The sequence below is a fragment of the Pseudomonas sp. P97.38 genome (assembly GCF_001269745.1).
Classification (GTDB): domain Bacteria; phylum Pseudomonadota; class Gammaproteobacteria; order Pseudomonadales; family Pseudomonadaceae; genus Aquipseudomonas; species Aquipseudomonas chlororaphis_E.
Window position 1 is genome coordinate 113,998 of the sequence record NZ_LHVJ01000014.1, and the last position, 115,343, is coordinate 229,340.

The window sequence follows — 115,343 nt, forward strand, 5'->3', positions numbered from 1 at the left end:
TTGTCGCCGATGCTTCCAGCCAAGGCGAATGACAACTCAGCCGTTGGACTCTAAGCGCGAGTCTGGAGCAGTGTTCACAGGTCAGGTCCATCGTAAAAGGGTGGATCGCCACCAAAGCGCCGCCGTTTTTTTGGGGGCGACTTCAACTGGGTAGTTTCGCGCGCAGGCTGTGGGTCTAGAAGTCTTTCTTCGGAGAACTTTCGATGCCACCGGATCTTCGCTCGCCTTCAACTGCCCGGGAGCCGTTGGCGACGGCCCTCATGTCGCAACTCAATCCTGGTGCAAACGAAACAATCAATGCCATTGTGGCGAAGGCGGGCTCGATCCTCGAGTTGGCGCGGCAGCACCCTGAGCGGTGGATTGCCCAAGGCTTGCGTATCGGGCAGGCCAGGGAGCTGCACGAGCGTGCGATGAGCGCGGCAATATGGATGACGCGCCAGTATCGCGAGCGCGAACTCAGAGGCGTGGACCGCCTGACCTATGATGTGCGCCGTGGTTTTGCCTCGCTCACGGATGGGCCGCGTTATGACCTGGAGTTTGACGAAGACTGGTCGAACATGGCTCGTCCGAATGCCATCGAAGCAAGAACCTCTCCCGTGGCTTATCTGTTCAGCCTCTACAGGAAGGCGTTGTTGCTGGAAGCCGCTGGAGAGGAGGGCAACCGCTTTCGCCTGGAGGACCGGCGACCGGATATTGCCAGCGAACCGATCGACAGCGCGGCGCTGACTCAGGAATGTTCGGTGTTATCGCTCTCGACACGGATTCTGGAGGCCGCTCTTCTCGATGTCGCGCAGCGAGCGGAACCCGACACGGTCGATGCCGACAGGGTCCTGGCAACGGCGCGTTATCCCTTGAGCATGCCGTACGAACATTGGGTTGAGCAGCTCCAGGTGATCCTGTCGTTGTTTGACGCCTCGGTAGCGGCCTTTGGCGAACTGGCGCGGGCGACGGATCCGGATTTCCATTACTTCGCCGTTTCAGGCATGCAGACCGATCGCGGCGACGACACCTTCCTGCTGAGCCTGCCGATCGGCCCGGCGCGTCGTGAACTGCTCTTGGAAGCACTGTTCAACGGTGCTCGGCCCGGCAACGAAGAAGAGATGGCGAACTTCTACTGGACGACCTATCGGGTCTATTCCAGGGTGGCCCTGGAGCACAGCGCGGAGTTCTGTACGCGCACCGGGATAACACAGGACACGCTCGCCAGCCTGTTCGCCGTGAAGCAAGACTTACCGATCCTGTCCGCTCATGTGCCTGCGACGCAGGAGCCCGGCCCGCAGGCGTTTGGCGCGGTGTACATCAATGGCGCGCAGCGCCCTGCCATCGACCTGGTGGCAGCCCAGGACACGCCGGCTTTCCAGGAAACAAGGGATACGGAACCGGTGCCGCTCGACCCGCCTGTTCGGTTGGCCAATTTCACGGACGAACGGGCTGACCGGATCCACCGGCTGATCCGGCTCAGCCGCTGGCTTGGGACCTCTTTTCGAGAGATGGATCAACTGATTGTCGCCGCCCATCGCGCCGAGAAGGGCGACGGCGCGCCGCACATCACCCGCAACACGCTCAAGGCCCTTGGGGTTTTCTGTGAGATGCGCCAGCGTTATGGCGTGAGCGCAGAGGATTTCGCCGCCTGGCTCGACAAGGTGTCGGTCTTTGGCGCTGGCGAGGTGGCTGCTCAATACGACCGTATTTTCGTCAACCATGGGCTGCTGGGCGCCCCCCTGGTCCTGGACAATTCGCCGTTCAGCGCGAGGATCGAGGACAACATCGATGAGCACGGGCGTGAAACGGTCCAGGCGATTTGTGCAAGCCTTGGCCTGGATACATCCGAGTTCACCTACATGGCACGGGTGATCGCCAATAGCTATGACCCGCCGGAGCTCAAGCGCAACCTGGAGATTCTGTCTTCGTTCTATCGCATTGCCAGCATCGCTCGCTACCTGGAAGTGCCCCCGACCGTCCTGATCGGGCTGGTGCAGACCCTTGGCCAGTCGGGCCCGATCTTGAAGCAGATTGCTGGCGTACCGTCGGTGGAAGCGTTGCCGACGCTGGGAGCCACGGACTTTTCAGCGGCGTTGATGGCCGTCGTCGATTGCGTGCGCTGGTGCCGGGAAAAAAGTATCGACCTGGCCTGGTTCGTGCGGGCCATGCGTTCGAACACTACGGTGCCCGTGGCCAGTGACAGCGAACGGCAACTGGTCGCCAGCCTGCATACGATGCTCGACAGCCTGCGGATCACCCATGAAGCGCTGGAGCAGGCAGGGGTGCCAACCACCTTGAGTGCGCGGGCAACGGCCGTCGGCATAGACTGGATTGCGGCGCTGACGGACGTCATCGATGCCCAGGGCATCGTGCTGGATGGGGTCTCGGGTTCGGACACGGATTACGCAATGAGCGTGCGCAACATCGTCGCCGATGTGGTGGAGCGGATCGCCCAGCAGGATTCGATTCACCGAGACGACCTGGGTGAGGCGCAGACGCTCAAAGCTACGGTGGTGGAGTCCGTGACCGCGGTCATTCTGCGGATGCGGGCCTCGCAGCGGGCGCTGGTCGAAGAGCACCTGGCCAGCTACCTGGCGATTTCCGCCGATCTGGTCCTGCCGCTGATCGAGTGGGCGGATCAGAGCGTCTACGACATCTTGCGCTGGGTGTGGGAAACCGAAGGGGTGGTGACCCCCGCCGGGTCGTTGCGCACGAGGGTCTTGCGGCTGTTGAGCCCGTCCGATCCAGTCGCACGGCGTTTTCGTGTCGCCATGCCGACTCGGCACGCGCTCCTCCAGGACGATGACTTCGAAGACTGGAGCAACGTCGACGTCATGCTGCAGAAACTGGGGAGCCTGCAACGCCTGGCCGATGTCGTGCGTCAGTTCGAGCTCGATGGCGAAATGCTCAGCCGTCATGCCGCCAGCAGGCGGCAGTTGCACGCCTGGCCGCAAGCCCCCGACCCCTTTGGTTTCGCGCCGGGCCTGGATGCCACCGGTGCGATTGCCCTGGGCACCCTGTATCACCTGCAGACTTACCGCGATGTCACCTCGCGCATGCAGGCGTCCCCATCGGTCTTGATGGACTATTTATCCCTGGTCAACGATCCCTTGGCCTTCGATCCTGATCTTATCGCTGAAAGCGAGGACTATGCCCGCCTGATGCAGGACGCCGCCGCCGTCAAGGTCGCGGAGATGCTCGGGGTCAGCGCGCGCGAGGTGTTGGAGGCCGCTCGGGTGATCACGCCCACGGGGGTGATCACCCAGTTGAGCCAGTTCAATGGCTTTATCCGCATGCTGGAAATGGCCCGCTCAAGCGAGCTGAGTATTCTGGCCCTGCACGAGTTGGGCGGATTGCCGGTGTCTGCGAATACCGAAGACTATCGCTACGCCGTGCAATACGCGCTCGGCAGCCTCTACGCCGGGCGGCTGCAACGGGGCGGGTCGGGTAATGCTCCCGAAGTCGGCCAGGCGACCACGAGCGAGGCGTCGGTCGACCAGGCACGCCTGGTCGCCAATACGCTCAGTTCCGCCCCGCAAAAGGCGCAGGCGCTGTATCGCCTGCTGGTGCGTGATTTGAGCGGTAAACCGTTGGTCAACATTCGCGTGCGGTGGTCGCTGACCGGTCCCGGATCCCTGGACGCGGACGTCTCCCACACGGATGCGGACGGTGTGGTCGAGGTCACGCTGATCGCGGGCGGCGAGATGGGCATCACCACCGTCTTTGCAACCATCGGACTCGACCAGCGCATTGCCATGCCCACGGTGACCATCGACTGCGATGAGGAAACGCTGGCCCTGCGTCAGCCGAAACCGGATGAAGACGTCGCGCCCAAGCTGGCCGGTCGTCGCGAGGCCTTCGAGTTGTCGGTCATCTTGCGCGACCGCTATGGGAACTGGGGGCGCAATCGGCGGGTGCGCTGGAGCATCAGCGAAGGGCCGGGTCAGTTCAGGAAGGATACGACGGTTGCCGATGAAAACGGGGTTGCCCGTGCCCAGTTGTTCAGCAATGAAGAGGGGGTGACGAAAGTGCGCGCCAGCCTTGGCGAGGGGCTGGAGCTGGAAGGGTTTTCCGCGTTTCGGTTCATTGACGCGCCGTTCATCGATACGAAATTTTATGGGCTGCGGTTCAGGGGGCCGAATGTGATGGGCCTGGATGCGGCTATTGCTTGCCGTGTGCTGTCGCTGAGCGGCGTGGGCAAGCCGCTGGAACACGTCGCCTGGAGCGTGCGGTTTGCCGACGGGTCGAGCCATGAGCCCGACGAACCGGTTGTTTGCGATCCTGATGGGTATGCCGTGCTCCCGTTGCCTTCCTCAGTCGTGAAGGAGGGTGTCATGAAGGTCCGTGCGACCCTGTTGCCTGCCCAGGGCGGCGACGACAGGGAAGAGGTCTTCGAACAAGACATGATCATCCTTCCCGAGCCCAGGCTCGCCGCCGCGTCACCTGCCAGTGTGTCGGTGATTGCCCAGGCTGGCGAGGTGGTGCACATGCGGGTGCGGGTGGAGGCCGAGGTCGGTGAAGGCGCCGCGACGCGCTTTGAGGGGGTGGGAGAATACCCCGTGCATTGGGCCATGAACGGTGACGAAAATGGCAAAGAGACGCAGACCGACTCCGAAGGCATGGCGGTTTTTGCCGTGCCGATCGACCGGGCAGCAGAGCACACGTTGTTGGCAACATTGAGTGCCCCCGCGGGCCAGACGGTGACCTTCACGGTGAAGGTCTTGGCAGAACCGGATTGGCACTTCTCGTTGACGCCGGTCGATCAGCCGGGGAGCGACGAGCCGCTGGATTCGCTGACGTTCGTTGTCGGCAAGCGCTACACATTGAGCCTCGCGGACACGTCCGACGCCAGCATGACGGCGGGGCGCGAGATCGCCCTGACCTGGAGCGGCGTCAATCCGGTCGGCCAGGGGCTGGTGGCTACGCCGAGTTTCCTGCAGATGCGTCCGCTTCCCGAGGACGGACGATTGAGCTGGCAGATCGATTGCAGGCAACTGCCAGACCCTTCTGCGGTGTTCTCCATTGGCGCGACGCTGCAAGGCGCCCGCTACAGCCAGATCCTGCGCACGAAAATCCAGGCGGATGAGCCATCGTCCCGATCAGGAATGAGTTCCAGGAGGGCGCGGCCATGACAGATCTGAAGACGAAACTCGAAGACTTGAGCAAGCAGCGCCAGACCGCTCTCCTTGAATGTTACCTGGGCGCCGTGGCGGCCCGGGATGGTGATACCAATGTATTGGCGGCGGCCGCTGATCTGGATGCGTATCACCTGTTCGACCACCATGTCGGCACGGCGCCGAAAACTTCAGCCGTGGGCGAGAAGATCGCCAGCCTGCAACGCTATATCCACGGCATCTACTCCGGCGACGAGCCGGGGTTCGGGCAGGATTTCGATGCGCGGGAAGTCGAGGCCTGGCGCCAGTGGGAAAGCCGTTATGCGATCTGGGCCGGCGCGGAGAAACTGCAAAGCTATCCGGAAAACTACATCGACCCTGAATTACGCATCGTCAAATCACGGTTTTACGAAGAGTTGGAAGGGGATCTGGCACAAGGGCGCCTCAACACCGAGCGTGCGCAATCGTCCGTGCTCGGCTATCTGGAAAAGTTCGAGGACGTCGCCGATATCGATGTGCTCAACGGTTACATCGATGGGCCTTTCGTGGTGTCCGATTCAACGGTTTATCGGGCGGACTATTACTTTCTCGGGCGCAAGCGCGCCGATAGCAAATACTACTGGCGCAAGGTCGCGGTCGTTCTTGGCGAGGCGCAAACCCGCGTGCCCCCCAGTGCCTGGAGCGAATGGGAGCCCATCGAGGCCGGCATTGGCGATGCAACGAGTGTGCGCCTGACCTTTTTCGGTAACCGGCTTTACGTGTTCTGGGTGGGGCGCTCGTCCTTCAATGAGATTGGCCAGACCGAGGGATTGAACTGGGACCAGTTCGATATTCGTTTTTCCTATCGCGGGTTGAGCGGCACTTGGGCGCCGCCCTCGACCGTTGACACCGTCATGCTCGAACGCCAGGGCACGCCACCCGGCAAGCGCCACCGACGTGCACGTGCCGATGAAGGCCGGAGCGCTCTTCTGGCGATCACCAGTGACAGCGGACTTGCCAAAGAAGCGAAACAGATGGTGCTCGGCATTATCCTGTCGACCGCCGATGGCGATCGCACGACCTGTTACTACGCGTGGGATGAGCTGTTGAACCGCATCGATCTGGGGACAAAAGAGCGCAGCCACATTGACCGCTTACTCGCGCAGTATTCGCAGGAGGCGCCGAATCAAGGCCCTTCTTACCTCCAGCGACGCTTGCCGCAGTTGGGTGAGGAGGGGGACTACAAGGCGTGGTCAGTCGAATCCATCCGAGTCAAAGGCAGTGCGCATCCGTCCCTGTTCACCGACTATCTGCGCCTTCGGGCAATGAACATCGCCGGAAAAAGCCTGCTCGTCACTGTGGATAGCGCGCATAAGTTGCATGAGAAGTGGTTGTCTCACGCCGTGGCACGCGTCCAATCCAATGACCCCCAAACAGAGTCTTCGTTTTTTGATATCGATATGGTGTTCCGTGAGTCGTCTTCTGGCCGCGACTACTACAGCGTGAAACTTGATTTTTCGTCGTGGCGTGGTTCATCCGTGCGGATCGAGTTATTGAACGAGCAGGGGGCGGTGGGGCACCACGTGAATTTTGTGGGGGGACCTCCCGGATTTGGCACATCTTTTCCGGCAGTGGACAGGGAGGGGGTTTATAACGATACATTCCTGCACATCGCGAATATGTCGGATGACGCCTACTACACCTTTGGAACCTGGCTGAGGGTTACGGGCGGCAGCCATTCCGACTTGAAACTCAATAGAACATTCACTCGGCGCACCCAATGGGCAAACCCTGTGGCCATGCCGATCTGGGTGGGAGAAGACGAGGCGCCCGCCGGTGAGCTGCCGCTCTTTCGATTCAATGGCGCGGCGGCGTATTTGAAAACGCTTCCCTTGGCGAGCCATTCCCAGATCGTTGCCGTCGGGTTGGGGGAATATGCCAACGATACCTGGAGCCAGGGCTACCAAAAGTACGAGGTCAGGTTGAAAGCCCCGTCGCTCGACGGGCCGAGGATCGCCTGGGGCCCCGAAAACGCTCAAGGCCAGGCCGGTCAGTTTCTTGATTTCGGTCTTGAGTTCGGCGCGGATAAAACCGTCGACGCCATCCGCCTGAACACCACGTTCGGTCGCGAATTGGTGGAGCGGGCCGCGCTCTCCATCGACAATTTGCTCTCCTGGGACAGTCAGCACACTGAAGAACCACCGCGTCCTGGGTCCAATGAACCGGAGTTTCTCGACTTCCACGGGGCGAACGGGCGCTATTTCTGGGAGATTTTCTTCCATCTTCCGCACCTGATAGCGGTACGGCTACGCCGTGAGATGAGCTACGAGGATGCGCTCGGCTGGCTGCACCATCTGTTCGATCCATCCACCAGGATCAACCCGGGGCGCATCGAAACCATCGCCTATTGGCGCTCGCGCCCGCTGTTGATGGAGGGCGATCCAAGCTTCGAAGTGGCATCACCCGCCGATCCGGATGCCATCGCCTACAGCAACCCGGTTCACTATCGCAAACGGATCTTTCGCGACTATGTTGAAACCCTGATCGAATGGGGCGACTGGCTCTACAGGCAGCTGACCCGCGACAGCCTGACCGAAGCCAAAATGCTCTATCTGCGGGCTGCGCGCATGATGGGACCGGCACCCGACGTGCGCGGTGCTTCCAACTGGACGCCCAAATCACTTGATGAACTGCAAGATGCACGGAACCTCGGGTGTTTCGACGCGCTCGTCCCATTCCTGTCGGCCGATAGGCTGGTCAATCTACCGCTGACATCCGGCCATGCAGGGTGGGCACCGCTGTTGGACCATCCGGACTTCCGGCCGGAAATAAACCGCGACCTGCTGGACGTCTGGGATACGCTGCAAGCCCGGCTGCACAACCTGCGGCATTACCTGACCCTCGACGGCAAGCCCATCGACCTGCCGCTTTACGACATGCCCATCAATCCAAAAGACCTGATGCGGGCCCAGGCAGGGGGTGGGGGGTTCAATCTACGGGATATCCTGACGCCGCCTATCGTCCCGCCTTACCGCTTCATGGCCATCCTGCCCCGTGCGCAACAGGCGGTACAGACCCTGTGCCGGTTTGGCGATCAACTGCGCCAATACATGGAGCAGGCCGATCGCTGCGACCAGGAAACCTTGCAACAGGAACACCTGATCGAGATGGGGGACTTCAGCCGCGAACTGCAAGCCGAGCTGTTGAAGCATGCAGGTGTCACGCTCGAGGCCCTCGAGGCCTCTCGAGATGCGATCGACGTGCGGGAAAAGTATTTCAAGGGGCTGATCTCCGGGGATCTCAACAGGGAAGAAATCAAGGCGGCCAAGAGTCTGCAACAGGCAAAGACAAACACGGTACTCGCGGGATTCGTCAGCGCTGTGGGGCAGGGGGCGGATGCTGCTCCCAACATTATCGGGATGGCTACCGGGGGGATGAAATTCAGCAGTGTGTTCCAGGCACCTGCGACAATGCTGAGCACGTACGGTCAAGCAGAGTCGATCTGGAGCACGCTGCACGACCGCTACGGTTCGCAACAGCGCATGCGTGACGAATGGAACTTCCAACACAAGGCAGTGCTCGCCGAGCTGACCGCACTGGACAAGCAGCTGCAAGCCCAGAAAATTCAGATCCAGGCCTCGGTGGTCTCGGTCAACCAGCAGATGCGTGCCATTGAACAGGCCCGGGAGATGTACACGTTTCTCACCCAGACCCGCACGTCCAGGGCATCGCTCTATCGCTGGATGCAAAGCAAGATGGCCACGCTTTATTTTCAGACCTACGACGCGGTCACGGCCCTGTGTCTGTCGGTGCAGTCCTGCTGGCAGTACGAAATCGGCGATTATGAAAGCCATTTCATCCTGCCTGGCGCATGGGTCGACAGCCATCATGGCTTCACGGCCGGCGAGACGCTGACGCTTGGTCTGCTGCGCATGGAATCGGCCTTTGTCCATCGTTATGAGCGGCGGCTGACGATCCGCAAAATGCTCTCGCTGCGTGACTATTTCGCGCCAGAACCCTGGGCCGATAAGCTCCAGATGCTGCAGAGCACCGGCAAGCTGGATTTCAACCTCGACAGCCGGTTTTACGACAGCGACTATCCCGGCCATTACTTGCGCCAGATCCGTCGGGTATCGATCACATTGCCGGCGCTGCTGGCCCCTTACGAAATGGTCAGCATGACGCTGACGCAAATCTCCAGCAAGTTGCTGACCAAACCCGATCCGGGTGGTGCCCGGCATCTCTACGATCCGCAACACCCTGATGCCGATACCACCCATGTGCGCTACAACCTGCGCGCTCAGCCGCAAATCACCGTGTCCGATGCCCTGGACGATGACGGCACCGGCTCGCGTTTCGCTTTCGACGAAGACCGCTACGCGTCCTTTGAGCGAACCGGTGCGATTTCGTCCTGGCAGCTCGCTATCCCAAGGACGCAGCCAGGCCAGCAAGAGCAGCTCCTGGCATCGCTGACCGACATCATCATTGAGGTGGAATACACCGCCCTCGATGGCGGCCGCGACTTTGCCGCGCAAATCGAAACGCTTTTGAACGAGACGGGGTTGCGCCAGTAGCACGGGAGCGCATGCAACCGCGTTGACAACGGGCACGCAGTCGCCCGGCCTGACGTAAACACAACCTGTCTGGGAGTGTGGGACATGAGCCTGGAAAAACGGATCAAGCGCAACCTGTTGGGCACGGCGGGCGATCTGCCCAGCAGCACCTGGCCTTCCGAATGGAAGCGACGCATTGGAGAAGGCTTCAGTGGTGCCGATCTCATATTCGTGTCGAGTAACGACATCCAGCGTCGGTTTGTCCACCTTTATGGCCAAGCACAAGCGGCCATCGAGTTCGCTTTGCCCATCGATTTGCGCCTGACGGCGCCGCCCGGCTACCAGCTCCGGTTCCTGTACCAGCCGACGCAGCAAGCGAGCGAGAACCCTCGGGTGGTGGCGTATTTCAATGACGGGGCGCATTTCTGGACACGGGAGTTGCAAACGAGCACCGCGAAGGAGGATCCCCGTGATTGGCTGGTCTGCGATGACAGCATCGAGTTGAGCGACGAAAACACTCAGCCCAAGGCGACCCTGGCCTTTGAGTCCGGACTGTTCGATCCATCTGCCGCGACCGCCGATGCAACGACCGATCCCGAGCTTGACCAACCCATCACCCAAGAACCGGGTTGGCCGGTCGACCCGGGCGATTTGCATTTTTCCGGCAAGGCCCTGGGGACGGGGGTCTCTCCCGATTTGGCCGCCGGTGTGACGGTGTTCGTGCACCTCAAACCGCTGGCACTGAGCATTCCTGAACCGATGCCCGAACTGTCCGGGATCAATGCCCGCTATTGGGTGGAAAAGGAGGGGCGTGCCTATATGCCGATCTGTCGGGGGGGCGGGGCGCACCGTCTCATCCTGCCGGTGGCCGAAGACTGCGGATGGGCCGGTGGCGGCGTTCATGTCGGCACGAGTGCCTACGTCTCCTTTACCGATCCGAACGAGGCCGAGCAGGCTGGGCTGCACGTGGCGCCGACCGAGCCTGATGCGGATGACGACGCCCAGCACATCGCCAAGGCCTGGGAGATTCGCCACGACACCGACGTGGATAACGTCGAGATCAACGGCAGGACGGCCACCCTGCGCTTCGAGAGTGTCTACCATGCCGACCCCCATGAAGGGTTGGCCTGCATAGTCGGACCTTACAAGCTCGATATCGTCGAGCACGGGCAGCCCGACTACTGGCCGTGCGTCGAGCAGGAAGAAACCATCGACCTGCGAGTGAAGGTTCACTACGCTGTCTCCGGCAAACCGGAAGCCGGCTTCGCCGTCGAATGGCACCACGACAATGAGCTGCTGGAGACCCTGCTCACCGAGGAAGATGGGATGGCAATACTGCGCTACCAGCCAAGCGCCGATGCCACGGTCGTCGCGGTTGTCGACAGCCCTTACAAGCCTGAAGCCGATGCGCAAGCCTTTACCATCAAGACCATCCCGACCCATCTGTGGGAACAATTCGAAATCAGCGTCGACGCGGCGCAGATTTCCCCGGACGAGCATCTGTGGCTCTTGCCGGGCCAGTCCTATCAACTGACCCTAAAGCCAAGCGCCAACAGCGTGCTGATCGGCCAGGACCTGGCGTTCAGCGTCGATCCGACGCAACGCTTGCAGCTCGAACCCGCCGGCGATCGCCCCCTGACCGCCAGCGGCCTGACCTGGAGCATGACGACGGCGGCAGACGTCAGCGGTGATTTCACGCTGCGCCTGGATTGCATTCGCTTCCAACAGCCGCCGACACTCCTTGGCGGTGTCAACTATCTGCCGGCCTTGAGCATCGCCGAGGCGCCCGGCACCGAGCTCGATCCACTCGCGGCGCTGGAGACGCTGACGGCGGTGGTGCCGCACTACGATGGCATGCGCGGCACAGACAAGATTCGCGTGACCTGGACCGGCGCGGCCGGTAGCCCGGAGGAAGGTTCGTATACCACTGAACCGGTCGAGGTGGGAACGGTGGGGGAAAAATCGATTCCGTTGCCGGTAGCGCTGATCGCCTACAGCCTGGGCCAATCGGTGACGGTCAGTTACACCATGACCCCGGACGGGGGGAGTGAGTCGCCGGCATCGGATTTGTTTCACCTGGCGATACAGGTTATCGCCGAAGAGGATTTGTTGGTAGGCAAGCCGAGGATGCTGGAGGCCGCCAACCACGGTGAGGGGGTTGAGTTTGATGTGCGCAACCTGACCGAGGACGCCACGTTGCGCATCGATAGCTGGCCGCATATAGCACACGGCCAACGCACATGGATACGCGTGGAGGGTACGAAGACCGATGGCTCGGGTTACGAGCAGATATGGAACGGATCGGGTAGTTGGGTGGGCGCGCAATGGTATCGGGATGGATACAGTGAAAGGCCCATTTCCCACATCGATCTGCAAGCGCTGCGCGACGGCAGCACGTTGACGCTCAAGCTCAAGGCTTCCTTCAACATGAGCCATGACGAGGCACAGGCCACTCTCTTTCCGCAACGCACTTATACCATTCGCGCCGCTCTGAGCCTGTCCGCCCCCAGCATCAAACAGGCCACCGGCAACGCGCCCAGCCAACAACTCAATCCCGTGGCGGCCAAGGATGCCTTGACCGTGGTGATTCCGGATTACGGCGTCCTGCCGGGCGATCTGGTCAGCGTGACCTGGACAGGCACTGAAGGTGACGGCTCCTGCGTCGTCCCCGCGCAAGCAGTGCCGGGCAACCGGGAGATCGAGGTTCCGGTGACAGTGATTGCCTATAACCTGGGCCGGTCGGTGACGGTCCTCTACACCATCACCCGCAACGGCGAAGTACGACCTTCGTCCGCTGCGTTGACAGTGGCAGTGCAGGTGATGCCCGCCGATGCGCTGGAGCCGAGCAAGCCGCGTATCCGCGAGGCCGCGCAGAACGGCAATGGCACCGAACTGGACATGGGCAGCGTGTCGGGTGATGTGTGGGTGCAAGTTGATAGCTGGCCGCATGTGGCGCATGGGCAACGCACATGGCTACGCGTGGAGGGCGTTAAGATCGATGGTTCAATTTACAGAAAAGATCTATGGCGAGGGTCAGGTAATTGGGTGAGCAAGCTATGGTATGACCGAGGGTACGGTGAAAAAGAAATCCCTTACGACGATTTGCTGGCGCTACGCGACGGCAGCACGCTGAAGCTGGAGTTCAAGGCCTCCTTCAACCAGAGTACCGATGAAGATCAGGCCACCACGTTCGCGCTACGCACCTATACCATTCGCGCCGCCTTGGACCTGCGCGCCCCAAGCGTCAAGCAGGCCACTGGCACCTCTCCTGACCAGCAATTGAATCCGGTGGCGGCCCAGAATGCACTGACCGTGGGGATTCCGGATTACGGCATCCAACACGATGATCAGGTCAAAGTGACCTGGGCCGGCACCCCGGGGGGCGGCTCCCATACCACCCAGCTGTTAGCGCTGCCCGCCAGCCGCGAGATTCCCATGCCTGTCGAAGTGATCGCCTATAACGTTGGCCGAGCGGTAACAGTCACCTATAGGGTGACCCGTGATGGCGCGGATTTGTCACCGTCAGCTCCACTCAATCTGATGGTACAGGCCTTCGCCCAAGACGATCTTTTAAGCGCCAAACCGAAGATCCTGCTGGCCGCCAACGGGGGGGAAGGCGCTGAGCTGGACCTGGAATCCGTCAATGCCAACGCCGCCTGTTGGGTTGGCGTCTGGCCCCATATCGCTGCGGATCAGGATGTGTGGCTGCGCCTCAAGGGCACCAAGGCCGACGGGACCGTCCCCTATGACCTGGATATCTGGGCACCGCCGCCACGGGGCCCGAGGGTCAATCCGGGTTGGATTGACCGAGGCTCCTATGAGGTTTCAGCGGACTACAACTATTTGAAGCAGTTGAAGCACAGCAGCACCCTCACAATGGAGTTCAAGGCTGACCTGAGTAAAACCACAAACGAGGCCAATGCGACCACCTTCCCGCCTCGTACCTATACCGTCAAACTGGCGTCCCCACCGACCCTGGTCAGCGTCAAGGGGGCCAATGATCAGGAGGTCGAGAACGATACTTTTGTCCTTAGCACCGTGGTGAGCACGGTCAAGTTATCGGGGCAGGCTGGCAAGGGGCAGAAAGTCGAGATCTTCGATGGCAGTGGAGACACTGCGGTGTCCAAGGGCCAAGCGACAGCTAATCAAACAACCGGTCTTTGGGACTTCACTATAACCGTTGGTGAAGGTGCCCATCGCCTCTACGCCAAGGCGCTTTATCCCACCAGTGGGTCGATTTACTCGAACGTGCGCACTTTCACGATCGTGGAACTGGTCACACCGACCTTGGACAGCGTTAAAAACGCCAAAGGTGGAGAGATTGAGGAGGGTGGGTTCACCGTCAGTACCTCGTTGACGCTGTCAGGCGAGGCGAGTAAAGGCCATGACGTCCAGATATTCGAAGGCTCTGGAGGCGATGCGGTTTCCAAAGGTGAAGCGACAGCCGACCGAGTAACCGGTCTCTGGAGCCGCGTTATTACCGTTGAGACGAAGTCCTGTCGGCTCTACGCCAAGTCGCGCTATCACAGCGGCAACGTCTATTCGAACGTACGCAACCTGACGGTCGTGCCACTTATCGATCCGACCCTCAGAGATATTCAAGACAGAGATCATCAAACAGTGGAGCACCGCGGTTACACCACCAGTACCTATCTGTACTTGTATGGTTCGGCAAGCAAGGACCAGACAATCGAGCTCTTGACCATTACTGGTATCGGACTTCCGGTTTCCAGGGGCTTCGCGAGAGCTCATCCTGAAACCGGTTATTGGATTGGCAACCTCACGATGGGGAAAGGCTCCCATAATATCTACGCTAAATCGCTCTATCACAGCGGTGACCCTGTATTCACGAACGTGCGCCTGCTTACGATCGTGGAGCTGGTTACACCGACCATCGACAGTGTTCAGGACGACTTGGGCAACGATATTCCACCTGGCGGCGACAGCAGCAGGGCTGCATTGACGTTATCGGGTCAGGCGAGCAAGGGACATCTAGTTGAGATCTATGACGGCGAGGGCGCGGGTATGACTAGCCTCGGCCAGGCAACAGCTGATCAAGCCTCCGGTACTTGGCGTTTCTCGATAACTGCTGATAAAGGCCCCTACGTTTTCAGCGCCAAGTCGCTTTATCACAGAGGGGATCCGGTGTTCTCAAACAAATGGTTTGTCTGGGTCACTTGAGTCGTAGGGCAAGGTGGACCGGAGGCATGAAGGTATTTGCGAAATCGATAACAGATAGAGAAATTACCCGTTATATAGATATTCGAGTCGGCTATAGCATGGCCTCACCTCAACCGAGGACAGGAGTTCTGCCATGCCATGCTGTGCCGCCAAGACCCGCTTGCGTCCCCTGAGCCATTTGCCCAGGCCACTGGAAGCCATTCGCCAATTCACCCCCAACTGGTTCGCCGTCACCATGGGCACCGGCGTGCTGGCGCTGGCCCTGGCGCAATGGCCAGGGAACGTGCCGGCCTTGCGTGTGGTGGGTGAAGGGTTGTGGGTGTTCAATACGCTGCTGTTCATCCTGTTCGCCGGGTTGTACGCCGCCCGTTGGTGGTTGTTCTTCGACGAAGCGCGGCGGATTTTCGGCCACTCAACGGTCTCGATGTTTTTCGGCACCATCCCCATGGGGCTGGCGACCCTCATCAACGGCCTGCTGGTGTTCGGGTTGCCGCGCTGGGGCGACGCCGTGGTGCCGTTGGCGCAAGCGCTATGGTGGGTTGACGTAGCCATGTCCCTGGCCTGCGGTGTGCTGATTCCCTTCCTGATGTTTACTCGCCAGGAACACCGGATCGACCAGATGACCGCGGTATGGCTGCTGCCGGTGGTGGCCGCTGAAGTCGCCGCCGCCAGCGGCGGGCTGTTGGCGCCGCACTTGGCCGACGCACACGCGCAACTGGTCATGTTGGTCACCAGCTACGTGCTCTGGGCCTTTTCCCTGCCGGTGGCGTTCAGCATCCTGACGATCCTGTTGCTGCGCATGGCCTTGCACAAACTGCCTCACGAGAACATGGCGGCGTCGAGCTGGCTGGCCCTTGGCCCGATCGGCACCGGTGCCCTGGGCATGTTGCTGCTGGGGGGCGAGGCGCCGATGATCTTTGCCGCCAATGGCTTGCCGGGCGTGGGTGAAATCGCCGCCGGGCTGGGGCTGGTGGCCGGCATCACACTGTGGGGGCTGGGGTTCTGGTGGATGTTGATGGCCTTGCTGATCACCGCGCGATACCTGCGCGAGGGCATCCCGTTCAATCTCGGTTGGTGGGGCTTTACCTTTCCCCTGGGCGTGTATGCGCTGACCACCCTGAAACTGGCGGACCTGTTGGAGTTGGGTTTCTTCGACGTGTTCGGCTGCGCGCTGGTGGTGTTGCTGGCGCTGATGTGGCTGATTGTCGGCCGGCGCACGGTGATGGGGGCCTGGCATGGCGAGCTGTTTGTGTCACCGTGCATTGCCGGATTGGCAAAATAATCGCCGCGCCTCTCCAAGCCGTGCATGGCCTGGGGTAATGTGTGGCCTGGATCGAAAAGCGTTATTCCAATAAGCGTCCAGGCCACTCAGGAACACGGAAGATGAGTCACCCCTCGCAGTTCACCTTGCTACGCACGCGGCGTTTCCTGCCGTTCTTCATCACCCAGTCCCTGGGTGCGTTCAACGACAACGTGTTCAAGCAGTCGCTGATTCTCGCGATCCTCTATCGGCTGACCATCGAGGGCGACCGTTCGATCTGGGTCAACCTGTGTGCGTTGCTGTTCATCCTGCCGTTCTTCCTGTTCTCGGCCCTGGCCGGGCAGTTCGGTGAAAAATTCGCCAAGGATGCGTTGATCCGCCTGATCAAGCTGGGCGAAATCGTCATCATGGCGGTCGGCGCGGTGGGTTTTCTGTTCGATCACCTGTCGCTGATGCTGCTGGCGCTGTTCGCCATGGGCACCCATTCGGCGCTGTTCGGGCCCGTGAAGTATTCGATCCTGCCACAAGCCTTGCGCGAGGATGAGCTGGTCGGCGGCAACGGCCTGGTGGAGATGGGCACCTTCCTGGCGATCCTCGCCGGCACCATCGGCGCCGGGATCATGATGTCCTCGACGCATTACGCGCCGGTGGTGTCGAGCGCCATCGTCGGCATTGCCGTGCTCGGCTACCTGGCCAGCCGCAGTATCCCCCGCGCGGCGGCGGCCTCGCCGCAGATGCGCCTGAACTGGAACATCTTCAGCCAATCCTGGGCCACGCTGAAACTGGGTCTGGGGCAAACCCCGGCGGTGTCTCGTTCGATTGTCGGCAACTCGTGGTTCTGGTTCGTCGGGGCGATCTACCTGACGCAAATCCCGGCCTACGCCAAGGAGTGGATGCACGGCGACGAAACCGTGGTCACCTTGATCCTGACGGTGTTCTCGGTGGGGATCGCCCTGGGCTCGATGCTCTGCGAGCGGCTCTCCGGGCGCAAGGTCGAGATCGGCCTGGTGCCGTTCGGTTCGTTCGGGTTGACGGTGTTCGGGCTGTTGTTGTGGTGGCATTCCGGCGCGATTCCCGACAGCGTCCAGGGGCATGGCTGGCTCGAGGTGCTCGGCTTCGGTCATGCCTGGCTGGTGCTGATCGACATCCTCGGACTCGGTGTCTTCGGCGGCTTCTACATCGTGCCGCTGTACGCGCTGATCCAGTCCCGCACCGCCGAAAACGAACGGGCCCGGGTGATCGCCGCCAACAACATTCTCAATGCCCTGTTCATGGTGGTGTCGGCCATCGTGTCCATCGTGTTGCTGAGCGTCGCCAAGCTGTCGATCCCGCAGCTGTTCCTGGTGGTGTCGCTGCTCAACGTCGGCGTAAACGCCTACATCTTCAAGATCGTCCCCGAGTTCAGCATGCGTTTCATGATCTGGCTGCTGAGCCATTCGATGTACCGCGTGGAGCATCGCAACCTGGACGCGATTCCCGATGAAGGCGCAGCGTTGCTGGTCTGCAATCACGTGTCGTTCGTCGATGCCTTGCTGATTGGCGGCGCGGTGCGTCGGCCGATTCGCTTCGTGATGTACTACAAGATCTACAACCTGCCGGTGTTGAACTTCATCTTCCGCACGGCCGGGGCGATTCCGATCGCCGGGCGCCAGGAAGACATCCACATCTACGAAAAGGCCTTCAAGCGCATCGCCCAGTACCTCGCGGAGGGCGAATTGGTGTGCATCTTCCCGGAAGGCAAACTGACCGCCGACGGTGAGATCAATGAGTTCAAGAGCGGCCTGACCCGCATTCTCCAGGAAACCCCGGTGCCGGTGATTCCCCTGGCATTGCAGGGCCTGTGGGGCAGCTTCTTCAGTCGTGACCCGGCCAAGGGGCTGTTTCGCCGGTTGTGGTCGCGGGTGACCTTGGTGGCAGGGCCGGCAGTGGCGGTGGAACTGGCGGAGCCGGCCAAGCTGCAAGCGTTGGTAGGCGAGTTGCGCGGGAGTGTCAGGTAGCACAGAGATCCTGTGGGAGCGGGCTTGCTCGCTCCCACAGGGATCATGCGCTGAGCTTCAGCCCGATCAGACCCGCCACGATCAACGCCACGCTGGCCAACCGAACCAGCGCCATCGACTCACCAAACAGAATGATCCCGGCGATGACCGTGCCCACGGCGCCGACCCCGGTCCAGATCGCATAGGCCGTGCCCAGGGGCAGTTCCTTCATGGCCAGGCCGAGCAGGCCGAGGCTGATCACCATGGCGGCAATCGTCAGTGCAGTGGGGAGCGGGCGGCTGAAACCGTCGGTGTACTTCAAGCCGACTGCCCAGCCAACTTCGGCCAGGCCGGCAAAAAACAGAATGATCCAGGACATCGCAAACCTCCATCGAAGATGGGGTCGTCCCCGGATTGAGACTTGATCGACGGACGATTCAAGTGGCGGGGTCGTCCCCGCGCTCGAGGGGTAGAGTGCCCATTCTCGAGCACTCGATCAAGCCTGCGTTCAGTCCACCGCTTGCTTCGCGGCGAGCGCCTCGCGGTCCTGCTTCTCGCTCATGTGCCGGAAATAAGTGGAGAGCAGGGCCCCGGAGATGTTGTGCCAGACGCTGAACAACGCACTGGGCACCGCCGCCAACGGCGAGAAATGCGCGCTGGCCAGGGCTGCTCCCAACCCGGAGTTCTGCATGCCCACTTCCAGTGCCAGGGATTTACGCTGGGCCAGCGGTAGCTTGAACAGGTGGCCGGTGAAATAGCCCAGCAGGAAGCCGAAGCTGTTGTGCAGCATCACCACCGCCATGATCAGCAGGCCCGATTCGGCGATTTTCGCCTGGCTGGCGGCAACGACCGCGGTGACGATGATGACGATGCTCACCACCGACACCAGGGGCAACACTTCCACCGCGTGGCGAACCTTGTCCCCCAACAGGCGTTGTGCGACCACGCCCAGGACGATCGGCAGCAACACCACTTGCAGGATCGACCAGAACAGGTCCATGAACGACACTGGCAGCCAGGCCGAAGCCAGCAGCCAGATCAGTGCCGGCGTCAGCAGCGGCGCGAGCAGGGTGGTGACGGCGGCGATGGCCACCGACAGGGCCAGGTCGCCACGGGCCAGCCAGGTCATGACATTGGACGAGGTGCCGCTCGGGCAGCACCCCACCAGGATCACGCCAACGGCGATTTCCGGCGGCAGGTGGAACACCTGGCAGAGCAACCACGCCACGCCGGGCATGATCACGAAATGCGCCACCACGCCCAGGGCTACGCGCCATGGATGACGGGCGACCTCGGCGAAGTCTTCGAGCTTGAGGGTCAGGCCCATGCCGAACATCACCAGCCCCAGCAGCGGCACGATGGCGCCTTTCAGGCCGATGAACCAGGTCGGTAGCAGGAACGCCACCACCGCGAAAATCAGTACCCAATAAGCGAAGGTATTGCCGACGAAGCGGCTCAGTGCTGCCAATGCGCGCATGGCCAGATCCTTGTTATCAAATGAAACCCACAAACAAGTGTGGGAGCGGGCTTGCTCGCGAACGCGGTGTATCAGTCAACAATTTATGCCGACTGATACACCGCGTTCGCGAGCAAGCCCGCTCCCACCGTTGAGATCACCAGCCGTCAGATTCCCTGGGGAATCTCTTCTCCGCCCAGTGCGTCGACCAGTGCCGGCAGGAACTCGCCAAAGGTCAGCATCATCAGCGTGAAGCTGGCGTCCAGTTGGCCGAGGGCTTCGTCGCCGCCATCCTGCTCTGCCTGGTCCTGCAACAGGTCTTCGAATTTCAGGCGCTTGACCACCATCTTGTCGTCCAGCACGAAGGACAGTTTGTCCTGCCAGGCCAGGGACAGTTGCGTGACCACCTTGCCGGTGTTCAGGTGCAACTGGATCTCATCGCTGGTCAGGTCCTGGCGCTTGCAACGCACGATCCCGCCGTCTTCGTGGGTGTCGCGCAACTCGCATTCGTCCAGCACGAAGAAATCGTCGGCGGCTTTCTGCGTCTTGACCCAATCGGTCATGATGGCGGTCGGGGCCACTTTGACCGTCAGCGGGCGCACGGGCAGGGTGCCGATGACTTCACGCAGGGTCGACAGCAGGTCTTCGGCGCGCTTGGGGCTGGCGGAGTTCACCAGGATCAGCCCTTGCTTCGGCGCGATGGCGGCGAAGGTGGACGAGCGGCGAATGAAGGCACGGGGCAGGAATGCCTGGATGATTTCGTCCTTGAGTTGGTCACGCTCCTTCTTGTAGACCTTGCGCATTTGCTCGGCCTCGATTTCCTCGACCTTTTCCTTCAGGGCATCGCGTACGACGCTGCCCGGCAGAATGCGTTCTTCCTTGCGAGCGGCAATCAGCAGGAAGTCCTGGCTGACATGCACCAGCGGCGCGTCTTCGCCTTTGCCAAACGGCGCGACGAAACCGTACGTGGTCAACTCCTGGCTTGCACATGGACGCGCCAGTTTGCTGGCCAGTGCAGTTTCCAACGCCTCGGCATCAACAGGCAGATCTTGGGTCAGGCGATAGATAAGCAGGTTCTTGAACCACATGGGGTGAGTCTCTCCTTTATACAAAGGGGGGCATTATTCTCCGCGCGGCGCCATAGGCCAACCCTTCGCTAAGCCTTTGGAAGGCCTGAAAAAATTAATTTAAAAAGTGCTTGCCAGCTTGAGGAGTGCTCCGTAGAATGCGCGCCACACCGAAAGCGAAGGGTGATTAGCTCAGCCGGGAGAGCGTCTGCCTTACAAGCAGAATGTCGGCGGTTCGATCCCGTCATCACCCACCATTCGTTTCAAGTGTTACGCGCAGCGGTAGTTCAGTCGGTTAGAATACCGGCCTGTCACGCCGGGGGTCGCGGGTTCGAGTCCCGTCCGCTGCGCCATATTCGGTTACCTGGAACACTGAACGCCAGGTCACCTCGAAAAGCCCGCTAACGCGGGCTTTTTGTTGTCTGTGGTTTACGCGGTGCGTGTTCTTCAGTTTTTTTTTCTGGTTTTTGCAATTAAATCAGCACGTTACAAAAAACTGTGAGAGAATGCGCCCCGCATCGAAAGTGCAGGGTGATTAGCTCAGCCGGGAGAGCGTCTGCCTTACAAGCAGAATGTCGGCGGTTCGATCCCGTCATCACCCACCACCTTTCAATGTTACGCGCAGCGGTAGTTCAGTCGGTTAGAATACCGGCCTGTCACGCCGGGGGTCGCGGGTTCGAGTCCCGTCCGCTGCGCCATATTCGGTCACCTGGAGCACTGAACGCCAGGTCACCCACAAAAAGCCCGCTCATTGAGCGGGCTTTTTGTTGCCTGGCGTTTACTCAGGATGGCGTTCCCACGCTCAGCGCGGGAGCGCCTCAACGGGACGTTTTGCGTGTCTATTGCTCGGCATTGCGACTGTGCCGGTAATCGCTGACGGCTTCATACACCGCTTTGCGCAGACGGTTGATGCCACCGATGGGGCGGTGCGCTTCCAGGCCGAACCACGGGTTGAACGACTGGTTATCACAGGCCAGGTTCAGCTTGGGGGTGTCGAAGTCCTGGGCGGGCACCTTGATGCGCGCCACGGTCTCGAACGGCGCATCACTTTCGCGCCATTCAATGCTGGTGTCTTCGATCGGCATGTACTTGCGCGGATCCTGGCGCTGGACCTGCAAGACAAAGCACGCCGGCACGCGGTCTGTGGATAACTGCTGATTGAGGGCGCTGCGCAGGAAGTTGGGCAATGCCTGGTTCTGCGCGGGCAGGGTATAGGCCGGGCAACTGTCCGGGTCTGGCGCTACGCGAAACTTCGCATTGGCCGTGCCGAATTTGTAGGGCGAAACCGAAAAATAGGTGGTCTGGGTCGGGCTGGCCGGTGGCGGTGAAAGGGTCGCCAGGGCGATGAAGAGATGGCGAATCTGCCAACTGCGCGGGTCCACGCTCGGAAAGAACGCCATGGCTTTCTTTCCATCGGCCTGGGCAGCCACATTCTGACGGTACTCGGCGACATCGCTGACGAAGAAGTTCGGATGGTTGAACATCACGAAATCCTGTTCGCCGTGTGACTGGCGATCATCCAGCAGTTGCTTGCCGGGCACGTCCAGCAGCTTGATCGCCATCCCGCGCGCATCCCGCAGGCTGTCGAACTGAGGGTAGGCGTTGCCATTGGACAGGCGCATCGTCGCTTGCCAGACCTTGCCCGGCTCGGCGAACACACCCTGGCGCAACACGGTCGGCAGATCGTTCGGCACCTGCACCTCGGCCATGACGCAGCCGTGGGCCTTGGCGTGGGCGTCGCGCAGGTAGCGCGTGCCTTCGCGGTGTTGATCGACGATGCGGATCGCCGTCTGGATGATGTCCTGGGTCATGGCGGCTTCGCCGGGCGGTATCTGCTCCTGGTCAGGCACCGGGCCGCTGTGGTGCCAGGCGTACCAGGCCGTCGCCAATGCCCAGCCGAGCAGCCCGAGGCCCAGCAGCCACAGGAGCGTCTTGCCCAAGAAGGCACCGAGGCGCAGCCAGAGCGTGGTCAACATGGAGAAATCCTTTTGCGGGTGAGGTTCATCATTACAGTTGCGACTCCAGCGGTCCGCCCAGCACCTTCAGGTATTCCAGCAAAGCCCAGCGTTCCTGCGGTTGCAACAGACGGCCAATGACGCCGTTGCCCTTTTCACCGGCGCGGAACTCATGACCACTGTTGTGATTGCCGGTTATGCGGGTGTCGAAGAGAAAACCGTTGGTGAAGGCTTCGGTGCGATAACCGAGGTGTCGCGGGTCGTACTCGAAGTTGCCTTTATAAAAGGTGGTGGCCCGCTCGTCCTGGGGCGACAGCAGTTGGTAGATCGTCGGCACCGAGCCGTTGTGCAGGAACGGGGGCGTGGCCCAGACGCCCGCCAGTGGCCGGGCCTTGTAGGCGCGCAGCTCGCGCACGCCGATGGGCAGGCCGAAACCGTCCAGGGCCGGACGCTCGGCGGGGGTGACGCCGGCGTCGCGGTAGGCGCGGTTCTCGACGAACGCGGTGACATAAGCCAGGCCCTTGGCGACCGACAGCTGGCTCAGGTCCAGCGGCTCTTTCGGGGTTGGGTGCAGTTGCACCTCCAGCTTCGCCAGCTCGGCCGGATCCCACTGCAGGCTGGTCAGGTCGAAGCGGTGGTCAGCGATGTTATTGGCGGTGCCCGGGTCGGTGCCGATCACCTGCACGGGCAGCATGTGCAGTTGCTGCACCGGTCGGTCGGGTCCCTGGATCACCTGGGGCACATGGCAGCCTGCACAATTTTCATTGAACAGGGCGCGGCCTTTGGCGGCCAGCGGTTTGTCGATCGTGCCCAGCAGCGACTCCGGCCACGCGGGCGGCTTGAGCAGTTGCAAGGTCTCTTCGATCTTGTTCAGGTCGCGTACGCGTACGCTGGAAGGGTAGCGCGCGTCGCCTTGCAGCGGTTTGCCCTGAGCGTCGAAGAAACTCAACGTGGCGCCAACGCCCAGCGCCTCGCCGACGTTGCGGGCCATCGGTTGCTGGGCCGAGCCATTCCATTGCACCCAGTCGAACGTCCACATTTCCCACAACTGCGGGTAATCCACCGGGGCGTTGGCCACCCGGTAGTTGGCCGGCGAAATGGCGTCGCCGAAGCTGGCGTTGGCAATGCGGCCAAAGGCGTCGGTACGGCCGGGACCTTCCTCGGTGGGGTAGAGGCCGCGATGGGTGTCATTCCAGGCCACCCGCAAGAAGGTGTCGAGGGAGGCCTTGAACGCCTTACGCAGGTCTTCATGACCAGCTTCATAGTCGTTACCCAGGACCTGGCGGGCGAAACGTTCGAATTTCCACGGGTTGTAATAAGTAGAAACAAGACTGGCGACCAGTGCCTGTCCGAAACTGCCGCCGCGCAAGGTCGGTACGCTGGAGGGCAGGACGTGTTGTGCCGAACCGCCATCGATCCGTATCGCCTGGCCCTTGAAGCGCAATTCACCGGTGTGACAGGCCGCGCAGGTGATGTCCAGGTATTCGTCGGTACCGCCCGGGTTCTGATGCCGGGCGAAACCCACTGGCAGGTTGCCGGGGTTATCGGGCGAGGCTTTCTGCGCCGGGTCCACCAGGAAGCCGAAACGCGCCAGGTACTCAGGCGAAGCGAACCGCTGTTGCGAAAACGGCAGTTCGAGGGCGGTGAACCAGTTGTAGCGCAGGCCCTTCACCTGGGTGCCTTGGGGGGTGAAGTAGTAGGTCTGACGCTCGGCGGCGCTCCATTGGTCCAGGTAATGCACCTTTTCGACGGGCGTGTAGAACGGCAGGCGAGGGTTGGCAACGTAGTACAGGACCACGGCCACGGCAATGACCAGCAGCGCGAGGAGCAGCCAGAGAAGACGAGAGAGAAGGCGCACGATAACGTCCTTGTTTTTTTGATATGCCCTTATGCCTCAGTGCCGCTTTACGGGCAAGTGGCCATTATCCTTTGCGTTGCGACGAGGTGCTCATTTGTCTGTGTAGGTAACAGATGACAGAGGCTTCATCTGTCGAGGATTAAAAAGCGTTTGCCGACCTGAACTTATCCTCGCTTTGTGGCTCACATGCCGGTAGCCATTGGTCGGGGCCGCCTGATAAGCTCGCGGCTTTACTCGATTGCCCTTTAGGCGCATGAACAAGGAAATAGCATGAAACAGCATCGGTTGGCGGCGGCGGTGGCCCTGGTTGGCCTGGTACTCGCGGGTTGCGACTCGCAGACCAGCGTAGAGCTGAAGACCCCGGCGCAGAAAGCTTCCTACGGGATCGGCCTGAACATGGGCAAGAGCCTGGCTCAGGAAGGTATGGATGACCTGGACTCCAAAGCGGTTGCCCAGGGCATTGAAGATGCCGTCGGCAAGAAAGAACAGAAGCTGAAAGACGAAGAACTGGTCGAGGCTTTTGCCGCACTGCAAAAACGTGCCGAAGAGCGCATGGCCAAGATGAGCGAGGAGTCGGCAGCGGCCGGCAAGAAATTTCTCGAGGAAAACGGCAAGAAAGCTGGCGTGATCACCACTGCTTCCGGCCTGCAGTACGAAGTGGTCAAGAAAGCCGATGGCCCGCAGCCTAAGCCGACTGACGTGGTGACAGTGCACTACACCGGCAAGCTGACCAATGGCACCGTGTTCGACAGTTCCGTCGAGCGTGGCAGCCCGATCGATCTGCCGGTCAGCGGCGTGATCCCGGGTTGGGTCGAAGGCCTGCAACTGATGCACGTCGGTGAGAAGTACAAGCTGTACATCCCAAGTGACCTGGCCTACGGTGCCCAGAGCCCGAGCCCGGCGATCCCGGCCAACTCGGTCCTGGTGTTCGACCTGGAGCTGCTGGCGATCAAGGATCCGGCCAAGGAAGACGCTGCCAAGTAATCGCGTCTGCGCCAAGACAACGCCTCGCTCATGCGGGGCGTTGTTGCATCCGGGCATTGGAAATGTAAAAAAACCGAACGCACCTCGCAGGCTACAGTCATAGGCAATACGGGCGCTGTGCTAGCCGTAGACAGCCGGTCAAGTCAATGAAATATTGGGTTTTTTTTAGTGAGTAAAAAACGCCCGATCTGAGCCGGGGCCTTATGATACGGGGGCTTCAGCGGCGAAATGCAGCTCTGTTCACAAGGTTATCCACAATTTGTGTGGATAACATTTCAGTGGGAGAAAAAATGAAGGCGCCGTGGAATTTTGCGCGATTTCTACCGCTGGCCGGGCGTCTGCTGGCCCGTGGTCGTTTGCCCACCCTTTTGTTCGCCGTCGCCAGCAAAGGCGCCCGGGAGGGTGGCCGGCTAGGCAAGCTCAAAGAGGACCTGCGTCTGTTGCAGGCCTTGTGCCTGGCCTATTGGCGGGGCGAGTACCGGGCCGTCAGCGCCAAGTCGATGTTGTCGGTGGTGGCGGGGCTCATGTATTTCCTCAGCCCGCTGGATGCCATCCCGGACATCCTGCCGATGTTTGGCATGTTCGACGACATCGCCGTGCTGGCCTGGGTCATGAAAACCCTCGACACCGAACTCGAAGCGTTCCGGGCCTGGCGTTACCGACAATCCCCCGAGAAGCTGGCCCGGGTCGAAAGGCTGCCCGATACGCCGGAGCAACTCCAGCTCCAGCGCCACGAAAAATCCTGATCCCGCGCCGCTTGCCCCAGAGAATTCATCGCCCCGCGACCTCAGCCGTCATTTAGGATTACACTTCCAAGGAAAAAGGCTGACTCGCTAAGTGTTGTTGTCCTACGGGGTAGACATGGATATTCAAATAATCACCCGCGACGGAGAGCCCGAGTACGCGGTTTTGCCGTGGGATCAGTATCAGTCGTTGTTGAAGGCCGCCGGCCTCGATCAAGCACCGTCGCGCGAAGCTTCTGTCCGGCACGCGGCGGCACCCGACCAGGTTCTCCCTGGCCTGGATCAATTACGCAGTTTGCGCGAAGGGAAGGGCATCGCCATCGAGGCGCTGGCCCGCACGGTAGGTATCAGCCCGTCTTATCTGGCCTTGATCGAGAGCGGCGAGCGTCAGCCCGATGCCGCGATTCGGCGCAGTCTGGCCTGGGAGTTGACGGTGCCGGGTTGGAGGGACGAGTCGTGAGTGTACGCATCAGTCGGCAGCATTGGGATGGGTTGTTGGGGGAGTTGGACCAGGCGCGCCGCCAGCGCCATTTGTTGACGTACCGCGCCTTGCTGGAGCGCTTGCAGTTGCCCAGCCCGGCGATGCAGACCTTGACCGCCGCCCTGGAGCACCTGGCGGCACTGGACGCCCGGGCGGAGCAACCGCTGCGCAGCTCGCTGGTGATCAGCCAGGGCGCCAGCCGTTTGCCACGCACCGGTTTCTTCGAGTGCGTCGAGCGCCTGGGGCGGTTTTCCGGGCCTTCCGATGGTGTGGCCGCCGCGTCCTGGCACGCCTCGGAAGTGGTCCGGGTGTTTGAGTACGAATACCCCGAATCGGCGGAGGCCTGAGTGCTCTGGCGACTCAAGGCGCGGGCCGGCTATTGGCTGGCGCGACGCTTGTTTCACTGGTCATGGTTCGTCCGCCAGCCGCGTGGCTGGGCTTGGCTCGAAGGCCAGTTCGCGCGCATGGCGAACCTGGGTGACGCAGGGGCGCAGAGTTTCTACGGGCATATCCTGACGTTCCGTGGCCAAGGGCTTGGCGCACGTGAGGAAGGCCTGCGCCTGCTGCGGCTGGCGGCCCTGGCGGGGGACGGCAAGGCGGCCTATCAGGTTGGCGTGATCAGCCTGGCCGGCAGCGCCAGCAAGGCGCCGGATCCGGCTGAAGCCGCCCGCTGGTGGGCCTTGGCAGCCAAGGCCGGGCACCCGTTGGCCGAGGTTAAGCTCAAGGCGCTCGAAGCCGGCGACCGTTAGGTTATCCGCAGCTTGCCGGGCGCTCGCCGTTTGCGCGAGCGTTCCAGGTGGGTTGTTCTGGATGCGCGCATTTAGAGAATTGGCCTACAGTCCTCGCTGCATTTCCTGACTTATTTCCCTTTTTATCCCCGGCAAAGTCTCGCGCTCCCTGAGCGCTGCGAGACGTCTGCCCATGTTCGACTGTTTTTGTCTGCTGATCCTTGAACGAGCGATGGCCTGATGGACCAGGTGAGTCGCGTCGAGCAGGCGCTCGACAGCTTCAAGGACACCCTGACGGTCTACCGCGAACAGCTCGAACGCTGGTACAGCCGGGCTGCGGACCGGGCCAGTCATGCCGCCGACGTGCCCTCGCTGATGGGCATGGAGCGACTGATCCGCTTCGGCGATAGCCTCACCGCGGTGAGCACCGGCGACGAGGATTTCCTCTCCACGGTCACCCAATGCCCGCAGGGCGGGGTGATGACCATCGAGAGCAAGCTGGAGTCGGTGTACGACATCCCGTTGGGCGACATCGTGGTGCACGTGGTAGCGGTGGACTCCGGCGAGGTCACGCCGGTCACCCTGGATGCCCAGGGCCTGGGCACCTTCAGCGGTGAGGCGGGCAAGCGCTATCGGGTGCATGTCCAGGACGAGGTCACGCCTGCGCAGCTCCAGGCCCTGTTTTCGTCCTACGATGGCCTGAGCACGGAGCTGACGGACTGGCTGCGCGGCGAGTGGCAGCGGTTCAAGCCTCAGTGGGCGCAGCAGTCTGCGACTCACTCGGCGGCGGCGGTCGGCAATGGCCTGCTTGCCGGCAGTTGGGCTGCGATTGAAAGCGTGTGGGACAGCATCACCCTGCTCAGCGACATCCTCAAGGATCCCGCCCGGTTCCCTGACCGCTTGGGCGCCAGTGCCGCGCAGTTGCAAGACCTGGCGCAGGACGCGCCGCAGGTGATGGCCAAGCTGCAAATGCTGGCCAGCGACGAAGCGGCGCTGTGCCTGCTGGTGCGCACCGCCAGCCTCTGGCTGGAGATGTTGCCGCCCAGCGAAGTCGCCGGCGCAACCGCCGAGGCCGTGGCGATGGGGGCGGTGCAACTGGTGATTGACCTGCTGGTCGGGGTCGTCCTGACCTTTGCCGGGGCGGGTGCCGCAATCGCCTACCTGTCGCTGCGCCTGGTTCGCGTGGGGGAACGTGTGCTGGCAGCCGCCCAGCGCTTCGTCAGCGCGATGTTCGCCGTGGTCAACGGCTTCATCGTCTATGTGGACCGCTACAAGACCGTCGCGGCCCGAGGCGTTGCCAGCGCGGTGAAAAGCGGCCGGATGCAACTGCGCTGGGACGCCCAGCGCAACACCACGCTGAAAAAAACCGAAGTCCACGACGATGTCCCCGCCCAATCGAAGAACCCCAACGGTGACAGCGCCGACAGCGCGGCCCTGACCCGTACCAGCGGGTGTCCGGTGTCGATGGTCACTGGCGAAGAGCTGTTGACCCTGGAAGACGGCACGCTCGAGGGACACTTGCCGTTTATCTTCACTCGCCTGTACCGCACCAGCGCGGTTGAACTGGACATCGGCCTGGGGCGCGGCTGGAGCCATGCCCTGGCGCATCGCCTGCAACTGGAGGATGGGCAGGTCACCTGGATCGATCAGGAAAACCGCCGCACCACGTTCCCATTGCCCAATGCCCGACGCCCGGCGATCCATAACAGCCTGGCGCGCGCGGCCATCTACCTGGGCAGCGAGCCCGACGAACTGATCATCGCCCAACCGGGCGAACGGGCGCCTTTCCTGCATTTTCACGACGGTCATCTGACCGCCCTCAGCGACCGCTACGACAACCGCCTGACGATCCAACGCAACATTTACGGTGACATCTGCCGCCTGGACAACGGCGCCGGCCGTGCGCTGCGCCTGCGTTATCAACAGCGGCACCTGGTGGCCGTCGATTACCAGTCTTTTCAGCCGGCCACCACGCTGGATGACCCTTGGCGAACTGAACAGACATTGGCGTCCTACCGCTATGACGGACGTTTCCGACTGATCGAAGCAATCAATGCCGCAGGTGAAAGCGAACGTTACGACTACGACGACCAGCACGTCATCCTCCAGCGGCAACTGGCCGGTGGCGCGAGTTTCTACTGGGAGTGGCAGGGCGTCGGGCAGGTGGCCCGTTGCGTCCGGCACTGGGCTTCGTTCGCACAGATGGACACCCGCTACACCTGGGGCGACGACGGCAGCGTCACGGTCCGGCACCTCGACGGCAGTGAAGAAGTGTACGTCCACGATGACCGCGCGCGGTTGGTGCGCAAGGTCGAGCCCGATGGTGGCGAACACCTCAAGGTCTATGACGAACAAGGCCGATTGGTGGCCGAACAGGATCCGCTAGGGGCCGTCACCGAATACCGCTACGACGAAGTCGGTCAACTGGTGGCACTGATTCCGCCCGTGGATGAGCCCACGTCCTACGAGTACCGCAACGGTTTCCTGCACGCCCGCACCCAAGGCACAGGCCGTGACAGGTCTGTCTGGACTTACCGGCGTAACGCCCAGGGCGACGTGGTCAGGTCTATCGATCCCGAGGGAAACAGCACTTTCTACAAATACGATGCCCGCGGCTGCCTGGTGGAGATCAGCCACCCTGACGGCAGTTTTCATGACTTCGCCTGGAACCCGCTCGGCCAACTGACGGAAGAGGTCCTGCCCGACGGCAGTCGCCGGCGTTTTTCCTACGATGTGCTGGGGCGCTTACTGACCCGCCAGGATGAACACGGCGCCCTCACGCATTACCAGTGGGACCCCGTGGGCCGTCTGCTCAAGACGACCCTGCCCAACGGCGCCAACCGGGCCTGGACCTACAACGCCTACGGCAAGGTTACCTCCGAGCGCGACGAACTGGGGCGTGTCACCCGTTACGAATACGCCGATGACCTGCACCTGGTCAGCCGCCGGCGCAATCCCGATGGCAGTGAACTGAAGTACCGCTATGACTCGGCGCGGCTGTTGCTGACCGAAATCGAAAACGAATCCGGCGAAAAATATCAGCTGGACTACACGCCCAACGGTTTGATCCGACAACAAGTCGGTTTCGACGGGCAGCGTACTGCCTACGTCTATGACCTCAACGGCCACCTGCTGGAGAAAACCGAGCACGGCGAGGACGGCACGCAACGGGTCACCGCTTACCAGCGCGATGCGAGCGGGCGATTGCTGGTCAAGACCTTGGCCGACGGCCAGGCGATCCACTATCGCTACGACGGCCGGGGCCGGCTGGTGCAGGTCGATGACGGCACCGATCATCCGCTGGCCTTCGAATACGACGCCCAGGACCGACTGGTCGCCGAACACCAGGGCTGGGGCACCCTGCGCTATCGCTACGACCTTTGCGGGCGCCTCAACCACCTGCGGCTGCCGGACCACAGCCAGCTCGACTTCCACCACGCCAAGGGCGGTGTGCTGACCGCCATCGACCTCAATGGCAAGCGACTCACCGACCATCGATTCCAGGGCGGCCGGGAAGTGCAACGCCAACAGGGCCTGTTGCTCAGCGAGTACGGTTACGACGAGCAGGGTCGCCTCAAGGCCCAGACCGTGTGGCAACACCAGCAGCAGCTGTTCTGGCGCGATTATGCCTACAACGCCAAGGGCAACCTTGAAAGCCTGGCCAACCACCGCAATCGCCGCCACTACCAGTACGACCCGATGGATCGCCTGGTCAGCATCCAGTATTCCCATACCGACCCGCCAGAACGCTTTGCCCACGACCCGGCCGGCAACGTGCTGCTGCACGACCGACCGGGCCCGACCACCCTCAAGGGCAACCGCCTGCTGACGGAGGGGGACCGCCACTACGACTATGACGCCTTTGGAAACCTGATCCGCGAGCGCCGTGGCAACGTTCCCAGCCTTGTCGCCGACTATCGCTACGACTGCCAGCACCGCCTGATCGGTGTTACCACGGCGGACGGTAGCGAAACCTCCTACCGTTACGATGCCTTTGGCCGACGCATCAGCAAGACCGTGGACGGCCTGACCACGGAGTTTTTCTGGCAAGGCGACCAGCTCGTCGCCGAAAGCAGCCCGCGCCACCACCGCAGCTACCTCTACGAGCCGGGCACCTTCCGCCCTTTGGCGATGCTCGTCGGCAAAGGCCTGAACGCCTGCCCGTTCTACTACCACCTCGACCACCTGGGCACCCCCCAAGAACTGACCAACCACGCCGGCGAAGTGGTCTGGTCGGCGCGCTACACCGGCTACGGCAAACTCATCGCACTCGAGCACGGCGGCGGCGAACAACTCGAACAGCTCCTGCGTTTCCAGGGCCAATACTTCGACCCGGAAAGCGGCCTGCACTACAACCGGCATCGCTACTACAATCCCGAGACCGGCCGCTACCTGACACCCGACCCGAGTAAGTTGGCGGGCGGGCTCAATGGGTATCGATACACCCTGAACCCGACGGGGTGGGTGGATCCGTTGGGGTTGGTGGATTGTCCGGGAGGAAACAAATGCAACCCCGGACGGGGCGGTGAAGCGCCTGAACAAAATGTAAGTGTTAATGAGGGCACACCAAGCACTCCTGATGTTCAATGGACGAGGCACGGAAATAAACACGTTGCGCCAAAGGCTCCATGGTCATCTGTCGTTAAATCCACCGCAAATGGAGGAGCAGCCAAGTATCTTCCTGACACTGATATAGAGGCTCTTGAACGTCTGGTCTTTGCCAACGGACAGGACGTAACCAACGGAAAGCCTTGGAAGGTAATGGATATGGAGCGAACGATTGGAGCAAACGACGGAAAGGAGACGAGATATATGAGAGTTGAGCTGAGCGCAAACACAATCCATGGACATCCGATCTCGGAAGAGTCATTTAGAAAATTGACCAAGAAGAAATAGCCTATGGACCTGCACGAAGTAAAAAAACTGGGTGGCGTAATAACTTTCGATGATATTTCTTGCCTCGACCAATCGGTAGGCGTGGCCGAAATATCAAATGAGCTGAAAGAGGATTTATTTCAAGCTTCCTTTCCCTTCGAGCAAATAATCGATATTGGTTGGTACCCGGAGTTTTGTGAGTCCGGTTTTTTTAGAGTGTCGCTGATTCTGGAATGCAATTGGGATGCTCCCGTCTATAGCGAGGAAGCCAAGGACTGGGTTGAGCTGGCGGTTGCTTTAACGAATACCTTAAAGAAGGTCAGGTTGGCTTGAGCTGGGACATAACTCCAGAGTTGATCGGTGTGACCGCGCCGGGGTTGGAAGCACCGACCTACCCCCCCGGTGTCAGGATAGTTATCGCCTCTCCGAATTTTTCTGAAAACACCAATCGGGGCGGAAAAGTACGATGGGCGCGTGCCTGAGGTAGATTTCGCGGCGGACATGACGATCCGTATGGTTAGGCAGAACGGGTCGATGAAATGGAAAGGCAAGATGATTTTCGTCAGCGAATCTTTGGCCGGTGAGGCGCTAGGACTCAAAGAAGTGGACGATGATGTGTGGGATACCTCTGCAGCTACCTTTTAGGTAGGCTGAAAAGCGGCGAAAGCCGCCTTTCAAGCCAACAGAAACGTAAACGATGTCCCTGGTTTCAACTGTAAAGGATGTGTCCGTTTCTACAGATCGACACACCGAGTGCTATTCAGAAGGGGCTGCTACGCAGCCCAGCGGGAGCAAGCTCCCTCGCCACAAGGTTAGTGTCAGGCGTTCGGGCCGAGGGCGGCAGTGGGGACTCCGCTCAAACCGATAACCCTAACTCCACCGCAGCCTCCCGCTCAGCCAAACCATCAACCAAATACACACTCCCCCCCAAAATCTCCTTGGCATGATGCTTCGCCTGCGAAGCCAGTTCCGCCAACTGGCTCGCATCCAACGCCCCACAGGCGTCCGAGCGCAGGTGCACGACGCCGATGGACAACGACAGCAGTGCAAACTCCTGGCGTACGCCCTGTCGATTCAACGCCGTGAAACAGCCGGCTTCCAGGTGTTCCGGGCGGTAGAAGCGGCGGCAGTGGGTCTGGAAGTCGGTCAGGAGTTGGTCCAGGCGTTTGCGCCAGTCTTCCGGGCCGAGGACCAGGAGGAAGTCGTCGCCGCCGATGTGGCCGACGAAGTCGCGACTGGGGTCGATGCGTTCGTTCAGGCATTGGGCCAGGCACAGCAGCACTTCGTCGCCGCGTCCGTAGCCGTAGATGTCGTTGAAGGGCTTGAAGCTGTCGATGTCCACGTAGCAGATCACCGACTCCTGGCGCTGCTGGAGCAGGCGCGTGAGGCATTGCTGGATCGGTACGTTGCCCGGCAGCAGGGTCAGCGGGTTGGCGTAGCGAGCCTGTTGGATCTTCAGTTCGGTGATCAGCTTGAGCACGTCGATCACCCGGCCCAGACCCATGTAGCCGCCGTTGAGGGTGATGATGAAGTCTTCTTCGATGCGCTGTCGGGCCCGGCTGGTGATGAGGCGGCTGACTTGCTGCAGCGACTGGTTCAACTCCACCGCGAGAAAATCATCGCTCATCAGCCGACTGATGGGCTTGCGGGCGAACAGGTCGGTGGCGAAGGGCTTGAGCAGGGCGTCCGAGAGTGAATGGCGATGAACGATGCCGCAGGGCTGGCCCTGGTCGTCCAGCACGGCCAAAGAATTGAGGTTGGCCTGGCGCCGGAACGCGTCCAGCACGATGGCCGTCGGTGTGTTGTGAGCCACGGCCGGTTGTTCGTTGAGCAACGCGCCGAGGTCGTTGACTTCATCGGTCAGCGTCACCGCGCCGCCGTCCTGGCGGGGCATCAACGCCCGGGCATCGCGCGAAGGCTGTTCATGGGGGCGGGCGAGCAGGTAACCCTGGACCAGGTCGACACCCATTTCGATCAGCACCGCCAGTTCTTCCGGCAGTTCTATCCCTTCGGCAATCACCTGGGCCCGCGAGGTGCGAGCGATCTTCAGGATCGAGCCGACGAACTCGCGTTTGAGCGCATCCTGGTGAATGCCGTCGATGAAATGCCGGTCGATCTTCACATAGTCGGGGCGCAATTCGGACCACAGCCGCAGGCTCGAATAGCCGGCGCCCAGGTCGTCCAGGGCAATGGAAAACCCCATCGCCCGGTAGTGATGCAGGGCGGTCTGCAGCAGTTGGAAATCATCGATGGGGGTTTGTTCGGTCAGTTCGATCACCACCTGGCTGGGCGGGATGCCGAAATCCTGTAGCAGTTGCAGCGTGCGCCCGGTCTCATGGGCCGATTCCAGCAAGGATTCGGGCGAGACGTTGAGAAACAGCTTGCCCGGCAGCTTTTGCTCGTTGAAGCGCTGGCAGGCGCTGCGGCGGCAGGCCAGTTCCAGTTCGCTGAGACGCCCGGCCTGGCGGGCGACGGAGAGCAGGGCGATGGGGGAGTGCAGCGGGCTGTTCGAGGGGCCGCGCGTGAGGGCTTCATAGCCGATGATGCGTCGTTCAGAGAGGCAGATGATGGGTTGGAACAGGCTGTGCAAACCGCTTTGAGCCAGAATTGAACTCAAGGCACTCAGCTGTTCTGTCGTGGTCATGGCGATCTCTGGCGATAAAAAAAGGACCGGGCGACCCCTGCCGGGGCGCCCAGTCCTGTATTTCACGACAGACTGATGTCAGTTTGATGACAGCTCGACGAGTGTCACCATTAAATGGCCATCATCTTCAGTGTTTGGCGATCGCTGTGTTGAGTTTCAGGTAATCCAGCAGGATCCGCCCGGTCTCGCTCAGGTAGGCATCGTCTTCCGGCTTGGTTTTTTCCGGCTCGGTGATCAGGTCCTCGTCTTCTTTCTTCAGTTCCTTGAGCGGCTCTTCGCCCTTGGCCTTGCGACGCAGGTTTTCCATGGCCAGTTGCTTGGCCTCGATGTCGGCGTGTTGTGCGCGACGGTCGGCTTCGTTGAGGGAGACGGTTTTCTCCAGCATCAATTTCTGCGCCAGGGCCAGCTTGTCACGGATGAACACGAATTCCGCGTCCTGGGCCGTGCGGCTGTCATGCTCGGCCTTGAGCTGGGCCAGGAACGGCTTGAACGGGTCGAGTTCGGGCTTGATCGCCGGCTTGATGGTGTCCCACGGCATCGCCTCGGGCAGGGCGCTTTCACCGATTTCCTTGGTGTCGATGATCGACGGGTAATCGATGTCAGGCAGCACGCCCTGATGCTGGGTGCTCTGGCCGGAAACCCGGTAGAACTTCGCCAGGGTCAGTTTCAGCTCGCCATGGTTGAGCGGCTGGATGGTTTGCACGGTGCCTTTGCCGAAGGTCTGGCCGCCGATGATCAGTGCACGGTGGTAGTCCTGCATGGCGCCGGCGAAAATCTCCGAGGCCGAGGCGGACAGGCGATTGACCAGCAACGCCATCGGGCCTTTGTAGAACGCGCCCGGGTTTTCGTCCTCCAGCACATCCACCCGGCCGTCGGCGTTACGCACTAGCACGGTCGGGCCCTTGTCGATGAACAGGCTGGTCAACTCGGTGGCTTCCTGCAAGGAGCCGCCGCCGTTGTTGCGCAGGTCGATGACCACGCCGTCGACCTTGTCTTTCTGCAGCTCGGTCAGCAGCTTCTTGACGTCGCGGGTGGTGCTCTTGTAGTTCGGGTCGCCGGCGCGGAACGCCTTGAAGTCCAGATAGAAGGCCGGGATCTCGATGACGCCGAGCTTGTAGTCCTTGCCGTCCTGCTTGAGGTTGAGGATCGACTTCTTCGCCGCCTGCTCTTCCAGCTTCACCGCTTCACGGGTGATGGACACGATCTTGCTGGTCTGGTCATTCGGCGCATTGCTCGCCGGGATGACTTCCAGGCGCACCACCGAGCCTTTCGGGCCACGGATCAGCTTGACCACTTCGTCCAGGCGCCAGCCGACCACGTCGACCATTTCCTTGTTGCCCTGGGCCACGCCGATGATCTTGTCCGCCGGGGCGACCTGCTTGGTCTTGTCCGCCGGACCGGCTGGTACCAGGCGCACGATCTTGACCTGGTCGTTGTCGCTTTGCAGCACGGCGCCGATACCTTCCAGGGACAGGCTCATGTTGATGTCGAAGTTTTCCGCGTTATCCGGCGACAGATAATTGGTGTGCGGGTCGTAGGACATGGCGAAGGTGTTGATGTAGGCCTGGAAGATGTCTTCGGCACGGGTCTGGTCCAGGCGGGCCAACTGGTTCTTGTAGCGCTTGGTCAGGGTTTCCTGGATCTGCTTGGGCTCCTTGCCGGCGATCCTCATGCGCAGCACCTCGTCCTTGACGCGTTTGCGCCACAGGTCATCGAGTTCGGCGGTGCTCTTGAGCCAAGGGGCGTCCTTGCGGTCCACCAGCAAGGTTTCCTTGGCATTGAAGTCGATCTTGTCGACGCCCTTGTTCAGCTCGGCCAAGGCGTAGTCCAGGCGCGACTTCACGCGGTCCAGGTAACGCTTGTAGATGATGAACCCGGCGTTCAGGTCGCCGCTCTTGAGGAAGTCGTCGAACTGGGTTTTCCACTTGTCGAATTCGGCGATATCGCTGGCCAGGAAATAACTGCGCGAGGGATCAAGCAGCTTCAGGTAGCTGTCATAGATGATGACCGAGCGCGCGTCATCGAGCGGCGGTTTGCTGTAGTGATGACGCTTGAGCAATTCGACGACGTTAAGGCTGGCGATCACCTCGTCGCGATCAGGCTGAAGCTTGTCCCAGCTGTTGGCTGCGAACGTATCGCTCGACAGTGGCAACAGGCCGAGGCCAATGACAAGCGCGAGGGCGGTGCTGGGGAACAGTTGCTTCATGCTGATTCGACGCAGGGACAATTGATAACGCATATTAGGCCGTCTTTGAAGTCGCCGGTTCCATGTGGCCCGGGCGCATAATGCAAGAAAGCCCGGCGTTACAGCAGCGGGCCCAGTCGAGACTCACTATGGAGGCACCGTGAAAGCATTGCAAGGCGTTGAAGGCCAAGTGGTATGGGCGGATGAGCCAAGTCCCGTGTGCGATGTAGGACAAGTGCGCATTCGTGTGGCGGCGGCTGGCTTGAATCGAGCCGATTTGTTGCAAAAAGCCGGGCATTATCCGCCGCCGCCCGGTGCCAGCCAGGTGTTGGGGCTGGAATGTTCCGGGGTGATCAGCGAGGTCGGCCCGGGCGCCTCCTGGCAGGTGGGCGACCGCGTCTGCGCGTTGCTGGCCGGCGGCGGCATGGCCGAGGAAGTGGTGGTCGACGGTCGCCATGTGTTGCCGGTGCCCGAAGGCCTGTCTTTGGCTGAAGCCGCCGCGCTGCCTGAGGTCTACAGCACCGCGTGGCTGAATCTGTTTCAACTGGCGGCGCTCAAGCCGGGTGAAAAAGTGCTGTTGCACGCGGGCGCCAGCGGCGTTGGTTCGGCCGCGATCCAGCTGTGCAAGGCGTTCGGCAACCCGTGCTGGGTCAGTGTCGGCTCGGCTGATCGACTGGCCTATTGCCAAGCGTTGGGCGCCCAGGGCGGCGTGGTGCGCACCGATGATATCGAGCGGCTGAACGACCTTGGCCCCTTCAACGTGATCCTCGATCCGGTGGGGGCGAGCTATGCCCAGCTCAACGTGAAACTTTTGTCAGTTGACGGGCGCTGGGTCATGATCGGGCTCATGGGCGGTCGCACGGCCGAGTTCGACCTGGGCCAGGTGTTGGGCAAGCGCATCCAGTTGCTCGGCTCGACCCTGCGCAGCCGCGACGATCAGTTCAAGGCCGACCTGATCAGCGAGTTGGGCCAGCAGGTCTGGCCGTTGTTCGCCGAGGGTCGCTTGAGTCCGCAGTTGGCCAAGACCTTTGCCATCCAGGATGCGGAGGCGGCGTTTGCGGAGTTGGCGACCAACCAAGTGTCCGGGAAGGTGGTGTTGGTGGTTGATGCGAGCTTGAGTTGAGTTTGGCGCCTGTGGGAGCGGGCTTGCTCGCGAAGACGGCGGTCCATCCGAAATCGATTCAGGCTGACCCACCGCTTTCGCGAGCAAGCCCGCTCCCACAGGGCGATTCAGGTTGTATTGCGTTCACTGCTCCCAACGTGGGCCGGGTTATTTCCAGGTGTGAATCGGCCATCCGGCGGCTTCGGCATGGGCCTTCAGGACCGGGTCCGGGTTGACCACATGGGGATGGTCCACCCGCTGCAACAACGGCAGGTCGTTGCGTGAGTCGGAGTAGAAGCTGGCGCCTTCGAGGTTTTCTTCCTCGGCGTCCAGCCAGTCCAGCAGCCGGGTGATCTTGCCTTCGCGGTAGGTCAGGGTGCCCACGGTCTTGCCGCTGTAGACCCCATGGGCCACTTCAAGCTCGATCGCCAGGACCTCGTCGATGCCCAGGCGTTCGGCAATCGGCTTGACCAGGTGCGTGCCCGAGGCCGAGATCACCAGGATTCGGTCGCCAGCCTTGCGGTGTTCGGCGATGGTGCGGGTGGCGTCGCTGAAGATGATCGGCTCGATGAAGTCCTCCACCCACGGCGCCACCAGGTGTTCGATTTCCTCCGGCGTGCGGCCGATCATCGGTTCCAGGCTGAAGTCCATGTACGCTTCCATGCGCAGCTTGCCGTGACTGTAGGCGTCCATCAGTTCGTTGTTGCGGCGCATGAACGACTCGGGATCGACCCAGCCAAGGCGTCCCATCTGTTCGCTCCAGAGGGTGGCGCAGTCGCCGTGGATCAGGGTTTCGTCCAGATCAAAAATTGCCAGGGCCATCAGCGCGCTTCTCTCTTCAAAATCAACAAGGCCATCAGGCTACCTCACACAGGGCCGACGGATCGATGGAAAGCGTCAGGCGGGCGCCATCAGGGTGCAGGTCGGCGGCCGAGCGATTGAGCACGTCCACCACCAGTTCCACGCCACGGGCCTCGACCCGATAGCGGATCACGTTGCCGAGCAGGCTGTGGCTACGGATCAGTGCGTTCGGTTCGCCGTTGCGACTCAGCTCGATGGCTTCCGGGCGAATGGCGATGCGCCCGTTCACTGGCCGCTGCAACAGGCGGCTGGCGCTGTCGGCGTCCAACAGGTTGTAGTTGCCGATGAAGCCGGCGGCGAACACATCGACGGGCGCCGTATACAGGGTTTCGGCATCGCCGCTCTGTACGATCTTTCCCTGGTTCATCAGGAAAATCCGATCAGACATGGTCAGTGCTTCTTCCTGGTCGTGTGTGACGAAGATCGTGGTCAGGCCGAGTTCGCGCTGGATCTGACGGATCTGTTCGCGCAGGTGCTTACGAATCCGCGCATCCAGGGCCGACAGCGGTTCGTCCAGCAGCAACAGGCGCGGGCGGGTCACCAGGGAGCGGGCCAGGGCGACACGCTGGCATTGGCCACCGGACAACTGATGGGGATAGCGCGCGGCGAAATCGTGCAGCTCCACCAGGCGCAGGATCTCCAGCACCCGCTGGCGGCTGTCCTGGGCCTCGACCTTTTGCATGCGCAGGCCGAAGGCGACGTTCTGTTCGACGGTCATGTTGGGGAACAGCGCGTAGCTCTGGAACACCATGCCGATCCCGCGCTTTTGCGGGCTCAGCGGGACGATGTCCTGGCCGTCCAGCAGGATCTGGCCGGCGTCCACGGCGGTCAGGCCGGCGATGCAGCGCAACAGCGTGGACTTGCCGCAGCCGGACGGGCCGAGCAGGGTGACGAACTCGCCCTGGCCGATCTGGCAGTTGATGTCGCTGAACACTGGCGTGCCGGCGTAGGTCTTTTGCAGGTGTTGGACGCTGACGTAGCTCATTGGCTTTTGTCCTTGTTCAAGATGTTGGCCGCCCAGGTCAGGACCAGTACGAAGAGGAAGTAGGAAATCACCAGCGCGCTGGTGAAGTGTCCGCTGCTGTTGCGCATGTTGTTGAGGTAAACCTGCAAGGTTTCATAGCGTGTGCCAACGAGGATGTTGGCAAACACGAACTCGCCGAAGAGGAACGAGAACGACAGCAGCAGCGCTACCATCAAGCCCTTGCGCAGGTTTGGCAGCACCACCAGCACGGCCGCCTGGAACGTGCTGGCGCCGAGCAGTTGGGCGGCGTCCATCAGGTCACGCAGGTTGATGGCTTGCAGGTTGTTGGTGATCGCCCGGTACATGAACGGCAGGGCGACGGTGAAGTAGCAACCGATCAGGATCCAGGGCGTGCCGACCATCGCCAGCGGCCCGGAGCCATAGAGTTGCAGCAGCCCCACCGACGACACCACCGGCGGCACCGCGAAGGGCAGCAGGATGAGGATGTTCATCAGCGCATCGAGTTTCGGGAAGTGGTAATGCACCACGAACAGCAGCGGCAGGATCAGCACCACCGACAGCACCAGCGCGCCCACGCAGACGATCAGCGACTGGCCGAAGGCGCTGAGAAAGCGCGGGTCGCTCCACAGCTGCACGTACCACTTGAAGGTGAAGCCCGCCGGCAGCACGGTGGCCGACCAACTGCTGGCGATGGAGTACACCAGCGTGCCGGCCAGGGGCAGCAGCAGGACGGCGAACAGCAGGTACACCACCGCCCGATGATAAAGCCCGGCGGGGCTCGATTCAGCGCGAGACATGGTAGCTCCTCTTGAGCAGTAACTGATGGACGATGGTCACCAGGGTCATCAGCGCCACCAGCACCACGGCCAGGGCGCTGGCCAGGTTCGGGTCCAGGGAGATGTCGCCGGAAACCATCGCGGCGATGCGGATCGGCAGGACGTTGAAGTTACCGGTGGTCAGCGCATAGACCGTGGCGTAGGCGCCCAGGGCGTTGGCCAGCAGGATCACGAACGTGCCCAGCAACGCCGGGGTCAGCACCGGCAAGCCGATGTGCCGCCAGAACTGCCAGCCGTTGGCGCCCAGCAGTTCGGCGGACTCGCGCCAGTCTTCGCGCAACGCGTCGAAGGCCGGATAGAGCAGCAGCACACCCAGGGGGATCTGGAAGTAGGTGTAGAGGATGATCAGCCCGGTTTTCGAATACAGGTTGAAGTCCTCGATGATCCCCGCCTGCTTGAGCATGAGGGTGATGCTGCCGTTGAAGCCGAGCAGGATGATGAAGGCGAAGGCCAGGGGCACGCCGGCGAAGTTGCTGGTCATGTTGGCGAAGGCGTTGACGAAGTTGCGCAGCCGCGAATCGACCCGGCGCAGGGAGTAGCTGCCGAGCACGGCGATGATGATGCCGAATACGCTGGACCAGAAACTGATCTCCAGGCTGTGCTGGATCGCCTGCAGGTAGAACTTGGAACTGAAGATCTTGCTGAAGTTGGCCAGGCCCCAGCCGAACTCTTCCGATTCCAGGCTGTTGACCAGCACCCAGAGCAGCGGGGCGATCTGGAACACGATGAAGAAAATCGCGAAGGGCACCAGGCACAACGCTGCCAGCCATTTGCCGCGCGTCATGGCGTTCACTTGAGTAGTTCCTGGCAATAGGGTTTGTCGTGGTCGATGCCGAGCAACTGGCACACGGTGCCGCACAGTTCGAGCTGCCGGGGCGCCGCGGTGGGGTCGAGGCTGAAGCCGTCACCGAGGACGAACAGCGGCACTTCCCGTTCTTCGGCCAGCAGGCCGGTGTGGGAGCGGTCATTGTTCATGCCGTGGTCGGCGGTCACCAGCACCTGGTAGCCGGCGTCGAGCCAGGCTTGCAGGTAGACCGCCAGGTTGATGTCGGCCGAGCGGGCGCTGTTGCGGTACTGCGGCGTGTCGAGGCCGTGCTGGTGGCCGGCGTCGTCGATGTTCATCGGGTGCACCAGCAGGAAGTTCGGCTGGTGGCGTTGGCGCAGGTGTTCGGCGTCGGCGAACAGGTGCGAGTCGGGGTAGTGGTCATTCCAGTAGAAATGCCCGTATTGAATGGGCAGCCCGGGGTTCTCGACATGCCGATCCCGACCGGCTGCGAACGGTGAGGCGTTGTAGAGCTCGCTGATCCAGTGGTAAGCCGCGGCCGCCGTGCTCAGGCCCGCGTCGGTGGCGTAGTGGAAGATGCTGCGCTGGTTGGACAGGCGCGAGACGTTGTTGTGCACGATCCCGCTGTCGATGGGCGCGACGCCGGTGAGGATGCATTCGTAGAGTGGGCGGGACAGGGCCGGCAGTTCACATTCCAGTTTGTACAGCGCCGCGCGTCCTGCGCCGACATAAGCCTGCAAATGTCCCATGGCGTGCCGGGCGACTTCGTAATTGAGGCCGTCGAGCACCACCAGGATGACGTTGTGCTTCATGGGTACCAAAACTCCGGATGGACACCAGAAAACTCGGATTCACCGCAGGTCCAATGTGGGAGCGAGCTTGCTCGCGATGAGGGCGTGTCAGTCGACATCAATGCTGGCTGATACACCGCTATCGCGAGCAAGCTCGCTCCCACAATTGGATCTCCGTTGGATATCCGAGCGGGGCTGACTAGCGCCTCACTGCATATTGATGATCACTTCTTCCTGCCACTTCTGCGGCAATGCCTTGGAGGTCTTCTCCCATGCATCCGCATCCTTGATCGGGGTCACGCCTTTGTACTGCTCGTTCGGCAGCAGCTTGGCCTTGACCTCTTCCGGCAGGGTCAGGTGCTCGGCGCGGATCGGCCGGGCGTTGCCCTTGGCTAGGTTGATCTGGCCGGCGTCGCTGAAGATGTATTCGCGGGTCAGCTTGGCGGCGTTCGGGTGCTTGGCGTATTTGTTGATGATGGTGGTGTAGCCGGAGATGACCGAGCCATCGGACGGGATCAGCACGACGTAGTCATCCGGGTTGGCCATCTTGGCCTTGTAGCTCAGGCCGTTGAAGTCCCAGACCACGCCGACTTCCACTTCACCCTTTTCCATCGTGGCGATGGTCGGGTTGGCCATGGACAGGCGACCTTGCTTGGCAATCTCGGCAAACATCAGCAGGGCCGGTTGCAGGTTCTTCTCGTCGCCACCGTTGGCCAGTGCGGCGGCCAGCACGCCGTTGGCGGCCTGGGCGGCGGTGCTCACGTCACCAATGGAGACCTTGTACTTGCCGCCCTTCAGATCAGCCCACTTGGTCGGCACGTCGGAGCCGTGCAGCAGTTTCTTGTTGACGATGAACGCGATGGTGCCGGTGTAGGCCAGCGCCCAGTTGCCATCCTGGTCCTTGGCCCAGGCCGGGACCTGGTCCCAGGTACTTGGCTTGTAGGGTTGGACCACGCCCTGCTTGACCGCGATAGGGCCGAAGGCGGCACCGACGTCGCCGATGTCGGCGCTGGCGTTGTCTTTCTCGGCGGCGAACTTGGCGATTTCCTGGGCCGAGCTCATGTCGGTGTCAACGTGCTTGAGGCCATATTGCTTCGCCAGGTCTTCCCAGGTGCCTTTCCAGTTCGCCCAGTCATCGGGCATGCCGACGCTGTTGACGGCGCCTTCCGCTTTCGCAGCGGCTTCCAACGTTTTCAGATCGGTATCAGCGGCCATGGCGGCGGTGCACATGGCAATGGTCGAGCCTAACAGTGATGCCAGGAAAAGCTGTTTCATCCGAAGCTCCTATGGGCGTTTTCAACGCTGCGATTGCGGTTGTGTTGGTCTAGGTCAGCAATACCTGAGCCAATGTAGGCGAGCCCTGTGACATTTTGATGTCGGCGCCGCGGGGGCCGGCAAATCCCAGGTGCATGCGGGTTGGCCACCGAGTAAGCGTAGACCATGGTTAAACAGCTGATCTGAAAGGACTTGGCCGGTTGTTTGCACAGTGCAAGGCCTACCGTTCGGCGCCTTTGTCATCTGCCAGTCATGTGCAATGCCTAGGCTTGCAGGAAGAAACAGCGGGGTCGCCAAGTGGGCGATCGCGCCCCGGAACAGTGCTGGTCTAGTCCAGATAGGTAACGTTGATGCGCATCGATGCAACCAAGGCGGTGACAGCCATCGGACAGGTCCTGCAAGAGCAGCTCGACCACGGGTTGCTGGCGCCGGGTAGCAAGCTGCCGGCCGAGCGCAAGCTCAGTGAGTTGTTTGGCACCACGCGCATTACCGTGCGTGAAGCCTTGCTACAGCTGGAAGCCCAGGGGCAGATTTATCGGGAAGAGCGCCGGGGCTGGTTCGTCTCGCCCCCTCGGCTGGCCTATAACCTGATGCAGCGCAGCCATTTCCACGCCATGGTCACGGCGCAAGGGAGGGTGCCTTCCACCCAGGTGATCTCGGCACGCCTGCAACCGGCTTCGGCGGCGGTGTGTGCCTGGTTGCAGTTGCCGGCGCTGTCGAGCGTGATCCAGATCTGCCGGGCGCGGCGTATCGATGAGCGCCTGGTGTTGTACGTCGAGCATTACCTGAACCCGCAGTACTTTCCGGGCATCCTCGAATTCGACCTCAACCAGTCCATGACCGAGCTGTACGCCCGGCACTACGACTTGCACTACGGTCGGGTGAAGTTCGAAATCGTGCCCACCTCACTGCAACCGGAAGCCGCGGCGGCGCTGAAGGTGTCGGTGGGCAGCCCCGGGTTGCGCATCGCTCGGGTCAACTACGACCAGCATCAGCGGCTGATCGACTGCGACCTGGAGTTCTGGCGACACGATGCGATCCATGTCGGCGTCGACGTGCCGGAGCAACCGGCGCAGACCTGAGGGCAAGGTCAGAGCGACTCGTTGAGCTTGGTCAGGATCTTGAACACCACCGTGGCGAGGATCAGCAGCATGCCGATCCACATGGCAAACACGCCGACGTTCTTGTCACGGAAGTTGAAACCGATGGCCAGCAGGATCATGCCGGCGATGATCGGCACCAGCATGGCGTTGAAAGCAGACATCGAGATCATGGCGACGGCCTTGTCGGAGAGGGCGATAAGGTCAGTCTAGTTGGGGTTTGGCTGGGGTGTGATGATGTGTGTCACGGCCTCTTCGAGTTTTGAGGCGGGCATCATTGTGGCGAGGGAGCTTGCTCCCGCTCCAGTGCGCAGCACTGGCAAATGTGCATTCAGTTGCAGATTTTGGGGCTGCTGCGCAGCCCAGCGGGAGCAAGCTCCCTCGCCACAGTTTTAATGGCTATGGCAATTCGCGAGACGCATAGAACGCGCTCAACACCTTCACCAGGTGCGCCAGGTCATGGCTGCCGCACAGTTCGCGGATCGAGTGCATGGCGAAGGTCGGCAGGCCGATGTCCACGGTGCGCACGCCCAACTGGCTGGCGGTGATCGGGCCGATGGTCGAGCCGCAGCCCATGTCGCTGCGCACCACGAAGCTTTGCACCGGCACTTCTTCGGCCATGCACAGGTGGCGGAAGAACCCGGCGGTTTCGCTGTTGGTGGCGTAGCGCTGGTTGCTGTTGACCTTGATCACCGGCCCGGCGTTGAGCTTGGGGCCGTGGTTGGCGTCGTGCTTGTCGGCATAGTTGGGGTGTACGCCGTGGGCGTTGTCGGCCGACACCAGCAGGGATTTCTGAATGGTGCGTACGAACTCTTCACCTTCCGGCAGCAAGCGACGCAGGGTCTGTTCCAGCATCGGCCCATCGGCGCCACACGCCGAGCAAGAGCCGACTTCCTCGTGGTCGTTGCACACCAGCACGCAGGTTTCTTCGGTGTCGGCATTGAGCAAGGCTTGCAGCCCCGCATAGCACGACAGCAGGTTGTCCAGGCGCGCGCCGGCAATGAAATCGCCGTGCAGGCCAATGACCGCGGCACCCTGGGTGTCGTAGAAACTCAACTCGTAATCGAGCACCACGTCGGCGTTCAGGCCGTGTTCGCGGGCCAGTTGATCGGTGAGCACGGCGCGGAAGTCGACGCGTTCGTCGCCGGCGAACTGGGCGAGGATCGGCGGTAGCTCGTTCTGCGGGTTGATGGCCCAGCCCTGGTTGGCTTCGCGATTGAGGTGGATGGCCAGGTTCGGAATCGTCGCGATCGGTGCCTTGAAGTCGATCAACTGGCTCTCGACCTTGCCATCGCGGCGGAAGGTCACGCGTCCGGCCAGGGACAGGTCGCGGTCGAACCACGGCGCCAGTAACGCGCCGCCGTAGACTTCCACACCCAGTTGCCAGAACCCGTGGCGTTGCAGTTCCGGTTGCGGCTTGACCCGCAGGCACGGGCTGTCGGTGTGGGCGCCGACCAGGCGAATACCGTCGTGCAGCGGGGCGTTGCGACCCAGCTTGAAGGCGATGATCGAGGAGTCGTTGCGCGTGACGTAGTAGCGACCGTTGGCCTCGGTGGCCCAGGTGTCGCGTTCGTCCAGGCGCTGGTAACCCGCCGCCTCCAGGCGTTGGGCAAGGCTGGCGGTGGCATGGAAAGGGGTGGGGGAGGCCTTGAGGAAGTCGATCAGGCCCTGGTTCAACTCTGCGCGCATAAGTAACTCCAGACAGCAATGGGCGGCAGTTTACCCCATCGACCGTCTGCATTGCAGGCACAATCCCGGCGATGCGCGCCGCGCCGGTGTCTTGCTCGCCATCAGCCCGAAGTGGCGACTCGCTCGCGCAGGTGAGCCATGATCAGGGCCTTGTCCTGTGGCCTGGACGGTTCCGGCAGGTCCCGTGGCCAGCGTTCCAATTGGCCGAACAGCCGCTGCTGGCGCTGTGGGTCCAGGCGCTGAATTTCCCGTGCGGCCGAATCCCACCAGTGATGCCGGCAAAGGTCGTAGTACGGATGGCTCGGCGCCGCGCTGCCATACAACAGGTCGCGGCCGATCTTGCGCGCCGCGCCGCGCTGGTTGCGCAACTTCCACTTGATTGTCAGGCGCCGCCAGGCCGTCGGGAACGGCTTGCTGCGCGGTACTTCATGGCAACGCTCCACCAGCGCTGGCCTGAAGGCTTCGCCGTGCTGGGTGAAGAAGTGTGCCTGCATGGTGTGGAAGAAGCGCTTTTCGGCGAAGTAGTGATACACCTGCCGCCTGGTTTCGCGCACGGTCGCGTGTCGCAGGCCGAACGAAATGGCGATCTGCTCGATGGTGTGGATGTCGAAGCCGCCTTCGGTCCACTGATCGATCCGTTCGATGGCCTGGGCCAGCAGGCCTGCATCGTTGTCGGTCACGCCGCACAAGCCGCTGTTGTAGAGCTTGAAGCCGTTGCCCCGGTTCACGCCGTGGGCGGCCAGGTGCGTGCCCAGTCGACGGTAATCCTCGCGCTCGCAGACGTAGTCCCAGTCGTACTCGAAGCTGTCCATCAGGTACTGCCCCGGCTGGATCTGCTGGAACAACAGGTCGGGGTCGTCGAGGAACAGCGTATCGGTGTCGACGAACAGGGTCTTTTGCGCCAGCGTCAGGCCCGCTGCGATGGCGCAAGCCTTACGACGGTGAATGTAGCCATGCTCGCCCTGCCATTGCGCCAGCCGTTCGGCGCTCAGGGCAAGGGTCTCGACCGGCCAGCCCTGGAAGTCCTCGGGGCGGTCGGTGAGGACCCGGATACGCGGCAGGGTCGACGGCTTGCCGTGGGCCAGGGCGGTCAGGATGCTGAACTTGGCCTCGTGGCGGTAGACGTCCTGGTCGCCGTAGACCAGGTAGAGCAACTGGTGGGGGACTTTGTCGACAGGCGTTTCGTGTAGAGCCATAACCGGATTGCCAAACCTTAAATCGAGGGGAGCGATCTGTTGCGTGCGGTGGTCAGAACGGTGCCGGGCATTCGAAGCGCAGGCGTTCGCCGCTCAGTGGATGGGTGAAGCTCAGCATGCTGGCGTGCAGGCACAGGCGTGGCCAGGCGGCCAGGGCTTGCGGGTGGGCGTAGAGCCCGTCGCCCAGCAACGGATGACCGATGGAGAGCATGTGCACGCGCAACTGGTGCGAGCGCCCGGTGATGGGGGTCAGTTCGACCCGGCACCAGTCGCCGCAGCGCTCCAGCACGCGCCAGAACGTCAGGGCGTGCTTGCCGTGTTCGTGGTCCACCACGTGGCGAGGCTTGGTCGGCGGGTCGTAGCGCAGCGGCAGGTCGATGCTGCCACTGTCCAGCGCCGGTTGGCCCCAGCACAGGGCGGTGTAGGCTTTTTCGGTTTCGCGGTCATGAAACTGCCGGGACAGTTCGCGATGGCTGTCCGGATCGCGGGCCAGCAGGATGATGCCGGAGGTTTCCCAGTCCAGTCGGTGCACGATTCGCGCTTCCGGATAGCCGTTTTCCTGCAGGCGGGTGATCAGGCAGTCCTTGTTGTCGTCGGCCCGACCGGGCACGGACAGCAGCAGGGTCGGCTTGTCGACCACCAGCACGGCGGCGTCCTGGTGGATGATGCGAATGTTGGACAGGGGCATTGCAGACAGTCTCTTTACAAACGCCAACGGCGGCTCGGGCCCGGCCCTCGTGGGAACGAGCTTGCTCGCGAAGGCGGCGGCACATTCAAGATCAATGTGTCTGGAAAACCGCTTTCGCGAGCAAGCTCGCTCCCACGAAAAAGGCTGTGGGGACCCGAGCCGCCGTGGCTCCCGCAGGATCTATCAGCGATCCGGCAGGGTGATATTGAGTTCCAGAATCGAGCAACTGCCCTGGCTTTCAAGTGCCACGTGCACGTCATCGCTACCGATGTTGACGTACTTGCGGATCACTTCCACCAGTTCCTTCTGCAAGGCCGGCAGGTAGTCAGGGGTGCTGCGTTGGCCGCGTTCGTGCGCCACGATGATCTGTAGACGCTCTTTCGCGACCGAGGCGGTACTGGGCTTTTTGTTGGCACGAAAGAAGTCAAAAAGATTCATTACCTACCTCCAAACAGGCGCTCGAAGAAACCTTTCTTCGTTACATCGAGGAATCGATGCTCCACGGTCTTGCCCAGCAGGCGATCGACGGCATCGCTGTACGCCTGGCCGGCGTCGCTCTGGTCGTCAAGAATCACGGGCACGCCCGAGTTGGAAGCCTTGAGTACGGCCTGGGATTCGGGAATCACACCCAGCAGGGTCACGGCGAGGATTTCCTTGACGTCTTCGACGCCGAGCATTTCGCCGTCGCTGACCCGTTGCGGGTTGTAGCGGGTCAGCAGCAGGTGTTCCTTGATCGGCTCTTCGCCGTTTTCGGCGCGGCGCGATTTGCTCGCCAGCAGGCCCAGCATACGGTCGGAGTCACGTACCGACGACACTTCCGGGTTGGTCACCACGATCGCCTCGTCGGCGAAGTACATGGCCAGGTGGGCACCTTTCTCGATACCGGCCGGGGAGTCGCAGACCACGAACTCGAAGTCTTCCTTGAGTTGCATCAGGACTTTTTCCACGCCTTCCTGGGTCAGCGCGTCCTTGTCACGGGTCTGGCTGGCGGCCAGCACGTAGAGGTTCTCAAGGCGCTTGTCCTTGATCAGGGCCTGTTGCAGGTTCGCTTCGCCGTTGACCACGTTGACGAAGTCATAGACCACGCGACGCTCGCAACCCATGATCAGGTCGAGGTTACGCAGGCCGACGTCGAAGTCGACGATGACTGTCTTGTGCCCGCGCAGAGCGAGGCCGGTACCGATAGCGGCGCTGGTGGTGGTCTTACCCACACCACCCTTGCCGGATGTAACCACGAGAATCTTGGCCAAGGTGTTTCACCCCTAAGGAAAAAGGACTTTGTCAGCCCCTGAAAAACATCTCTGGAAAACTGCTGCAAGTGGACAGGCCTGGCGGGAATCGGACTGGGGGCGGGATTTACCTCCGGTAAATACTGCCTGGTCCTGTTTCCTGCGTCGTTTAAGCCGTTTTCGCTACGTTTTAGAGATGCTTGGAAAATGCGGCAGTATCCGTTAAAGCCGAATGATGTTCAACACGTCGCCCGACAGGCTGATCTGTACGCCGGCGCCCCACAGCGGGTCGCGACGCAGGTCTTCGGAGACCTTGTATTGTCCGGCGATGGAAACCAGTTCAGCGCTCAATTGCTGACAGAAGATCCTGGCCTTGGTATCGCCCTTGACGCCGGCCAGTGCGCGACCGCGCATCGGGCCGTATACATGGATGTTGCCATCGGCAAGAAGTTCCGCACCCGGGCTGACCGACGAGACGATGACCAGATCGCCACCCTGGGCATAAATCTGTTGCCCGCCGCGTACGGGCGAGGTGATGACCCGTGTCGGCTTGACGGTTGGCTCGGGTGGTTTTTCCGGGGTTTTCCTGGGTTCGACCGGGCTCAGTTCCAGCACCCGCTCGCGAGCACCGGACGGCGGCAGCACCGGAATGTCCACGGCGATGGCGGCGGCGATGTCCTCGATGCGGCTGGCGCGGATGGCCAGGGTGCGCAGGCCGTGATGGCGGCACACGCGCATCAGGCCTGGCAGGTCCACCGCGCCTTCGCCGGCCGGCAGCTTGTCCAGGGCCAGCACCAGTGGGGCGTTGCTGAAGAAGTTCGGTGCCTGGGCGACTTTTGCCGCCAACTGCCGGTCAAGGCTCTCCAGGTCGTTGCGGGCCAGCTCCAGCACCGTAATGGCGAGCATGCTGCCCTTCAACTGGAACACGGGATCTTGGTCTAGCGGTTCGGTTTGGCTCATGGTCGGTGTACAACGACTTGTCGCTAAAAGTGCCGAGACTTATAACGAGATCGTCCGCGAGCCGCAAGCCGGGTCGAACGATGTAGAATGCGCGGCCCATGTCTTTATGGAAGCTGTAATGGATCGCCCGCGTTTTCGAGCTGCTTTTTTTCATCCGCGTTTCTGGTTGCTGTGGTGCGGCCTGGGGCTGTTGTGGCTGGTCGTCCAGCTGCCGTATCCCTTGCTGCTGCGGGTCGGTCGTGCATTGGGTGCACTGATGTACCGGGCCGCCGGCGACAGACGGCGCATTGCCCGGCGCAATCTGGAGCTGTGTTTCCCGGAAAAGTCCGCTGCCGAGCGCAAGCGCCTGCTCAAGGAAAACTTCGCGTCCACCGGCATTGCCTTCTTCGAAATGGCCATGAGCTGGTGGTGGTCGCGTTCGCGCCTGGCCAGGCTGGCCCATGTCGAGGGGCTGGAGCACCTCAAGCAGGCCCAGCGCGAAGGCAAGGGCGTGATCCTGATGGCGCTGCACTTCACCACGCTTGAAATCGGCGCGGCTTTGCTCGGCCAGCAGCACACCATCGATGGCATGTACCGCGAACACAAGAACCCGCTGTTCGACTTCATTCAGCGTCGAGGCCGCGAGCGGCACAACCTCGATTCCCTGGCGGTGGAGCGTGACGACGTGCGCGGCATGCTCAAGCTGCTGCGTGCCGGCCGGGCGATCTGGTACGCGCCGGATCAGGATTACGGCGCCAAGCAAAGCGTGTTTGTGCCACTCTTTGGTATCCAGGCGGCAACGGTCACCGCGACCACCAAGTTCGCTCGCCTGGGCAAGGCGCTGGTCGTGCCGTTCACCCAGGAGCGCCTGGCCGATGGCAGCGGTTATCGCCTGGTGATCCAGGCGCCGCTGGCGGATTTCCCAGGGGAGAGCGAGGAAGCCGATTGCATCCGCATCAATCAATGGGTCGAGCAATCGGTGCGCGATTGTCCCGAGCAGTACCTTTGGGCCCATCGGCGCTTCAAGAGCCGTCCACCGGGCGAGCCCAAGCTGTACGACAAACGCGGCTGAGTTTTTTGATATCCCCTTGAGCACGGAGCATTGCGATGACCCCAGCTGAACCCGTTACAGGTTTGATTCTTTCCGGTGGCGGGGCTCGGGCAGCGTATCAAGTGGGGGTGTTGGCGGCGATTGCCGAGTTGCTGCCCGAGGGCGGGCAAAATCCCTTTCCGGTGATTGTCGGCACCTCTGCAGGGGCGATCAACGCCGTCAGCCTGGCGAGCGGGGCGATGGATTTCAAGAGCGCCATCGAACGGCTGACGGCGTTCTGGCGAACGGTGCGCAGCCATCAGGTCATGCGCAGCGACTGGTGCGGCGTGCTGGCCCAGGCCACGCGCTTCATCACTCACAGCCTGCTGGGCCTGGGGGCCAAGTTGCCGGTGGCGCTGATCGACAGTTCGCCGTTGCGGGCGCTGCTGGAGGCACAGTTCCACGCCTCGGGCATCGAGCTGGCCATCGCTGAGCAGCAACTGCGGGCCGTGGCGGTGACGGCGTTCGGCTATGAATCCGGCCAGGCCGTGACGTTCTACCAGGGCCGCGGCACCATCGATGCGTGGCTGCGGCATCGGCGCATTGGTGTGCCGACGCCGTTGTCGGTGGAGCACCTGCTGGCCAGCTCGGCGATCCCGCTGTTGTTCGCGCCGGTCAAGATCGGCCCGCAATACTTCGGTGATGGCGCGGTGCGGCAATCGGCGCCGATCAGCCCGGCCCTGCACCTGGGCGCCAACCGCGTGCTGGTCATCGGCGTCAGCGGCAACCCTCGGGGCGCTGGCGGGCAAACCCCCTCGGAACGCAGCTACACCGGCCTGCAACCGACCCTGGCGCAGATCGGTGGGCACATGCTCAACAGTACCTTCATCGACAGCCTGGAAAGCGACATCGAGTTGCTTCAACGCCTGAATGGCTTCAGCCACCTGCTGCCCGACGACGTCCCGGCCCATGCCCTGGGCGCGGCGCCCGTGGACGTGCTGGTGATTTCCCCGAGCCAGCCCATCGACGAAATCGCCGCGCGCCATCGCCAGGAGCTGCCTCGTGCGCTGCGGGTATTCCTGCGCGGCCCGGGCGCGACCAAGACCAGCGGCGCGGGCGTGCTGAGCTACCTGTTGTTCGAGGCGGGGTATTGCAGCGAACTGATCGAGCTGGGCCGCCAGGATGCACTGGCCCAACGCGAGGCGTTGAGTCGGTTTTTGCGGTTGGCTCAGGAATGACAAAGATGGTCAGTCAACTCAGAATCCCTGTGGGAGCGGGCTTGCTCGCGAAAGCGTCGGGTCAGCTTGCATCCAGGCCGGATGTGCTGCCGTCTTCGCGAGCAAGCCCGCTCCCACAGGGGGATTAGCTGCGGGCTGAATATCAGAAGTGATACTTCAGCAAAAAGCTGGTGTTGCTCTGGTTGGTCTTGAACCCTTCGCTGTCTTCGATCCCGTACTTGTTCTTCCAGTAGTCATATTCCACCCCCACGTACAACTGCTTGTCGCCCAGCTTCAGGGCCTTGCCCAGGTCGTACTTGATCTGCGGGTTGATGTGCAGGTTGGCGTGGTAGGTGCCTTTGGAGTTGCGGTCGTTGTCCACCACCCAGTCGATGAAACCGTCGATCAGGATGTCGGACGAGCCCACGGGAAGGGTGTAGGCCCAGACCGGGGTGATTTGCCAGACGTTGTCGCCGGCGCGTGGGCCTTCGGTCTGGCGGTTGTAGAAGTTCAGTTGGAAGTAATCGAAGCCGGGAACCGCCAGGTCGAAGCCCGGGCCGATCAGGTACGACTCGTTGTCGCCTTCGCCGAACTCATATGTCATCGCCAGCAGCACGTCCTTGATCGGGCCCAGTTCCAGCTTCTGGTCGAAGATCTTGCCGAACGACAGGCGCGGGCTGAACTCGCCGTAGTAGGTGTTCGGTCCCGCCTGGCCGTCTTCCTTGCCGTTGTAGAAGATCCGGTCGAGGAAGAAGAAGTTGTCCCCGTACTTCCAGGCATCGGCGTGCTCGAAGGTCACGGTTTGCTGGATGCGCGGGTTGACCTGGAAATCCTTGCCGTACAGGTAGGTCAGGCTGTTGTTCTGCCACTGGAACAGGTCGTCGGCCATGGCCTGGCCGCCGGCCAGCAAGGATCCTGCGACGATCAGGCTGGTGCACGTGCGTTTCATTCGGTTTGCTCCCAAAGGTAAGTTGGTACCGCTTTTTTCAGTCAGCGCTCTGGTGTGGCGCCTTTTTTCACGGAGTTAAAACATCCGTTCGGTCAGCTTTTTGCTCGTGACAAGCGCTGACAGCGAGCGTCGTGCCTGTTGCGCCATGGCGGCGAAGGCTCGATCAGCTGTGTTGCAACAGTCGAAAAGGGATTTCAGGACGCCTGCGCGCAGCGTTGGAACACGCGGGCGTGTGGGTCAGGGTCTGAGTATTGTTATGAGGCGTTCGGGGTCGAACGGGCGCGCAGGATACGGGCTTGTCTCGATGGGCTCAAGTGCCGTGCGGCGGCGTCTGGACGACGGGCCTGGGGCAGGGAGGCGAGGCTGGATCATCCGGTGCGTTCTCTTGTTTTTATTGTTGAGGCTGGCCGTCGCTGGCGGGTGGCCGGTCGTGTGCCGGCTGCCCGTCAGCGGTATCGCGTGGCGCGGTCTTCAGTGGGTCTGCGCGCCCTGGTTGATCCAGGCGCCGATCAGGTCACGTTCCTGCTGGGTCATCTGGGTGATGTTGCCCAGGGGCATGATCTGGTTGGTCACGGCTTGGGCCTGGATGCGCGCGGCCTGTTCCTTGATCTGCTGCGGCGTGTCGAACATCACCCCGGCCGGCGCCGCGCTGAACAACGGGCTGGTGGGCTTGGCCGAGTGACAGACCGAGCAGCGCTCCTGGATCACGTTGTGAACCTTCTCGAACGACGGGCCCTGGGCGTTGGAGGCCTGGGCAGGTTGCGCTGCCGGCGCAGCGGGTTGGGCCGCAGGCTTGGCCCCCCCGCCCACGGCGGTTTCCGGCAGTGGCTGATACTCGATGGTCGCCGGGGCCTTGGCGACCTCCGGGGCGCTCGATGGAGGCTTGGGCCCGGTGACATACGCCAGGCAAATCATCGCCAGGGCGCCGACCGGCAACGTCCAGGCAAACCGGTTGCTGTCGTGGCGGGTGTTGAAGTAATGACGCACCAACACCGCGGCCACGGCGATACCGGCCAGGATCAGCCAGTTGTACGGACTGCCGTAGGTGCTCGGGAAGTGGTTGCTGATCATGATGAACAGCACCGGCAGGGTGAAGTAGTTGTTATGGCGCGAGCGCAGCAACCCCTTGGCCGGCAGGGCCGGGTCGGGCGTGCGGTTCTCGGCGATGGCGGCCACCAGGGCGCGCTGGGCCGGCATGATGATGCGGAACACGTTGCCGACCATGATCGTGCCGATCACCGCGCCGACGTGCAGGTAGGCACCGCGACCACTGAACACCTTGCTGAAGCCATAGGCCGCCGCGATCAGCAGCACGAACAGGATCAGGCCGAGCAGGGCGGGGCGCTTGCCCAGGGCCGAGTCGCAGAGAAACGAATAGATGAACCAGCCGGCGAACAACGAGCCGAGGCCCAGGGCCACGCCTTGCGGTCCGCTCAGGCTGCTGCCTGGTGCCAGCAGGTAGACGGTCGGGTTCCAGTAGAACACCACGCACAGCAGCGCGATGCCCGACATCCAGGTGAAGTAGGCTTCCCACTTGAACCAGTGCAGGTTGTCCGGCATGGCCGGTGGTGCGAGTTTGTATTTTTCCAGGTGATAGATGCCGCCACCGTGGATGGCCCACAGGTCGCCGGCCAGGCCGCTCCTGGGGTTGACGCGGTTGAGGTTGTTTTCCAGCCAGACGAAGTAGAACGACGCGCCGATCCAGGCCACGCCAGTGATCATATGAACCCAGCGAACGCTCAGGTTCAGCCATTCCAGCATATGTGCTTCCACAGTCTTTACCTCTCGCCCGTCACGCTTGTTTTCGCGTGATCGGACGCTTCTCTTATTGGTGGGGATCGAGGATCAAACACTCATCCTCTATGAAGAAATGCTCATCGCAGTTATTGCCTGTGCCACTGCGATCAACCACCAGGAAGTCATCCCGCTTTTCGATCGTCAGCACCGGGTGGTGCCAGACGCCGCGATGGTAATTGATGCCCTGCCTGCCGTTGGTGACGAAGGCACGGGCCAAGCCTGATACAGGTGCATCGCCAAGTGGCGCGACCACGATCAGAAAGGGGTTGCCGAGCAGCGGAATGAAGGCCTGGCTGCCCAGCGGATGACGCTCCAGCATGCGCACGGTCAACGGCATCTGCAGCGCGTCGGCGCGGAAGATGCTGATGATCGCCTTGTCGTCCGGCAGCGCGGTTTCAACCGTCGCCAGGCGATGGAAGCGCATGGTCGAACCATTGTTGATCATGAAGTGATCGCTGCCGTCGGTTTCGATCACGTCACCGAACGGGGCGAAGGCTTCTTTGGTCAAGGGTTCGATCTTGAGTGTGCGCATGCTGGTCTTCTTACCTTGAATTCTGTGTTGTTTGTTGTGCCGCCATCGCGAGCAAGCTCGCTCCCACAGGGGGAATGCATTTCAAATGTGGGAGCGAGCTTGCTCGCGATTTGGGTTCACCCCTTATTTCGATACCTTGCCAAGCATGCGCAGGCGGCTCACCCCTCCATCCGGGAACACATTCAGGCGGATGTGGGTGATCGGCCCCAGGGCCTTGATCTGCTCGGCGAAGGTGTGTTCGGCGTGCATTTCCAGTTTCTGGCTCGGCAGCAGTTCGCGCCAGAACAGCGACTGGGTTTCGATCTGGCTGTCGGTGCCGCCCTTGACGAACGCGCCCTGGATCGAGCAGCTGTCCGGGTAGTTGCCCTTGAAGTGCAGGGTGTCGACGATCACTTTCTCGACGATGCCGGCATGGCCCAGGGCGACGATCACCCAGTCATTGCCTGGGGTGCGACGCCGGGCGGTTTCCCAGCCGTCGCCCATGTTGACGCCACGGCCTGGGTTGAGGATGTTGCTCATGCGGCCGAAGTGTTCGTCGGAACAGGCCAGGGCGCGACCGCCGTTGAGGGCGGCGGCCAGGTCGATCTGTTCGTTGTCGCCCACCGCCGACCAGTCGCGATGCGGAATGCCGTAGACCCGCAGCCGGGCCACGCCGCCATCGGGGTAGATGTTGAAGCGCAGGTGGCTGAACGCCTGGTCGTTGCTGATTTCGTGGTAGTGGTGGCTGTTGCCTTGCAGTTCGACGGCCGACAGCACTTCAGTCCACTGGGTGTTGTCGTCCGGCTCGCCTTCGGCCAGGAAACAGGCTTCCAGGGATGCCGACGGCGGGTAGTTGCCGGTGAAGAATGAAGTGTCGATGTCCACGCCCTTGATGGTGCCGGCCACACCCAGGCGGATCACGGCGCTGTCGTAGCCTTCGAAGCGCTTGCGACGCGATTCCCAGCCGTCCATCCATTTGCCATTGTCATCGAACACGCCCTCTTTCCAGACGGCCGGGGTCGGTTGGAACAAGCGATTGGCGTCGGCGAACCAGTCGTCGGTGACCGAGATGATCTTGGTGCCGAGACGGGCGTCGGCCAGGTTGACGAACTTCTCGAAAGGTACGGCGTAAGCTTTCATTCTTCTTGTCTGCCTTTGAATAAGTTGGCTGGGGATGCTTGCAGGCCCTGGATCCGGCTGCTCGCTAAAGGGTCAGTAGTCGGAACAACGCGATTTTGTTGATCTCTGCCAGCGCGCACTTGAACTCGGTGTCTACCGGGTTGTGGATGCGCGTTTCGAATGCCGCGAGGATCTGGTGCCGGTTGCTGCCTTTTACCGCCATGATGAAGGGAAACCTGAACTTGGCCTTGTAGGCGTCGTTCAGCTCGGTGAAGCGCTGGAACTCTTCGCTGGTGCATTGGTGGATACCGGCGCCGGCCTGTTCATGCGTGCTGGCTTCGGTCAGTTGGCCCTGGACGGCGGCTTTGCCGGCCAGGTCCGGGTGAGCGTTGATCAGGGCCAGTTGGCTGGCGTGATCGGCGCTCAAAAGGATGTCGCTCATGCGCTGGTGCAGGGTTTCGATCTGGTCGATCGACGGATCCTGGCCCAGGTCGAACGCCTTCTCGGCCACCCATGGCGAATGTTCATAGATGTCGGCGAAGGCCTCGATGAAGGCTTCGCGGCTCAGGGTGGACGGCTTGAGGGTCTGGAACTCGGTCATTTCGACGCTCCTGGCTTCGATGCGCCGGGGCAGGGATGCACCTGTTGCCAGTGACGGGCGATGTCGACGCGGCGGCTGAACCAGACCTGCTCGTGGCGCTTGGCGTATTCGAGGAAACGCTTGAGCGAGGCAAGGCGGGCGGGGCGGCCGATCAGGCGGCAGTGCAGGCCGATGGAAAGCATCTTCGGCGCTTCGGCGCCTTCGGCATACAACACGTCGAAGGCGTCCTTGAGGTACTGGAAGAAGTCGTCGCCATTGTTGAACCCCTGCACCTGGGTGAAGCGCATGTCATTGGTGTCGAGGGTGTACGGGATCACCAGGTGCGGCTTGCCGTTGGGGGTGTTGGGTTCCCAGTAGGGCAGGTCGTCGTCGTAGGTGTCGCTGTCATAGAGGAAACCGCCTTCTTCCATCACCAGCCGACGGGTGTTGGGGCCGGTGCGACCGGTGTACCAGCCCAACGGACGTTCGCCGGTGATTTCGGTGAGGATGCGGATCGCTTCGAGCATGTGCTCGCGTTCCTGGGCTTCGTTCATGTACTGGTAGTCGATCCAGCGGTAGCCATGGCTGCAGATCTCGTGACCGGCGGCGACCATGGCGCGGATCACGTCCGGATGGCGCTGGGCGGCCATGGCCACGGCGAAGATGGTCAGCGGGATGTCGAATGACTTGAACAGCTTGAGGATCCGCCAGACACCGGCACGGCTGCCATACTCGTACAGCGACTCCATGCTCATGTTGCGCTCGCCCTGCAGCGGTTGCGCCGCGACCATCTCCGACAGGAACGCTTCGGATTCCTTGTCGCCATGCAGGATGTTGCGCTCGCCACCTTCCTCGTAGTTGAGGACGAAGGACAGGGCGATACGGGCGTTGCCCGGCCACTGGGGATGGGGAGGGTTACTGCCGTAACCGATCAGGTCGCGTGGGTAGTCAGCGCTCACTGCAGTCTTCCTTCTTGTTCGAACCATGTAGGTGGCGCCCCGGTGATGGATCTTGGGCTGGCGTCACGACGATGGAGTGATTGTATACAACTTTATGTGCAGTTTGTAAGCCTGAATTTTCGCAATTTTCACACTTGCCAGGATAGGCCTACACTGCAAGAAATCTGCCCGTTTGGTCAATTAACCGATAGAAGCTTAGCGTATCTACTGGTTCAGCGGCAGATTGGCATGGAGCCAAGGGTGAGGGAGCCAGCGGAAAAGTTTCTGTTTTTTATTGTGTACAATTTTCTTTTAAAGTGTCTTAATTCGCTCATCGCCGCGACCGTTCGTGCTCCGAAACGGTGCGGCCTGTCTTTCAACCGATCAGGAGGCGTCGGGCCGGACTGCCCAGCAGCGAGGCGCGCACAATCAATGGGACGTTTGACTACTCACGTTTTGGATGCTGCACACGGCTGCCCGGGCAGTTCGATCAAGATTGAACTGTACCGCGTGGAAGGCTCGCACCTGCAGCAGGTCGCCAGCGCGCTGACCAACAGCGACGGTCGTTGCGACGCGCCGCTGCTGCAAGGGGATGACTACCGTTCGGGGGTCTATCAATTGCAGTTCCACGCCGGTGACTACTACCGCGCTCGGGGTGTGCAATTGCCCGATCCGGCTTTCCTCGACGTGGTGGTGTTGCGCTTCGGCATTTCGGCCGAGCAGGAGCACTACCACGTGCCCCTGCTGATTTCGCCGTATGCCTATTCAACCTATCGAGGCAGCTGACCCCAAGCAGCAGCCTGGTCCTGGAAGCCATTGCGCATGAAGCTTCCCTGGTTTTTCGCCCGCCCACACTGCGGGCTTTTTTTTGCCTGCAGGTTTACAGCCGGGCGTTGTCATCGCGGATGATGAAGACGGTGTCGGCGACGCCTGGCAGGATCTGCGAGCCGCCCTTGAGCCAGATGATCCTGTTGGCCTCGTGGGCGTCCTTGACGGCTTGCGCGGCGGCGTCGCCGACCTGGGTTTCCAGGTTCACGCCGGTGGTGTTGGGGTTGTTGTGCGTGGGCAAGGACAGCTTCGGGATCCGGGTGCGGTGCAGACTCATGAAAAACAGGTAGTCATGCCCGGGGCGTCGAAAGACCAGGGCCGGAAAACTGTTGAAGTTGTTGGGCTCCATGACCGTATAGCCATTGCGGGTCAGCAGGCCGGCCATGAAACGCTTGAAGTCTATGGTCGAGTAGGTGTTGAGGAATAATTCCCACTGGGGCCGGAACCGCATGGGGTCGAAATCCAGCCGGTTCAATGCACCTGTCGAGGACGGGGCGGGCAGGTCGATGGCGCGGGAGGTGTTGGTGATTCCTGCCGTGGTGGGAAGCGTCGACAGCATCAGCAACGGATCGCTCCATTGTGGGTGAGGGGAAGGGGTGGCGTGTTTCCAGCTGTAGAAAATCTGCCGCAGAGCGGTCAGTCCCGCGGCGTCGGCATACGGGGAGCTGTTGGCCAGTTCGAACTGCCTCCTGGCGATGTTTTCCAGGGTAACGGTGGTGACCTCGGGGAAAATGTCCCTGACGTGAGCCGTCAATGTTTTTTCGAACGGCAGCCGGGCGTCGATTTCCCAGTGATCGTGCGTTGGAACACGCATCACGGCCCTGGGCTGTTCTTCGGGCGTGTGCCTGAGAATGGCCTCCAGCACATCGAAATCGTAGGCCGGATGCAGGGGCGGCTGGATGTAAAGGATCGGGAATTCCCGCGCGTCCATGCGGCTCATCACCTTGTAGTGGACACCGCTCACGGTGATGAACTGGGGCAGTGCGAGCGTTGGCTTGAACGCCCAATCCGGCCTGAACAGCGGCGGCGTTTCCACGCCGGCTTCGCTTTGCTGAGCCGGCGCCGGAGTCGTGCGCTGGCGCTTGGGCGCGGTCGCGCCAGACGAGTCATCGTCCGACAGGCTATGGAAGGTCATGGTCAGCGACGAATCACTGCCGTCCGATTCGATCGCCGCAACGGCAACCCGCCGCCACAGCAGGCTGCCTGCCACCTGTTCCAGGCGTGGCCCGGAGGCGACCAGCTCGGCGCTGGACCGGGCCCTGTGGTGGCCTTCGGCGTCGTGGCCCAACAGCACCGTCCCGCCTTCTTCCAGTTCGACGTACGTGCGTGTCCTGAATGTGCGGATCCCCGAGGTGGCGTCGGGCGCCGATAACAGGGGCACCAGTTCCGGCGAAAGGTAGTAAGGGTCCAGCGACAGTGCGTCGGGCAGCGTGTCGACGGGCGCCGGTGAACGGATGTCGGAGAGATGGACAGGGCTGTGCAGAGGCTCTGGCGCCTGGGTGTCGCTTCCCGATGACGAACTGGAGGTCGGCTCAACGCCATCTCCCCTGACGGGGTTCCTGGGCAATGTTTGTGCCTGCGTGTCGCGCTGGCTGTGGGGCGCTTCTGGCGGTTGGCCTGGCACCGTAGGCCGGATAGGGCGTTTTGGACTCATGGAATGTGTCTGCTCTTGAGTGGAACAAAATGGTCGAGCCTGCGGCCTGTCGCGCTGACAGGCTGGGGCCTTGAAGATGTTCAGTGAAAAAGAGCAGGCGGGTGCACTACATAGATATGGCGCTCGAACGAACCTTCGGCAAAATCCGCATCAAGACGGCGATTGCTCGAGTAGCACCGCATCGAGCGTGCGAACCCAGGTGGAATAGGGGAATTCTGCGCCGAACGTCGGGCTCAAGCTGACGGCGTAGGCCAGCATCAGCGACCTGCTCAGCGTGAAGCCCTCCACCAGTTTCACGCACTGTTCCCGCAACAGGCGCAGGGCGTTGTCGCCCAGGGGTGGGTGCTGGCTGAGGCCTTCGCGGACGAGGTCCTGATAGACCTGGAGATGGTGATCGCACAGCTCGGTCTTTTTCAGCTGATGCGCCGTGATGACCCGCGAGGGGTCTGTATCAAGGCGCCATTGACGAGCCTGAAGGTGATAACTCAAGGTGCCGGGTGAACCGTCCTTGAGGGCCATGTGGGACACCTTCAAGGATTCGGACGACAGCTTGGCCAGTTCGCCGGGCAATGGCGCGTCGGCATCGATCATGGGCGCCAGGTAGCGGCCATCCAGCGATTCGACGTAGACCCGCTCGAACAGGCTGTCGACGCCATAGACGACACCCTGCGCGGTAATCACCCGTATCCGGTCGACCAGGTCTTGCGCGGCGTGGGTGGGAAGGTGGATGAGCGTTGCGCCGATGTGCAGTTGGTTGGCGGCCAGGCTGATCTCGACCTGGCCGAGGGCCGTGGCATCGAGCTCCCAAGTGGAGGCGTGGGGCAAGCGGGGAGTGGCACCTGCCAGCGCGCCGGGTGTGGACAGGCGCAGCGTCATGTTCGGGCTCAGGTGAACCAGGTAGGTCGCGCCCTGGCCGATCAGGACTTCGACACCGCTTTGTTGCGCAGAGGCCGTGAGCTTGGCGCAGGTCGCCCGGTGGCCCATGTAATGGGGCGTTTTATCCAGGGGTTGGAGGTAGGCATAACGCTTTCGGGTGGGCGTGAGCGCCTGGGGCGCTTCGCTAGTCCAGCTCACGGGGGCGTTGTGGATGAAGCGCTTGTCCAGCAACAGGCCGTAGCCGGGAGCGGGTTGGGCCAGGCGGTATGACGCGCCGTCATTCATCACCAGGATGAACACGTGCTGCGACACCAGGGCGGAAAAGGCCCGGCGCCCGGTTGGCTTGTCGCGGGCGGTGTAGCGCTTGTCGGAACTGGCCAGGTTGTTCAGGATGACCCGGCTTTTGCCAAAGTGCAGCGTCAGGCCACATTCGCCGTACCTGACGCTGTCCCCTTCGTCGTCCTGGGTGACATGGGCGTTGTAGTGGGCCTCGATCCGGGTCAACTCGGCGTGGCTGTAGTCCAGGTGAAGCGTGGTGGAACAGTCACTTTTGTGCCTGACGTTGAGGGTGGTGAGTTCCACCCGCCGGGACACGTAACAGCTGGTGTCTCTGTCGTGGGCGATCGACAGCTCGCTGCGATCATTCAGGATGCTCGGGTTTCGCGGTGTGCCTTGCTGCACCATGATGGCTTCGACGGCGAGTCGGTTGCCATCCTCGAGGGTGTCGGGCAGGTCGGGCACCCAATGGAAGCCATCCCGGGTGACGAAGGTCAGCCGGCTGTTTTGCAGTGCCCTTGGGTAGGCCGTGTCGCTGTAGACATTGTTGACGGTCACAGTGCGGACGTCCCAGTCGTTTGCATCGAAGCAGGCCGTCATCACCAGGTTGCCCGCTTCGATGGCCCAGCTTTCGATCAGGTCCGCGCGCCAGTCCAGGGCGATGATGCTGTGGTCCACGCCGTCTTCGCTGATCCAGACATGGCCGGGGCGATGGGCAATGGCATAGACGTCGGCCCCCGGGCCGCCATCTGCGTTGCGGTTGCTGGCGCCGAGGATGAAAATCCGGTCATCCCCGGCACCGGCCTCGATTGAATCGTGGCCGCGGGACTTGAGGGTGTTCGAGCCGGCCGTTCCCTTGATGACGCTGGTGCCGCCCTCACGGATCTCGACGTGTTCGATGCCTTCCAGGACGGTCGCGCGGTAGGCGCCGCTCGCCACTTCGGCGATGACGCTGACTTGCCCGGCCTCCAGGTCGACGTGATAACCCAGTCGCGGCGCCTGGGAGTTGCTGTTTCTGCCGTCCAGGATCAGCGTGTCGCTGCCCGCGCCGCCCACCAGGCGATTGGGCGAGGGCGCCGGTTCTTGCGCGAGGATTTGCGGCGAGCCCTCGAAAATGAACACGTCATCTTTCGTCCCGCCGGTCAGCGTTTTCAGACCGCTGGCGTAATGGAACACGTTGGGTTTGTTTTCTGCGCCCAGGACGGTGTCATTGCCACCGCCGATGTACCAATGAATGCCTTTGTGGTCCGCCGACGCTTCAATGACGGCGCCGGGCGTCTCGGCGGTGACGCCGTCGCGTGCATCGATCGTGTCATCGCTGTCCTGGATCCGCGGGCGCACGGTCGTCGCCGGCTGACGCTTGCCGGTCCACCAGTTCCAGGTGTTGTAGGTCACCGGTTCCAGTTCCACGCGGAACGTGCCGTTCACGATTGTCTCGGTGCTTTCCTTCAGCGGCCCCTTGAGCAGCTTCAAGGCGTTGGCCTGCAGTCGACGGGTGTGCTCGGCAGTGGCCTTGGCGACGAGGTAGCGATCGCGGATTTCGTCATCCGGGCTGATCATCCAGAAGGCGAACCAGCCCGTACGCAAGCGTTCATGGACGGTGAGCTGCAGGTAGTCGTCGATTTCATCGACTTGACGGATGGCGCCCCAGATTTGTGAGCCAACCACCAGAATCAGCCCTGCGGCCAGGCCCGCGGGCCCGGCCGAGGTGAACCCGGCCAGGGCGGCGACACCCAGGGTCACGGCCATGGAGGCACTGGTGACGCTCAACGCGGCGCTGACGTAGTGATCGGTGGCCTCCTTGCCGGTGGCGGAGGCGGCGGCCTTGAAGGCATCGACGGCGGCGATGATGTCGAAAGGCAGGGTCAGTACGCTGGCAATCAGGCCACTGCCTCGGGCCAGGCGGATGGCGAACGTGGTCTTGCCGAAGTCCTCCAGGGAGCGCTGGCCGGCCTTGATCATCTGGGTGGCTTGTCGGGTCACCAGTGCTTCGACGCCGATGGACGCCACCTCGGCGCTCACGCTGGCAGCGTTGAACAGCGTCTGGTAGGCGTCCTGGTCGCGGATGGCGTCTTGCAGGCCTCGCAAGCCGCTGTAGATACCGAAGGCTTGGAGGCCCAGGCCGGTAGGAACGAGCACATGGCTCTTGGTCTGGCTCAACCAGCTCAGCGACTGTTGCGCCAACCCACGGCTGTCGAGGTTCTGGGCCAGTTTCAAGAGCCGCTCCAGCGTACTCCGGTTGCTGCCCGGCTCAGCCTGGGTTTGCCGGGGTTGCCCCAGCAATGGGCGCGCGGCGCGGGACCGCAGGCTGGCCATTTCGAATAGCAGGGTGGGCAGGCGATAGTCGTTGGCATCGGCGGTGAGTGTCAGGCGGGTTTCGAGGGCATCCGGGTCGAGCTGCAGTGAATCCAGGAAAAAGCGGCTGGGGATGCGAAAGAACGTGTTGTCACCGTTCAGCGGCTGCCCATCGGTCGTCGCACCCAGTGCGTCCAGGGCTGAACGGGTGATGGTTACGGAGCCGATGTGGAGCGGGCCGTAAAGTTGATCGACGACTTTGAGCTGGGCGTGTCTGTGGGCGTCTTCGGGGCTGGGTGGCGACGCATCGTCCGCTCGAAAATCGAGTGTCTGGGGGCTGTGTTCATTCATTTGCAGACCCAGGTCCGTGACGACGACACCGTGGTCGTCAGGGGCGGAGTGGGGCGGAGTAACCTCGGCCATGGTGAACTTCCTTGTTCAACGGTACGTGAATGGCCTTCTATGTAAGGTGTTTTCCCTGGGGTGTATATCGATGGGTTGTTGCCATGTTTTGCCAAAGATTTTGCTGTCGTTGTTACACACATCCCAATGGTGGGGTAGCGCTTGGCAGAGGTTGCCAATGTTTTAAGTATGTTTATTGATGTTTCTTCGCGAGTGAATATGTCTGCAGGAAGTGGAATTTATTTGACAAGGTTTGGGTTTTGGCTATTGTGCGCTTTGCGCCAATTTTTCTAACAGGGAACGTTTTGTGAAAGTAATCAATCTCATGTCTGTCGTCGGTTGTTTGACCGTTTCGTTGTTCGCCGCTCACCCCCAAGCGGCAGAGTTGAATATAAGCAGCCTCCCGGATAATGTCAGTCTGATCGCGACCGGGCTGAACAAAAACCGTATTGCGGAGCAGCAGGGCTACTCCCAAGTGCTCAATGTAAAAAGCAGCATAGCGCTTTCTCCTGTCTTTGTCGGTGAGGGTCCGAACAGTCAGCCTGATATATTTGGTATGGTCTCCATTATCGTTGATCCGAAGATTCCGATGGTTTATGTGAGTTGCTCTGGGTTTTTAAGGGTCGATATTCCTTACGCCGTTGAAATTAAGCTTGCCGACGAAAACATTCGCTGTGAGCCGAGCGCCTCTGCCGAAAGTGTTAATACAAGGGTGAGGAATATCTCTTCCGGCATTGACGTTCGGTTCTTTGAATTTCGCTCGTAGGTTGGCACAGGTTGAGTATTGGATCCTCCGTTCCTGGCGGGAGCTGATTTCGTGTGTCGCTTTAGATCAACCCCTTTCGGACAGCTGTTGTCACCGCACTGGTTTTATTCTTGACGTCCAATTTGCTGATGATGGCTTGTATGTGAAAATTTACGGTGCGTTCCGAAATCGAAAGTATGGTAGCCACTTCACCTGAGGTTTTACCCTCGGCAGTCCATTTGAGAACATCGAGTTCTCTTTGGCTCAGTCGCAGGGGACGTAATGTCGTGAGGAGCTGATCGATCAGATGAGTGTGGGTTCTGGTAGCCAACCAGAGCATCGCACCCACTCGTCCATGAAAGTCTTTTATGGAAGTGGCTGGTTCGTCTTGTAAGAAACTGAAAATGCTCGTGACACCACGGTGATCTTGCACGGGATGCGAGATGCCGTACTGCAGTTGGAAAAAGTTGAGGTCTTCCCACAGGCCGGGTACGGACTCGAAGAGTGGCTTGCTCCAAAGCACGGGCAATAAGGAATGATGGCAATATTTAACGATGGGGTTGTTTCGATAGTCGTACTGACGCTGGAAATACTCGTTCCAGGTCGTGGGTAGGTTATTGAGCGTGAGTAGAGGGGTGTTGCAGTCGTTGGTTGAAAACACCAGGATCGAACAACGATTGAAGCCTAGTTGTGCTGCGGATGATTGGAAGTCCTCAAAAGCGCTTTTTATTAGCTGGCTTGACGTTATGGCTTGCAGTTTTTCTGTGTCCCATTGCCCCATGGATGACGCCCTCTTGCATGGATTAAGTGCTGGTGTGAACTCGCTTTGTACGTAGCACTTATAGGGCCTAGGGTAGTTGCGTTTTTTTGGCTTTCCATGAGAGAGGAAAAATAATCTGTATTGGTTTTTAATCGCGAACTGTAAGGTGGCGATTAAAAACCAAGGTGTTTCAGATGTTTATACTTTTGAGGGGGGATCTGAAGGTTTTTTGTTGTGATGGTGTTGCAGTTTTGTTCAATACCCAAGTCTGGCGGAGTAAGGGTCTAAAGGCCTTGTCTATAACAATCGGAAGGTGTGCCCCGCCATACTCTGACGCCTAATGCTCATCGAGGATGGGCACTAGGCTCTGTTTGAAAAGTCTTGAGACGAAGGTCAGGCAAGGCGAAAACCGGCGAGGAAGCGGAGTTTACTGGAGTAAATGAGCATTCCGAGCTGGTTTTCAACGCAGCATGAACGAGTATCAAGGCTTTTCAGGCAGAGCCTAGAGTGTCAGGTATCGGCGTCGGTACTTCAGAAATTAAAGGGTGAACACTGGCCGAGTGGGTCTGAATGTCGTGAGTCAAGGGATGAGGAGCCACGAGCCCAACGCGATAGCTTGTGTAAAAACAGTCCATCGCTGATCGACGCTCAGTGGGCGGACATCAGCGATGCCGCGCCTGCGCCGCCAAACAGGCCAGCGCTGATGCGGTTGAACCAGCTCTGGCCCTTGCCCGTGCGCAGGTATCGCGCCGCGCCGTGGGCGCCGAACCCGTAGGCCAGCTTGCATAGCAGGTCGAGGACGGTCCAGGTGGCGATCATGATCAACAGTTGGGGCAGGAACGGCTGTTCGGCGCTCAGAAACTGCGGCAGGAAGGCAGCGAAGAACAGGATGTCCTTCGGGTTGCTGGCGCCCAACACGAAGGCCCGGCCGAACAGTGCGCGAAAGCGCGGCACGGCGGCGGCCTGGGGCACCTCGGCGCCCTGGGAGGGCTGGCGCGATTGCTGCCAGCTCTGCCAAGCCAGATAGAACAGGTACAGCGCGCCGGCGATTTTCAGGCCGCTGAAGAGTTTTTCCGAGGCCAGCAGCAATGCGCCGAGCCCCAGCGCCGAAGCGCTCAGCAGGCAGATCGAGGCAATCACCCCGCCAAGGAATGCCGGGTACGAGCGTCGCAGGCCGTAGTTCAGGCTGTTGCCGATCATCAACAGCGACAGGGGCCCGGGGATGAGGATCACCACCAGCGCGGCGCCACTGAACAACAGCCAGGTTTCCAGATTCATTGCTTTGCTCCTGATGTACAAAAGCCTCACCCAAGGGTGAGGCGGTGGATAGGGGGGCCGCTTACAAGAAGATGAACTTGGCGATGAAGATCGCGCAGAGCACCCACAGGCTGACGGAAATGTCCTTGTGATTGCCGGTGCCGGCCTTGAGCACCACATAGGTGATGAAGCCCAGTGCGATGCCGTCGGCCACCGAGAATGTCAGGGGCATCATGATGGCCGTGACAATGGCCGGGATGCTGTCGGTCGGCTCGTCCCATTCGATGTGCGCCATGCCGCCCATCATCAGCATCGCGACGTAGATCAGCGCGCCGGCCGTGGCGTAGGCCGGGATCATCCCTGCCAGTGGCGCGAAGAACATCGCGGCAATAAATAGCACACCGACGGTCACGGCGGTAAGCCCCGTGCGACCACCCGCGGCCACACCGGCGGCGCTTTCCACGTAGCTGGTCACGGGCGGCACGCCGACCATGGCGCCGAAGACACTGGAAGCACTGTCGGCCTTCAGGGCGCGGGACAGGTTTTCGATCTTGCCGTCGGCCTTCACCAGCCCGGCGCGCTGGGCAACGCCCATCAAGGTGCCGGCGGTGTCGAACATGTGCACGAACAGGAAGGCCAGCACCACGCTGATCATGCTGATGTTGAACACGCCGGCCACGTCCATGGCCATCCAGGTCGGCGCCAGGCTCGGCGGCGTCGACATCACCCCGTTGTAGTGCACCAGCCCCAGGCCCCAGCCGGCCAGGGTCACGGCAATGATGCTGATCAGGATCGCGCCGAACACCCGGTGGTAACTGAGCACCGCGATCATCAGGAAGCACACGGCGGCCAGCAGCGGGCCGGGTTCACGCAGCGAGCCGAGCTTGATCAGGGTCGCCGGGCTGTCGACGACGATCCCGGCGGTTTTCAGGCCGATCAACCCAAGGAACAAGCCGACCCCGGCGCCCATGGCGAACCGCAGGCTTACCGGAATGCTGTTGAGCAGCCACTCGCGCACCCGCGACAGGGTCAGGAACATGAACAACACGCCGGAAATGAACACCGCGCCCAGCGCGGTTTCCCAGTTGTAGCCCATGGTGCCGACCACGGTGTAGGTGAAGAATGCGTTCAGACCCATGCCTGGCGCCAGTCCCACCGGCCAGTTGGCGTACAGCCCCATCAACAGGCACCCCAGCGCGGCGGCGATGCAGGTGGCGACAAACGCGGCGCCGTGATCGATGCCGGCGTCGGCCATGATGTTGGGGTTGACGAAAATGATGTAGGCCATGGTGATGAAGGTCGTCAGGCCGGCAATCAATTCGGTCTTCACCGTGGTGCCGTGCACGCTGAGTTTGAAGATGCGCTCCAACCAGCCACTGCGTGATGGCGGCGAGAGGTCCAGCGTCCGGGCTTCGGGTTTGCGGCTTTCCACAGCGAGTACTCCTCAAGAGTTTTATTGTTATTTCCAGCACCGCAGACCCTGAGGAGGGCTGCGAGGCTTTGAGGCAGGTAAGGCTGGCGACGTTTTGTTGACCTATTGGTCAGGAACTCGCACGAAGCGAATTATGCTTTTGTATACAAATAAAGCAAATAATGTTTTTTGTGTTGTGGACTAAAAAACGGGGGAGAAGGGTATATCGGCGTTCGCGGGCTCGCGAAAGCGTCAGCCCGGAAAACTGCGGGCCGGAATCAGTCCGCAGGCCCCTTGCCGAGCGCCTGGTTAACCGCGAGCCAGCCATTGACCGCGGTCTCCCCGGCCTCGGTGAACACCCGCTCCAGCAATTTCACCTGTTCACGCCGCAGCGCCTGCTCGAACCGCTCGCCCTCGGCCGTCAATTCCAGCAGCCGCTTACGCTTGTCGGTCTCGGAGGCGAGGCTGTTGACCAGATGCATTTCCATCAACTGGCGCAACGGCATGTTCAACGCCTGCTTGCTGACGCCGAGTAGCGCCAGCAGTTCTTTCACGCTCAACGACGGGTAGCGGGCGATGAAGAAAACGATGCGCTGGTGGACCCGGCTCAATCCGCGGCGCTCAAGCATTTCATCGGCCTTGGCGGTGAACGCCTGGTAACCGAAGAAGAACGCTTCCATGGCCATTTGCTGTGAAGTCGGGTTTTTAAGGTCAAGCATATTGACGTATCCAGAAAGGGCGAGGTAATTTCGGTCAACCAGTTTGACTCATTTTTCCAGCGACCGGCTACAGGTGACCTCATGGCTTTTTCCGAACGTGTCTCGCGCCTCAAAAGCTCCTTGATCCGAGAAATCCTCGCCGCGGCGCAGCGCCCTGAAGTGATGTCGTTCGCCGGTGGCCTGCCGGCCGAAGCCATGTTGCCGAAGGTGGAGTGGGCAGCCATGCCGTTGTCCATGGGCCAATACGGCATGAGCGAAGGTGAGCCGGCGTTGCGCGAAGCCCTGGCAGCGCAGGCGCGTTCGCTGGGCCTGGCCTGTGAGGCGAGCCAGGTGCTGGTGGTCAGCGGCTCCCAGCAAACCCTCGACCTGGCGGCCAAGTTGCACATCGACGTGGGCACCGAAGTGCTGCTGGAAGCGCCGACCTACCTGGCGGCGCTGCAGATTTTCCAGTTGTTCGGTGCCGCTTGCATGACCGTTCCCCTGGAGGCCGATGGTCCCGACCTGCACGCGCTGCGTGCCCGGCTGGAGCGGCATCGGCCCGCGTTCATCTACCTGATCCCGACGTTCCAGAACCCGTCGGCGGTGCGCTACAGCGAGGCCAAGCGTGACGCGGTGGCGGCGCTGCTGGACGAGTTCGGGGTCACCTTGGTGGAAGACGAACCGTACCGTGAACTGACCTTTGACGGCGCCAGTGCCACCCCGATTGCCAGTCGCCTGAAGAAGGCCAGTTGGATCTACACCGGCACCGTGTCGAAAACCCTGCTGCCGGGGCTACGGGTGGGGTACCTGATCGCCAGTTCGGATCTGTTCCCGCACCTGCTGCGGCTCAAGCAGTCGGCTGACCTGCATACCAATCGCATCGGCCAGTGGCAGGCGCTGCAATGGATCGGCACCGAGCAGTACCGTCGTCATCTGAGTGAGTTGAGGGATTTCTACCGGGACCGGCGTGATCGGTTCCAGGCGGCGCTGCAAACGCACTTTTGCGACATCGCCGATTGGAACGTGCCCCAGGGCGGGCTGTTTTTCTGGCTGACCCTCAAGCAACCGCTGGACACCCGCACGTTGCTCGCCACCGCGCTGGCGGCCGACGTCGCGTTCATGCCCGGGGAGCCGTTCTTCCCCGAGCCGGACCAGCATCCGGGGCACCTGCGCCTGAACTTCAGCCACATTGACCCGGCGCGACTGGATGAAGGGTTGCGTCGATTGGCGGGGGTGGTGCGGACGGCGCTGGCTGCGCGGGCGGCTTGATAACGCGTAGTTGCGGCGGCTGTGCGGGCCTCTTCGCGGGCAAGCCCGCTCCCACAATGGCTCAGTGTGAATGCAGGATTTGTATTCACATTTACTCCTGTGGGAGCGGGCTTGCCCGCGAAGAGGCCCTGGCATTCACTGCAAAGTCATCAGACTGCCGAAAACCGCTTATCCAGATACTCGATGATCACCTTGGACTCATACATCCAGGTGGTCTGGCCATCTTCTTCAATACGCAGGCACGGCACTTTGATCTTGCCGCCTTGCTCCAGCAGCGTCTGGCGATCCTGCGCGTTGTTCTTCGCATCGCGCAACGCCACCGGCACGTTCAGGCGGTGCAGGGTGCGGCGGGTTTTTACGCAGAATGGGCAGGCGTGGAACTGGAACAGCGTCAAGCCGCGGGCTGCCTGGTCGACCTGCGCCTGGGCTTGCGCCGGGCGTTGTTTCTTGCCGGGACGGGTGATGAAGTCGATGAGGATGATCAGTTGGCCCAGGCCAACTCGAAGCGCTTTGACGATCACGGTATAAGTCTCGTGGCACGGGAAGAGAGCGCGAAGCTTACCTGATTTTTCACGGGCGAAAAAAAACCGGCGATCGATGCCGGTTTTCTTCACGAAGCGATTTACTTGATGAGGCTGAGGAATTCCATGCGCGTCGCGGCATTTTCGCGGAACTCGCCGAGCATCACCGAGGTGATCATCGAGGAATTCTGCTTTTCCACGCCGCGCATCATCATGCACATGTGCTTGGCCTCGATCACCACCGCCACGCCCAGGGCGCCGGTCACCTTCTGGATCGCATCGGCGATCTGGCGGCTGAGGTTTTCCTGGATCTGCAGGCGACGCGCGTACATGTCGACGATGCGCGCAACCTTCGACAGACCCAGCACCTTGCCGCTCGGAATGTAAGCGACATGAGCCTTGCCGATGAAAGGCAACAGGTGGTGTTCGCACAGCGAGTACAACTCGATGTCCTTGACCAGCACCATTTCGCTGTTGTCAGAGCTGAACAAGGCACCGTTGGTGACTTCTTCCAGGGTCTGTTCGTAGCCGCGGCAGAGGTACTGCATGGCCTTCGCCGCGCGCTTGGGCGTATCGAGCAGGCCCTCGCGGGAGACGTCCTCGCCCAGTTGGCCGAGAATCGCGGTGTAATTCTGTTCCAGAGACATGAAACTACCTGTGGGATTTTACGCAAAGGGCAAGGGTACGGTGGCGGACACGGCGCTGCAAGCTCGGCAATCGAGGGCTACTCGTCGCGACCTTCCATCATGGTGCGCTTGAGCATCACGTAGACCGCCCCGGCACCGCCATGTTTCGCCTGGCAGGAAGTGAAACCCAGCACTTGCGGGTGCTGGCGCAGCCAGGTGTTGACGTGACTCTTGATCATCGGCCGCTTGCCGTCCAGGCGCACGGCCTTGCCGTGGGTGACGCGCACGCAGCGGATTTCGAACCGGGTGGCTTCGGCCAGGAAGGCCCAGAGGGTTTCCCGGGCCTTTTCGACGCTCATGCCGTGCAGGTCGAGGCTGCCCTCGAAAGGGATCTGGCCGACCTTCAGCTTGCGCATCTGGCTTTCCTGGACGCCGTCGCGCGCCCACATCAGTTCATCTTCGGGGCCGACGTCGATCACGAACTGGTCGGACAGGCCGTCCACCGTCGTGGCATCGGTGCGCACGGTGGCGGCTTGGCGCAGCTTGGCGATCTGGGCGCGATCGGCCTTGGGCTTGCCGGTCTCGGCACGGTCGTGTTTGATCGGTTTTACGCCCTGGATCGCACTTTTGAACAGGGAAAAGTCGTCGTCTTGCATGTCAGCCTCCGCGAAGCCGGCCAGTTTACCCAACTCTGGCGGGATCAGGCGCGACAAAACGTCGGATGGCGACTCAGTCGTGTTTTTTCATGAGATGCGGAGCCATGGCCAGCTCCAGGGATTGACGGGCGCGGCGGCGGCAGCGGCGCCAGAGCCAGACACCCAGCCACAGGACGAGCAGGCCGACTGCCAGGATGATGGCCGAACCGAGCGGGGTGGCGTTCAAATCGCCCAGCGCGGGCGGGCGGCCCAACAGGCTGGCGGCACCGGCCATGGCCAGCAGGACACCGAGTGTTGCCAGCAGCGCAGCGATCGCCGCGCCGATACGAAATCGCCAGTTGCTCGGGCCTTTGGGCCGCAAGCGACGTGCGTCAAAACCATCGGATAACTTCATTCCGATCTTCCTCAATGGGTATCGGCCCTTCGACCGGAAGATGTTCGGGTTGTTCCTGACACTAGGGCAATTGCGGCAAATGAGAGGCTTTTACGGATGAGCGGCGAAAGTGGCCGCTCATCGAAGGATCGATCAGGTGAAGTCCCGGGTCAGGGCCAGGGTGGCGAAGTTGTCCGCCATGATCGCCATTTCGGTCTGGTGCACATGCTCGGCGCTGAGCACGCCACCCTTGTGCGGCAGGTCGCGGGTGGCGCAAGCATCCTCCACCAGGGTGCAGCGAAAGCCCAGGTTCTTGGCCGCGCGCACGGTGGTGCTGACGCTGGAGTGGCTCATGAAGCCGCAGACGATCAGGTCCAGGGGGCCGAACTCTTCCAGGCGTTTTTTCAGTTCGGTGCCATGGAAGGCGCTGGGCAACAGCTTGCCGATGATGGTTTCGTCGTCCTGGGGTTCGAGTCCCGGAATGAACTCGCCGCGTTCGCCTTGTGGATCGAACAGCCCGCCATGGGTGCCCAGGTGGCGCACATGCACGATCGGCCGACCGGCTGCACGGGCCGCGCCGAGCAGTTGCTTGATGTTCGCGACTGCTTCATCCATGCCGCTCAGGGCCAAGGGGCCGGCGAGGTATTCCTTCTGGGCATCGATGATGATCAGGGTCGCTTGACTCAGGTTGGCTGCTGCGTAGCCGCGGCCGCTGAGTTGAAACATCGTTTTTGGAACGGACATTCTGGGGCTCCTTCGGGTGGGGCTTTTGCGACATTGTCCTCTGGCTGAGCGGTTCTGTGAATCGCTTCGATTGCAAGCGGCGCCGTTGCTGGCCTACAGCCTTGTCAAGATGCTCGTCTTGTTCAATAGATTGCGCAAAAAACGGATAGATCCTACGAATGCCTCGGAGTTTTTCTTTCGTCTTTGAGGCGTGTTTGGGTGGGGCGTGTTTGACTGGTAGACTCGCCCGTCGATTTTTCTGGAGTTTGCCGCCGTGATCACTTCCCGCCTTCGCACCCTGCGCGACCATATCCGTTGGGCCGTCAGCCGTTTCCATGGGGAGGATCTGTTTTTCGGCCATGGCACCGACAACGCCTGGGATGAAGCCCGCCAACTGGTGTTGGGCGCACTCCACCTGCCGTGGGAAATTGCCGATAGCTACCTGGATTGCCGCCTCGAAGACGAGGAACTGGTCCACCTGCAGCGCCTGTTGCGCCGGCGTATCGACGAGCGCATCCCGGCGGCCTATCTGTTGGGCGAGGCCTGGTTCTGCGGGATGTCGTTCATTGTCGACGAGCGCGTACTCGTCCCGCGTTCGCCGATTGGCGAGCTGATCGAAAAACGTTTCGAGCCCTGGTTGGGCCAGGCGCCTGCGCGAATCCTCGACCTGTGCACCGGTTCCGGCTGCATCGGGATCGCCTGCGCCTACGAGTTCCCGGAAGCCGAAGTGGTGCTGGCCGACCTGTCGTTCGAAGCGCTGGAAGTGGCGAACCAGAACATCGAGCGCCATGGCGTCGACGAGCGGGTGTTCACGGTCCAGGGTGATGGCTTCGACGGCCTGCCGGGGCAACGTTTCGACCTGATCGTGTCGAATCCGCCTTACGTCGACGCGCAGGATTTCGCCGACATGCCCCAGGAATACCAGCACGAGCCGGCGCTGGGCCTGGCCTGTGGCGAGGATGGCTTGAACCTGGTCCGGCGGATGCTGGCCGAGGCGGCTGATCACCTGACCGAGAAGGGCTTGCTGATTGTCGAGGTGGGCAACAGCCAGGTCCACGTCGAGGCGCTGTACCCTGAGGTCGATTTTGCCTGGCTGGACTTCGAGCGGGGCGGCCATGGCGTGTTCATGCTCAGCGCCGAGCAGTGCCGCCAGCACCAGGGGCTGTTCGCTTCACGGGTTTGATCTTCTGGATTGCCGATCGCTTTTTGTGGCGAGGGAGCTTGCTCCCGCTGGGCTGCGCAGCAGCCCCCGCTTTCTAAAGGCTTGAGACAGTCGCTGTCAGGTCTACGACGGCTGCGCAGTCGAGCGGGAGCAAGCTCCCTCGCCACAGGGGAACTTGCCACCCCCCCAGCCGGCACTCAATGCCGCGTCGCAATCCAAATCAATAACCCCGCCTGGAACATGGCAAACGCCACCAGGCAGGTGATGGTGAAGCGCAGGCCGGTGTCTTCGCGCTTGAACTTGTTGACCTTCTCTTCCTGCTGCTTGAGCCGGACTTCCTGTTCCGCCAGGTTCTGCTCGGCCTGTTGCAACATCTGCGCGGCTTCGAGGATCTCCACGAACTGCAGCTTCTCGGTGTTCCAGTCTCCTGCCAGGTCGCCGACGTGGGTCGCCTTGACGCTGCCCTTGAGGTGCTGGGCGTCGGCGTAGACCACTTCGAAACCCTGGGCCTTGAGAAAACGGTCGCGGCGCAGGCGGGTGTCTTCGTTCAGCGCGTCCTTGTTGTTCAGGTCGCTGCCGTCGACCCGGTAGCCCGACCAGCGTTTCTTCGCCCAGGTGATGCCCTGGGCGGCGAGGAAGCGGCCGATGCCACGGTTCATCGGCTCGATCTGCAGGTTGTCCGGGGAAAAGGTCAGGCGCTTTTCGACGTGATCGGCCCAGACATCCAGGTGATTCTGTTCCTTGCGCACGCGCTGGCCGGGCAACTTGATGCTCAAGCGCAACAGGCTGCGCTCCTTGCTGTGGCGTTCGGCGTAGCTGAATTCGACGAAGCGCAGCGGGCGCGCACCGGTGGCGCGGTCGGTCTTGAGCGGGGCCAGCCGGAGCATTTTGTGATGCTCGGCTTGCACGTCCGCCCAAGGCAACTGCTCCGCAGGCGTGGCGGTCGCTTCGGTAGCGGCTTCGGTATCGGGTGAAGTGGGTGTTTCAGTCATAACGGCAAATCCTGTCCTGGCCGGCGGGTCGGCAGCGATTGCGCTGCCCGACACCGGTTTATCGGCCGTTTTCGCCGGGACTGGAGGGCTAAAAGCGTTTAACGGGTAGCGATCGAGCGAATGAACGCCGGGATGCGCGTGCCCAGTTCAGCGGCCAGGGGACGGTTGGGGTCCTTGTAGGAAGCCAGTTGTTGTTTCACGTCCTTGGGCACGATGCGCAGGACATGATTCATGCCCTCGACCAGCGCCAGTTCGGCGTCGGGCTTGGCGGCTTTCAACTGCCGGGCATCGTCGACACTGACCTGGATGTCATGGCTGCCCTGGATGATCAGGGCAGGCACCTTCAGCGCCGCGAACGCCTGGGCCGGGTCCTGGCGGAACAGCGAGATCAGGTACGGCTGCACGCTGGGGCGGAAAATGACCTGCAACGCCGGCGGCACGTTCGCGTCGGGCCGGCCGGCCTTGAGGCTGTCGAGCAACTCGTTGCTGCGCAACATCAACGGTGCCGGCAGGCGGCTGGCCAGTTGCTGGCGCAGGAGCTGGTCGATGGGGCGGGCGCTGCCGGACACCGAGATCACGCCCGCGGCGTTGGCCTGGGGCGCGGCAAGGCTGGCGATCAAGGCGCCTTCGCTGTGACCCAGCAGAATCACCGGGCCCATTCGCGGGTCGGCGGCCAGCTTGCGGCTCCAGGCCACGGCATCGGCCACGTAGGCTTCGACGCTCAGGTTACGCTCGTCCGGCGTCGCGGCCAGGCTGGCGGCCACCCCCCGCTTGTCGTAGCGCACGCTGGCAATGTCGTGCCTGGCCAGGAGCCAGGCCAGGCGCTTGAGGCTGTCGTTGCGCCCGCCCTCCGGGTTGTTGCCGTCGCGATCGGTCGGGCCGGACCCGGAAATGATCAGGACCACCGGCACCGGCGTGTCGGATTTGGGCAGCAGCAGCGAGCCGAACAGTTCGCCGTTGCCCGTATCGAGGCTGATCGGACGTTGCAGCACCGTGGCCTGGGCCAGGCTGGAAAACAGGCCGATGAACAGGGTAACGCTCAAGACAAGCAGGTTTGACATCATCACGCCATTAGTTGCGAAGGTGCCGGTTGGACTGGCGCCGACCGAGAAGGTTCGAGGATGAACTACGCGGGGAGCTTGCGTATACTGGCGTCCACTACGAATCCAAGGTTGAGTTTCTCAGCGATTTCACGGAGCACCCTGCATGTCCGGCAATACCTACGGCAAGCTGTTCACTGTCACCACCGCGGGCGAAAGCCATGGCCCGGCGTTGGTCGCCATTGTCGACGGCTGCCCGCCGGGCCTGGAGATTGCCCTGGAGGACCTGCAGCGTGACCTCGACCGCCGCAAGCCCGGCACCAGCCGCCACACCACCCAGCGCCAGGAGGCCGACGAGGTCGAAATCCTGTCTGGCGTCTTCGAAGGGCGCACCACCGGCTGCGCCATCGGCCTGCTGATCCGCAACACCGACCAGAAGTCCAAGGACTACTCGGCCATCAAGGACCTGTTTCGCCCGGCCCATGCCGACTACACCTACCATCACAAGTACGGTGAGCGCGACTACCGTGGCGGCGGCCGCAGTTCGGCCCGGGAAACGGCCATGCGCGTGGCGGCCGGGGCCATCGCCAAGAAATACCTGGCCAGCCAGGGCATCGTCATCCGCGGCTACATGAGCCAGTTGGGCCCGATCGAAATCCCGTTCAAGACCTGGGACTCGGTGGAGCAGAACGCGTTCTTCTGCCCCGACCCGGACAAGGTGCCCGAACTGGAGGCCTACATGGACCAACTGCGGCGTGACCAGGATTCGGTGGGCGCGAAGATCACCGTGGTGGCCGAAGGGGTCATGCCCGGCCTCGGCGAGCCGATCTTCGACCGCCTCGACGCCGAGCTGGCCCACGCGCTGATGAGCATCAACGCGGTGAAAGGCGTAGAGATCGGCGCCGGTTTCGCCTGCGTCGCCCAACGGGGCACGGAGCACCGCGATGAGCTGACCCCGCAGGGCTTCCTCAGCAACAACGCCGGCGGGATCCTCGGCGGCATTTCCTCGGGCCAGCCGATCGTCGCGCACCTGGCGTTGAAGCCCACGTCCAGCATCACCACGCCGGGCCGCTCCATCGACACCCAGGGCAACCCCGTGGACGTCATCACCAAGGGCCGTCATGACCCCTGTGTCGGCATCCGTGCCACACCGATCGCCGAGGCCATGATGGCGATCGTGCTGATGGATCACCTGCTGCGCCATCGTGGCCAGAACGCCGATGTACGGGTGAGCACCCCGGTGCTGGGTCAGCTTTGATGGCTGACCAGCCGGCCGCCGTGGCCTGACGACCATGGCGGCATTGCCGTACTGGCGGCTTTCCAGTTTCTACCTGTTCTATTTCGCGTTGCTCGGTTCGACGGCGCCGTTCCTGGCGTTGTACTTCGATCACCTGGGGTTCAACGCGGCGCGCATTGGCGAGCTGGTGGCGATCCCCATGCTGATGCGTTGCGTGGCACCGAACATCTGGGGTTGGCTGGGGGACTACACCGGCCGGCGCCTGGCCATCGTGCGCTTTGGCGCCCTCTGCACGTTGTTGGCCTTTTCGCTGATCTTCATCGACAAAAGCTACGCCTGGCTGGCAATGGTGATGGCGCTGCACGCGTTCTTCTGGCACGCGGTGCTGCCTCAATTCGAGGTCATCACCCTTGCACACTTGAGCGGGCAGGCTTCGCGCTATAGCCAGATCCGCCTGTGGGGTTCCATCGGCTTCATCATCACGGTGGTGTTGCTGGGGCGGTTGTTCCAATGGCTGAGCCTGGACATCTACCCGGTGGCGCTGGTGCTGATCATGGCCGGTATCGTGCTCGCCAGCTTCTGGGTCCCCAACGCCCAGCCGTTGCAGGGGCCGCGGGTGGCGGGGGAGGGCTTCGTGCGGCAATTGCGCAACCCTGGTGTGCTGGCGTTCTACATCTGCGTGGGCCTGATGCAGGTCAGCCATGGGCCGTATTACACCTTCCTGACATTGCACCTGGAGCAGTTGGGCTACAGCCGTGGGCTGATTGGCCTGCTCTGGGCGGTCGGCGTGGTGGCGGAAGTGCTGGTGTTCTTGCTGATGAGCCGGATCTTGGCGCGCTTTTCGGTGCGCCGTGTGCTGCTGGCCAGTTTCCTGTTGGCGGCGTTGCGCTGGTTGCTGCTCGGTTCGTTGGCGGAGTTTCTCTGGGTGCTGTTGTTCGCCCAGGTGCTGCATGCGGCGACCTTCGGCAGTTTCCACGCCGCGGCCATCCATTTCGTGCAACGCAGTTTCGGCCCTCGCCAGCAGGGCCAGGGCCAGGCGCTGTATGCGGCGTTGGCCGGCACCGGCGGGGCGTTGGGCGCCTTGTATTCCGGCTACAGCTGGAACGCCCTGGGCGCCAGCTGGACATTCAGCCTGGCCAGCCTCGCTGCCCTTGCTGCTGCCGTTATCATTGCGACACGCATGCAAGAGCACCGGCCATGAGCCTTCGAACCATTATTATCCTGGAACCATTGTCATGAGCAGCCTGTCCGTCTACCACGTCTCGACCCCCGATCTGCCGAACAAGGTGCTGACTCACTTCGAAGACATCGTCGCGACCCTGGCCGAACAGGGCGTTCGCTTCGATCGGTGGCAGCCCGCGACGAGCATCCCCCCCGGTGCTCGCCAGGAAGACATCATCGCGGCCTACAGCCACTCGATCGACACCCTGATGACCGAGCGCGGCTACGCCTCGGTGCAGGTCCTGCGTGTTACCCGCGATGATCCGCAAGACGCCGAATTGCACGCCCGGCTCCTTGACGAGCACAGCCAGGCTGAAGAGGAAGTACGATTTTTCGTCGTGGGTCGTGGGCTGTTCGCTCTGCACATCGACGATTACGTCTACGCCGTGCTGTGCGAAAAGAATGACCTGATTACCTTGCCGGCTGGAATGCCGCGCTGGTTCGACATGGGCGAGCAACCGCATTTCATTACGCTTCGCCTGGCGAACGCCGAGTGCGCCGATGCGCAATTCACCGGCAACGACATTGCCGGCCGGTTCCCGCGCCTGGAAGACTAAAAAACCGTGGGAGCGAGCCTGCTCGCGAAAGCGGTGGGTCAGTCGGCGGATAGGCTGGCTGATGTTCCGTCTTCGCGAGCGGGATCGCTCCCACAAAGGGGTGTTTCTGCTGGTTCCTGAGGGGCCAGGATCAGGCGCTGTGATAGGTCGGCAGGGCGAAACGGTGCTGGCTTTGCAGCATGGCAATCTGTGGCAACTCGCTGGCTTGTTCGGCCAGGTCGCGGCGGATTGCGCTGATGGCCCACGACAGCTGGTCGCCGGCATGCAGCTGGGCATAGGAAATCGTGCGCTTGAACAGTTTGCCTTCGCTGTTGCGCAAGGTCAGCAGGATGCCGCCATCCGGGCGGGCTTGGGTGGTCACTTCGTAGTTGGAAAACAGGGACGCGAACTTCTCTTGAATCATGTTCATATTTGACTGCTCCATGGTCTTGTTAGCAAACCGTGGAGGGGTAGTTGCAGTGTCTGTGCCAGCCTCGCTTTATTTAAAAAGTCCTTTAAAAACAGCATCTTAAAAAAATCTACGATTTTTGGTTTCGTGCATCTTGCATGAATGGCCATCGTGCATCCTGCATTTTGCGGGGTGGGGCCATTTTTTTGGGAACCAATTGCCCTCCCGGCGCTCCCGCTTCGCCTGCGGCTGTTTTGCGGATACAAAACATTGCAAAAACCGCATGTACAGCGTCGCTAGCCCAGGCGTACTTTCGAGCGCAATCGAGCTGCAGTCCCCGCCAACACAAAAACAGGCCCACAGGGTCGGACAGGGAAGAACACCATGAGTCGGACAACCGGCGATGCCATCACCTGGGGCATGATGTTGCGCAAGTTGCCCGCCATTGCCAGGGCCGTGCCACGAATCGTCAAGGGCATGAAGTTGGCCAACGTCCAAGACCCGACCCAGCCTTGCGGCCTGGGCTGGTGCTTCGAACAGGCCGCCCAACGCAACCCCCGGGGCGCGGCGCTGCTGTATGGCGATACCGTGTTGAGTTATGCACAGGTCAATGAGCAGGCCAATCGCATCGCCCACTACCTGTTGGCGCAGGGCATCGGGAAGGGCGACTGCGTGGCGGTGTTCATCGAGAACCGGCCCCAGTTGTTGATCACCGTGCTGGCGGTGGCGAAGGTCGGCGCGGTCAGCGCCATGGTCAATACCGCCCAGGTGGGAGACGCCCTGGTGCACAGCCTGGCCCTCGTTGCGCCCGTCGCCATCGTGGTGGGCGAGGAGCGGGTCGCGGCGTTTGACGACGTGCGCCGCCGTGTCGGGCTGCCGCAGGCTCGAACCTGGTGGGTGGCGGACGAGGACAGCGCCGGTGTTGCGCCCGGGTTCGTCGACCTGATGACTGGCAGCAATGACGCGTGCGCCGAAAACCCGGCGTGCAGCCGACAGGTGTTCTTCAACGACCCTTGCTTCTATCTCTACACCTCGGGCACCACGGGCTTGCCGAAGGCCGGGGTGTTTCGCCATGGGCGCTGGATGCGCACCTCCACCAGCTTCGGTTTGATTGCCCTGGACATGCAGCCCGACGATGTCCTGTATTGCACCTTGCCGCTGTACCACGCCACGGGCCTGTGCGTGTGCTGGGGGGCGGCGATTTGCGGAGCCTCGGCCCTGGCGATCCGGCGCAAGTTCAGCGCCAGCCAGTTCTGGAGCGATGTGCGTCGTTACCGGGCGACCACCCTGGGCTATGTCGGCGAGCTGTGCCGTTACCTGATCGACCAGCCTGCCGTCAGCGAGGACCGCCGGCACGGAGTGAAGAAAATGGTCGGCAACGGCTTGCGACCGGGGGCCTGGTCAACCTTCAAGTCGCGCTTTGGTGTCGAGCACGTCTGTGAGCTGTACGCGGCCAGCGACGGCAACATCGGCTTCACCAACGTCCTGAATTTCGACAACACGGTCGGCTTCTCGCTGATGGGCTGGGAGCTGGTGCAATACGACCACGACAGCGGCCTGCCTTTGCGCAACCTGCAAGGGCGCATGCAGAAAGTCCCCAAGGGCCAACCGGGTCTGTTGCTGGCAAGGATCGACGACAAGGCACCGCTGGACGGCTACACCGACCCGGCCAAGACCGAGAAGATCATCTACCGGGATGTTTTCGCGCCTGGTGATCGTTACTTCAACACCGGCGACCTGCTGCGCAACATCGGCTTCGGCCATGGGCAGTTCGTCGATCGCCTCGGCGACACGTACCGCTGGAAGGGCGAAAATGTCTCCACCACGGAGGTGGAAAACGTGCTGCTGCAACATCCGCAAGTGGCCGAGGCGGTGGCTTATGGCGTGGAGATCCAGGGCACCAACGGCCGGGCCGGCATGGCGGCGATTACCCCGTCCGAATCCCTGGCGACCCTGGATTTCAGCGAGCTGCTGCAATTCTTGCACGGCAAGTTGCCGGCGTATGCGGTGCCACTGTTCCTGCGCATCAAGGTGAAAATGGACACCACCTGCACCTTCAAGTACCAGAAGACTCGCCTCAAGGCTGAAGCGTTCGACCCTTGCGTCACCGGTGACGAGCCGGTCTATGCCTGGCTGCCCGGCACCACGACCTACGTGCGGGTGGACCGGTCGCTGGCCGACCAGATCCAGGGTGGGCAATGGCGCTATTGATCCTGGCTATGGCCGCCACAGAGAAAAAAGGGATGACAGGGTCCGGGTCCGTCGGGAAACTAGCCGCTTTGCGAATGCCCAAAGGGAGTGACTCATGTCCGATACAAGCCGCCAGATGACCCCGGAAGAGGCTGCGGAGTTTGCCGAGCAGGTGTTCAACGTCGCCCGCCAGGGTGACGCCGCCATGATGGCAGCGTTGCTGAGCAAGGGCCTGCCGCCCAACCTGCGCAACCACAAGGGTGACACCTTGCTGATGCTGGCCGCCTACCACGGGCATGTGGAAACGGTAAAAGTCTTGCTGGAACACAAGGCCGACCCGGAAGTGCGCAACGACAACGGCCAGAGCCCGATTGCCGGCGCGGCGTTCAAGGGCGACCTGGCCGTGGTGTCGGCGCTGGTGGACGGCGGCGCGCAGGTGGAGGGCTCATCCTTCGACGGTCGCACCGCGTTGATGATGGCGGCGATGTTCAATCGGGTGGAAATTGTCGACTACCTGATCAGCAAGGGGGCCGATCCGCGAGCCAAGGACGCCAACGGCGCCTCGGCCCTGGACGCCGCCCGGACCATGGGCGCGGTGGACACGACGGCGCAGTTGGAGAAGTTGTTGGGCTGAGGCCTCGGACGGTACTGGCGGTTGGGGCGCAGGCCGTTGATTGTGTGGCGAGGGAGCTTGCTCCCGCTCGGCTGCGTAGCAGTCGTAACGCAAAAACGGGGCACGCCTGTTGGATTACGAGCGCTGACGCCAGGGCTGCTTCGCAGCCCAACGGGAGCAAGCTCCCTCGCCACAGCTGCCTGACGCCAGGGACGCGATGGAGTATCCTGCGCGCCCTCGCATCCCCTTATCCACAGGATCCACCCCATGAAAGACGCCCTCGTCGAACTCATCAGCAAAATCAGCTCCGGCTGCCTCGGCGAGGCTGACATTGCGCGAATCGCCGACGAAGCGGCCCAGGCCTACGCCGATCCGGCGGCTTTCCTGGCGGCCAATCCGGACGTCAACTACGACGACACCTTCCCGATCCCGCTGGGCGAGTGGGTCGTGGTGGGCAGCCTGCCGGATACCGTGCTGTTCCAGGCCGACACCTACGTCGAACTGTTCGAACAGATCGTCGCCTCGTTCGGCCCAGGCGTGGCGTTCAACCTCAAGCCCAAGCAGCTGGCGAAAACCGAGGCGCTGACCGCCCTCAACCGCATCCAGATCCAGATGAGCAGCCTGAGCAAGGAAAGCGGCGGCTATGTGCTGATGAACTTCAGCCAACTGCTGGACGATGAGTTGCAGATGGTGCTGGTGTTCGGCGACGACGTCCCGCGGGTGCTGCAGCTGTGCGCGCAAGTGGGCATTGCCGCTGCGCCGGCCTTGGAAGCCCTCAAGGTCGCGGTCCACGTCTGAGGCAATAAACGGAACCCTTGGCGCGGCCCGGCTATCCTAAGTGTGGCTATCACTATTAGGGAGCGACACCATGGGTTCCACCTTCAATGGCCTGATCGGCCTGATTATCCTGGCGCTCGATATCTGGGCGATCATCAATGTGCTCAAGAGCGGTGCTGAAGTGGGGATGAAAGTCCTGTGGGTGCTGCTGATCCTGCTGTTGCCAGTGCTGGGGCTGATCATCTGGGCGATCGCCGGGCCGCGTGGCAATGTACGGGTCTGACCCTCGATGAAAAATGCCCGGTCGCCATGGCGCCCGGGCATTTTTTTTGCCGCTCGATCCTCAAGCCGTCGCCAGGGATGCCTTGCGCGAAGCACTCAAGAAGCGCAGCAGCACCAGCAGCGGGAATGCACTGCCGACAATCACCACCCACAGCCAGCCACCGTGTTCGTACACCGCGCTGGCAATCGATGAGCCGAACGCGCCACCGACGAAGATGCTGGTCATGTACAGCGCGTTCAGGCGGCTGCGACTTTTGGCGTCGAGGGTGTAGATGGTGCGCTGGCCCAACACCATGTTCATTTGCACGCAGAAATCCAGTACCACGCCAGTGACGGCCAGGCCGATGACGCTGTAGAGCGGATGGATGAACGCCGGCAGGAAGCTCAGGCTGGCGAACAGCATCGCCAGCAGCGAAGCCACGCGGGTATGGCCGGCATCCGCAAGGCGACCGGCGATGGGCGCGGCGATCGCACCCAGGGCACCGACGAGGGCGAACAAGGCGATTTCGGACTGGGACAAGCCATGGTTGCGTGCCAGCTCCAACGGCGCGGCGGTCCAGAACAGGCTGAAGGTGGCAAACATGCCGGCCTGGTAAAGCGCACGCTGGCGCAACAGCGGTTGCTGGCGCAGCAGGGTGCCGAGCGAGCGCAGCAACTGACCATAGGAGGCACGATGGTCAGGCTGGCGCTTGGGCACGGTCAGCGCCAGGACGATGCTGATGGCTGCCATCAGGGCGGCCGCGATCATGAACATCGCGCGCCAGCCGAAGTGGTCGGCCACCACGCTCGCCACCGGCCGCGCCAGCAGGATCCCCAGCAGCAAGCCGCCCATGATGCTGCCCACGACGCGCCCACGGGTTTGCTCCGGGGCCAGGTGCGCCGCCAGGGGGATCAGCACCTGCACCGACACCGAACTGAAGCCCACCAGCAGCGAGACCAGCAGGAACACGTTGGGCTGGTCGGTGAACGCCGCGCCCAACAGGCTGGCGATCGATACGAAGGTGGTGACGATCATCAGGCGGCGGTTTTCCAGCAAGTCACCCAATGGCACCAGGAAAAACAGCCCCAGGGCATAACCGATCTGGGTCAGCGAGACGATCAGGCTGGCCATGGTGCTGCTCAGGCCCACGTCGGGGGCGATCAGTTCGATGATGGGTTGGGCGTAGTAGAGATTGGCAACGATGGCGCCGCAGCAGAAGGCAAAGAGCAGGACCATGCCTCGTGTCAGGCTGGCGCCGGCGTGCAGGGTGAGGGGATGGGCACTCATGGCAATCTCGTCAGTCAACAGGTGGGATGGCGAGAGGCTAAAGCGTTATGGCGCCCAGGGACAGGCTTTGGGGCTGATAACAGACATGCCTGGTGTTGATAATCGTCTGGCAGACAGATCGGGTGTCGATGATCGTCGTGGCGAGGGAGCTTGCTCCCGCTGGGCTGCGTAGCGGCCCCCAAAAAGCTGGGGACCGCTGCGCGCTCCAGCGGGAGCAAGCTCCCTCGCCACGGGGATTTGCGGTGCTTTACTGGCCGCTATAGATCTGGTCGAAAATCCCACCGTCATTGAAGTGGATCTTCTGCACGGTGCGCCAGTCGCCGAAGGTCTTTTCCACCGACAGGAAATCCACTTTCGGGAAGCGGTCGGTGTACTTGGCCAACACGGCCGGGTCCCGTGGGCGCAGGTAGTTGGCGGCGGCGATTTCCTGGCCTTCTGGTGACCAGAGGTACTTGAGGTAGGCCTCGGCCGCGGCGCGGGAGCCTTTCTTCTCGACCACTTTGTCCACCACGCTCACCGGTGGCTCGGCTTCGGCGGAGACGCTGGGGTAGACCACTTCGAACTGGTCGCGGCCGAACTCCCGGGCGATCATTTCCGCTTCGTTTTCAAAGGTCACCAGCACATCGCCGATCTGGTTGGTCATGAACGTGGTGGTGGCGGCGCGGCCGCCGGTATCCAGCACCGGTGCCTGCTTGAACAGCTTGCCGACGAAGTCCTTGGCCTTGTTCTCGTCACCGCCGTTCTTGAGGACATAGCCCCAGGCCGACAGGTAGGTGTAGCGGCCGTTGCCGGAGGTTTTCGGGTTGGGCACGATCACCTGCACGCCGTCCTTGAGCAGGTCGGGCCAGTCTTTCAGCGCCTTGGGGTTGCCCTTGCGCACGATGAATACCGTGGCCGAGGTGAACGGGGCGCTGTTGTTCGGCAGGCGGGTGACCCAGTTGTCCGGGACCAGCTTGCCGTTGTCCGCCAGGGCGTTGATGTCGGTGGCCATGTTCATGGTGATGACATCCGCCGGCAACCCGTCGATCACTGAGCGTGCTTGCTTGCTGGAGCCGCCGAAGGACATCTGCACGGCGATGTTCTCGTTGTGCTCGGCTTGCCAATGCTTCTGGAAGGCCGCGTTGTAGTCCTTGTAGAAATCGCGCATCACGTCGTAGGAAACGTTGAGCAAGGTCGGGGCGGCATGGGCCAGGCTGCCGAAGGCCAGGCCGGCGGCGAGAAGGGAGGCGCCAAAGAAGTTCTTCACTGCGAATTCCTTTTTATTGGGACGGGGAGTGCCGGGCAAACTAGCCGCAAGCGCATAGGTCTTCAAGCATTTAAAAGTACTTTGCTTATTCCAATTTCTTGAATAGCGCGTTGCCACAACGGGCACAAAAGGCCGCCGCCTGTTCATGGCTGTTCTTGTTGCACACCGGGCAGTCATGCTTGAGCTGATCGCCGCGCATGGCGGTGGCCAGTTCGGCGGTGAAAATGCCGGTGGGCACGGCGATGATCGAGTAACCGGTGATCATCACCATGGAGGACACCACCTGGCCCAGCGGCGTTTTGGGCACGATGTCGCCAAAGCCGACGGTGGTCAGTGTCACGATAGCCCAGTAGATGCCCTTGGGAATGCTGGTGAAGCCGTGTTCGGGGCCTTCGATGACGTACATCAAAGTGCCGAACACCGTCACCAGGGTCGAGACGCTGACCAGGAACACGATGATCTTCTGCTTGCTGCCCCGCAATGCCGCCATCAGGTAGTTGGCCTGCTTGAGGTAGGGGCTGAGCTTGAGCACGCGGAAGATCCGCAGCATGCGGATGATACGAATGATCAGCAGGTACTGGGCATCGCTGTAGTACAGCGCCAGGATCCCCGGCACGATCGCCAGCAGATCCACCAGCCCATAGAAACTGAAGGCATAGCGCAACGGCTTGGGCGAGCAGTACAGGCGCAAGCCGTACTCGACGATGAAGATGAAGGTAAAGCCCCATTCGATGCCGGCCAGAACGGACGCATAGTCCTGATGCACGCTGTCGATGCTGTCGAGCATCACGATCACCAGGCTGGCGAGGATGATCAACAACAAGGTGCTGTCGAAACGCCGGCCGGCCACGGTGTCGGTCTGGAAAATCATGATGTAGAGACGTTCACGCCAGTTGTTGTTGCTGTCCATACCCATCGCCTGATCTCGGAATCAGCGAAGCCTAGGGTGATTGCCCCGCAGAGCGCAAGGCGCAGCATCGAGACAGGCCTGGTGCCAGGTGCGACGGGTGGCCTGGACCAGCCAGCAGGCCAGGATGAACGGTGCCGTCAGCGGCGCCAGGCCGAGGGCGCCGAAGCCCGGCGTGAGCAGGATCGCCAGCAGGATGCCCGCCAACGGCAGCCACGGCCGGCGGCGTTGCGGGCTGAGGGCCAAAGCCACCAGCGCCGGGTTGTAGCCCGCCAGGCCGGACAGGGCGGCGGCGTGATCAGGGTGCAGCAGGGCGAAGCCCAGGCCGGCGACCGAACCGAACAGGGCCCAGCCGGCGGCGCGTCGGTTGGCGAGCAACAGGCCCAGGGCAATCAGTGCCCCGGCCCATGGGCCGTCGAGCAGCATGACCTGGGCCAGTCCGTTCAACGGCGCAGCCAGCAGGTTGGGCAACGACAGGGCCGCCGGGGGTGGCGACGCTGACGGCGTGGCGAACGCCAGCAGCAGCCAGCCCAGCCCCACGAACGGCGCTGTGTAGGCGGGCAGGCTGCGAGGGCTGCGAGTTCGCTTGAGCCACTGCTGGGTCAGCATCGCGCCAAGACCGCCGCCGGCGATGACCAACGGCGGCAACAGGATGGACCCGGGCAAGGTGAGACCCAACAACAACCCCAGCAGGATGCCGTTGTAGCTGAACAGCCCGGCCTGGCGATCCGCCTTGGGGTAGCCCCGCCGCTGGGCCGTGAGCAACCCGGCCACGCCGCCGAGCAACGCTCCTGCGAACAGGGCCGGGGCGCCAAGCAGGATCGCCAGCAGGCACAACAGGCCGCACAGCGGATGGCGCTGGAGGAAAATCTGGCTGAAGCCGTTGAGCAGGGCGGTGGCCCAGTCGGGGCAGTGGGGGTTGGGCATGGTTGTGTGTCTGATAAACCAGGGTGAACCCTTCGCGAGCAAGCCCGCTTCCACATTGAACTCGCAGCGTTCACCAAGCCCCTGCCGGAGCGTAACGCTGTTTACTCAAGGTTCATCACTTGTCGTGGCGAGGGGGCTTGCTCCCGCTGGGCTGCGTAGCAGCCCCAAAAAGCTTGGGACCGCTGCGCGCTCCAGCGGGAGCAAGCTCCCTCGCCACGGGGCGGTGACGTCCTTGTGGGAGCGGGCTTGCTCGCGAAGAGGCCAGTACAGGCGCTAGATCAACGTCTCGATACGCAACGAATTGGTCGACCCCGGTTGCCCGAACGGCACGCCCGCGGTGATCAGCAGGGTGTCGCCACGCTGGGCCATGCCTTGGGCCTGGGCGATTTCCAGGGCGGTGGAGCACACCTCGTCCACTTGCCGCAGCCGGTCGTTGACCACCGAGTGCACGCCCCAGGCCACGGTCAGGCGGCGCGCCGCGGCGAGATTCGGCGTGAGGTTGAGGATCGGCACCGTTGGCCGCTCCCGCGCCGCCCGGAGGCTGGAGGCACCCGACTCGCTGTAGTTCACCAGCACCGCCACCGGCAGGATGCTGCTGATGCGGCGGATGGCACAACTGATGGCGTCCGACACCGTGGCCTCGGCTTTCGGCCGGCTGACGTCCAGTTGCGCCGGGTAGTCGGGGCCGTTTTCCACCTGGCGGATGATCTTGCTCATCATCTGCACCGCCTCGAGGGGGTAGTCGCCCGACGCGGTTTCCGCCGAGAGCATCACCGCGTCGGCCCCTTCGGCCACAGCGTTGGCCACGTCGGTGACCTCGGCGCGGGTCGGCGCCGGCGAGAACCGCATCGACTCGAGCATCTGCGTGGCGACCACCACCGGTTTGCCGAGGGCGCGGCAAGTGCCGATGATGCTTTTCTGGATCTGCGGCACGCTTTCGGCCGGCACTTCGACGCCCAGGTCACCGCGGGCAACCATGATCGCGTCGCACAGTTCAGCGATTTCCCGCAGTTGGTTCACCGCCGATGGTTTCTCGATCTTCGCCATCAGGAACGCCTTGTCCCCGATCAGGGCCCGGGCTTCGCGGATGTCGTCGGGACGCTGGACGAACGACAGTGCCACCCAGTCCACGCCCAACTCCAGGCCGAAGCTCAAGTCGCGCCGGTCCTTTTGGGTCAGCGGACTCAGGTCGAGCACGGCCTGTGGCACGTTCACGCCCTTGCGGTCGGACAGCTCGCCGCCGTTGAGCACTTCGGTGTCGATGGCGTCGCTGTGTCGGGCCGTCACCCGCAGGCGCAACTTGCCGTCGTCCAGCAGCAGGTCCATGCCGGGCTCCAGGGCCGCGATGATTTCCGGGTGGGGCAGGTTGACCCGGCGTTGATCGCCCGGCGTCGGGTCCAGGTCCAGGCGCAGGGCCTGGCCGCGTTGCAGCAGCACCTTGCCGTCGGCAAACCGGCCGATCCGCAGTTTCGGGCCTTGCAGGTCCATCAGGATACCCAGCGGGTAGTTCAACTGTTGTTCGACGTCACGAATCCAGCGGTAGCGCTGGGCGTGATCGGCGTGGTCGCCATGGCTGAAGTTCAGGCGGAAGATGTTCACGCCGGCCTGCACCAGATCGCGGATGTCATCGATGCCACGGGTCGCGGGGCCGAGTGTGGCGAGGATCTTGACCTTCTTGTCAGGCGTCATGTTTGGGGGCCTCGAGAATCAGGATGGCGCGAAAGTCGTTGACGTTGGTGCGGGTCGGCTCGGTGATGATCAGCCCGTCCAGCGCGGCGAAGTAGCCGTAGCCGTTGTTGTCGTCCAATTCATCGCTGGCGTTCAGGCCCAGTTCGGCGGCGCGGCGATAGCTGTCCGGGGTCATGAGGACGCCGGCGTTGTCCTCGGAGCCGTCGATGCCGTCGGTGTCGCCGGCCAGGGCATAGATGCCGGGATACCCCTTGAGGCTGTCGGTCAGGCTCAGGAGGAATTCGGCATTGCGGCCACCCCGGCCATGGCCGCGCACGGTGACCGTGGTTTCGCCGCCGGACAGGATCACGCACGGGGCCGGCAAGGGCTGGCCGTGCAGGGCGATCTGCCGGGCGATGCCGGCATGGACCTTCGCCACCTCCCGGGATTCGCCTTCCAGGTCGCCGAGGATCAACGGGCTGAAGCCGGCCTGACGGGCTTTCACGGCAGCCGCTTCGAGGGACTGCTGGGGCCGGGCGATCAGCTGGAAATGGCTGCGGGCCAGGCTCGGGTCGCCAGGCTTGACGGTTTCCGATTCCGGGCTTTGCAGCCAGGCGCGCACGGAGGCGGGGACCTCGATGTGGTAACGCTTGAGGATTGCCAAGGCCTCAGCCGAGGTGCTCGGGTCGGCCACGGTAGGGCCGGAGGCGATGACCGTGGCGAGGTCCCCGGGCACATCGGAAATCGCATAGGTGTAGACCGTTGCCGGCCAGCAGGCCTTGCCCAGGCGCCCGCCCTTGATCGCCGAGAGGTGCTTGCGCACGCAGTTCATCTCGCCGATGGTGGCGCCGGACTTGAGCAGGGCCTTGTTGATCGATTGCTTGTCGGCCAGGGTGATGCCGGCCGCGGGCAGTGCCAGCAATGCCGAGCCTCCACCGGACAGCAGGAAAATCACCCGGTCGTCCTCGGTCAGGTGGCTGACCAGTTCCAGCACTCGCCGGGCGACCGCCAGGCCGGCCGCATCGGGCACCGGGTGGGCGGCTTCCACCACTTCGATTTTCTCGCAGGGCGCGCCATGGCCGTAGCGGGTTACCACCAGGCCCGAGACCTCGCCCTCCCAGCAGCGCTCGATCACCTGGGCCATGGCGGCGGCAGCCTTGCCGGCACCGATGACGATCACCCGGCCGCTGCGGTCGCGGGGCAGGTACTGTTCAAGGACGTGCTGCGGATGCGCCGCGTCGATGGCCGTGGCAAACAGCTCGCGCAGCAATTGTTGCGGATCGACCGACATGGCGGGCTCCCGGAGTTCTTGTTATTCGAATTCAGCGCGAAACCCTTGTGGGAGCGGGCTTGCTCGCGAAGGCGGTGTGCCAGACGGCATATGTGTGGCTGACACACCTTCGCGAGCAAGCCCGCTCCCACAGGGTTTTGTGGTGGATCAGTTATCGCGGATCGAGAAATTCGCCATGTGCTCCAGCCCCTTGATCAGCGCCGAGTGATCCCAGTTGCCGCCGCCGAGGGCCGCGCAGGTGCTGAACACTTGCTGGGCGTTGGCGGTGTTGGGCAGGTTGATGTTCAACTCCCGGGCGCCTTGCAGGGCCAGGTTCAGGTCCTTCTGGTGCAGGCTGATGCGGAAGCCTGGGTCGAAGGTGCCCTTGATCATGCGTTCGCCGTGCACTTCCAGGATCTTCGACGAGGCGAAGCCGCCCATCAGGGCCTCGCGGACCTTGGCCGGATCGGCGCCGTTTTTCGCGGCGAACAGCAATGCCTCGGCCACGGCCTGGATGTTCAGGGCGACGATGATCTGGTTCGCCACCTTGGCGGTCTGGCCGTCGCCGTTGCCGCCCACCAGGGTGATGTTCTTGCCCATGGCCTGGAACAGCGGCAAGGCGCGTTCGAACGCCGCGCTGTCGCCGCCGACCATGATGCTCAGGGTGGCCGCCTTGGCGCCGACTTCGCCGCCAGACACCGGCGCATCGAGGTACTGCGCGCCTTTTTCATTGATCTTCGCCGCGAACGCCTTGGTGGCGGTGGGGGAGATCGAGCTCATGTCGATCACCACCTTGCCCGCGCCGACGCCAGCCGCCACGCCATCGGCGCGGAACAGCACGTCCTCGACCTGAGGGGTGTCCGGGACCATCACGATGATGAACTCGGCTTCCTGGGCCACTTCCCGTGGGTTGGCCAGCGCCACCGCGCCGCCGGCCAGCAGGTCGGCCGGGGCCGCGTCGTGGTGCTGGGACAGCAACAGGCTGTGACCGGCCTTTTGCAGGTTCAATGCCATGGGGTGGCCCATGATGCCGGTGCCGATGAATCCGATTTTAGCCATGGGGGAAATCCTCTTGTTGTTATCGCTGCTTCAAGCAGATGAGGGAGTGCTTTTCTGTGGGAGCGAGCTTGCTCGCGATGACGGTGTTTCAGCCAAAAAATGCGTGACTGGGCTGGCGCCATCGCGAGCAAGCTCGCTCCCACAGGGGGAATTGCATCAGATCGCGTTATGGCTTTTCAGCCAGCCCAGTCCCGCTTCGGTGGTGGTCAGGGGCTTGTATTCGCAGCCGACCCAACCGGCATAACCGATGCTGTCCAGGTGTTCGAACAGGAAGCGATAGTTGATCTCGCCGGTGCCCGGCTCATGGCGTCCGGGGTTGTCTGCCAGTTGCACGTGGTTGATCTCGCCCAGGTGCGCGGCCAGGGTCCGGGCCAGGTCGCCTTCCATGATTTGCATGTGATAGATGTCGTATTGCAGGAACAGGTTGGCGCTGCCCACCTGCTCGCGGATCGACAGGGCCTGGGCGGTGTTGTTCAGGTAGAAGCCGGGGATGTCGCGGGTGTTGATGGCTTCCATCACCAGTTTGATGCCCTTGGCTTGCAGCTTCTCGGCCGCGTACTTGAGGTTGGCGACGAAGGTTTTCTGCACCAGGGCCTCGTCACAGTTCTGCGGGCGGATCCCGGCCAGGCAATTGACCTGGGTGTTGCCCAGCACCTGGGCATAGGCAATCGCCAGGTCGACACCGGCGCGGAATTCCTCGACCCGGTCCGGCAGGCAGGCAATGCCGCGTTCGCCCTTGGCCCAGTCACCGGCCGGCAGGTTGAACAGCACTTGGGTCAGGCCATGGGCGTCGAGCTGTGCCTTGAGTTCGGCGCTGCTGTAGTCATAGGGGAACAGGTACTCGACCCCACTGAAACCGGCTTTTGCGGCCGCTTCGAAACGGGCGAGGAAATCCTGCTCGGTGAACAGCATGGACAGGTTGGCGGCGAAACGCGGCATGACAATCTCCTGTAGAGGTGTAGGGACCCTTGTGGCGAGGGAGCTTGCTCCCGCTTGAGTGCAAAGCACTCACAAAATGGGCTGCTGCGCAGCCAGCGGGAGCAAGCGCCCTCGCCACAGGTCCGGTGATGTCCTTCATGAACAGCAGTGCCTGTGGAGGCGTCAGTGTCAGTCAAGCAACGAAATCGCCGTCGGCGCATCGTTGCCCACCAGCGCCAGGTCTTCGAATTCGTTGACGGCGTTGATCTCGGTGCCCATGGAAATATTGGTCACCCGCTCCAGGATAACCTCGACGATCACCGGCACCTTGAACTCCTCGATCATGGCCTGGGCCTGGCGCAGCGCCGGCTGGATGCCGGACGGCTCGAACACCCGCAACGCCTTGCACCCCAGGCCCTCGGCCACGGCGATGTGGTCCACGCCATAACCGTTGAGCTCTGGCGCGTTGAGGTTATCGAAGGACAGCTGCACGCAGTAGTCCATGTCGAACCCGCGTTGCGCCTGGCGAATCAGGCCCAGGTAAGAGTTGTTCACCACCACATGGATGTACGGCAGCTTGAACTGCGCGCCCACCGCCAGCTCTTCGATCATGAATTGGAAATCATAGTCGCCCGACAGCGCCACGACCTTGCGGCTCGGATCAGCCTTGACCACCCCGAGCGCGGCCGGAATGGTCCAGCCCAAGGGGCCTGCCTGGCCGCAGTTGATCCAGTGGCGCGGCTTGTAGACGTGCAGGAATTGCGCGCCGGCGATCTGCGACAGGCCGATGGTGCTGACGTAGCAGGTGTCCTTGCCGAACACCTGGTTCATTTCCTCGTACACGCGCTGGGGTTTGACCGGCACGTTGTCGAAGTGGGTCTTGCGCTGCAGGCTTGCCTTGCGTTGCTGGCAGTCCTGCACCCAGGTGCTGCGGTCCTTCAACTTGCCGGCGGCTTGCCACTGGCGGGCGACTTCGATGAACAAGGTCAGGGCCGAGGCTGCGTCGGAAACGATGCCCAGGTCAGGTGTGAATACCCGGCCGATCTGCGTCGGCTCGATGTCCACGTGAATGAAGGTGCGGCCCTCGGTGTAGACATCCACCGAGCCGGTGTGACGGTTGGCCCAGCGGTTGCCGACGCCCAGCACCACGTCGGACTTGAGCAGCGTCGCGTTGCCGTAGCGGTGGGATGTCTGCAGGCCGACCATGCCGACCATCAGCGGGTGATCGTCGGGGATCGTGCCCCAGCCCATCAAGGTCGGGATGACCGGGATGCCGGTCAGCTCGGCGAACTCCACCAGCAGCTCACTGGCATCGGCGTTGATGATGCCGCCGCCCGCTACCAGCAATGGCCGCTCGGCCTGGTTCAGCAGGCTCAGCGCCTTCTCGATCTGCACGCGGTTGGCGGCAGGCTTGGCCAGGGGCAGCGGTTGGTAGGTGTCGATGTCGAATTCGATCTCGGCCATCTGCACGTCGAAGGGCAGGTCGATCAGCACCGGGCCCGGGCGACCGGAACGCATTTCATAGAAGGCTTTCTGGAACGCGTAGGGCACCTGGCCAGGCTCCAGGACGGTGGTCGCCCACTTGGTCACCGGCTTGACGATGCTGGTGATGTCCACGGCCTGGAAGTCTTCCTTGTGCAGGCGGGCGCGGGGGGCCTGGCCGGTGATGCACAGGATCGGGATCGAGTCGGCGCTGGCGCTGTAGAGGCCGGTGACCATGTCGGTGCCGGCCGGGCCCGAGGTGCCGATGCACACGCCGATGTTGCCCGCTTTGGTGCGGGTGTAGCCCTCGGCCATGTGCGAGGCACCTTCCACATGGCGAGCGAGGACGTGATCGATGCCGCCCACTTTTTGCAGGGCAGAGTACAGCGGGTTGATCGCCGCACCCGGGATGCCGAAGGCAGTGTCCACGCCTTCACGGCGCATCACCAGGACGGCGGCTTCGATTGCTCTCATTTTGCTCATGGTTTTGTGCCTCTTACGTTTTGTAATTGTATACAAGTGGCTGTGCGTCGAGTTTATTCACGCTAAGCGGCGCAGGTCAATCCATTTTCTCAAGCGCCCGTTTTATTCGTCGTAAGCCCAATGAAGACGGATGTTTTTCGTCGGTTCAGGAGCTTTGTGATAATTATTGTATACAAAAATATATTTTGTTGTGTTCTATTTGTGGTGTTCAGTTTTGCTTGAAATGAAATCCGAAAGGCTCTCCCATCACAAAAAAAGGACAGCACCCATGAGCGCTCTAACCTTGAACGTCGCCGTCAACCTGGCCGGGCAAGCCCTTGCCGCCGGCCGCGAAATCAGTGCCGCCCCCCTGACCGTCGCCATCCTCGACAGCGGCGGCCACCTGATCGCCCTGCAACGCGAAGACGGCGCGAGCCTGCTTCGTCCCCACATCGCCATCGGTAAAGCCTGGGGCGCCATCGCCCTGGGCAAGGGCTCGCGCCTGCTGGCCCAGGACGCCCAACAACGCCCGGCTTTCATTGCCGCGCTGAACAGCCTGGGGCAGGGCAGCGTGGTGCCGGTTCCGGGTGGGGTGTTGATCAGGGATCCGGCTGGAAAAGTGCTGGGTGCGATTGGCGTCAGTGGCGATCTGTCAGACGTGGACGAGCAGTGCGCGGTGAGGGCTGTCGAGGCGTTGGGGTTGGGAGCGGATGTGGGGATGAGCGCTTGATGCGGTGGTGATTGGGCTACTGCCTTCGCGAGCAAGCTCGCTCCCACACGTTGGTGGACACCAAATTTATGAATACCAGACCCCCTGTGGGAGCGGGCTTGCTCGCGAAGGCGATCGACCAGACACATCCGGCTAAAGGTTGGACCCAGGATTCTCCAATTCCAAAGCTAGCCTTTCAGGACTTCATCCAGGAAAGGACTCGATGGAATGCCTGCACGTTCAGCTTCGCATCGCCTGCGCATCGGTCGATGGGCAGAGCCAAATCGCATCTATCTGCTGACAGCCAACACGTTGGAGCGCGAACCTGTTTTCAGGGACTATGGTCTGGGCAGAATAGTTGTCCACCAGTTCAGGGCAATAGAAAAATGTGGTATTGCAGACTCCTTGGCTTTCGTCGTAATGCCTGACCATTTTCATTGGTTGATCCAACTGCATCGCGGGTCTTTAGGGCAGTTGATGTGTCAGGTGAAATCTTTAAGTGTCAGGGGCGTCAACGAGAAGTCTGGGAGATCGGGGAGTCTCTGGCAGCAGGGCTACCATGACCGGGCGCTGCGACGGGAAGAAAATCTGGTCAAGCTTGCCCGGTATGTCGTGGCCAACCCATTGCGGGCCGGTTTGGTCAAACGGTTTGGCGACTATCCCTTGTGGGATGCGATCTGGGTTTGAGCTTAAGTCGAGTCGGCCCATTCGCGAGCAAGCCCGCTCCCACAGGGGGTTGCGGTGTCCATATCTTTCGTATCCACCATCAGCACCTGTGGGAGCGGGCTTGCTCGCGAATGGGCAGCGAATCGGTGTATCAGCCTGTCTCACACCCTTTCAACACCAACCGGGTAATCGTCTGCGCCGCCGCTTCGTAATCGGCTTCATCCAGCTTCGCCTTGCCGGTGATGGCGGTGATCTGCCAATCGAAATCAGCGTAGGTCTGGGTGGCGGCCCAGATGCTGAACATCAGGTGGTTGGGGTCGATGGGGGCGATCTGGCCGCGGTTGATCCAGGTCTGGATGCAATCGATGTTGTGCCGGGCCTGGGCGTTTAGTTGTTCCACCAGGTCGGGGCTCAGGTGGGGTGCGCCGTGCATGATTTCGCTGGCGAAGACCTTCGAGGCGAAGGGCAGGTCGCGGGAGATGCGGATCTTGGAGCGAATGTAGTGGCTGAGCACTTCACTCGGTACGCCGTCGGCATTGAAAGGGGTGGACGCCTGGAGGATCGGCTCGATGATGCTTTCCAGGACCTCGCGGTAGAGGTTTTCCTTGGATTTGAAGTAGTAGTAGACGTTGGGTTTGGGCAGGCCGGCCTTGGCCGCGATGTCGCTGGTCTTGGTCGCGGCGAAGCCCTTGTCGGCAAATTCCTCGCTGGCGGCACGCAGGATCAGTTCTTTGTTGCGCTCGCGGATAGTGCTCATAAACCCAGGGGTTCCTTGCCTGTTCTGGCGGTGGCGCATGGTAGCACCGGCCTCGCGCGGCGCTCAAGAATGCCCCGAGGGCCGCGGCTCGCGGTATGCTGCGCGGCATTATTGTTCAAGGAGCCCCTCCATGGCTGGAAGCAGTTTGCTGGTACTGATCGACGACATCGCCACCGTGCTCGACGACGTAGCGTTGATGACCAAGATGGCCGCCAAGAAAACCGCCGGTGTGCTGGGCGACGACCTGGCGCTCAACGCCCAGCAAGTCTCTGGCGTGCGTGCCGAGCGGGAACTGCCGGTGGTCTGGGCCGTGGCCAAGGGCTCGTTCATCAACAAGTTGATCCTGGTGCCCTCGGCGTTGGCGATCAGTGCCTTCGTGCCCTGGCTGGTGACGCCGCTGCTGATGGTGGGCGGTGCCTACCTGTGCTTCGAGGGCTTTGAAAAGCTGGCCCACAAGTTTCTTCACAGCCCGGCCGAGGACCAGGCCGGACACGCGCAGTTGGCCCAGGCAGTGGCTGACCCGGCGGTCGACCTGGTGGCTTTCGAAAAGGACAAGATCAAGGGCGCGGTGCGCACCGATTTCATCCTCTCGGCGGAAATCATCGCCATCACCCTGGGTACGGTGGTCGATGCCACGCTGACCCAGCAGGTGATCGTGCTGTCCGGCATCGCCATTGTCATGACCGCCGGCGTCTATGGCCTGGTGGCGGGGATCGTCAAGCTCGACGACCTGGGGCTCTGGCTGACACAAAAGCCGGGGCAGGCCGCCCAGCGTATCGGCGGCGCCATCCTGCGCGCCGCGCCCTACATGATGAAAAGCCTGTCGGTGATCGGCACGGCGGCGATGTTCCTGGTGGGCGGCGGCATCCTCACCCACGGTGTGCCGGTGGTGCACCACTGGATCGAAGGTGTGGCGGCCAGCGCCGGCGGCGCGGGGTTCATCGTGCCGATGTTACTCAATGCGGTGGCGGGGATCGTGGCGGGTGCGGTGGTGTTGGCGGGGGTGATGGCGGTGGGCAAGATCTGGAAAGCGTTGAAGGGCTAGACCTGGCAACGCAAAACAAACGGTGGGAGCGGGCTTGCTCGCGATGAGGGCCTGACATTCAACTTCTTCGTTGCCTGAAAGACCGCTATCGCGAGCAAGCTCGCTCCCACAGTAGTTTTAGGTGTACCGGGATTTACTCGGCAATCTGCAACTTGCGCGACTCCGTGTACACGTAGCGGACTTTTTCATACTCGAACGGCGAGTTCAGTTGGCCATAGCGGAAGCTGGTCTGGTAACGCTTGTCCACGCCCCGCAGGAGCAGCAGTTCCGGGTGGTTGGCGCTGACTTCGGCGACGTTCAGGAAGTTGATCGCCGATTCGGCGGTGTAGTCCACCAGCAAGCCCGAGGTGTCGCGCAGGTTCGACGGGCCGAAGATCGGCAGCACGAAATACGCGCCGGCCGGCACGCCGTAGAAGCCCAGGGTCTGGCCGAAGTCTTCGCTCTGGCGCGGCAGGCCCATGGCGGTGGCCGGATCCCACAGGCCGGCAATGCCGACGGTGGTGTTGAGCAGCAGCCGCGCGGTGGTTTCCATCGAACGCTTGCCCTTGAACTGCAGCAGGCTGTTCATCAGGTTCGGCACGTCGCCCAGGTTGTTGAAGAAGTTGCTGACCCCGGTGCGCACGAAGCTCGGGGTGATGTAGCGGTAGCCATCGACGACGGGCAGGAACACCCATTGGTCGAAGCGGTAGTTGAAGTGGTAGACCCGGCGGTTCCAGGATTCCAGCGGGTCGTACACGTTCAGGGCGTTGAGGGTCGAGCGCTCGAATTCGCGCTGGTCCAGCCCCGGGTTGAACTTGAGCTTGGTCAGTGGTTCCTTGAAGCCATCCGGGTCCACCACCGCTGGCGCAGCGGTCTTGCCGTCGTCGGCGTGCACCATGCCCGCCCCCAGGAGCGCCGCAATAAGCAGGAGATATTTAGCCACGGAAGAACTCCAGCATGGCGTCGCTGTTGACGCGGTAGTTAAGGTTGCCGCAGTGGCCGCCCAATGGATAAACCGTCAGGCGATCGCCAAAGGTCTTGCGCAGGAAGCCCAGGTCGCCCGGGCCGAGGATGACGTCGTCGGCGTTGTGCATGACAGCGATCTTCGAACTGGCCTGCAGGTAATCCTTCAATGCATACAGGCTGACCTGGTCGACCAGTTGCAACAGGCTGCCGCCGTCGGTGCGCGCGCGCCACATCGGGATCACCTGCTCGGTGAGGTAGCAGTCGAAGTCGCATTGCAGCGCGCGCTTGAGGAAAGGCGTCAGGCTGGTGCTTTCGGTGATCGGGAACTTGGGCGGGATGATCAGGCCGCGACGGTTGATCAGGTCCGACGTGAACGCGATGTCGGCCGCCGAGAAGCGGAACGACGTGCCGATCAGCATCGCCATCTGCTCGTTGCTCAGGTGTTGCTTGGACTGCTGGAAGTCGTAGAGCAGGGCGTCGTTGAGGTCGATGTAGCCTTTTTGCTGGAAGTAGCGGGTCAGCTTGTTCAGCACCAGCTCATAAAAGGTGGTGGTGCTGTTGATGCCCTTGACCTGGGTCTGCACCAGCTTGTCCAGGTTGGTGATCGAGGTGTAGAGGTTCACCGGCGGGTTGAGCAACAAGACTTTCTTGAAGTTGAAGCTGCGCCGGGTTTCGTCCAGGTGCGCGACGAATGCCGCATCCAGTGCGCCCAGGCTATAACCGGTGAGGTAATACTCGGTCACCGGCAGCTTGGGGTTTTGCGCACGCACGGCCTGCATCACCCGGTACATGTCCTCGGCGTCTTCCTTGGAAATGCCCGGTGTGGCGAAGCGTGAAGCCGCGCTCATGAAGTCGAAGCTGGTGGGCGATGACAGCTGCACCACGTGGTAGCCGGCCTTGTAGTAGAGGCGCTTGAGGTATTCGTTGAGGCTGCTGTCGTAGCGCGCGCCGGTGCCGGCGATCAGGAAGATCAGCGGTGCCGGCTTGTCCTGGGTGGCCAGGCGGTAGGTGAGGCTTTTCACCGGCCAGAAGTTGTCCGGCAGGATGAACTCGCGTTCCGGGCGCAGTTTCAGGCTGTGGTCGGACTGATTGATGTCCTCGATCAGCGGCAACTCCGGGCGCAGGTCCGGCGGGGTGGTGGCAATGGTCGCCTCGAACGGGTTGGTCAAGGGGTAGCCATAACTGGCGGCGTCAATATCTGCCGCCAGCGCGGACGCACTCAGGATAAGGCCGCCGAAGAGGGCAGCGAAGCGCAAGGAACGGAGCATGACGAGATCCCTAAGAGGAAGGTGCCGAATGAGGTTCGCAGCCTATGACCACCGAAGCGAAGCCAAGTGCCATGATCGGCACGAAACAGGCGCGCAGTGGGTGCAATAGTAGCGGGACGATACACGTTCGGCCCCGGTGATGGCTAGTTGGGCCCTGCGTGTCGCAGCTGGCGTTCTGATGTCGTTTCTCGGTTTATCGAGGTCGCTGACAGAGCAGGATACGGATCGGCGCAGGTTGATGATCGACGCGTCAGTACTCCACTGGCGTTCGAACCGGTTTGGGTGGGCGAGCGTGATGGGGGCGCTGTGACCATAACAACACGTTGACGCCGCTCGGCATCCGTCGGGCGCAGCACTTTCGGGGAAGTAACGATGAAGATGCGACGACTCTTGGGCGCAGGTGCCGCACTGGTACTGGCGATCAGTTCCACACTGGCCAGTGCCGAAACCAAAACCCTGAGCATTGGCTACGTTGACGGCTGGTCCGACAGCGTCGCGACCACGCACGTCGCGGCCGAAGTCATCAAGCAGAAGCTGGGCTACGACGTGAAGCTGCAAGCAGTGGCGACCGGGATCATGTGGCAAGGCGTGGCCACCGGCAAGCTCGACGCCATGCTCTCGGCCTGGCTGCCGGTGACGCACGGCGACTACTGGGCCAAGAACAAGGACCAGGTGGTCGACTACGGTCCCAACTTCAAGGACGCCAAGATCGGCCTGATCGTGCCTGAATACGTCAAGGCCAAGTCTCTCGAGGACCTGAAGACCGACGATTCCTTCAAGAAACGCATCGTCGGCATCGACGCCGGTTCAGGCGTAATGCTCAAGACCGAGCAGGCCATCAAGGATTACGACCTGACCGGCTATCAACTCAAGGCCAGTTCCGGTGCCGGCATGATCGCCGAGCTGACCCGTGCCGAGAAGAAGAACGAATCCATCGCCGTGACCGGCTGGGTACCGCACTGGATGTTCGCCAAGTGGAAACTGCGCTTCCTGGAAGACCCGAAAGGCGTCTACGGCGCGGCTGAAACCGTGAACAGCATCGGTAGCAAGGAACTGGACACCAAGGCGCCGGAAGTGGCTGCCTTCCTGAAGAAATTCCAGTGGGCCTCGAAAGACGAAATCGGCGAAGTCATGCTGGCCATCCAGGAGGGTGCCAAGCCTGAAGCCGCAGCCAAGGACTGGGTCGCCAAGCACCCGGACCGCGTCAAGGATTGGACTGGCCAGTAATCCGCCTGATCCAGTGATCCCGAAAGCCGCATGACGTCGTGTCATGCGGTTTTTTTTATGTCTGCAACCTTTCGGTCTTGCCAATTTCCAGTGGGAGCGAGCTTGCTCGCGATAGCGGTATATCTGCTTGCATTTATATTGAATGTGCGACCGCAATCGCGAGCAAGCTCGCTCCCACAGAAGAGCCATGGCAAAAGTTTGCGGGAAACTGGCAAAACCGTCATGTCGTTCTAATACTAAGGTCGTCTGGAACCTGGCCTTGGGCCGCATAGAGTAGGGGCGTTCCAACTAAAATTGTGCTGCGAGGATAAAAACAATGAACGACAGCATTTACCTCTCGATTCAAAACAGCCCGCGCTTCAAGGAGCTGGTGAGAAAAAGGGAAAGGTTCGCCTGGATTCTCTCGGCGATCATGCTAGGGCTGTACGCCGGATTCATCCTGCTGATTGCCTACGGGCCACACGTGCTCGGGGCCAAGATCACGCCCGAGTCGACGATCACCTGGGGTATTCCCATCGGTGTCGGCCTGATTGTCTCGGCTTTCATCCTGACCGGTATTTATGTGCGACGTGCCAACGGCGAGTTCGACGACCTGAACAATGCGATTCTCAAGGAGGCTCAGCAATGATCCGGCGTCTACTGGCTCTCTCGAGCATCGCAGCGTTCGCCCCGGGTGCCTGGGCGGCTGAGGCCCTGACCGGGGCCGTGCAGAAACAACCGCTCAACGTCTCGGCCATCATCATGTTCGTGGCCTTCGTCGGCCTGACCCTGTGCATCACTTACTGGGCGTCCAAGCGCAGCAAGTCGGCCAGTGACTACTATGCCGCTGGCGGCCGGATCACCGGTTTCCAGAACGGTCTGGCGATTGCCGGTGACTACATGTCGGCGGCGTCTTTCCTGGGTATTTCCGCCCTGGTGTTCGCTTCCGGCTACGACGGCTTGATCTACTCGATCGGCTTCCTGGTGGGCTGGCCGATCATTCTGTTCCTGATCGCCGAGCGCCTGCGTAACCTGGGTAAATACACCTTCGCCGACGTGGCGTCCTATCGCCTGGGGCAGAAGCAGATCCGGACCCTGTCGGCCAGCGGCTCGCTGGTGGTCGTGGCGTTCTACCTGATCGCGCAGATGGTGGGGGCCGGCAAGCTGATCCAGCTGCTGTTCGGCCTGGACTACCACGTCGCGGTGATCCTGGTGGGTATCCTGATGTGCCTCTACGTGCTGTTCGGCGGCATGCTGGCCACCACCTGGGTACAGATCATCAAGGCAGTGCTGTTGCTGTCGGGTGCTTCGTTCATGGCCTTGATGGTCATGAAGCACGTGAACTTCGACTTCAACATGCTGTTCTCCGAAGCGGTCAAGGTTCACCCTAAAGGTGAAGCGATCATGAGCCCGGGTGGCCTGGTGAAGGATCCGGTTTCGGCGTTCTCCCTGGGTCTGGCGCTGATGTTCGGTACCGCTGGCCTGCCGCATATCCTGATGCGCTTCTTCACCGTGAGTGACGCCAAGGAAGCGCGCAAGAGCGTGCTGTACGCCACAGGCTTCATCGGCTACTTCTACATCCTGACCTTCATCATCGGCTTCGGCGCGATCCTGCTGGTCAGCACCAACCCGGCCTTCAAGGACGCGGCAGGTGCCTTGCTCGGTGGCAACAACATGGCGGCGGTGCACCTGGCCGACGCGGTGGGTGGCAGTATTTTCCTCGGCTTTATCTCGGCGGTCGCCTTCGCGACCATCCTGGCGGTGGTGGCCGGCTTGACCCTGGCAGGCGCTTCGGCGGTGTCCCACGACCTGTACGCCAGCGTGATCAAGAAAGGCAAGGCCAACGAAAAGGACGAGATTCGCGTCTCGAAGATCACCACCATCGCCCTGGCGGTGCTGGCAATCGCCCTGGGTATCCTGTTCGAGAAGCAGAACATCGCGTTCATGGTGGGCCTGGCGTTCTCCATCGCGGCGAGCTGCAACTTCCCGGTGCTGCTGCTTTCGATGTACTGGAAGAAGCTGACCACCCGTGGCGCCATGATCGGCGGCTGGTTGGGCCTGGTCAGTGCCGTGGGCCTGATGATCCTGGGCCCGACCATCTGGGTGCAGATCATGGGGCACGAGAAGCCGATCTATCCGTACGAGTACCCGGCGCTGTTCTCGATGGCCATTGCCTTCGTGGGCATCTGGTTCTTCTCCATCACCGACAAGTCGGCTGAAGCGGCCAACGAGCGGGCGCTGTTCTTCCCGCAGTTCGTGCGTTCGCAGACGGGCCTGGGGGCGAGTGGGGCGGTAAATCACTAAGAAGCAGTTGCGAGCTTCAAGCTTCAAGCTGCAAGTTAGATGCGGTGCAGCGTAGGAAAATACCCCTGTTGAGAGGCAGGGGTATTTTTTTTGCTTGCAGCTTGCAGCTTGCAGCTTGCAGCTCGTAGCTCTAAACCCCAGCCCAAAAAAAACGGCCTCTTCAAGAGGCCGTTTTTTCTGGCTGGGGTTTAGTGCCGATCTTCCAGCTTGGTGATGTCACGCGACTCGTAGCCGGTGTACAGCTGGCGCGGGCGGCCGATCTTGTACGGGCTGGAGAGCATTTCCTTCCAGTGGGAGATCCAGCCGACGGTCCGCGCCAGGGCGAAGATCACGGTGAACATGCTGGTTGGAATGCCGATCGCCTTGAGGATGATCCCCGAGTAGAAGTCGACGTTCGGGTACAGCGAGCGCTCGATGAAGTACGGGTCGGTCAGGGCGATCTCTTCCAGGCGCATGGCCAGTTCGAGTTGCGGATCGTTCTTGATCCCCAGTTCCTTGAGCACTTCGTCGCAGGTCTGCTTCATGACGGTGGCGCGCGGGTCGCGGTTCTTGTAGACCCGGTGACCGAAGCCCATCAGCTTGAACGGATCGTTCTTGTCCTTGGCCTTGGCGATGAACTTGTCGATGTTCGAGACATCGCCGATTTCATCGAGCATGGTCAGTACCGCTTCGTTGGCACCGCCGTGGGCCGGGCCCCAGAGTGCCGCGATACCGGCGGCGATACAGGCGAACGGGTTGGCACCCGACGAGCCGGCCAGGCGCACGGTGGACGTGGACGCGTTCTGCTCGTGGTCGGCGTGGAGGATGAAGATCCGGTCCATGGCCTTGGCGAGCACCGGGCTGATCGGTTTGATCTCGCACGGGGTGTTGAACATCATGTGCAGGAAGTTTTCTGCATAGTTCAGGTCGTTGCGCGGGTACATCATGGGTTGGCCCATGGAGTACTTGTAGACCATGGCTGCCAGGGTCGGCATCTTCGCCACCAGGCGGATCGCGGAGATTTCGCGATGCTGGGGGTTATTGATGTCCAGGGAGTCGTGGTAGAAGGCCGAGAGGGCACCGACAACGCCGCACATGACGGCCATCGGGTGGGCATCGCGACGGAAGCCGTTGAAGAAGGTCTTCAACTGCTCGTGAACCATGGTGTGGTTCTTCACGGTGCTGACGAACTGGGCCTTTTGCTCTGCGGTTGGCAGCTCGCCGTTGAGCAGCAGGTAGCAGGTTTCCAGGTAGTCCGATTTTTCAGCCAGTTGCTCGATCGGGTAGCCGCGGTGCAGCAGGATGCCGTTGTCGCCGTCGATGTAGGTGATTTTCGACTCGCACGAGGCGGTCGACATGAAACCTGGGTCAAAGGTGAAACGGCCCGTGGCCGTCAGGCCCCGTACGTCGATTACATCGGGACCAACGGTGCCGGTTAAAATGGGCAGCTCGACGGGGGCTGCGCCCTCGATGATCAACTGCGCTTTTTTGTCAGCCATGTGGCCTCCTATTAATGCTTGGAATCATCAGACAGACCCCCCACGCAGGGCCCGCACCACTATAGTGAGATAAATCCGAAAGTCAATTTGCCTAAAGTCTTGCTCCAGAAGGCTTTAACCGGACTTTTTCCGCGAAATTACCTGCCGTTTACGCCTTTTGTCTGGTATGTGCAATGCGCTATTAGGGGAAGGTGAACGCGTTGTCATTAGTAGCCTAACTGTCTATACTCGGCCACCGACCGCCAGGGGCTTTTGGGCCTGCTTTCTTGGGGGTCGTCACTCCCTGGGTGGTGAGTACCTGACCAGTGCGCGCCGCAACAACTTTGCCCTGATTGTTAGGGGCTCTTCAGTGTGAAAAAAAAGCCGTGAAAAGCCAACGACCTGTAAACCTAGACCTAAGGACCATCAAACTCCCAGTCACTGCTTACACGTCCATTCTTCACCGTATCTCCGGTGTCATCCTCTTCGTCAGCCTGGCCATCATGCTTTACGCATTGGACAAGTCGCTCGACTCGGAAGAAGGCTTCGGTCAGGTGAAAGCGTGTCTGACCAGTCCGCTAGCCAAGCTAGTGATTTGGGGCATCCTGTCCGCCTTGCTGTATCACCTGGTTGCCGGTGTGCGCCACTTGATCATGGATATGGGCATCGGTGAAACGCTGGAAGGCGGCAAGCTGGGCTCGAAAATCGTTATCGCCGTTTCCGTGGTGGTGATTGTTCTGGCAGGAGTCTGGATATGGTAACCAACGTTACGAACCTCTCGCGTTCGGGCCTTTATGACTGGATGGCGCAGCGCGTGTCTGCGGTCGTTCTCGCGGCTTACTTCATTTTCCTGATCGGATATGTCGTGGCAAACCCTGGCCTTGGCTATGCCCAATGGCATGAACTGTTCGCAAACAACTGGATGCGTATCTTCAGTCTGCTGGCCCTTGTCGCACTGGGCGCTCACGCCTGGGTAGGCATGTGGACCATCGCCACCGACTACCTGACGCAAATGGCGTTCGGCAAGTCGGCGACTGCCATACGTTTCCTTTTCCAGGCGGTATGCGGCGTCGCGATGTTCGCGTACTTCGTCTGGGGTGTGCAGATTCTTTGGGGTATCTGATTCATGGCTAACATTCCTACGATTTCTTTCGACGCCATCATCATTGGTGGCGGCGGTGCCGGCATGCGCGCAGCGCTGCAACTGGCGCAGGGCGGTCACAAGACTGCCGTGATCACCAAGGTTTTCCCGACTCGTTCGCACACTGTTTCCGCCCAGGGCGGCATCACTTGCGCCATCGCTTCGGCCGACCCGAACGATGACTGGCGCTGGCACATGTACGATACCGTCAAGGGTTCCGACTACATCGGCGACCAGGACGCTATCGAATACATGTGTCAGGAAGGCCCGGCCGCGGTGTTCGAGCTGGACCACATGGGCCTGCCGTTCTCCCGTACCGAAACCGGCCGTATCTACCAGCGTCCGTTCGGTGGCCAGTCCAAGGACTACGGCAAGGGCGGGCAGGCTGCCCGTACTTGCGCGGCCTCCGACCGTACCGGTCACGCACTGTTGCACACCCTTTATCAGGGCAACCTGAAGGCCGGTACCACGTTCCTGAACGAGTACTACGCCGTTGACCTGGTGAAAAACCAGGACGGCGCCTTCGTCGGCGTGATCGCGATCTGCATCGAAACCGGCGAAACCACCTACATCCGCTCCAAGGCCACCGTGCTGGCGACCGGCGGTGCAGGCCGTATCTATGCCTCCACTACCAACGCCCTGATCAACACCGGTGACGGCGTTGGCATGGCCCTGCGTGCTGGCGTGCCGGTACAAGACATCGAAATGTGGCAGTTCCACCCGACCGGCATCGCCGGCGCCGGCGTACTGGTCACCGAAGGCTGCCGTGGTGAAGGCGGCTACCTGATCAACAAGCACGGCGAGCGTTTCATGGAGCGTTATGCTCCGAACGCCAAGGACCTGGCTGGTCGTGACGTGGTTGCCCGTTCGATGGTCAAGGAAATCATCGCCGGCAACGGTTGCGGCCCGAATGGCGACCACGTGATGCTCAAGCTCGACCACCTGGGCGAGGAAGTGCTGCACAGCCGCCTGCCAGGTATCTGCGAGCTGTCCAAGACCTTCGCCCACGTCGACCCGGTCGTCGCGCCGGTGCCGGTCGTTCCAACCTGCCACTATATGATGGGCGGCGTTGCCACCAACATCCATGGTCAGGCAATCACCCAGGACGCCGAAGGCGTCGACCAGATCATCCCTGGCCTGTTCGCAGTGGGTGAAGTGGCGTGCGTATCGGTCCACGGTGCCAACCGCCTGGGCGGCAACTCGCTGCTCGACCTGGTGGTCTTCGGTCGTGCCGCTGGCCTGCACCTGGAGAAGGCGCTGAGCGACGGTATCGAATACGACGACGCCACCGACGCCGACATCAACGCGGCCCTGGCCCGTCTGTCCGCCCTGAACGAGCGCACCGATGGCGAAGACGTCGCCACCCTGCGCCGCGAGCTGCAAAGCTGCATGCAGAACTACTTCGGTGTATTCCGTACCGGCGAATACATGCAGAAGGGTATTGCCCAGCTGGCGCAATTGCGTGAACGAATCGCCAACGTGAAGATCAACGATAAATCGCAGGCGTTCAACACCGCCCGTATCGAAGCGCTGGAGTTGCAGAACCTGCTGGAAGTGGCCGAAGCCACCGCCATCGCCGCAGAAGTGCGTAAAGAGTCCCGTGGCGCCCACGCCCGTGAAGACTACGAAGACCGAGACGACGAAAACTGGCTGTGCCACACCTTGTACTTCCCGGGTGAAAAACGCGTCGCCAAGCGTGCCGTGAACTTCTCGCCGAAGACTGTTCCGACTTTCGAACCAAAAGTCCGGACTTATTAAGGGTGACCGCTATGTTGCAAGTCAGTGTTTATCGCTACAACCCTGATCAGGACGCCGCGCCGTTCATGCAGGATTTCCAGGTCGATACCGGTGGTAAGGACCTGATGGTGCTGGACGTGCTGGCCCTGATCAAGGAACAGGACGAAGGCTTCTCCTACCGTCGCTCCTGCCGCGAGGGCGTTTGCGGCTCCGACGGCATGAACATCAACGGCAAGAACGGCCTGGCCTGCATCACGCCGTTGTCGGCCGTTGTGAAAGGCAACAAGCTGATCGTTCGTCCGCTGCCAGGTTTGCCGGTTATCCGTGACCTGGTCGTCGATATGAGCATCTTCTACAAGCAATACGAGAAGGTGAAGCCATTCCTGCAGAACGACACGCCGGCTCCGGCCATCGAGCGTCTGCAGTCCCCGGAAGAGCGTGAGAAGCTCGACGGTCTGTACGAGTGCATCCTGTGCGCCTGCTGCTCGACCTCGTGCCCATCCTTCTGGTGGAACCCGGACAAATTCCTGGGCCCGGCCGCCCTGCTGCAAGCGTACCGCTTCCTGGCAGACAGCCGTGACACCAAGACGTCCGAGCGTCTGGCCGCACTGGATGACCCGTTCAGCGTATTCCGCTGCCGCGGGATCATGAACTGCGTCAACGTCTGCCCGAAAGGCCTGAACCCGACTAAGGCCATCGGTCACGTACGTAACATGCTGCTGCAAAACGGCGTGTGATTCAGCTGCTGTACCCGTAGAACCGCTGTACCCGTAGAGGCTAGGGCGCGGGCTTCAACCCGCGTCGTAGCATAACCAGAACAGCCGCTCACAAAGCGGCGGTTCTTATTTTGAAGAAATGAGACAAGCAGGGGCATCCGGGCTGGTACCCGGACTATCAGCGTGATCCTAAGTGGCTTGTTTTAGTCGCTGCACTCGGACTTCTGCAAGTTTGCTCGGTGTTTTCGCCGGTGGTGTTCCCCTAATCGAGGGTGACCAAGCATGCAAGAAAGCGTGATGCAGCGCATGTGGAACAGTGCCCACCTCTCCGGTGGTAACGCTGCCTATGTGGAAGAGCTCTACGAGCTCTACCTGCACGACCCTAACGCTGTGCCAGAAGAATGGCGCACCTACTTTCAGAAGTTGCCGGCTGACGGTAACTCTGCCACTGATGTTTCGCACTCGACGATTCGCGATCATTTCGTGCTGCTGGCGAAGAACCAGCGCCGCGCCCAACCGGTATCTGCCGGTAGCGTGAGCAGTGAGCACGAGAAGAAGCAAGTCGAAGTGCTGCGACTGATCCAGGCCTACCGGATGCGCGGCCACCAGGCAGCCCAGCTGGACCCGCTGGGGCTGTGGCAGCGTCCTGCACCTGCAGACCTGTCGATCACTCATTACGGCTTGACCAATGCCGATCTTGATACGACCTTCCGTGCCGGCGACCTGTTCATCGGCAAAGAGGAAGCGAGCCTACGCGAAATTCACGAAGCGTTGCAGCAGACATATTGCCGCACCATCGGCGCTGAGTTCACGCACATCACCGACTCCGAGCAGCGCCAGTGGTTCCAGCAGCGTCTGGAAAGCGTTCGTGGCCGTCCGACCTACTCCGCCGACATCAAGAGCCACCTGCTCGAGCGCGTCACGGCCGGTGAAGGCCTGGAGAAATACCTGGGCACCAAGTACCCGGGTACCAAGCGTTTCGGCCTGGAAGGTGGTGAAAGCCTGATCCCGATGCTCGACGAGCTGATCCAGCGTTCCGGTTCCTACGGCACCAAGGAAGTCGTCATCGGCATGGCCCACCGTGGTCGCCTGAACGTACTGGTCAACACCTTCGGCAAGAACCCGCGCGAGCTGTTCGACGAGTTCGAAGGCAAGAAGAAGGTCGAGCTGGGTTCCGGTGACGTGAAGTACCACCAGGGCTTCTCGTCCAACGTGATGACCACCGGTGGCGAAGTCCACCTGGCGATGGCGTTCAACCCGTCCCACCTGGAAATCGTTTCCCCGGTGGTCGAAGGTTCGGTTCGCGCCCGCCAGGATCGTCGCAACGATCCGACCGGCGAGAAGGTGTTGCCGATTTCCATCCACGGTGACGCGGCATTCGCCGGTCAGGGCGTGGTCATGGAAACCTTCCAGATGTCGCAGACCCGCGGTTTCAAGACCGGCGGCACCGTGCACATCGTGATCAACAACCAGGTCGGTTTCACCATCAGCAACCCGCTGGACTCGCGTTCCACCGAGTACGCCACCGACGTCGCGAAAATGATCCAGGCGCCGATCCTCCATGTGAATGGTGATGATCCGGAAGCCGTGCTGTTCGTGACCCAGCTGGCCATCGACTACCGCATGCAGTACAAGCGCGACGTGGTGATCGACCTGGTCTGCTACCGTCGTCGTGGCCACAACGAGGCCGACGAGCCAAGTGGCACCCAGCCGCTGATGTACCAACAGATCGCCAAGCAGCGCACCACCCGTGAACTGTATGCCGAGCGCCTGACCCAGGCCGGCGTGCTGAACGCCGAGCGCGTCCAGGAAAAAGTCGATGAATATCGCAACGCCCTGGACAACGGCCTGCACGTGGTGAAAAGCCTGGTCAAGGAACCGAACAAAGAGTTGTTCGTGGACTGGCGTCCTTACCTGGGCCACGCCTGGACCGCTCGTCACGACACGCGTTTCGACCTCAAGACCTTGCAGGAACTGTCCGCCAAGCTGCTGGAAATCCCGGAAGGCTTCGTGGTCCAGCGCCAGGTCGCCAAGATCTACGAAGACCGTCAGAAGATGCAAGCCGGCGGCCTGCCGATCAACTGGGGCTACGCCGAAACCATGGCGTACGCGACCCTGGCGTTCGAAGGTCACCCGATCCGCATCACCGGCCAGGACGTAGGCCGCGGTACTTTCTCGCACCGCCATGCGGCGCTGCACAACCAGAAAGACGCCAGCACCTACATTCCGCTGCAACACCTGTACAAGGGCCAGCCACGTTTCGACCTGTACGATTCGCTGCTGTCCGAGGAAGCCGTCCTGGCGTTCGAATACGGTTATTCCACCACCGAGCCGAATGCGCTGGTGATCTGGGAAGCCCAGTTCGGCGACTTCGCCAACGGTGCCCAGGTGGTTGTCGACCAGTTCATCACCAGCGGCGAGCACAAGTGGGGTCGTCTCTGCGGCCTGACCATGCTGTTGCCACACGGTTATGAAGGGCAGGGGCCGGAGCACTCCTCGGCACGTCTGGAGCGTTACCTGCAACTGTGCGCCGAGCACAACGTGCAAGTGTGCGTACCGACGACCCCGGCGCAGATCTACCACTTGCTGCGTCGCCAGGTCATCCGTCCGCTGCGCAAGCCTCTGATCGTGCTGACGCCCAAGTCGCTGTTGCGCCACAAACTGGCGATCTCCACGCTCGAGGACCTGGCCGAAGGCTCGTTCCAGACCGTTATTTCAGAAATCGACACGCTGGACGCGGCCAAGGTGACTCGCCTGATCCTGTGCAGCGGCAAGGTCTACTATGACCTTCTGGAAAAACGTCGTGCCGAAGGCCGCGAAGACATCGCCATCGTGCGTATCGAGCAGCTCTATCCGTTCCCGGAAGAAGACCTGATGGAGGCCATCGCGCCTTACACCAACCTCACCCACGTGGTGTGGTGCCAGGAAGAACCGATGAACCAGGGCGCGTGGTACAGCAGCCAGCATCACCTGCGTCGCAGCATCGGCAACCATAACAAGGCCCTGGGCCTGGAATATGCCGGCCGTGATGCTTCCGCTGCACCTGCGTGTGGTTATGCGTCGATGCACGCCGAGCAGCAGGAAAAACTGCTGCAAGATGCCTTCACTGTTTAATGCCTTCGCGCACCTGAAACCGAATTTAAGGAACCACAGATAATGGCTATCGAGATCAAAGCCCCCACTTTCCCGGAATCGGTTGCCGATGGCACCGTTGCCACCTGGCACAAAAAACCGGGCGAGGCCATCAAGCGTGACGAACTGATCGTCGACATCGAGACCGACAAGGTCGTGCTGGAAGTCCTGGCGACCGCCGACGGCGTGCTGGGCGAGATCGTCAAGAACGAAGGCGACACCGTTCTGTCCGACGAAGTGCTGGGCTCGATCGTTGAAGGTGGCGCTGCCGCCGCCGCTCCGGCCGCTGCTGCCGCGCCGGCCGCCGCCCAGGCTGCTGCTCCGGCTGCCGACGGCGAAGACGATCCAGTCGCTGCGCCGGCTGCCCGCAAGATCGCTGAAGAAAACGGCATCAACATCGCTTCCGTTGCCGGCACCGGCAAAGGTGGTCGCGTGACCAAGGAAGACGTCGTGGCTGCCGTTGCCGCGAAGAAAGCCGCTCCAGCGGCTGCTGCTCCGGCCAAGGCTGCCGCTCCGGCCGCCGCTGCGCCTGTGTTCGCCGCCGGCGACCGCACCGAGAAGCGTGTACCGATGACCCGCGTTCGCGCCACCGTGGCCAAGCGCCTGGTCGAAGCCCAGTCGAACATGGCCATGCTGACCACCTTCAACGAAGTCGACATGACCGAAGTCATGGCCCTGCGTTCGAAGTACAAGGACCTGTTCGAGAAGTCCCACAACGGCGTGCGCCTGGGCTTCATGTCGTTCTTCGTCAAGGCAGCCACCGAAGCGCTGAAACGCTTCCCGGCCGTCAACGCGTCGATCGACGGTTCCGACATCGTCTACCACGGCTATGCCGACATCGGTGTTGCGGTCTCCAGCGACCGTGGCCTGGTGGTTCCGGTGCTGCGTAACGCCGAGCTGATGAGCCTGGCCGAAATCGAAGGCGGCATCGCCACCTTCGGCAAGAAGGCCCGTGACGGCAAGCTGTCCATCGACGAGATGACCGGCGGTACGTTCACCATCACCAACGGTGGTACATTCGGTTCGATGATGTCGACCCCGATCGTCAACCCACCGCAAGCGGCGATCCTGGGTATGCACAACATCATCCAGCGTCCGATGGCGGTCAATGGCCAGGTTGTGATTCGTCCGATGATGTACCTGGCGCTGTCCTACGATCACCGCCTGATCGACGGTAAAGAAGCCGTGACTTTCCTGGTAACCATCAAGAACCTGCTTGAAGATCCGGCTCGTCTGCTGCTGGACATCTGATCTCGCCGCGAGGGCCGGTCTGTCGACCGGCCTCTTGCTGAAACAATCGGTCTCGTCCCACGACGGTCGCCACAAGCGGCCGTCCGGTTTGATTCGAAAAGGAATGACTCATGACTCAGAAATTCGACGTGGTAGTGATTGGTGCGGGCCCTGGCGGCTATGTAGCGGCCATCAAGGCTGCACAACTTGGCCTTAGCACTGCCTGCATCGAGAAATACACCGACGCGGAGGGCAAACAGGCCCTCGGCGGTACTTGCCTGAACGTCGGCTGCATTCCTTCCAAGGCGCTGCTGGACAGTTCCTGGAAATATAAGGAAGCGAAAGAAAGCTTCAACGTCCACGGCATCTCCACCGGCGAAGTCAAGATGGACGTCGCCGCGATGGTTGGCCGCAAGGCTGGCATCGTCAAGAACCTGACCAGCGGTGTTGCCACCCTGTTCAAGGCCAACGGCGTAACCTCGATCCAGGGCCACGGCAAGCTGCTGCTGGGCAAGAAGGTCGAAGTGACCAAGCCAGACGGTTCGGTTGAAGTCATCGAAGCCGAGAACGTCATCCTGGCACCGGGCTCGCGCCCGATCGACATCCCGCCAGCCCCTGTCGACCAGAACGTGATCGTCGACTCCACCGGCGCCCTGGAATTCCAGGCCGTGCCAAAGCGCCTGGGCGTGATCGGCGCTGGCGTCATCGGCCTGGAGCTGGGTTCGGTATGGTCGCGCCTGGGTGCCCAGGTGACCGTGCTCGAAGCCCTCGACACCTTCCTGATGGCTGCCGACACCGCAGTCTCCAAGGAAGCGCTGAAGACCCTGACCAAACAGGGCCTGGACATCAAGCTGGGCGCTCGCGTGACCGGTTCGAAAGTCAACGGCGAAGAAGTCGTGGTCAACTACACCGACGCCAATGGCGAACAGACCATCACTTTCGACAAACTGATCGTTGCGGTCGGCCGTCGTCCGGTGACCACCGACCTGCTGGCTGCCGATAGCGGCGTTGAAATCGATGAGCGTGGTTTCATCCAGGTTGACGATTTCTGCGCCACTACCGTACCGGGCGTCTACGCCATCGGTGACGTGGTCCGCGGCATGATGCTGGCGCACAAGGCCTCCGAAGAAGGCATCATGGTCGTCGAGCGCATCAAGGGCCACAAGGCCCAGATGAACTACGACCTGATCCCGTCGGTTATCTACACCCACCCGGAAATCGCATGGGTCGGTAAAACCGAACAGGCCTTGAAAGCCGAAGGCGTCGAGGTTAACGTCGGCACCTTCCCGTTCGCCGCCAGTGGCCGTGCCATGGCTGCCAACGATACCGGCGGTTTCGTGAAAGTCATCGCCGATGC

At 61.8% G+C, this 115,343-nt stretch carries 93 protein-coding genes and 4 tRNA genes (1 of these 97 running past the window's edge); 44 read left to right on the plus strand and 53 right to left on the minus strand.

Features of this window, described 5'->3' with window-relative positions; all coding sequences use genetic code 11:
• Nucleotides 1-260: 260 nt before the first annotated feature.
• From AD664_RS08900 to AD664_RS08920, 5 genes are all read left to right on the plus strand, one after another.
• On the plus strand, nucleotides 261-5,114 hold the full coding sequence (locus tag AD664_RS08900; protein ID WP_053145969.1) for a Tc toxin subunit A: 4,854 nt from the start codon (nucleotides 261-263) through the stop codon (nucleotides 5,112-5,114).
• Nucleotides 5,111-9,649, plus strand: coding sequence for a neuraminidase-like domain-containing protein (locus AD664_RS08905; RefSeq protein ID WP_053145972.1), 4,539 nt, complete (start codon nucleotides 5,111-5,113; stop codon nucleotides 9,647-9,649). Before AD664_RS08900 ends, AD664_RS08905 begins: the two co-directional genes overlap by 4 nt.
• 84 nt (nucleotides 9,650-9,733) lie before the next feature.
• The gene (locus AD664_RS08910; RefSeq protein WP_053145974.1) at nucleotides 9,734-14,809 is read left to right on the plus strand and encodes a hypothetical protein; all 5,076 of its coding nucleotides are present in this window, start codon (nucleotides 9,734-9,736) and stop codon (nucleotides 14,807-14,809) included.
• A gap of 133 nt (nucleotides 14,810-14,942) precedes the next feature.
• Nucleotides 14,943-16,091, plus strand: coding sequence for a TDT family transporter (locus AD664_RS08915; RefSeq protein WP_053145975.1), 1,149 nt, complete (start codon nucleotides 14,943-14,945; stop codon nucleotides 16,089-16,091).
• A 101-nt stretch (nucleotides 16,092-16,192) separates the two neighbouring features.
• Nucleotides 16,193-18,067, plus strand: coding sequence for an MFS transporter (locus AD664_RS08920; protein WP_053145977.1), 1,875 nt, complete (start codon nucleotides 16,193-16,195; stop codon nucleotides 18,065-18,067).
• Nucleotides 18,068-18,110: 43 nt separating this feature from the next.
• Here the strand turns inward: AD664_RS08920 and sugE are convergent, their stop codons facing one another.
• From sugE to rdgC, 3 genes are all read right to left on the minus strand, one after another.
• The gene (gene sugE / locus AD664_RS08925; protein ID WP_053145979.1) at nucleotides 18,111-18,425 is read right to left on the minus strand and encodes a quaternary ammonium compound efflux SMR transporter SugE; all 315 of its coding nucleotides are present in this window, start codon (nucleotides 18,423-18,425) and stop codon (nucleotides 18,111-18,113) included.
• A 129-nt stretch (nucleotides 18,426-18,554) separates the two neighbouring features.
• The gene (locus AD664_RS08930; RefSeq protein WP_053145981.1) at nucleotides 18,555-19,523 is read right to left on the minus strand and encodes a bile acid:sodium symporter family protein; all 969 of its coding nucleotides are present in this window, start codon (nucleotides 19,521-19,523) and stop codon (nucleotides 18,555-18,557) included.
• 146 nt (nucleotides 19,524-19,669) lie between these two features.
• The gene (rdgC, locus tag AD664_RS08935; RefSeq protein WP_053145983.1) at nucleotides 19,670-20,590 is read right to left on the minus strand and encodes a recombination-associated protein RdgC; all 921 of its coding nucleotides are present in this window, start codon (nucleotides 20,588-20,590) and stop codon (nucleotides 19,670-19,672) included.
• Nucleotides 20,591-20,750: 160 nt separating this feature from the next.
• On the opposite strand from rdgC, the gene AD664_RS08940 reads away from it, so the two are divergent.
• From AD664_RS08940 to AD664_RS08955, 4 genes are all read left to right on the plus strand, one after another.
• Nucleotides 20,751-20,826, plus strand: a tRNA-Val gene (locus AD664_RS08940).
• Between the two features lie 19 nt (nucleotides 20,827-20,845).
• Nucleotides 20,846-20,922, plus strand: a tRNA-Asp gene (locus AD664_RS08945).
• 176 nt (nucleotides 20,923-21,098) lie between these two features.
• Nucleotides 21,099-21,174: transfer RNA gene (locus AD664_RS08950), tRNA-Val, on the plus strand.
• 16 nt (nucleotides 21,175-21,190) lie between these two features.
• Nucleotides 21,191-21,267 (plus strand) — tRNA-Asp (locus tag AD664_RS08955).
• 141 nt (nucleotides 21,268-21,408) lie between these two features.
• Here AD664_RS08955 and AD664_RS08960 read toward each other — a convergent pair.
• Together AD664_RS08960 and AD664_RS08965 are read right to left on the minus strand one after the other, a co-directional pair.
• Nucleotides 21,409-22,545: a catalase family protein gene (locus AD664_RS08960; RefSeq protein ID WP_053145985.1), complete on the minus strand. Its 1,137-nt coding sequence runs from the start codon at nucleotides 22,543-22,545 to the stop codon at nucleotides 21,409-21,411.
• Nucleotides 22,546-22,576: 31 nt separating this feature from the next.
• On the minus strand, nucleotides 22,577-24,382 hold the full coding sequence (locus tag AD664_RS08965; protein WP_053145987.1) for a di-heme-cytochrome C peroxidase: 1,806 nt from the start codon (nucleotides 24,380-24,382) through the stop codon (nucleotides 22,577-22,579).
• Between the two features lie 270 nt (nucleotides 24,383-24,652).
• Between AD664_RS08965 and AD664_RS08970 the strand changes: the two genes are divergently transcribed.
• From AD664_RS08970 to AD664_RS09000, 7 genes are all read left to right on the plus strand, one after another.
• Nucleotides 24,653-25,366 carry an FKBP-type peptidyl-prolyl cis-trans isomerase gene (locus AD664_RS08970; protein ID WP_053145988.1) on the plus strand — a complete coding sequence of 238 codons (714 nt, stop codon included), beginning with the start codon at nucleotides 24,653-24,655 and terminating at the stop codon, nucleotides 25,364-25,366.
• A 290-nt stretch (nucleotides 25,367-25,656) separates the two neighbouring features.
• Nucleotides 25,657-26,112 carry a YkvA family protein gene (locus AD664_RS08975; protein WP_053145990.1) on the plus strand — a complete coding sequence of 152 codons (456 nt, stop codon included), beginning with the start codon at nucleotides 25,657-25,659 and terminating at the stop codon, nucleotides 26,110-26,112.
• Nucleotides 26,113-26,227: 115 nt separating this feature from the next.
• On the plus strand, nucleotides 26,228-26,569 hold the full coding sequence (locus AD664_RS08980; RefSeq protein ID WP_042728960.1) for a helix-turn-helix domain-containing protein: 342 nt from the start codon (nucleotides 26,228-26,230) through the stop codon (nucleotides 26,567-26,569).
• Nucleotides 26,566-26,937 (plus strand): hypothetical protein, encoded by a 372-nt coding sequence (locus AD664_RS08985; protein ID WP_003179080.1) that lies wholly within the window; start codon nucleotides 26,566-26,568, stop codon nucleotides 26,935-26,937. The genes AD664_RS08980 and AD664_RS08985 overlap by 4 nt, the downstream gene beginning before the upstream one ends.
• The gene (locus tag AD664_RS08990; RefSeq protein WP_053145992.1) at nucleotides 26,938-27,339 is read left to right on the plus strand and encodes a hypothetical protein; all 402 of its coding nucleotides are present in this window, start codon (nucleotides 26,938-26,940) and stop codon (nucleotides 27,337-27,339) included.
• A 219-nt stretch (nucleotides 27,340-27,558) separates the two neighbouring features.
• Complete coding sequence (locus AD664_RS08995) at nucleotides 27,559-32,214, plus strand: RHS repeat-associated core domain-containing protein (protein ID WP_083454167.1); 4,656 nt, start codon at nucleotides 27,559-27,561, stop codon at nucleotides 32,212-32,214.
• 3 nt (nucleotides 32,215-32,217) lie between these two features.
• Entirely contained in the window at nucleotides 32,218-32,526 is a 309-nt protein-coding gene (locus AD664_RS09000) for a hypothetical protein (RefSeq protein ID WP_047736493.1), read from the plus strand.
• 523 nt (nucleotides 32,527-33,049) lie between these two features.
• Here the strand turns inward: AD664_RS09000 and AD664_RS09005 are convergent.
• Both AD664_RS09005 and AD664_RS09010 read right to left on the minus strand, forming a co-directional pair.
• The gene (locus AD664_RS09005; RefSeq protein ID WP_053145994.1) at nucleotides 33,050-34,837 is read right to left on the minus strand and encodes a bifunctional diguanylate cyclase/phosphodiesterase; all 1,788 of its coding nucleotides are present in this window, start codon (nucleotides 34,835-34,837) and stop codon (nucleotides 33,050-33,052) included.
• Between the two features lie 127 nt (nucleotides 34,838-34,964).
• Entirely contained in the window at nucleotides 34,965-37,043 is a 2,079-nt protein-coding gene (locus AD664_RS09010; RefSeq protein WP_172679713.1) for a carboxy terminal-processing peptidase, read from the minus strand.
• 139 nt (nucleotides 37,044-37,182) lie between these two features.
• On the opposite strand from AD664_RS09010, the gene AD664_RS09015 reads away from it, so the two are divergent.
• Nucleotides 37,183-38,145 carry a zinc-binding dehydrogenase gene (locus tag AD664_RS09015; RefSeq protein WP_042728943.1) on the plus strand — a complete coding sequence of 321 codons (963 nt, stop codon included), beginning with the start codon at nucleotides 37,183-37,185 and terminating at the stop codon, nucleotides 38,143-38,145.
• 147 nt (nucleotides 38,146-38,292) lie between these two features.
• Here AD664_RS09015 and AD664_RS09020 read toward each other — a convergent pair whose 3' ends face one another.
• From AD664_RS09020 to AD664_RS09045, 6 genes are all read right to left on the minus strand, one after another.
• The gene (locus AD664_RS09020; protein WP_053145998.1) at nucleotides 38,293-38,946 is read right to left on the minus strand and encodes an HAD family phosphatase; all 654 of its coding nucleotides are present in this window, start codon (nucleotides 38,944-38,946) and stop codon (nucleotides 38,293-38,295) included.
• 34 nt (nucleotides 38,947-38,980) lie between these two features.
• Entirely contained in the window at nucleotides 38,981-39,970 is a 990-nt protein-coding gene (locus AD664_RS09025) for an ABC transporter ATP-binding protein (RefSeq protein ID WP_053146000.1), read from the minus strand.
• Entirely contained in the window at nucleotides 39,967-40,767 is an 801-nt protein-coding gene (locus AD664_RS09030; RefSeq protein WP_053146001.1) for an ABC transporter permease, read from the minus strand. Before AD664_RS09030 ends, AD664_RS09025 begins: the two co-directional genes overlap by 4 nt.
• On the minus strand, nucleotides 40,754-41,590 hold the full coding sequence (locus AD664_RS09035; protein WP_161796101.1) for an ABC transporter permease subunit: 837 nt from the start codon (nucleotides 41,588-41,590) through the stop codon (nucleotides 40,754-40,756). Before AD664_RS09035 ends, AD664_RS09030 begins: the two co-directional genes overlap by 14 nt.
• 5 nt (nucleotides 41,591-41,595) lie before the next feature.
• Nucleotides 41,596-42,402 (minus strand): alkaline phosphatase family protein, encoded by an 807-nt coding sequence (locus tag AD664_RS09040; RefSeq protein ID WP_053146004.1) that lies wholly within the window; start codon nucleotides 42,400-42,402, stop codon nucleotides 41,596-41,598.
• Nucleotides 42,403-42,588: 186 nt separating this feature from the next.
• On the minus strand, nucleotides 42,589-43,656 hold the full coding sequence (locus tag AD664_RS09045) for an ABC transporter substrate-binding protein (RefSeq protein WP_053146006.1): 1,068 nt from the start codon (nucleotides 43,654-43,656) through the stop codon (nucleotides 42,589-42,591).
• A gap of 350 nt (nucleotides 43,657-44,006) precedes the next feature.
• Between AD664_RS09045 and AD664_RS09050 the strand changes: the two genes are divergently transcribed.
• Nucleotides 44,007-44,738, plus strand: a complete 732-nt coding sequence (locus AD664_RS09050) for a UTRA domain-containing protein (RefSeq protein ID WP_042728950.1) — start codon at nucleotides 44,007-44,009, stop codon at nucleotides 44,736-44,738.
• Between the two features lie 8 nt (nucleotides 44,739-44,746).
• Here the strand turns inward: AD664_RS09050 and AD664_RS09055 are convergent, their stop codons facing one another.
• From AD664_RS09055 to minC, 7 genes are all read right to left on the minus strand, one after another.
• A complete protein-coding gene (locus tag AD664_RS09055) occupies nucleotides 44,747-44,929 on the minus strand; it encodes a hypothetical protein (RefSeq protein WP_003179103.1) in 183 nt (60 codons plus the stop codon).
• 226 nt (nucleotides 44,930-45,155) lie between these two features.
• Nucleotides 45,156-46,445 (minus strand): M18 family aminopeptidase, encoded by a 1,290-nt coding sequence (locus tag AD664_RS09060; protein WP_053146008.1) that lies wholly within the window; start codon nucleotides 46,443-46,445, stop codon nucleotides 45,156-45,158.
• 101 nt (nucleotides 46,446-46,546) lie between these two features.
• Nucleotides 46,547-47,641, minus strand: a complete 1,095-nt coding sequence (locus AD664_RS09065; RefSeq protein ID WP_053146010.1) for a hypothetical protein — start codon at nucleotides 47,639-47,641, stop codon at nucleotides 46,547-46,549.
• Nucleotides 47,642-47,693: 52 nt separating this feature from the next.
• Entirely contained in the window at nucleotides 47,694-48,329 is a 636-nt protein-coding gene (locus tag AD664_RS09070; RefSeq protein ID WP_042728953.1) for an RluA family pseudouridine synthase, read from the minus strand.
• A 183-nt stretch (nucleotides 48,330-48,512) separates the two neighbouring features.
• Entirely contained in the window at nucleotides 48,513-48,767 is a 255-nt protein-coding gene (gene minE, locus AD664_RS09075; protein ID WP_003179111.1) for a cell division topological specificity factor MinE, read from the minus strand.
• Nucleotides 48,767-49,579 carry a septum site-determining protein MinD gene (gene minD / locus AD664_RS09080; protein ID WP_042728954.1) on the minus strand — a complete coding sequence of 271 codons (813 nt, stop codon included), beginning with the start codon at nucleotides 49,577-49,579 and terminating at the stop codon, nucleotides 48,767-48,769. The genes minE and minD overlap by 1 nt, the downstream gene beginning before the upstream one ends.
• 201 nt (nucleotides 49,580-49,780) lie before the next feature.
• Nucleotides 49,781-50,518 carry a septum site-determining protein MinC gene (minC, locus tag AD664_RS09085; protein ID WP_053146012.1) on the minus strand — a complete coding sequence of 246 codons (738 nt, stop codon included), beginning with the start codon at nucleotides 50,516-50,518 and terminating at the stop codon, nucleotides 49,781-49,783.
• Between the two features lie 118 nt (nucleotides 50,519-50,636).
• On the opposite strand from minC, the gene AD664_RS09090 reads away from it, so the two are divergent.
• Both AD664_RS09090 and AD664_RS09095 read left to right on the plus strand, forming a co-directional pair.
• Nucleotides 50,637-51,569, plus strand: coding sequence for a lipid A biosynthesis lauroyl acyltransferase (locus AD664_RS09090; RefSeq protein WP_042728956.1), 933 nt, complete (start codon nucleotides 50,637-50,639; stop codon nucleotides 51,567-51,569).
• Between the two features lie 35 nt (nucleotides 51,570-51,604).
• Complete coding sequence (locus AD664_RS09095) at nucleotides 51,605-52,765, plus strand: patatin-like phospholipase family protein (protein WP_053146014.1); 1,161 nt, start codon at nucleotides 51,605-51,607, stop codon at nucleotides 52,763-52,765.
• 142 nt (nucleotides 52,766-52,907) lie between these two features.
• Here the strand turns inward: AD664_RS09095 and AD664_RS09100 are convergent, their stop codons facing one another.
• The 6 genes from AD664_RS09100 to puuE form a co-directional block, all read right to left on the minus strand.
• Nucleotides 52,908-53,693 carry an outer membrane protein OmpK gene (locus AD664_RS09100; RefSeq protein ID WP_053146016.1) on the minus strand — a complete coding sequence of 262 codons (786 nt, stop codon included), beginning with the start codon at nucleotides 53,691-53,693 and terminating at the stop codon, nucleotides 52,908-52,910.
• Between the two features lie 471 nt (nucleotides 53,694-54,164).
• Entirely contained in the window at nucleotides 54,165-55,466 is a 1,302-nt protein-coding gene (locus AD664_RS09105) for a urate hydroxylase PuuD (protein WP_053146018.1), read from the minus strand.
• Between the two features lie 52 nt (nucleotides 55,467-55,518).
• On the minus strand, nucleotides 55,519-56,022 hold the full coding sequence (locus AD664_RS09110) for an ureidoglycolate lyase (protein ID WP_053146020.1): 504 nt from the start codon (nucleotides 56,020-56,022) through the stop codon (nucleotides 55,519-55,521).
• 123 nt (nucleotides 56,023-56,145) lie between these two features.
• Nucleotides 56,146-57,141, minus strand: a complete 996-nt coding sequence (gene alc, locus AD664_RS09115) for an allantoicase (RefSeq protein WP_053146022.1) — start codon at nucleotides 57,139-57,141, stop codon at nucleotides 56,146-56,148.
• Nucleotides 57,142-57,205: 64 nt separating this feature from the next.
• A complete protein-coding gene (gene uraD, locus AD664_RS09120; RefSeq protein WP_053146023.1) occupies nucleotides 57,206-57,721 on the minus strand; it encodes a 2-oxo-4-hydroxy-4-carboxy-5-ureidoimidazoline decarboxylase in 516 nt (171 codons plus the stop codon).
• Nucleotides 57,718-58,659: an allantoinase PuuE gene (puuE, locus tag AD664_RS09125; protein WP_042732410.1), complete on the minus strand. Its 942-nt coding sequence runs from the start codon at nucleotides 58,657-58,659 to the stop codon at nucleotides 57,718-57,720. Before puuE ends, uraD begins: the two co-directional genes overlap by 4 nt.
• A 411-nt stretch (nucleotides 58,660-59,070) precedes the next feature.
• Here puuE and uraH point away from each other — a divergent pair, with 411 nt between their 5' ends.
• Complete coding sequence (gene uraH, locus AD664_RS09130) at nucleotides 59,071-59,424, plus strand: hydroxyisourate hydrolase (protein WP_042732411.1); 354 nt, start codon at nucleotides 59,071-59,073, stop codon at nucleotides 59,422-59,424.
• 94 nt (nucleotides 59,425-59,518) lie between these two features.
• Here the strand turns inward: uraH and AD664_RS09135 are convergent, their stop codons facing one another.
• Nucleotides 59,519-61,120: a hypothetical protein gene (locus AD664_RS09135; RefSeq protein WP_157061558.1), complete on the minus strand. Its 1,602-nt coding sequence runs from the start codon at nucleotides 61,118-61,120 to the stop codon at nucleotides 59,519-59,521.
• 150 nt (nucleotides 61,121-61,270) lie between these two features.
• Nucleotides 61,271-64,990 (minus strand): calcium-binding protein, encoded by a 3,720-nt coding sequence (locus AD664_RS09140; RefSeq protein ID WP_053146027.1) that lies wholly within the window; start codon nucleotides 64,988-64,990, stop codon nucleotides 61,271-61,273.
• Between the two features lie 286 nt (nucleotides 64,991-65,276).
• Here AD664_RS09140 and AD664_RS09145 point away from each other — a divergent pair, with 286 nt between their 5' ends.
• Nucleotides 65,277-65,735 (plus strand): hypothetical protein, encoded by a 459-nt coding sequence (locus tag AD664_RS09145; protein ID WP_053146028.1) that lies wholly within the window; start codon nucleotides 65,277-65,279, stop codon nucleotides 65,733-65,735.
• A 61-nt stretch (nucleotides 65,736-65,796) separates the two neighbouring features.
• Here the strand turns inward: AD664_RS09145 and AD664_RS09150 are convergent, their stop codons facing one another.
• From AD664_RS09150 to AD664_RS09165, 4 genes are all read right to left on the minus strand, one after another.
• Nucleotides 65,797-66,495: a LuxR C-terminal-related transcriptional regulator gene (locus AD664_RS09150; RefSeq protein ID WP_053146030.1), complete on the minus strand. Its 699-nt coding sequence runs from the start codon at nucleotides 66,493-66,495 to the stop codon at nucleotides 65,797-65,799.
• Nucleotides 66,496-67,122: 627 nt separating this feature from the next.
• A complete protein-coding gene (locus tag AD664_RS09155) occupies nucleotides 67,123-67,752 on the minus strand; it encodes a LysE family translocator (RefSeq protein WP_053146031.1) in 630 nt (209 codons plus the stop codon).
• 61 nt (nucleotides 67,753-67,813) lie between these two features.
• A complete protein-coding gene (locus AD664_RS09160; protein ID WP_053146033.1) occupies nucleotides 67,814-69,163 on the minus strand; it encodes an NCS2 family permease in 1,350 nt (449 codons plus the stop codon).
• A 257-nt stretch (nucleotides 69,164-69,420) separates the two neighbouring features.
• On the minus strand, nucleotides 69,421-69,861 hold the full coding sequence (locus tag AD664_RS09165) for a MarR family winged helix-turn-helix transcriptional regulator (RefSeq protein ID WP_053146035.1): 441 nt from the start codon (nucleotides 69,859-69,861) through the stop codon (nucleotides 69,421-69,423).
• A gap of 81 nt (nucleotides 69,862-69,942) precedes the next feature.
• On the opposite strand from AD664_RS09165, the gene AD664_RS09170 reads away from it, so the two are divergent.
• Nucleotides 69,943-71,109: a PLP-dependent aminotransferase family protein gene (locus tag AD664_RS09170; protein ID WP_053146037.1), complete on the plus strand. Its 1,167-nt coding sequence runs from the start codon at nucleotides 69,943-69,945 to the stop codon at nucleotides 71,107-71,109.
• Between the two features lie 149 nt (nucleotides 71,110-71,258).
• Here AD664_RS09170 and AD664_RS09175 read toward each other — a convergent pair whose 3' ends face one another.
• From AD664_RS09175 to AD664_RS09195, 5 genes are all read right to left on the minus strand, one after another.
• Nucleotides 71,259-71,630 (minus strand): glutathione S-transferase N-terminal domain-containing protein, encoded by a 372-nt coding sequence (locus AD664_RS09175; RefSeq protein ID WP_053146319.1) that lies wholly within the window; start codon nucleotides 71,628-71,630, stop codon nucleotides 71,259-71,261.
• 101 nt (nucleotides 71,631-71,731) lie between these two features.
• The gene (folE, locus tag AD664_RS09180; protein ID WP_053146039.1) at nucleotides 71,732-72,277 is read right to left on the minus strand and encodes a GTP cyclohydrolase I FolE; all 546 of its coding nucleotides are present in this window, start codon (nucleotides 72,275-72,277) and stop codon (nucleotides 71,732-71,734) included.
• 77 nt (nucleotides 72,278-72,354) lie between these two features.
• The gene (locus AD664_RS09185) at nucleotides 72,355-72,912 is read right to left on the minus strand and encodes a Smr/MutS family protein (protein ID WP_053146321.1); all 558 of its coding nucleotides are present in this window, start codon (nucleotides 72,910-72,912) and stop codon (nucleotides 72,355-72,357) included.
• Between the two features lie 73 nt (nucleotides 72,913-72,985).
• Nucleotides 72,986-73,306 (minus strand): hypothetical protein, encoded by a 321-nt coding sequence (locus AD664_RS09190; protein ID WP_042732310.1) that lies wholly within the window; start codon nucleotides 73,304-73,306, stop codon nucleotides 72,986-72,988.
• Nucleotides 73,307-73,438: 132 nt separating this feature from the next.
• Nucleotides 73,439-74,029: a cysteine hydrolase family protein gene (locus AD664_RS09195; protein ID WP_053146041.1), complete on the minus strand. Its 591-nt coding sequence runs from the start codon at nucleotides 74,027-74,029 to the stop codon at nucleotides 73,439-73,441.
• Nucleotides 74,030-74,282: 253 nt separating this feature from the next.
• Between AD664_RS09195 and prmB the strand changes: the two genes are divergently transcribed.
• Entirely contained in the window at nucleotides 74,283-75,191 is a 909-nt protein-coding gene (gene prmB / locus AD664_RS09200; protein WP_047736474.1) for a 50S ribosomal protein L3 N(5)-glutamine methyltransferase, read from the plus strand.
• A gap of 176 nt (nucleotides 75,192-75,367) precedes the next feature.
• Here prmB and AD664_RS09205 read toward each other — a convergent pair whose 3' ends face one another.
• Together AD664_RS09205 and AD664_RS09210 are read right to left on the minus strand one after the other, a co-directional pair.
• Nucleotides 75,368-76,162, minus strand: coding sequence for a hypothetical protein (locus AD664_RS09205; RefSeq protein ID WP_053146043.1), 795 nt, complete (start codon nucleotides 76,160-76,162; stop codon nucleotides 75,368-75,370).
• A 98-nt stretch (nucleotides 76,163-76,260) separates the two neighbouring features.
• Nucleotides 76,261-77,226, minus strand: coding sequence for an alpha/beta hydrolase (locus AD664_RS09210; RefSeq protein ID WP_053146045.1), 966 nt, complete (start codon nucleotides 77,224-77,226; stop codon nucleotides 76,261-76,263).
• 142 nt (nucleotides 77,227-77,368) lie between these two features.
• Between AD664_RS09210 and aroC the strand changes: the two genes are divergently transcribed.
• From aroC to AD664_RS09225, 3 genes are read left to right on the plus strand one after another with little or no spacing between them, the layout of a single operon-like run.
• Complete coding sequence (gene aroC / locus AD664_RS09215; RefSeq protein WP_047736471.1) at nucleotides 77,369-78,460, plus strand: chorismate synthase; 1,092 nt, start codon at nucleotides 77,369-77,371, stop codon at nucleotides 78,458-78,460.
• Nucleotides 78,461-78,494: 34 nt separating this feature from the next.
• Nucleotides 78,495-79,640, plus strand: a complete 1,146-nt coding sequence (locus AD664_RS09220; RefSeq protein ID WP_053146047.1) for an MFS transporter — start codon at nucleotides 78,495-78,497, stop codon at nucleotides 79,638-79,640.
• A gap of 34 nt (nucleotides 79,641-79,674) precedes the next feature.
• Nucleotides 79,675-80,217 (plus strand): acireductone dioxygenase, encoded by a 543-nt coding sequence (locus tag AD664_RS09225; protein ID WP_053146049.1) that lies wholly within the window; start codon nucleotides 79,675-79,677, stop codon nucleotides 80,215-80,217.
• Between the two features lie 130 nt (nucleotides 80,218-80,347).
• Here the strand turns inward: AD664_RS09225 and AD664_RS09230 are convergent, their stop codons facing one another.
• Complete coding sequence (locus tag AD664_RS09230) at nucleotides 80,348-80,626, minus strand: DUF3509 domain-containing protein (RefSeq protein ID WP_042732342.1); 279 nt, start codon at nucleotides 80,624-80,626, stop codon at nucleotides 80,348-80,350.
• Nucleotides 80,627-80,989: 363 nt separating this feature from the next.
• On the opposite strand from AD664_RS09230, the gene AD664_RS09235 reads away from it, so the two are divergent.
• The 4 genes from AD664_RS09235 to AD664_RS09250 all read left to right on the plus strand — a co-directional run bounded on the left by AD664_RS09235 (nucleotide 80,990) and on the right by AD664_RS09250 (nucleotide 84,468).
• Nucleotides 80,990-82,816 carry a long-chain-acyl-CoA synthetase gene (locus tag AD664_RS09235; RefSeq protein ID WP_053146051.1) on the plus strand — a complete coding sequence of 609 codons (1,827 nt, stop codon included), beginning with the start codon at nucleotides 80,990-80,992 and terminating at the stop codon, nucleotides 82,814-82,816.
• A gap of 94 nt (nucleotides 82,817-82,910) precedes the next feature.
• On the plus strand, nucleotides 82,911-83,429 hold the full coding sequence (locus tag AD664_RS09240) for an ankyrin repeat domain-containing protein (protein WP_042732340.1): 519 nt from the start codon (nucleotides 82,911-82,913) through the stop codon (nucleotides 83,427-83,429).
• A gap of 246 nt (nucleotides 83,430-83,675) precedes the next feature.
• Nucleotides 83,676-84,206, plus strand: coding sequence for a hypothetical protein (locus AD664_RS09245; RefSeq protein ID WP_053146052.1), 531 nt, complete (start codon nucleotides 83,676-83,678; stop codon nucleotides 84,204-84,206).
• 70 nt (nucleotides 84,207-84,276) lie between these two features.
• Nucleotides 84,277-84,468: a PLDc N-terminal domain-containing protein gene (locus AD664_RS09250; RefSeq protein ID WP_042731740.1), complete on the plus strand. Its 192-nt coding sequence runs from the start codon at nucleotides 84,277-84,279 to the stop codon at nucleotides 84,466-84,468.
• Nucleotides 84,469-84,528: 60 nt separating this feature from the next.
• On the opposite strand, the gene AD664_RS09255 is transcribed toward AD664_RS09250, so the two are convergent.
• From AD664_RS09255 to gcl, 9 genes are all read right to left on the minus strand, one after another.
• Nucleotides 84,529-85,734, minus strand: a complete 1,206-nt coding sequence (locus tag AD664_RS09255) for an MFS transporter (RefSeq protein ID WP_053146054.1) — start codon at nucleotides 85,732-85,734, stop codon at nucleotides 84,529-84,531.
• A 247-nt stretch (nucleotides 85,735-85,981) separates the two neighbouring features.
• Complete coding sequence (locus AD664_RS09260; RefSeq protein ID WP_053146056.1) at nucleotides 85,982-86,980, minus strand: sulfate ABC transporter substrate-binding protein; 999 nt, start codon at nucleotides 86,978-86,980, stop codon at nucleotides 85,982-85,984.
• Between the two features lie 85 nt (nucleotides 86,981-87,065).
• The gene (locus tag AD664_RS09265; RefSeq protein WP_042731743.1) at nucleotides 87,066-87,890 is read right to left on the minus strand and encodes an ion transporter; all 825 of its coding nucleotides are present in this window, start codon (nucleotides 87,888-87,890) and stop codon (nucleotides 87,066-87,068) included.
• A gap of 21 nt (nucleotides 87,891-87,911) precedes the next feature.
• A complete protein-coding gene (locus AD664_RS09270; RefSeq protein ID WP_053146059.1) occupies nucleotides 87,912-88,814 on the minus strand; it encodes an urea transporter in 903 nt (300 codons plus the stop codon).
• A 273-nt stretch (nucleotides 88,815-89,087) separates the two neighbouring features.
• Complete coding sequence (pyk, locus tag AD664_RS09275; RefSeq protein ID WP_053146061.1) at nucleotides 89,088-90,503, minus strand: pyruvate kinase; 1,416 nt, start codon at nucleotides 90,501-90,503, stop codon at nucleotides 89,088-89,090.
• Nucleotides 90,493-91,773, minus strand: coding sequence for a glycerate kinase (locus AD664_RS09280; protein ID WP_053146063.1), 1,281 nt, complete (start codon nucleotides 91,771-91,773; stop codon nucleotides 90,493-90,495). The genes pyk and AD664_RS09280 overlap by 11 nt, the downstream gene beginning before the upstream one ends.
• A 147-nt stretch (nucleotides 91,774-91,920) precedes the next feature.
• Nucleotides 91,921-92,811 carry a 2-hydroxy-3-oxopropionate reductase gene (locus AD664_RS09285; protein WP_047736463.1) on the minus strand — a complete coding sequence of 297 codons (891 nt, stop codon included), beginning with the start codon at nucleotides 92,809-92,811 and terminating at the stop codon, nucleotides 91,921-91,923.
• 156 nt (nucleotides 92,812-92,967) lie between these two features.
• The gene (gene hyi, locus AD664_RS09290) at nucleotides 92,968-93,750 is read right to left on the minus strand and encodes a hydroxypyruvate isomerase (protein WP_053146065.1); all 783 of its coding nucleotides are present in this window, start codon (nucleotides 93,748-93,750) and stop codon (nucleotides 92,968-92,970) included.
• Nucleotides 93,751-93,918: 168 nt separating this feature from the next.
• Nucleotides 93,919-95,694, minus strand: coding sequence for a glyoxylate carboligase (gene gcl, locus AD664_RS09295; protein WP_053146067.1), 1,776 nt, complete (start codon nucleotides 95,692-95,694; stop codon nucleotides 93,919-93,921).
• A gap of 268 nt (nucleotides 95,695-95,962) precedes the next feature.
• Here gcl and AD664_RS09300 point away from each other — a divergent pair, with 268 nt between their 5' ends.
• On the plus strand, nucleotides 95,963-96,403 hold the full coding sequence (locus AD664_RS09300) for a heme-binding protein (protein WP_053146069.1): 441 nt from the start codon (nucleotides 95,963-95,965) through the stop codon (nucleotides 96,401-96,403).
• 207 nt (nucleotides 96,404-96,610) lie between these two features.
• Nucleotides 96,611-97,069 (plus strand): transposase, encoded by a 459-nt coding sequence (locus AD664_RS09305; protein ID WP_053146071.1) that lies wholly within the window; start codon nucleotides 96,611-96,613, stop codon nucleotides 97,067-97,069.
• A 130-nt stretch (nucleotides 97,070-97,199) separates the two neighbouring features.
• On the opposite strand, the gene AD664_RS09310 is transcribed toward AD664_RS09305, so the two are convergent.
• Nucleotides 97,200-97,805, minus strand: a complete 606-nt coding sequence (locus tag AD664_RS09310; RefSeq protein ID WP_047736459.1) for a TetR/AcrR family transcriptional regulator — start codon at nucleotides 97,803-97,805, stop codon at nucleotides 97,200-97,202.
• 130 nt (nucleotides 97,806-97,935) lie between these two features.
• On the opposite strand from AD664_RS09310, the gene AD664_RS09315 reads away from it, so the two are divergent.
• The gene (locus AD664_RS09315) at nucleotides 97,936-98,850 is read left to right on the plus strand and encodes a DUF808 domain-containing protein (protein ID WP_053146073.1); all 915 of its coding nucleotides are present in this window, start codon (nucleotides 97,936-97,938) and stop codon (nucleotides 98,848-98,850) included.
• 133 nt (nucleotides 98,851-98,983) lie between these two features.
• On the opposite strand, the gene AD664_RS09320 is transcribed toward AD664_RS09315, so the two are convergent.
• Together AD664_RS09320 and AD664_RS09325 are read right to left on the minus strand one after the other, a co-directional pair.
• Complete coding sequence (locus AD664_RS09320; protein ID WP_042731486.1) at nucleotides 98,984-99,772, minus strand: VacJ family lipoprotein; 789 nt, start codon at nucleotides 99,770-99,772, stop codon at nucleotides 98,984-98,986.
• Nucleotides 99,765-101,063 (minus strand): serine/threonine protein kinase, encoded by a 1,299-nt coding sequence (locus AD664_RS09325; protein ID WP_042731485.1) that lies wholly within the window; start codon nucleotides 101,061-101,063, stop codon nucleotides 99,765-99,767. The genes AD664_RS09320 and AD664_RS09325 overlap by 8 nt, the downstream gene beginning before the upstream one ends.
• 372 nt (nucleotides 101,064-101,435) lie before the next feature.
• Here AD664_RS09325 and AD664_RS09330 point away from each other — a divergent pair, with 372 nt between their 5' ends.
• From AD664_RS09330 to AD664_RS09340, 3 genes are all read left to right on the plus strand, one after another.
• Nucleotides 101,436-102,290 carry a glycine betaine ABC transporter substrate-binding protein gene (locus AD664_RS09330; RefSeq protein ID WP_053146076.1) on the plus strand — a complete coding sequence of 285 codons (855 nt, stop codon included), beginning with the start codon at nucleotides 101,436-101,438 and terminating at the stop codon, nucleotides 102,288-102,290.
• A 316-nt stretch (nucleotides 102,291-102,606) separates the two neighbouring features.
• On the plus strand, nucleotides 102,607-102,918 hold the full coding sequence (locus AD664_RS09335; RefSeq protein WP_053146077.1) for a DUF485 domain-containing protein: 312 nt from the start codon (nucleotides 102,607-102,609) through the stop codon (nucleotides 102,916-102,918).
• Nucleotides 102,915-104,573, plus strand: a complete 1,659-nt coding sequence (locus tag AD664_RS09340) for a cation acetate symporter (protein ID WP_042731482.1) — start codon at nucleotides 102,915-102,917, stop codon at nucleotides 104,571-104,573. The genes AD664_RS09335 and AD664_RS09340 overlap by 4 nt, the downstream gene beginning before the upstream one ends.
• Before the next feature lie 188 nt (nucleotides 104,574-104,761).
• Here the strand turns inward: AD664_RS09340 and gltA are convergent, their stop codons facing one another.
• The gene (gltA, locus tag AD664_RS09345) at nucleotides 104,762-106,051 is read right to left on the minus strand and encodes a citrate synthase (protein ID WP_053146079.1); all 1,290 of its coding nucleotides are present in this window, start codon (nucleotides 106,049-106,051) and stop codon (nucleotides 104,762-104,764) included.
• A gap of 365 nt (nucleotides 106,052-106,416) precedes the next feature.
• On the opposite strand from gltA, the gene sdhC reads away from it, so the two are divergent.
• The 7 genes from sdhC to lpdA form a co-directional block, all read left to right on the plus strand.
• Complete coding sequence (sdhC, locus tag AD664_RS09350; RefSeq protein WP_024780620.1) at nucleotides 106,417-106,791, plus strand: succinate dehydrogenase, cytochrome b556 subunit; 375 nt, start codon at nucleotides 106,417-106,419, stop codon at nucleotides 106,789-106,791.
• Nucleotides 106,785-107,153, plus strand: a complete 369-nt coding sequence (gene sdhD, locus AD664_RS09355; RefSeq protein ID WP_042731480.1) for a succinate dehydrogenase, hydrophobic membrane anchor protein — start codon at nucleotides 106,785-106,787, stop codon at nucleotides 107,151-107,153. Before sdhC ends, sdhD begins: the two co-directional genes overlap by 7 nt.
• 3 nt (nucleotides 107,154-107,156) lie before the next feature.
• The gene (gene sdhA / locus AD664_RS09360; protein ID WP_053146081.1) at nucleotides 107,157-108,929 is read left to right on the plus strand and encodes a succinate dehydrogenase flavoprotein subunit; all 1,773 of its coding nucleotides are present in this window, start codon (nucleotides 107,157-107,159) and stop codon (nucleotides 108,927-108,929) included.
• A gap of 11 nt (nucleotides 108,930-108,940) precedes the next feature.
• A complete protein-coding gene (locus tag AD664_RS09365) occupies nucleotides 108,941-109,645 on the plus strand; it encodes a succinate dehydrogenase iron-sulfur subunit (RefSeq protein ID WP_039594133.1) in 705 nt (234 codons plus the stop codon).
• Nucleotides 109,646-109,906: 261 nt separating this feature from the next.
• Nucleotides 109,907-112,738 carry a 2-oxoglutarate dehydrogenase E1 component gene (locus AD664_RS09370; protein ID WP_042731940.1) on the plus strand — a complete coding sequence of 944 codons (2,832 nt, stop codon included), beginning with the start codon at nucleotides 109,907-109,909 and terminating at the stop codon, nucleotides 112,736-112,738.
• 42 nt (nucleotides 112,739-112,780) lie between these two features.
• Nucleotides 112,781-114,007: a 2-oxoglutarate dehydrogenase complex dihydrolipoyllysine-residue succinyltransferase gene (gene odhB / locus AD664_RS09375; protein ID WP_042731939.1), complete on the plus strand. Its 1,227-nt coding sequence runs from the start codon at nucleotides 112,781-112,783 to the stop codon at nucleotides 114,005-114,007.
• Nucleotides 114,008-114,117: 110 nt separating this feature from the next.
• On the plus strand, nucleotides 114,118-115,343 hold the 5' portion of the coding sequence (lpdA, locus tag AD664_RS09380) for a dihydrolipoyl dehydrogenase (RefSeq protein ID WP_053146083.1). The gene runs 211 nt beyond the window's last position; only the first 1,226 of its 1,437 coding nucleotides appear in the window; it begins with the start codon at nucleotides 114,118-114,120; its stop codon lies beyond the right edge, outside the window.

Coding starts and splice junctions, on each gene's coding strand:
- AD664_RS09365 (WP_039594133.1), top strand. CDS start 108,941: ATGTTGCAAGTCAGTGTTTATCGCTACAACCCTGATCAGGACGCCGCG.
- AD664_RS09225 (WP_053146049.1), top strand. CDS start 79,675: ATGAGCAGCCTGTCCGTCTACCACGTCTCGACCCCCGATCTGCCGAAC.
- AD664_RS08900 (WP_053145969.1), top strand. CDS start 261: ATGTCGCAACTCAATCCTGGTGCAAACGAAACAATCAATGCCATTGTG.
- AD664_RS09250 (WP_042731740.1), top strand. CDS start 84,277: ATGGGTTCCACCTTCAATGGCCTGATCGGCCTGATTATCCTGGCGCTC.
- sugE (WP_053145979.1), bottom strand. CDS start 18,425: ATGTCCTGGATCATTCTGTTTTTTGCCGGCCTGGCCGAAGTTGGCTGG.
- AD664_RS09210 (WP_053146045.1), bottom strand. CDS start 77,226: ATGATGTCAAACCTGCTTGTCTTGAGCGTTACCCTGTTCATCGGCCTG.
- AD664_RS09305 (WP_053146071.1), top strand. CDS start 96,611: ATGCCTGCACGTTCAGCTTCGCATCGCCTGCGCATCGGTCGATGGGCA.
- AD664_RS09135 (WP_157061558.1), bottom strand. CDS start 61,120: ATGAGTCCAAAACGCCCTATCCGGCCTACGGTGCCAGGCCAACCGCCA.
- AD664_RS09000 (WP_047736493.1), top strand. CDS start 32,218: ATGGACCTGCACGAAGTAAAAAAACTGGGTGGCGTAATAACTTTCGAT.
- AD664_RS09095 (WP_053146014.1), top strand. CDS start 51,605: ATGACCCCAGCTGAACCCGTTACAGGTTTGATTCTTTCCGGTGGCGGG.
- AD664_RS09240 (WP_042732340.1), top strand. CDS start 82,911: ATGTCCGATACAAGCCGCCAGATGACCCCGGAAGAGGCTGCGGAGTTT.
- AD664_RS09065 (WP_053146010.1), bottom strand. CDS start 47,641: ATGGCTCTACACGAAACGCCTGTCGACAAAGTCCCCCACCAGTTGCTC.
- AD664_RS09195 (WP_053146041.1), bottom strand. CDS start 74,029: ATGTCCGTTCCAAAAACGATGTTTCAACTCAGCGGCCGCGGCTACGCA.
- AD664_RS09035 (WP_161796101.1), bottom strand. CDS start 41,590: ATGACGCGCGGCAAATGGCTGGCAGCGTTGTGCCTGGTGCCCTTCGCG.
- AD664_RS09055 (WP_003179103.1), bottom strand. CDS start 44,929: ATGATCTCGATGTCTGCTTTCAACGCCATGCTGGTGCCGATCATCGCC.
- AD664_RS09280 (WP_053146063.1), bottom strand. CDS start 91,773: ATGTCGGTCGATCCGCAACAATTGCTGCGCGAGCTGTTTGCCACGGCC.
- AD664_RS09265 (WP_042731743.1), bottom strand. CDS start 87,890: ATGGACAGCAACAACAACTGGCGTGAACGTCTCTACATCATGATTTTC.
- AD664_RS09330 (WP_053146076.1), top strand. CDS start 101,436: ATGAAGATGCGACGACTCTTGGGCGCAGGTGCCGCACTGGTACTGGCG.
- AD664_RS08915 (WP_053145975.1), top strand. CDS start 14,943: ATGCCATGCTGTGCCGCCAAGACCCGCTTGCGTCCCCTGAGCCATTTG.
- aroC (WP_047736471.1), top strand. CDS start 77,369: ATGTCCGGCAATACCTACGGCAAGCTGTTCACTGTCACCACCGCGGGC.
- AD664_RS09040 (WP_053146004.1), bottom strand. CDS start 42,402: ATGAAGCACAACGTCATCCTGGTGGTGCTCGACGGCCTCAATTACGAA.
- AD664_RS09300 (WP_053146069.1), top strand. CDS start 95,963: ATGAGCGCTCTAACCTTGAACGTCGCCGTCAACCTGGCCGGGCAAGCC.
- pyk (WP_053146061.1), bottom strand. CDS start 90,503: ATGACGCCTGACAAGAAGGTCAAGATCCTCGCCACACTCGGCCCCGCG.
- AD664_RS08930 (WP_053145981.1), bottom strand. CDS start 19,523: ATGCGCGCATTGGCAGCACTGAGCCGCTTCGTCGGCAATACCTTCGCT.
- odhB (WP_042731939.1), top strand. CDS start 112,781: ATGGCTATCGAGATCAAAGCCCCCACTTTCCCGGAATCGGTTGCCGAT.
- AD664_RS09150 (WP_053146030.1), bottom strand. CDS start 66,495: ATGGGGCAATGGGACACAGAAAAACTGCAAGCCATAACGTCAAGCCAG.
- gltA (WP_053146079.1), bottom strand. CDS start 106,051: ATGGCTGACAAAAAAGCGCAGTTGATCATCGAGGGCGCAGCCCCCGTC.
- AD664_RS09285 (WP_047736463.1), bottom strand. CDS start 92,811: ATGGCTAAAATCGGATTCATCGGCACCGGCATCATGGGCCACCCCATG.
- AD664_RS08920 (WP_053145977.1), top strand. CDS start 16,193: ATGAGTCACCCCTCGCAGTTCACCTTGCTACGCACGCGGCGTTTCCTG.
- AD664_RS09245 (WP_053146052.1), top strand. CDS start 83,676: ATGAAAGACGCCCTCGTCGAACTCATCAGCAAAATCAGCTCCGGCTGC.
- AD664_RS09010 (WP_172679713.1), bottom strand. CDS start 37,043: ATGAAGCAACTGTTCCCCAGCACCGCCCTCGCGCTTGTCATTGGCCTC.
- AD664_RS09340 (WP_042731482.1), top strand. CDS start 102,915: ATGATCCGGCGTCTACTGGCTCTCTCGAGCATCGCAGCGTTCGCCCCG.
- sdhD (WP_042731480.1), top strand. CDS start 106,785: ATGGTAACCAACGTTACGAACCTCTCGCGTTCGGGCCTTTATGACTGG.
- AD664_RS09190 (WP_042732310.1), bottom strand. CDS start 73,306: ATGAAGTTATCCGATGGTTTTGACGCACGTCGCTTGCGGCCCAAAGGC.
- AD664_RS09170 (WP_053146037.1), top strand. CDS start 69,943: ATGGCTTTTTCCGAACGTGTCTCGCGCCTCAAAAGCTCCTTGATCCGA.
- AD664_RS09140 (WP_053146027.1), bottom strand. CDS start 64,990: ATGGCCGAGGTTACTCCGCCCCACTCCGCCCCTGACGACCACGGTGTC.
- AD664_RS09025 (WP_053146000.1), bottom strand. CDS start 39,970: ATGAGCTACGTCAGCGTCCAACACCTGCAAAAGACCTACGCCGGCACG.
- gcl (WP_053146067.1), bottom strand. CDS start 95,694: ATGAGCAAAATGAGAGCAATCGAAGCCGCCGTCCTGGTGATGCGCCGT.
- AD664_RS09165 (WP_053146035.1), bottom strand. CDS start 69,861: ATGCTTGACCTTAAAAACCCGACTTCACAGCAAATGGCCATGGAAGCG.
- minE (WP_003179111.1), bottom strand. CDS start 48,767: ATGAATCTTTTTGACTTCTTTCGTGCCAACAAAAAGCCCAGTACCGCC.
- hyi (WP_053146065.1), bottom strand. CDS start 93,750: ATGCCGCGTTTCGCCGCCAACCTGTCCATGCTGTTCACCGAGCAGGAT.
- AD664_RS08960 (WP_053145985.1), bottom strand. CDS start 22,545: ATGTTGACCACGCTCTGGCTGCGCCTCGGTGCCTTCTTGGGCAAGACG.
- AD664_RS09335 (WP_053146077.1), top strand. CDS start 102,607: ATGAACGACAGCATTTACCTCTCGATTCAAAACAGCCCGCGCTTCAAG.
- AD664_RS09155 (WP_053146031.1), bottom strand. CDS start 67,752: ATGAATCTGGAAACCTGGCTGTTGTTCAGTGGCGCCGCGCTGGTGGTG.
- alc (WP_053146022.1), bottom strand. CDS start 57,141: ATGAAAGCTTACGCCGTACCTTTCGAGAAGTTCGTCAACCTGGCCGAC.
- AD664_RS08995 (WP_083454167.1), top strand. CDS start 27,559: ATGGACCAGGTGAGTCGCGTCGAGCAGGCGCTCGACAGCTTCAAGGAC.
- AD664_RS09050 (WP_042728950.1), top strand. CDS start 44,007: ATGCGCATCGATGCAACCAAGGCGGTGACAGCCATCGGACAGGTCCTG.
- AD664_RS09255 (WP_053146054.1), bottom strand. CDS start 85,734: ATGAGTGCCCATCCCCTCACCCTGCACGCCGGCGCCAGCCTGACACGA.
- AD664_RS09020 (WP_053145998.1), bottom strand. CDS start 38,946: ATGGCCCTGGCAATTTTTGATCTGGACGAAACCCTGATCCACGGCGAC.
- AD664_RS09100 (WP_053146016.1), bottom strand. CDS start 53,693: ATGAAACGCACGTGCACCAGCCTGATCGTCGCAGGATCCTTGCTGGCC.
- AD664_RS09310 (WP_047736459.1), bottom strand. CDS start 97,805: ATGAGCACTATCCGCGAGCGCAACAAAGAACTGATCCTGCGTGCCGCC.
- AD664_RS09315 (WP_053146073.1), top strand. CDS start 97,936: ATGGCTGGAAGCAGTTTGCTGGTACTGATCGACGACATCGCCACCGTG.
- AD664_RS08910 (WP_053145974.1), top strand. CDS start 9,734: ATGAGCCTGGAAAAACGGATCAAGCGCAACCTGTTGGGCACGGCGGGC.
- AD664_RS09230 (WP_042732342.1), bottom strand. CDS start 80,626: ATGAACATGATTCAAGAGAAGTTCGCGTCCCTGTTTTCCAACTACGAA.
- AD664_RS08980 (WP_042728960.1), top strand. CDS start 26,228: ATGGATATTCAAATAATCACCCGCGACGGAGAGCCCGAGTACGCGGTT.
- AD664_RS09070 (WP_042728953.1), bottom strand. CDS start 48,329: ATGCCCCTGTCCAACATTCGCATCATCCACCAGGACGCCGCCGTGCTG.
- AD664_RS09110 (WP_053146020.1), bottom strand. CDS start 56,022: ATGCGCACACTCAAGATCGAACCCTTGACCAAAGAAGCCTTCGCCCCG.
- AD664_RS08905 (WP_053145972.1), top strand. CDS start 5,111: ATGACAGATCTGAAGACGAAACTCGAAGACTTGAGCAAGCAGCGCCAG.
- AD664_RS09220 (WP_053146047.1), top strand. CDS start 78,495: ATGGCGGCATTGCCGTACTGGCGGCTTTCCAGTTTCTACCTGTTCTAT.
- AD664_RS09030 (WP_053146001.1), bottom strand. CDS start 40,767: ATGTCTCGCGCTGAATCGAGCCCCGCCGGGCTTTATCATCGGGCGGTG.
- AD664_RS08975 (WP_053145990.1), top strand. CDS start 25,657: ATGAAGGCGCCGTGGAATTTTGCGCGATTTCTACCGCTGGCCGGGCGT.
- AD664_RS09235 (WP_053146051.1), top strand. CDS start 80,990: ATGAGTCGGACAACCGGCGATGCCATCACCTGGGGCATGATGTTGCGC.
- AD664_RS09090 (WP_042728956.1), top strand. CDS start 50,637: ATGGATCGCCCGCGTTTTCGAGCTGCTTTTTTTCATCCGCGTTTCTGG.
- AD664_RS09045 (WP_053146006.1), bottom strand. CDS start 43,656: ATGAAACAGCTTTTCCTGGCATCACTGTTAGGCTCGACCATTGCCATG.
- folE (WP_053146039.1), bottom strand. CDS start 72,277: ATGTCTCTGGAACAGAATTACACCGCGATTCTCGGCCAACTGGGCGAG.
- AD664_RS09060 (WP_053146008.1), bottom strand. CDS start 46,445: ATGCGCGCAGAGTTGAACCAGGGCCTGATCGACTTCCTCAAGGCCTCC.
- AD664_RS09270 (WP_053146059.1), bottom strand. CDS start 88,814: ATGCCCAACCCCCACTGCCCCGACTGGGCCACCGCCCTGCTCAACGGC.
- uraH (WP_042732411.1), top strand. CDS start 59,071: ATGGGACGTTTGACTACTCACGTTTTGGATGCTGCACACGGCTGCCCG.
- AD664_RS09185 (WP_053146321.1), bottom strand. CDS start 72,912: ATGCAAGACGACGACTTTTCCCTGTTCAAAAGTGCGATCCAGGGCGTA.
- AD664_RS09205 (WP_053146043.1), bottom strand. CDS start 76,162: ATGACTGAAACACCCACTTCACCCGATACCGAAGCCGCTACCGAAGCG.
- AD664_RS09325 (WP_042731485.1), bottom strand. CDS start 101,063: ATGCTCCGTTCCTTGCGCTTCGCTGCCCTCTTCGGCGGCCTTATCCTG.
- minC (WP_053146012.1), bottom strand. CDS start 50,518: ATGAGCCAAACCGAACCGCTAGACCAAGATCCCGTGTTCCAGTTGAAG.
- uraD (WP_053146023.1), bottom strand. CDS start 57,721: ATGACCGAGTTCCAGACCCTCAAGCCGTCCACCCTGAGCCGCGAAGCC.
- AD664_RS09370 (WP_042731940.1), top strand. CDS start 109,907: ATGCAAGAAAGCGTGATGCAGCGCATGTGGAACAGTGCCCACCTCTCC.
- AD664_RS08970 (WP_053145988.1), top strand. CDS start 24,653: ATGAAACAGCATCGGTTGGCGGCGGCGGTGGCCCTGGTTGGCCTGGTA.
- AD664_RS09005 (WP_053145994.1), bottom strand. CDS start 34,837: ATGACCACGACAGAACAGCTGAGTGCCTTGAGTTCAATTCTGGCTCAA.
- rdgC (WP_053145983.1), bottom strand. CDS start 20,590: ATGTGGTTCAAGAACCTGCTTATCTATCGCCTGACCCAAGATCTGCCT.
- sdhA (WP_053146081.1), top strand. CDS start 107,157: ATGGCTAACATTCCTACGATTTCTTTCGACGCCATCATCATTGGTGGC.